The organism is Pseudomonas sp. TH34 (assembly GCF_016650865.1).
Taxonomy (GTDB): Bacteria; Pseudomonadota; Gammaproteobacteria; order Pseudomonadales; family Pseudomonadaceae; genus Aquipseudomonas; species Aquipseudomonas yamanorum.
The window spans coordinates 1-84,808 of record NZ_JAEKFB010000004.1 but is presented as its reverse complement, the minus strand read 5'-3'; the positions used below and the strand labels follow the sequence as shown (position 1 = coordinate 84,808).

Here is an 84,808-nt window from a genome sequence, read left to right as displayed (position 1 = left end):
TGCCCAACCCTACGGGGTGGGTGGACCCGCTGGGGTTAGCATGCGTTCCCGGGAACTGTCCGGGTAAAAAAGAAAGAACAGCCCGACAGCGTCATGAGGAAAAGCCACCAGAAACAGGTGGTGAAGTTAGATCCTCAACGTATGAACAGGCTTTAAACAAGGCTCTGAGGTGGCTGCGAGAAAATAATTTCCATGCGGAAAAGCCTAAACTTGGAAAGTTCGGCACCAGTTCGGGCAAACCCATAGGTATGCAAACAATGGATGAAAAAACTGGATTCCGCGTCGAACACGACAAAAAGAATGGTGCGCACATAAACGTTTGGTCTGAAAAAAAGAAAGGACCTCACTATCTTTTCGAGGGCTCACACAAACTAGTAATGAAAATAAACAAGAGATTCAAATAACATGAACTACTTCGATAACAACCTTGTAGAAACGCTAAATAAAAATGGCATCCTTTACGAGCGACTATCAGACAAGGAGCAGGAAGATTTTATAAATAACATTCAAAATAAAATCATTTTCGCCGGAAGCAAAATAGACTGGGAAGCTTTGGAGAACGCTACAGAACTAAGCTATATGGACAGACCTTTAGCGCTAACTATCGTTGCAGAAAAGCTTGGTAGCCTCGGAATTCAGCAAGTAATTTTCCTGAGTGACTCCGCTATTGAGCACGCTTACTCTATAAATATTAATGATATCAAGAAAGCACTCGAGATCTTTGCAGACTTCCCCCAACACACCTACATTTTTCCTCAGAGCCTACACTGGATTGCCTGTTTAGCATTTGAAGGCCAAATAGACTACGCCGACCTCACGCACGACTAAACTTAAGATCATCGTCCCCCCCTCGCCCATCCATAAAGAACTCCCCCGGCCCAGCGCCAGTAATTGAGCTACAAGGAGATTACCGTCCGTCTGAATACTGCTCCCCAGGCGAATGAAGCAACATTCAAACCAAGTCATGCCCCACAACTCGGCAACGAACTTTCCATCGCGCATAGCCACACAACCGACGAAGTCATTCTGTTAAGCGGCAGTGTTGAAGTGGCCGCCGCCGGGCAACATCAGTTACTGCTGCCGGGCGAACAGTTGCGCATCGTGATGCGAGCATGTGCAAGCCCTCCAAGCTGTCGACGCAGAACACCTGCCGCCCTGGCGCAACTGCCAGCTAAGTGTGCGGGATGCACCATTAAGTGAGGTGCTTGAAGAATTGGTGCGCTATCAAGGCGGCCATGTGATCTGGCTCGACGATAAAGTCGGGCAACGCACCATCAGCGCCAGATTCAATCTGAATCAGGTCGCCAGTGCCTTAGACGCGCTGATCAGCAGTCAGAAACTGCGCACCACTCCCCTCACCCGTCGGGTGTTGATCGTTCGCAGCTGACTGGACAGTGAGCCGAATAGCTCACACAATCGGCTCACCAAATGAGCCGATTAAGCCTTCTATTCGGCTCACACACCGAGTATGCCCCCATGGATCACCCGAACTGGATCTGGCAACAACCCGACTGGCCGCACTTTCACTGGCAACCTGAGCGCCTCGCAGCGTTATTGCGAGAGTGCACGCAGGCGCAAGGAAAGTTGCTGGGCATGCTCGGTTCGGTCAGCCAGGCACAGAATTCAAAGAATGAACTGGATGCGTTGCTGCAAAACATTCTGACCTCCTCGGCAATTGAGGGTGAGCAGCTGAATGTGGGCTCGGTACGTTCCTCTTTGGCCCGGCGCCTGGGCCTGGCGCAATTGCAAGACGGCTCCGTGAGCCGACGTAGCGAGGGTCTGGCCGACTTGATGCTGGACGCCACGCAACAGTTTGCTCAACCATTTACCCTCACCCGTCTATTTAACTGGCATCGGTGGTTGTTTCCCGCCGAGGAGGCCCGCTTTTCCACCCACGGCTTGAACGTAGGCGCGCTAAGGGGGGATGAGCCCATGCAGGTTGTGTCGGGACGACTGGACCGACCCACTGTGCATTTCGAAGCCCCACCCCGCCAAGGGCTAGAGCAGTCGCTGGACGATTTCATCGAATGGTTTGAAGCCAGTCGGAATCATGCAGCCCTTGACCCATTGTTGCGCGCAGGTTTGGCGCATTTCTGGTTCGTCACCTTGCACCCCTTCGACGATGGCAACGGTCGTCTGACGCGGGCTATTACCGACCTCGCGCTTGCCCAGGCAGAGAACCAGGCGATCCGTTTCTACGCCATGTCGGCGAGCATCCTTGAAGACCGGGCGGGCTATTACCGTGCACTGGAAACCAGTCAAAAAGCCACGCTGGATGTCACCGATTGGCTTGAGTGGTTCCTGCAAACGCTGCTTCGTAGCTTGCAGCAGGCCATGGTGCGGATTGACCGGGCGCTGGGCAAAACCCGCTTCTGGCAGCAGCATCGGGACCACGCATTCAGCGCAGAACAGACCAAAGTCTTGAATCACCTGCTCGACGGCGGCGAAAAAGGCTTTGAGCACGGGATCAGCGCGGCCCAATATCAAGCAGTGGCCAAAGTCTCCAAGGCCACGGCGACCCGACATCTGGCCGATCTTCTGGAAAAAAACTGCCTGGTTCGACTACCCGGCGGCGGCCGCAGCACCCGCTATCAAGTCAACACTCAAGGCGATTGATTTTCAAGGCAAATCCCCCCACTCATTTGCCCCAATCCCCCATGTCTGCTAGTGTCGCGCCGGTTTACCGTCTACCGGAATAGCCGCCATGGCCCGCAAAAAAGTTGCACTCGATTTCGAACAATCCCTCGCCGACCTGCAAACCCTGGTCGAGCGTATGGAGAACGGCGAGTTGTCGCTGGAAGACTCGTTGACCGCATTCGAGCAAGGCATCGGACTGACCCGCGACTGCCAGAGCGCCCTGGCGCAGGCGGAGCAGAAGGTCCAGGTGTTGCTGGAGCGCGACGGGGAGTTGGCCGAAGAACCTTTCGATGCGGAACAGCCTGAATGATCGACGCTTATCAGGCCGGCAGCCAGGCCCGGGTCAATGCTGCGCTGGAACCGCTGTTTGTCGCGCCCAGCCCTGAGCTGAACCGCCTGTATGAGGCCATGCGCTACAGCGTGATGAACGGTGGCAAGCGCGTTCGCCCCTTGCTCGCCTACGCGGCTTGCGAAGCACTCGGTGCTCAGGCGGAGGAAGCCAACGGCGCCGCCTGTGCGGTGGAGTTGATCCACGCTTATTCCCTGGTACACGACGATTTGCCGGCGATGGACGACGACGATCTGCGTCGCGGCCAACCCACTACCCATAAAGCCTTTGATGAAGCCTGTGCGATTCTCGCCGGTGACGGCCTGCAAAGCCTGGCGTTCAGCGCTCTGCTGGACCCGCGCTTGAGCAGTGTCAACGCTGAGATCCGCTTGCGTATGGTTACCGCGCTGGCACTGGCCGCAGGCCCTGCCGGCATGGTCGGCGGCCAGGCGATTGACCTGGGCTCGGTCGGTTTGAAGCTCGATCAAAAAGCCTTGGAATACATGCACCGCCACAAGACCGGTGCACTGATCGAAGCCGCCGTGCACCTCGGCGCCCTGGCCAGTGGTCGTGCCGAAGCTGCGCAACTGGCGGCGCTGCAAACCTACGCGCGGGCCATCGGCCTGGCTTTCCAGGTGCAGGACGATATTCTCGACGTTGAAAGTGATACCGCAACCCTCGGCAAACGCCAGGGTGCCGATATCGCACGGGACAAGCCGACTTATCCTTCACTGCTCGGCCTGGAAGCCGCCAAGACTTACGCGCTGGAGCTGCGGGATCAGGCCCTGGATGCCCTGCGACCTTTCGACGCGGCTGCCGAGCCACTGCGTGACCTGGCGCGGTATATCGTCGAACGTCGCCACTGACAGCAGCGGCCTTTTCCACCGCATATCAGCCAAGTTCGGCGCTCTGCGTGGGCAGTTTGCGATGCTTGAGGTAAACTGCCGCCTCTTCTATACCTATAACGATTCGCCTGATGCCCACGACGTTCCAAGAGATTCCCCGCAAGCGCCCGGCCACGCCCCTGCTGGACCGTGCCAACACGCCAGCCGGTCTGCGCCGCCTGGGTGAAGCCGAGCTGGAAACCCTGGCCGATGAGTTGCGCCTGGAATTGCTCTACACGGTCGGCCAGACCGGTGGTCACTTCGGTGCCGGCCTGGGCGTCATCGAGCTGACCATTGCGCTGCATTACGTGTTCGACACCCCGGACGACCGGCTGGTGTGGGACGTGGGTCATCAGGCCTATCCGCACAAGATCCTTACCGGACGCCGCGAGCGCATGGCCACCCTGCGCCAGAAGGACGGCATCGCCGCCTTCCCGCGCCGCTCCGAGAGTGAGTACGACACCTTTGGCGTCGGCCACTCCAGCACCTCCATCAGTGCAGCGCTGGGCATGGCCATTGCCGCCCGCCTGCAGAACAGTGATCGCAAGGCGATTGCGGTGATCGGTGATGGCGCGTTGACCGCCGGCATGGCCTTCGAGGCACTGAACCACGCGCCGGAAGTGAACGCCAACATGTTGGTAATCCTCAACGACAACGACATGTCGATCTCGCGCAATGTCGGCGGCCTCTCGAACTACCTGGCAAAAATCCTCTCCAGCCGCACTTACGCCAGCATGCGTGAAGGCAGCAAGAAGGTGCTCTCGCGTCTGCCCGGCGCGTGGGAAATTGCCCGTCGTACCGAAGAATATGCCAAGGGCATGCTGGTTCCCGGCACCCTGTTCGAAGAGCTGGGCTGGAACTACATCGGCCCGATCGACGGCCACGACCTGCCAACCCTGATCGCGACCCTGCGTAACATGCGTGACCTTAAAGGCCCGCAGTTCCTGCACATCGTCACCAAAAAAGGCAAAGGCTTCGCCCCGGCGGAAGTCGACCCGATTGGTTACCACGCGATCACCAAGCTTGAACCGCTGAACGCCCCGGCTGCTGCGCCCAAGAAAGCCAGCGGGCCGAAGTACTCTGGTGTGTTTGGCGAATGGTTGTGCGATATGGCCGCCGCCGATCCACGCCTGGTGGGCATCACCCCGGCGATGAAGGAAGGTTCCGACCTGGTGGAATTCAGCGAGCTTTTCCCGCTGCGCTATTTCGACGTGGCCATCGCCGAGCAACACGCGGTGACCTTCGCCGCCGGCATGGCCTGTGAAGGCGCCAAGCCGGTAGTCGCGATCTACTCCACGTTCCTGCAACGTGGTTATGACCAGTTGATTCATGACGTCGCGGTGCAGAGCCTCGACGTGTTGTTCGCCATCGACCGTGCCGGTTTGGTGGGCGAAGACGGCCCGACCCACGCCGGCAGCTTCGACCTGTCGTACCTGCGCTGCATCCCCGGCATGCTGGTGATGACCCCGAGCGACGAGAACGAACTGCGCAAGATGCTCAGCACCGGCCACCTGTACAACGGCCCGGCGGCTGTGCGTTATCCGCGGGGCAATGGCCCGAATGCGGTGATCGAGAAGGACCTTGAGCCTATCGAGATCGGCAAGGGCATCGTCCGTCGCCAGGGCAGCAACGTTGCCTTGCTGGTGTTTGGCGTGCAATTGGCTGAAGCCTTGAAAGTGGCCGAGAAGGTCGACGCCACGGTGGTGGACATGCGTTTCGTCAAACCACTGGATGAGGCATTGGTACGCGAGATCGCCGGCAGCCATGAGCTGCTGGTGACCCTCGAAGAAAACGCCATCATGGGCGGTGCCGGGGCGGCGGTCAGTGAGTTTCTGGCGCGGGAGAACATCCTCAAGTCGGTGCTGCATCTGGGCTTGCCGGACGTGTATGTCGAGCATGCCAAACCGGCGCAGATGCTGGCCGAGTGCGGGCTGGATGAAGCGGGGATTGAAGCTTCGGTTCGTCAGCGCATGGCCCTGCTGGACCTGTAGAAACGCGATTAAAAAATGTGGGAGCGGGCTTGCTCGCGAAAGCGGTGGGTCAGTCAACAGATGTATTGACTGACACTGCACCTTCGCGAGCAAGCCCGCTCCCACATTTGTTTTATGCCCACTTCAAATGCTACGGACAGCCCATGATCCGCCTTCGCCTCGCCCTGCCCCTTCTGTTACTGCCAGCCACCGACCTGCTCGCCGACAGCTTCGAACGCGACGACGCCCTCAAGCTGCCCGACGTGGTGATCAGCGCCAACCGCCAGGTCCAGGCGCGCAACGATAGCAGCGCCGCCAACACCATCTTTACCCGCGACGACATCGACCGCCTGCAACCCACCAGCGTGACCGACCTGCTGAGCCGCGTGCCCGGCGTACAGGTTTCACAAGCCGGTGGCCGTGGCAGCCTGGCGAGCGTTTACATTCGTGGCACCAAATCGGCCCAAAGCCTGGTGTTGGTCGATGGCCAGCGCATTGGCAACTCGACTTCCGGCGACAGCAACCTGCAGCACCTGAACATCCAGCAGATCGAGCGCGTGGAAGTCCTGCGCGGTTCGCGTTCGGTGATCTACGGCAGCGACGCGATTGGCGGGGTGATCCAGATTTTCACCCGGCGCGGCAACGAGTCCGGCCTGCAACCCCGCCTGCATGTGGGATTTGGCAGCAACCAGACGTGGGAACGCAGCCTGGGCTTGTCCGGCGGCGACGGGCAAACCCGCTTCAACCTCGGCGCCAGCCTGGATGACACCGCCGGGATCAATCGCACGTACGACTCGTATCCCAGCGACCACGACCATGACGCCTATCGCAACCAGTCCACCAGTTTCAGCCTGAGCCATGCCTTCAACGATGACCTCGAAGCGGGTGTGAACGTGCTGGATAATCGTGGCAAAAGCGAATTCGACAATCCGTTCGGTCGCTTCGATACGACCACCTTCCAAAGCTTCCAGCAAAAGCCCTATTCCACCTTCACCGTGAGCAGTGTCAGCAGCTATGTCGACGCGCGCATCAATGACGTGTGGAAGTCCCGGCTGGAAGCGGGCCACAGCGAAAACCGCGAAGAAACCCGGGACAAGCTCAGCACCGAGCGCAGCGTGTTCAACACCTACCGCAACTCGCTGAACTGGCAAAACGACCTCACTCTCAACGAGCAGAACAGCCTGATCCTGGGCGGCGACTGGTACGAGGACCGGGTCAACAGCAGCACAGCATTCGCCGAAGACAGTCGCTGGAACCGGGCCGCGTTTATCCAGCACCGCTTTCAAGCCCAGTCTTTCTCCACCGAACTGGGCCTGCGCCGCGACCAGAACCAACAGTTCGGCGGCCACAACAGCTGGAGCGGCACCTTCACCCTGCCGCTGAACCCGGACAATGACCTGTTGCTGAGCTACAGCGAAGGCTTCCGCGCGCCGACGTTCAACGACCTCTACTACCCGGACGAATTCGGCTTCAAAAACAGCAACCCGAACCTCAAGCCCGAAACCTCGAAAAGTTACGAAGTGCAGTGGCGCAGCCAACTGAGCGACACCAGCCGGCTCGAAGCCTCGCTGTACCGCACCGATATTCAGGATGCGATCGTGTTCGCCAGCAACGGCCCGCAAAACGTCAGCTCGGCACGCATCAACGGTTTCGAAGCGGCGCTCAAGCAAGAGCTGTTCGGCTGGCAAAGCAGCCTCGGTATTGCGCTGATCGACCCACGGGACCGCGACACCGGGCGCACACTGGCCCGTCGAGCCAGGCGCACCCTGAGCCTGGACCTGGATCGCCAATTCGACCGGTTCGGCGTCGGCGCCAGCTGGCAAGCGGTGAGCAGCAGCTACGACGATGCGGCGAACCAGCAACGCCTGGGCGGGTACGGTTTACTCGGGCTACGGGGCAGTTGGGCGGTGAGTCGTGAGATCACACTGGAAATGAAGCTCGATAACCTGCTGAACAAAGCCTACAGCCGGGCGCTGTATCAGTATCAAGGCCGGCAATATGGCTACCGGGAAGAAGGCCGGGCGCTGATGTTCGGGGTGACCTGGACACCGGAGCTCTAAGTCGTCTGCACCGGCCTCATCGCGGGCAAGCCCGGCTCCCACAGGGGACCGTGCTTATCCAGACGACTCGGTCAAATGTGGGAGCTGGCTTGCCTGCGATAGCGGCCTCACAGCCCCGGTGCAATCACCTGACACAACCGCGCCACCGCTTCCAGCATCTGCCCGCTGGGCCGTTCCAGGCCCTTGTCGGGCACCACCAGCAAATGCCCGGCAGCCACCGCCGCCACCTGTGGCCACACCTTCCAGGCATCCAGCTGCGATTGATCGCCCGCCAGAATCACCTCGGGATTACGCTGCAGCACCGACTCGATGCTGACCTGCGGTGCAGGTAATTTCAGATCATCGAACACATTGCGCGCTCCGCACACACTCAGTGCATCGCTGATGATCTGCCCGCCGCCAACGGTGTACAGCGGCTGGTTCCACACCTGATAAAACACCCGCAACGGCTCGACCCGGTGATAGCGCAAGCGCAACTCGGCCAAGCGCTGACGCAGCTGCACGGCCAATTGCCGGCCGGCATCAGCCCGCCCGAGTTGCTGGGCAATGGTTTCGACTTGCGAGGTGAGTTGTTCGAGGCTGTGGGGTTCGGCGACAAACACCGGGATGTTCAGGCGTTGGAGCTGCTCACGCTGGGCCGGGCCGACGCTGCCGGGCCAGAGCAGGATCAGGTCCGGCTTGAGGCTGAGCAGCCGTTCCATGTCCAACTGCCCGTAGTTTCCCACCGAAGGCACCTTCGCCAAGGCCTGTGGCCGCTCGCCGCCATCCAGCACGCCTACCAGCAAATCAGCAGCGCCCAGCTCAACGACGATTTCAGACAAGGAAGGAGCAAGGCTGACAACCCGCTCGACCGCCGCAACCTGGGCCGCGACGACCAGCAGGAACACCGCCAGCCAAGCGCGCATCAACCCAACTGACGCGGAATGCGATAGAGGTAGAACAGCACCAGGGTCGACAGTGCCAGCAGAAACAGCGGCACCGCTTCCAGCCCGACAAACACCGCCAGTGCGCCGATCCAGGCCGGCAGTGCAGCCACCAGCAACGCCACACGACGACGGGCCGCGAGGGTGATCCAGGCAGCCGGTTCTTCAGGGGTATCGAGGGCTTTGCCGGTGGCGATCAGTGAGTGTTTATAGCCATGGAAGTAACGCAGGCTGACAAACATCGAGGCCACGCCGGCGATGAAAAACGGCATCGCCAGCACCGGCAGCAAGGGCTCGGCCTTGCCAAACACCAGGTTGATCACAAACAACGGCACCAACGCCAACGCCAGGTATTGCCACCAGTTAAACGACAGTCGCCGCTTGACCTGGCCGCGCGTCACGCCCGGTCGACCTCGCCCTGGTGCTCGTTTCCCATCATGTGGTCGAGCTTGCTGGCCTTGGTGGCCAGGTAGAGTTTGTTGTGCGGGTTGTGGCCGGTGTGCAGCGGCACGCGCTCGGCGACGGTGATGCCCATGTCGGTCAAGGCTTTGACCTTGCGTGGGTTGTTAGTCATCAGCCGCAGGGATTTGACCCCCAGGTGCTGGAGCATCGGCAGGCAGATCCCGTAGTCGCGCTGGTCAGCGGCAAAACCCAGGCGCTCGTTGGCTTCCACGGTGTCGGCGCCGCCATCCTGCAGCTCATAGGCGCGGATTTTGTTCAGCAGGCCAATACCACGGCCTTCCTGACGCAAGTACAGCAACACGCCACGGCCTTCGCGGGCGATGGCCTGCATGGCGGCTTCCAATTGCGAGCCGCAGTCACAGCGCTGGCTGAACAGGGCATCGCCGGTCAGGCACTCGGAGTGCACGCGACCGAGCACCGGAGCGCCGTCCGCCACGTCACCGAGGCTCAGAACAACGTGTTCGCGCCCGGTGGTTTCTTCAAGAAAACCATTCATGGTGAACGTGGCAAAAGGGGTTGGCAGCTTGGAAGCGGCAACGAAAACGACGGGCACCGTGTGCTCCTGATTTCTGATTTCACAGGGGATAGATTGTAACAGCAGGTTCCTACAGACGCTTAAGCTGAATTGTCGCTGATAAAGATCAATAGGTTCGATTGGCCTTCAGCTTGGTTCTATGCCTTTCAGAAATGTTGATAGCCACGGATGGCGGGTGTGATGTCCTGGCCCGCCGCGTCCAGCAGGGTCACGCCCTGCCCCGCCTCGACCCGGCCGATCACATGGACCGGCGCACCGGCCGCCAGCAACGGTGCCAGTTCGGCAGGTGGCAAGGTGAACGCCAGTACGTAGTCGTCCCCGCCGCTCAACGCGGCTACCCGCGCATCCGCGTCGCCAACGAACGCCAGCAAGGCTGCCGACAACGGCAGCTTTTGCTGCTCGATCAACAAGCTGACAGCCGACGCCTTGGCGATATGCCCGCAATCAGCCAGAAGACCGTCGGAAATATCCATGGCAGACGTCGCCTTGCCCCGCAATGCCAAGCCCAGCGCCAACTGCGGTTGCGGCGACCAGTAGTGGGCCAGCAGCGGCTCGGCGACAGCGGCCTCTGCCGTGCGCTGCCCCAGTACCAGCAGCAATGCGCCCGCCGCGTTACCCAGCTCACCGCCAACACACAGCAAGTCGCCGGGCCGCGCACCGCTGCGGGTCAAGGCCTGGCCCGCCGGCACCCGGCCAAACACGGTCAGGGTCAGGCTCAACGGCCCACGGGTGGTATCGCCACCCACCAGAATCACACCGCAACCCTGGGCCATGGCGTTCAAACCCTGGGCATAGCGTTGCAGCCAATCGGCATCAACCGTCGGGGTGGTCAGGGCAAGGGTAAATGCGAGGGGATTGGCGCCCATGGCTGCCAGGTCACTGACTGCCACGGCCAGCGAGCGCTGGCCGAGCAGAAACGGATCGCAGGGGTCGGCAAAGTGCACGCCGGCCACCAAAGTATCAGTGGAAATCGCCAGCTGTTCCCCGGGAGGAACCGCCAGCAAGGCGCAGTCGTCGCCAATCCCCAGTGCAATGCCTTCGCCGCCCTGCGCGCAGGGCGCGGCGGCGAAGTAGTTGCGGATCAGCTCAAACTCGCCCATTGCGTCAGCAAGCGCCAGTTAGCGCTTGTACGCCTTCACTTCGGCTTCACGCAGGCGCGGGGCCAGCTTGTCGAGCACGCCGTTGACGAACTTGTGACCGTCGGTGGAACCGTAGACTTTCGCCAGTTCGATCCCTTCGTTGATCACTACGCGGTACGGTACGTCGACGCGCTTGAGCAGTTCCCAGGTGGACAGGCGCAGTACGGCCAGTTCAACCGGGTCCAGCTCTTCGATCGCCAGGTCCAGGCACGGCGACAAGGCAGCGTCGATCTCCGGCAGGTTGGCCGGAACGCCGTGCAGGATGTCGTGGAAGTAGCTGGCATCGGCCGCGCTGAAATCGTTGTCGACGCGAAATTGCGCTTCGATTTCGTTCAGCGAGGTTTTAGCCATGTGGCGCTGGTACAGCGCCTGGGTCGCGAGCTGACGGGCCGCACGACGCTTTTCGCTCTTCGAGGGCTTGCCGGCGTCTGCTGGGCGCGGGTCCTGGGGGTTGAACTGATCGCTGTCGTCGCTAATCACTTGGCCTCCAACTGTGCCAGCAGGCTGACCATTTCCAGGGCGGACAGGGCAGCTTCGGCACCTTTGTTACCGGCCTTGGTGCCGGAACGTTCGATGGCTTGCTCGATGGAATCAACGGTCAGCACGCCAAAGGCGACCGGCACGCCGAACTCCATGGACACCTGGGCCAGGCCCTTGGTGCATTCGCCAGCCACGTATTCGAAGTGCGGAGTACCGCCACGAATGACCGCGCCCAGGGCGATGATCGCCGCGTATTCACCCTGCTGCGCAACTTTCTGCGCAACCAGTGGAATTTCGAAGGCGCCAGGAGCGCGAATAATGGTGATGTCGTTTTCGCTCACACCGTGGCGAACCAGGGCATCCACGGCACCGCTTAGCAGGCTTTCAACCACGAAGCTGTTGAAGCGGCCAACCACCAGGGCATAGCGGCCTTTGGGGGCGATGAAGGTACCTTCGATGGTCTTCAGGGTCATTCGACAAATCTCTTAAAGAGCCGGGACGCGCTTAGTGCGCGCCCCTCAGTGATATTTGAACCGCGAACAAGGGGTAAACAACGCCGGCCTTTATTCGGAGGGCACGTATTCTACTACTTCCAGGTCGAAACCGGATATGGCATTAAATTTCATTGGTGCACTCATCAGGCGCATTTTGCGTACGCCCAAGTCCCGCAGGATCTGCGAACCGGCACCGACGATGCTGTAGGTGGTCGGCTTTTTCACCGGCACGTGGTCGGCGGTTTCGCGGATATGCGCCAGCAACACGTCGCCGTCCAGCGGATGGCCCAGCAGCAATACCACACCGCTGCCAGCCTCGGACACCGCGGACATCGCGGCCCGCAGGCTCCAGCGCCCCGGTTGCTTGACCATCAGCAGGTCCCGCAGCGGGTCCATATTGTGCACCCGCACCAGGGTCGGTTCTTCAGCGCAGATGGTGCCCAGGGTCAGGGCCATGTGCACGTCACCTTCCACGGAATCACGATAGGTCACCAGGTTGAACTGGCCCAGCTCGCTGTCCAGCGGCTGCTCGGCAATCCGCTGAACGGTACGTTCGTGGATCATCCGGTAGTGAATCAGGTCGGCAATGGTGCCGATCTTGATGTTATGCAGAGCGGCAAACTCTTCCAGCTCGGCGCGACGGGACATGGTGCCGTCGTCGTTCATCACTTCGCAGATCACACCGCTCGGCTCGAAACCGGCCATGCGCGCCAGGTCGCAGGCGGCTTCGGTGTGGCCGGCGCGAGCCAGGGTGCCACCCGGTTGGGCCATCAGCGGAAAGATGTGGCCCGGGCTGACGATATCTTCGGCCTTGGCGTCTTTCGCGGCTGCGGCTTGCACGGTGCGGGCGCGGTCAGCAGCGGAGATGCCGGTGGTGACACCGGTGGTGGCTTCGATGGACACGGTGAACTTGGTGCCAAACCCGGAACCATTGCGCGGCGCCATCAACGGCAGCTTGAGCAGTTCGCAGCGCTCGCGGCTCATTGGCATGCAGATCAGGCCACGGGCGTGCTTGGCCATGAAGTTGATGTGTTCCGGCTGGCAGCACTCGGCGGCCATGATCAGGTCGCCTTCATTCTCGCGGTCTTCGTCATCCATCAGGATGACCATCTTGCCTTGGCGGATGTCTTCAACCAGTTCTTCGATGCTGTTGAGCGCCACGCGGCACCCCCTTGGGTCAGGATTTAAGGTAGCCGTTAGCGGCTAAAAAACTTTCAGTGATGTTCCCGGCGGGCCCTTGAAGAGAGTCAGACTCTGCGGCCTTATCGCCCAATAGAAGGCGCTCCAGGTAACGGGCAAGCAAGTCCACTTCCAGGTTCACCCGGCGACCCGGCTGGTAAGACGCCATGATGGTTTCGCTCAGGGTGTGGGGAATGATGGTCAGTTCAAATTCGGCGCCATTCACGGCGTTCACGGTGAGGCTGGTGCCGTCGACGGTGATCGAGCCTTTGTGGGCGATGTACTTGGCCAGCTCTTTCGGGGCGCGAATGCGGAATTCCACGGCGCGGGCATTTTCGCTGCGGGCAACGACTTCGCCGACACCGTCGACGTGGCCGCTGACCAGGTGCCCGCCGAGACGGGTAGTCGGGGTCAGGGCTTTTTCCAGGTTCACCGGGCTGCCGCTCTTGAGGTCGTTCATCGCGGTGCAGTCCAGGGTTTCCCGGCTGACATCGGCGGCAAAGCCGTTGCCAGGCAATTCGATGACGGTCAGGCATACACCGCTGACGGCGATGCTGTCGCCCAGTTTGACGTCGCTCAGGTCGAGCTTGCCGGTTTCAACCAGCAGGCGTACGTCGCCGCCTTTTGGGGTCATTGCGCGGATGCTGCCGATGGATTCGATAATGCCGGTGAACATGCCGTTCTCCTGAAGACGTGGCGCAGGCCGGGAATTATACGCTCGCTGATGGCAGAGGGATGGCAGTGACTCGCCAGTCATCGCCCACAGCGCGCATTTCAGTGATCTTGAGTTGGGGGGCGTCGGCCAGTTTCTCAAGCGGCCAGTCCAGCAAAGGCCGGGCAGCGGAGCCGAGGAACTTGCCGGCGACGAATATCACGTACTCGTCCACCAGGCCTTGCTGGGCGAAGGCACCGGCCAGGCTCGGGCCTGCTTCCACCAACACTTCGTTGACGCCACGGGCAGCCAGGGCCACCAGCGCGGAACGCAGGTCGACCTGGCCGTCGACGCCCGGCACCACCAGGCACTCGGGCCCGGTTGGGTATTGGTTGTCCGGGGTCACGCAGGTGATGACCAGCGCGGGGCCGGCCTTGAAGAACGGCGCATTCAGCGGCACCCGCAGGCGGCCGTCGATCAATACGCGCAGCGGCGGACGGGACATCGCCAGGGCGGTGGTTTCTTCATCCAGCCCCAGTTCGGCGGCGCGCACGGTCAGGCGAGCGCCATCGGCCAGCACCGTGTCGGCGCCGGTGAGCACCACACTGGCCTGGGCCCGCAGGCGTTGCACGGCGGCACGGGCGGCCGGGCCGGTGATCCACTGGCTTTCGCCATTGGCCATGGCGGTGCGACCGTCCAGGCTCATGGCCAACTTGACCCGCACAAACGGCAGGCCATGTTCCATGCGCTTGAGAAAGCCCGGGTTGAGCGCCCGCGCTTCGTTTTCCAGCAAGCCGCTGTAGGTCTCGATCCCGGCCTGGGCCAGGCGACGCATTCCACGCCCGGCGACTTCCGGGTTCGGGTCCTGCATCGCCGCGACCACGCGGGCCAAACCGGCATTCACCAGGGCATCGGCGCACGGTGGCGTATGCCCGTGGTGGCTGCACGGTTCAAGGGTCACGTAGGCCGTGGCGCCCCGGGCTTTATCGCCCGCAGCTCGCAGGGCATGGACTTCCGCATGGGGTTCGCCGGTGCGCACGTGCCAGCCTTCGCCAACAACCTGCCCGTCACGCACGATCACGCAGCCAACCCGGGGGTTGGGGTGCGTGGTGTACAGGCCCTTGCGCGCCAATTCCAGGGCACGGGCCATGTAATGAGCGTCGAGTACCGCTTGTTCTGCCGAAGGTGGGCTCATTCTTTTACCGGCTCACGGGCCAGGCGGTCGATCTCTTCGCGGAACTCGTTGAGGTCCTGGAAGCGTCGATACACCGAGGCGAAACGGATATAGGCGACTTCGTCGAGCTTTTGCAGCTCGCCCATCACCAGTTCTCCAACCACCAGGGATTTGACTTCGCGCTCGCCGGTGGCGCGCAGCTTGTGCTTGATATGCACCAGCGCCGCTTCCAGCCGCTCGACACTCACCGGGCGTTTTTCCAGGGCGCGCTGCATTCCGGCGCGCAGTTTTTCTTCGTCGAAGGGCTGACGACTGCCGTCGGTCTTGATCAGACGTGGCAATACCAGTTCGGCGGTTTCGAAGGTGGTGAAACGTTCACCGCAGCCAGAGGCCAGGCATTCACGCCGGCGACGCACCTGTTCGCCCTCGGCGACCAGACGCGAGTCAATGACCTTGGTGTCGTTGGCACCGCAGAAGGGACAGTGCATGGTGGCAGGCAACAAAAAATGGGAGGGCCATGGTAGCGCATCCCTGTGGCAAGACAAGCCATAGCCTTTACGGTATATAGGCTGACTATTATGTTTCATATTTTTTAAGCCACGGATTTTGTCCTTTCTGGAGCCGTACATGCAGTTACGACCACTTGTTTTGCTCACGTTGCTCGGTTTTCTGGTCGCCTGCAGCAGCCATGCCCCAAAACCGGCGGCCCCCGTTGCCGCCCCTCAACAAGAGAAAAAAATCCCGGGTGTGGAAGAGGACCTCGGCCCGCTGCCCGCCTTCCAGCGTGAAGTCAGCGGCCAGTTGAACGGCGTACCCGCCGGTGCCGAAGTCGAACTGGCACTGCTGGTGATCGACGACCGTTCGCGCCCGCAACAACTGCTGGCCAGCAGCGTGCTGATCGGCAACAACAAGCCCTTGGCCTTCCGCCTGCGTTTCAACCCCGAAGCCTTCCCGGCAGGCGGACGCGTTGAACTGCGCGGTCGTGCCAGCCAGTCAGGCCAGTTGATCCTGCACCTGCCGCCCGTGCGTATCACCCAAGCGATCACCCAGACCACCGGCCCGCTGCAACTCGTTCCCGCACCATGACGCCACCGCTGGACCTGCAACGCGCCCTCAGCGAACTGATCGGCGACGCCCAACTGGTGCCCCACCCGCTGCCGGGCACCGCGTTGTCGCTGTGGCTGCTGGACGCCGACAACATGGACCGCGCCTTCAGCCCCGAAGAAACCCGACGCATCCTGCATGAACCGCCGTACTGGAGCTTTTGCTGGGCCAGCGGCCTGGCGCTGGCCCGGTATCTGGCGGCTAATCCCGACTGGGTCGCGGGCAAGCGGGTGCTGGATTTCGGCGCAGGCTCGGGCGTCGCCGGGATCGCCGCAGTAAAGGCCGGTGCGCTGGAAGTGGTGGCTTGCGACCTTGATCCACTGGCATTGGCAGCCTGCCGGGCGAATGCGGAACTCAATGGCGTGACCCTGGGTTATTCCGCAGACTTCTTCGCCGAGGCCGACCGGTTTGACCTGATCCTGGTTGCCGATGTGCTGTACGACCGGGCGAACCTGCCGCTGCTGGACCAGTTCCTCACCCGGGGCCGCGAAGCGCTGGTCGCCGATTCCCGGGTTCGGGACTTCCAGCACCCGGAGTATCAGCGCCTGGGCATCCTCGACGCCCTGACCCTGCCCGACCTGGCCGAACCGTGGGAGTTTCGCAAGGTGAGCCTGTACCACTCGCAGCGCGCTTGAGAGCATCGCGGGCAAGCCCGCTCCCACATTTGAAATGCATTCCCCTGTGGGAGCTGGCTTGCCTGCGATTGCGATCCTGAGACCGCCCCGCTTTCAGCCAACCCCACCAACCCTTATAGTTGCCCCATCCCCTGCTTTCTTCGAGATACCCCATGAGTGAGCCCACGCCGTACATCTTCGACGCCACCACCGCCACCTTCGACCAGGCAGTGATCCAGAATTCCTTCGAAAAACCCGTGCTGGTGGATTTCTGGGCCGAGTGGTGCGCGCCGTGCAAGGCGTTGATGCCGATGCTCGCGCAGATTGCCGAGAGTTATCAGGGAGAGTTGCTGCTGGCCAAGGTCGACTGCGATGCCGAGCCAGATGTGGTCTCGCGCTTTGGCATTCGCAGCCTGCCCACCGTGGTGCTGTTCAAGGATGGCCAGCCGGTGGATGGGTTTGCCGGTGCGCAACCCGAGTCCGCCGTGCGCGCGATGCTGGAGCCCCATGTGCAGATGCCGCCGCCAGCCGCTGCCGATCCGCTGGAGCAGGCCCAGGCGTTGTTTGCCGAAGGCCGTATCACCGACGCCGAGGCCGTGCTGGTGGCCTTGCTCGGGGAAGACAACACCAACGCCGCCGCGCTGATCCTGTACGCCCGCTGCCTCGCCGAACGCGGTGAGCTGGGTGAAGCGCAAACCGTGCTCGACGCGGTCAAGAGCGATGATCACAAGGCGGCACTGGCCGGCGCCAAGGCGCAGATTACTTTCCTGCGCCAGGCCGCCGACCTGCCGGACGCCGCGGATCTCAAGGCCCGCCTGGCGCAAAACCCGCAGGATGACGAGGCGGTGTACCAACTGGCCGTGCAACAACTGGCGCGCCAGCAATACGACGCCGCGCTGGATGGCTTGCTCAAGCTGTTCATCCGCAACCGCAGCTACAGCGACGGCCTGCCCCACAAGACGCTGTTGCAGGTATTCGAATTGCTCGGCAACGACCACCCGCTTGTCACCGTTTACCGCCGCAAACTGTTCGCCGCGTTGTATTAAGCCTTACTCGATCCAACTGTACAGCGGCGTATCCCCGCCGCTGCCTACCTTGACCTTGGCACTATGGCGCAGGCGCACCAGCAGGCGCTTGCCCGCCGAGGCGCTGCCGGCCAAGCCTTCCAGTTGATCAAGCAATTCAAGGCCGTTGAGTTGCCCGGCCTTGCGCAGCAAATCCTGGGCGGCCTGCCACAGGCTCTCGTCCAGGTTACCCGGGGCCGGCGCCACCACGGGCTCGGCACTCGGGGGCTTGCTGGCCTGCAACTGCGCGCCCAGCCGGGCCCAGTCGCCGTCGTCCAGCTCCAGGGTCAAGTCCACCGGCAGGTCACCGACGGTTCCACGAATTCTCAACATCGCACTTACTCCCGCACTTTTCTGACGAGCATGCTCCCACGCGTCTTGCGCTACGCCAAGCAGGCGGTCAAACTCCTCGCAAAATTGTTATAAGATCACATAACAAAACTTTCATCTTTGTTCGGGAGTTCCACCATGCGCCGTTTGCTGCTCGCTTTGCCGTTTGCCCTGTTGCCACTGGCCATCGCCCAGGCTGCCGACGAGCACGACCATGATCACGAGCATGGCAGCCTGGGCGCCCACGAACACGGTGTCGGCCGCCTCAACGCCGTGCTCGACGGCCAGGCCCTGGAACTGGAACTGGACAGCCCGGCGATGAACCTGGTGGGTTTTGAACACCTCGCCACCACCCCTGCCGACAAAGCCAAGGTCGCCGCCGCCCGCAAGCAACTGGAGCAACCCTTGATGCTGTTCAGCCTGCCCAAGGCCGCCGGTTGCGTGATCAGCACTCAGGAACTGAACAGCCCGCTGTTCGGCGACAAACCTGAAGCCGACCACGATGAGGACGATGACGACCACGCCACCGATGGCAAAGGCGCCGCCGCCCACGAACATCACCACGACCACAGCGAAATCCACGCTCACTACCAGTTCACCTGCGCCACGCCGACTGCCCTGAGCAACCTCGACCTGACCCAGGTGTTCAAGACCTTCCCCGCCACCCAGAAAATTCAGGTACAACTCATTGGCCCGAGCGGCCAGCAGGGTGTGGAAGCGACGGCCACAGCAGCCGCCCTCAAGTTCTGAGTTCATGCCCGGTTAATGTGGGAGCTGGCTTGCCTGCGATGGCATCGCCGCGGTGTTTCAGAAATACCGAGGCGCTTGCATCGCAGGCAAGCCAGCTCCCACATTTGATCAGTGTCATCATCCAAATCGAGCCAGACCACTGACTTCCCTATGACCCAAGCACTTATCGAACTGTCTGACCTGGGCTTCAACTGGCCGGGTCACCCACAGTTGCTGGACATCCCGACGTTTCGCCTGGAGCCGGGGGAAACCCTGTTCCTCAAGGGCCCCAGCGGCAGTGGCAAGACCACCCTGCTGGGCCTGCTGGGCGGTGTGCAAAAGCCCAGTCGCGGCAGTATTCGCCTGCTGGGCCAGGAGCTGACCGAACTCTCGGCCGGCGCCCGCGACCGCTTCCGTGTCGACCACACCGGCTACATCTTCCAGCAGTTCAACCTGCTGCCGTTTCTCTCGGTGCGCGAGAACGTCGAGTTGCCCTGCCACTTTTCCAAGCTGCGGGCGCTACGGGCAATCCAGCGCCACGGCAGCGTCGACCAGGCCGCCGCGACCTTGCTGGCCCACTTGGGCCTCAAGGACAAGAACCTGCTGGAACGCCGCGCCGACTCGCTCTCCATTGGCCAGCAACAGCGGGTGGCCGCCGCTCGCGCATTGATCGGCCAGCCGGAACTGGTGATCGCCGACGAACCGACTTCAGCCCTGGACTACGACGCCCGGGAAGCCTTCATTCAGTTGTTGTTCGCCGAATGCCGCGAAGCAGGCGCCAGCCTGTTGTTCGTCAGCCATGACCAGAGCCTGGCGCCGCTGTTCGACCGCAACCTGTCGCTGGCCGAACTCAATCGCGCCGCCACGCCCGCAGAGGTTTGAGATGTATTTGTTTCGACTAGCCATGGCCAGCCTGGCTAACCGCCGCTTTACCGCGATCCTCACCGCCTTCGCCATCGCCCTATCGGTGTGCCTGTTGCTGGCGGTGGAGCGGGTACGCACCGAAGCCCGCGCCAGCTTCGCCAGCACCATCAGCGGTACCGACCTGATCGTCGGCGCGCGCTCCGGCTCGGTGAATTTGCTGCTGTATTCGGTGTTCCGCATCGGCAACGCCACCAACAATATTCGCTGGGACAGCTACGAACACTTCGCCGCCAACCCGCAGGTGAAATGGGCAATCCCGATTTCCCTCGGCGACTCCCACCGCGGCTACCGCGTGATGGGCACCAACGAATCCTATTTCGAACACTATCAATACGGGCGCCGGCAGAACCTCGAACTTGCCAGTGGTCGCGCCTTCGCCACCGATCCATTCGAAGTGGTGCTCGGCGCCGAAGTGGCCGATGCCCTGCATTACAAGCTGGGCGACAAGCTGGTGCTGGCCCACGGCGTGGCGGTGGTCAGTCTGGTCAAGCACGATGACAAGCCGTTCACCGTGGTCGGTATTCTCAAGCGCACCGGTACCCCGGTGGACCGCACGCTGCACATCAGCCTCGGTGGCATGGAAGCGATTCACATCGACTGGCACAACGGCGTACCCGCCCAGGGCAAAGGCCGGATCAGCGCCGACCAGGCCCGCAACATGGACCTGACGCCCCAAGCCATCACCGCGTTCATGCTCGGTTTGAACAACAAGATCTCCACCTTCGCCCTGCAACGGGAGATCAACGAATTCCGTGGCGAGCCAATGCTGGCGATCCTGCCGGGCGTGGCCCTGCAAGAGTTGTGGAGCATGATGGGCACCGCTGAAAAAGCGCTGTTCGTGATCTCGCTGTTTGTGGTGCTGACCGGCTTGATCGGCATGCTCACCGCGATCCTCACCAGCCTCAACGAGCGCCGCCGGGAAATGGCGATCCTGCGTTCGGTGGGCGCGCGGCCCTGGCATATCGCGACGTTGCTGATCTTCGAAGCCTTCGCCCTGGCGCTGTCCGGCGTGATTGCCGGCGTCGGGCTGCTGTATGTGTGCATCGCCGCGTCGCGCGGGTATTTGCAGGCCAATTACGGCTTGGACCTGCCGCTGTCGTTGCCGAGCGAATATGAATGGACCCTGCTCGGCGGTATTCTCGTCGCAGCCTTGCTGATGGGCAGCGTGCCGGCCTGGCGTGCCTACCGGCAATCGTTGGCCGACGGCCTGTCGATACGTTTATGAGGAAGCTGTTGATGCGTCGCGTCGTGCTTGCGCTGTTACTGCTGGTGACCCTGCCTGCCTGGGCTGAAGACCAGCCCAAGGACCTGTCGTGGCAGGAGATGATCCCGCCGGATGCACCGCCGGAAATCCCCAACATGAAACCGCTGCACGACTTGTCGGGCATGGCTGATGCGTTGTCGGTGGAGTCTGCGCCGGCCGCCAAGCAGGACCTGCCCAACGCGCCAGTCGTACAAAGCCTGGACGGTAAGCACATCCGCCTGCCGGGTTATATCGTGCCGCTGGAAGTCAGCGAGGAAGGTCGCACCACGGAGTTCCTGCTGGTGCCGTATTTCGGCGCCTGCATCCATGTACCGCCACCGCCGTCGAACCAGATCGTGCATGTCAAAAGCGAAGTCGGTGTGAAGCTCGACGAGCTGTATCAGCCGTACTGGATCGAAGGCCAGATGCAGGTCAAACCGTCCAGCAGCGAACTGGCCGACGCCGGCTACCAGATGGAGGCCGACAAGATCTACGTATACGAGTTGCAGGAATAACCCGTGATTGCGCTTTCATTGAGCTGAGTCAAAGGCTCGATCGTTACGATCTTTACCATTGGACACAAGCAATTAATAACGTCCTCTGGAGCTCCCATGAACAAGTCCCTGCTCGGCGCGTCGCTTGTCGCGCTCGCCCTCGTCGCCCCCGTTGCCCATGCTCACGAAGCCGGCGACATCCTGATTCGCGCCGGTGCTATCACCGTCAACCCGAAAGCGGACAGCAGCAGTGTCAAGGTTGACCAGGGCCCGCTGGCCGGGACCAACCTGGGCGGCAAGGCGACCATGAGCAGCGACACTCAACTGGGCTTGAACTTCGCCTACATGCTGACCAGCCACTGGGGTATCGAACTGCTGGCGGCCACGCCGTTCGAACATGATGTGAAAATCAAGAACACCGCCCTGGCGCCTGCCAACGGCAAGCTCGGCTCGCTGAAACACCTGCCGCCGACCCTGAGCGTCGTGTACTACCCGCTGGACAGCAAGTCGGTATTCCAACCGTACATCGGCGCCGGTATCAACTACACCTGGATCTACGACGAACACGTCGGCGGTCGCGCCCAAGAGGCCGGTTTCAGCAACTTCAAGGCGGAAAACTCCTGGGGTTGGGCCGCGCAGATCGGTGCGGACTACATGATCAATGACAAGTGGATGATCAACGCCCAGGCGCGCTACATCGACATCAGCACCAAGGCCACTGTGGATAACAACGCGCTGGGCCAGGGCACTCGGGCCAAGGTCAATGTGGATGTTGACCCGATGGTGTACATGGTCGGTATTGGCTACAAGTTCTAGGTTCTACCCAAGGCCCTGTTGTACAGGGCCTTTTTTGTGAGGCTTTCCATGGAGGCAAGCGCCAATCAGAGGCCAGGCACACGCCCGTGTGCTGCGAATCAGGCTTCAGCCAGGAGTTGGCGAACTTCAGCGATGACCAAGTCAATGTTGAACGGCTTTTTCAACACCGCATTGAACAAGTCCGACCGCTCCATACCAATATGAGCCTGGGCTCCGCTGATCAGGATGATGGGCAAGTGATTGACAGCCGGTAGCGCGCGGACAGCTTCGGCAAACTCCTGGCCATCCATGACCGGCATCATGAAGTCGGTGATGATCAACGCTGGCCGCTCGCGCTCCAGGACCTCGAGTCCTTTCTGGCCATTGCTCGCTTTTACGACCATGTACCCCTCATCCTCCAGCGCATAGCCGAGAATGTCAGCGATCAAATACTCGTCGTCGACGACCAGGATGGTGGTCATGTCAGTTCAACCCGAATCAGAGACTTTGGACGTTGAGCCCGGCAGCGAAGAATCATTAGAGACAGCCAATGCATTTCTTGATGCCTTCTTCAGGTCAACGCCGTTTTCATGGATTACCACTTCAAGAAGCGAAGGATCGTAGAAGCTGTCTCGTACCTTAAGAATCGAAAGCATTCTTCTTAGTTCAGATTGAATCTCGAAGAAGCGCATCAGCAGCAGGTTGTCGACAATACTGGACAGGTCCGGGGTCGGAGAACTGACCTCCGAACCAAAAACGTCACGCATCTCCCACGAGGCAAACACCGTTACGCCACGGGCACGAAGCTCGCTCATCAGGGCGCTGTAGAAATCAGTGATACGTGCCGGGTTCGTCGACACTCGAGTCATGCCGCTCAAGCTGTCGATGAACAGGCGCTTGATACCCTTTTCCTCAACCATTTTCAGCAGCCGTGCGCCGAGACCGTCGATCAGGCCTTCTGTCGTGGGCTGCCAGGCAATACTCAGCGCACCACTTTCTTCCATACCCTTGATATCAATCCCCAGCGATTGGCCTTTGAGACGTAACCGCTGCGGGCTTTCATAAAAACCGAAATGCAGGCCCGGAGCTTCCACTGTCGACTCTGCGAGAAACCGGAGCCCCAACGTGGTTTTCCCGACGCCGGAAGGCCCCATGACGAGCGTAACGGAAGAACTGTGCAGGCCACCGCCGATGATGGCGTCCAGCGAACCGATGCCGCTGGTGATACGCGTCAGGTCGGCACTGTCAGGTAACGATGGATGGCTGTAGAGGCTTTCCAGACGCGGATAAACCACCAGGCCATCGTCGGTAATTTCACACTCGTGCAATCCGGTCAGCGCACCACTGCCCCGAGTCTTGCGCAGTTGAATCCGGCGCACCGAACGGCTGCCGTGAAGCTCCTCGCCCATCTCAATCACACCATCAACCATGGTGTGCTCAGGACTGCCGTCGTCCAATCGGGAACTGGTGAGAAACAACACCGTACAACCGGCGAACGCGGCGTGGCCTTGCAGCTCGGAAATGAATTTCTTGGTGTCGATGGGCGAGTCAGCCTTGGAGCGCGCATTAAGCAAGCCGTCGACCACTAACACGGTGGCCTTCTGACGACTGATCTCACGCCGAAGCAGCTTGACCACTTCATCGAGACCGTCGTTCTCAAGGGTGTCAAACGCACTGACGAACTGAATTTCAGCTCCCACCCGGGAAACATCAAAGAAGTTCAGGGTCGAGAGGAATTGAAATAAACGGTCGTGGGACTCAGCCAGCAACGTGGCCACCAGTACACGGCCCCCGTTGCGGGCATGATTGAATCCCAGTTGATTGGCGAGGATGGTTTTACCGGATCCTGGGCGCCCCTGGATAATGTAGGAGGCACCTGCGACTAGCCCGCCCTTGAGCAGAGCATCCAGCCCTTCTATTCCGCTTTGAAGGCGATTTAGCTTTTCCACAATGCAACCCTGATGTGAACAACAGGCTCTTAAGCCGAAGGTTTACGATGCTAACTCCATTTGCGCAATCGGGCTATCCGCTCATCCAGTTCAAGGGCGGGGCAAATAAAGCGTGAACGTACATCCCTGCCCCAGATGACTCTCGACCCTGATCTCTCCCCCCGACTGTTTGGCAAACCCCAATACCTGACTGAGCCCCAGCCCGGTTCTCTGGCCTTTGCCTTTGGTGGAGAAAAACGGTTCAAAGATTCTATCGAGGCTGAACGGAGCGATACCCGAGCCATTGTCTGTGATGGACACGGCAACGAAACGCCCCTTGATAAGGGGATAGCCATGGGACGCAGGGATAAGGTCCATCGACTCAACACGGATGACCAACTCCCCCTTATCCATCATGGCGTCTCGGGCGTTCATGACCATATTGAGAATGGCGGCTTCGAACTGCCCTGGGTCAACGTGAACGACGCAGGGTACTGCTGTGGACTCGATGCGTACGTTGATGCCTGCCCCTACTTGCACAGCAATCGTATCGGCCATGGCCAACGTGCTTGAATTGATATCCAGCGATGCGGGATGCAGGGCTTGCCTGCCAGCGAAGCACAGCAATTGACTGGTGAAATGAGAACCACGCTCCACCGCCTCGGAAATGGCTTCCACCAGGCGCAGCCGCCGCTCTTCTGATGCTGAAGGACGCTTCAACAGATCCGCTGAAGAACGGATCACCGTCAGCAGATTGTTAAAGTCATGCGCCACTCGGCCTGTTACCCGCCCCAGCGCGTCCATCTTTTGCGACTGAAGTAATTTTTCCTGGCTCACATCCTGAGCGGTCCCCGTCATCGCGACGGGCAGACCATCATCGGCATAACGGGGTCTCGCGCGCACGTGCAGCCAGCGAGTTTCACCGAGTGGCGTGATGACGCGGTAGTGAACGTCGTAGTCGCCACGTTGAGCGATCGAGCGATCCCACGCTTCGGCCACTCGGCGCTTGTCTTCGGCGTGCACCAAGCGCTGCATGTGTTCATAACTGAACGGTATCTGTGGTTCGAGTCCGAAGTTGAGGCGGCAAGTGGCCGAGGTCTTCAGCTCGCCCGTCGTCAAGTCCAGGCGCCATATACCAAGCCCGGCGGTACTCAAAGCGAACTGCAGGTCGTGCGCCTCCTCATACACATCATCGTGAGGCGGCGGCGAACCATTCACCGGAGAATGTGTTGCCATGATGGGTAGGGCTCCTCTTTAAGGCTGCCCATGACGAGATGGGCGAAGTCTTCTTCTGAATGCAGACTTTTGCTTTTGCTGAACGAGCCGTAAGCACAATCAATCCCTATTGGCATGGATGACCGGGCGCACCAAAGGTTTCAAATTTTTCGTATGCAGTGGCGCCCCCCGCCTGGCCAACACGTATCAACCGAATCCGTCCGGACACCGCCGCAAAAAAGGCGCCTGTTGCAGGCGCCTTTTTTATGTTTGACCGTGTCGGTAGAACCGGTCGAGCAACGCCGGCAACCCGGCCCGCCATGCCCGTGGCTTGATGCCGAAGGTGTGGAGGATTTTCTTGCAGGCCAGCACCGCGTGTTGCGGTTCATCGGCGGCATCCGGACGGGCGGCGTGGGCCTGGGCGGTCGGAGCTTCCACGGCCAGCGGGTGGAAGTTGCGCGCTTCGGTCAGGATCGCCTGCCCTAGCGCCAGCGGGGTGGTCGCTTCGTGGCCGGCATAGTGATAAGTGCCCCACAACGGCGCGGCGCAATCCAGTTGCTTGAGCACCGAAATGATCACCCGCGCAGCATCGTCTACCGGCGTCGGGTTGCCCCGGCGGTCGTCGGCCATCAGCAGTTCGTCAGGTTTTTCGGCACGGGCCAGGAAGCGTCCGAGGGTGCCGTCGACGCTGTCATCCAGCAGCCAGCCAAAACGCAGCAGCACGTGCTGCGGACAGGTGGCGCGTACGCTCTGCTCGATGCGCCACAACGCCTGGCCCCGCAGGCCCAAGGGCACGGGTTCGTCTTTTTCGCTGTAGGCGGTGGCGCGGGAGCCATCGAACACCCGGTAGCTGGACGGTTGCAGCAAAGTGATGCTGTGGTGCTGGCACAGTTCCGCCAGGCGCTCGATCGCATATTCCTGGGCAGCCAGACGCGTTTCGCTGACCGTCTCCGCCTGGAACCAGTCGAAGTAATAGGCGAGATTGATCAAGGCATCGGGACGGGTGTCGTCGAGCAGTTGCGTGAGGCTCGCGGCATCCCAGCCGTCTTGGGGCGGACGCGGGGCGAGGAAACCGATGTCTTCCTCCGCACCGAGGCGAATCAGCGCCTGCCCGAGGGCATTCCCGCCGCCCAGTAACATAAGGCGCATTCGCATAGATTGAGCAGGCCCGGTCTGTTTGGAACGATGGTTATTATCGACAGGCTTGTGAGCCATGCCGTTGGCATTTGCCAGAATCGTTGCATTTTGCGGGTTTGTAGCGCAACCGTCACTTATAAAGTGCGGGGTTGCAAGTTGCCGGGGCTGGCCGCATAAATTGGGTATGAACCTTCCAGAATCAACGGACACGGTCTTGAACGGTTTTCACCCCGCCGTCAGCGCCTGGTTCCGCAGTACGTTCCCGTCGGTGACCACCGCCCAGGCCCGGGCGTGGCCGCTGATCCGCGAGCGCCGCCCGACGCTGATTGCCGCGCCCACCGGCTCCGGCAAGACCCTGACCGCCTTTCTCGCGGTGCTGGACGACCTTGTACACCAAGGCCTGGCCAATGGCGGCCAACTGCCAGATCAGACGCTGGTGGTCTACGTCTCGCCGCTCAAGGCATTGTCCAACGATATCCAGATCAACCTGCAAAACCCGCTGGCCGGTATCACCGACCACCTGCAGCGCCTGGGCCTGCCGCCGCTGGCGATCCGCACCGCCGTGCGTACCGGCGACACCCCACAGAAAGACCGCGCCCTGATGCGCAAGCACCCGCCGCATATCCTGGTCACCACGCCAGAATCGCTCTACGTGCTGCTGGGCTCGGATTCCGGCCGGCAGATGCTCGCCAGCATCCGCACGGTGATCGTCGACGAAATCCACGCCATCGCCGCCAGCAAACGCGGCAGCCACCTGGCCCTGACGCTGGAGCGCTTGCAGGGTTTGTGCAGTGAACCGCTGACCCGCATAGGCCTGTCCGCCACGCAAAAGCCCATCGAGGCCGTATCGCGCTTTCTGGTGGGCACCGACCGGCCTTGCGAGATCGTCGACATCGGCCACGCGCGCCCACGGGACCTGGATATCGAAGTACCGCCGGTGCCGCTGTCGGCCGTCATGGCCAACGACGTGTGGGAGCTGGTCTACGACCGCCTCGCCGAACTGGCCAAACAACACCGCACCACGCTGATTTTCGTCAACACCCGGCGCCTGGCTGAACGCCTGGCGCGGCACTTGAGCGAGCGCCTGGGCAAAACCGCCGTCGCCGCCCACCACGGCAGCCTCGCCAAGGAACTGCGCCTGGACGCCGAACAACGGCTCAAGGCCGGCGAGCTGCAAGTGTTGATCGCCACCGCGTCGCTGGAGCTGGGGATTGATATTGGCGATGTTGATCTGGTGTGCCAGATCGGCTCGCCCGGCTCGATCAACGGTTTCCTGCAACGGGTCGGACGCTCCGGGCATCAGGTCGGCGGCACGCCCAAGGGCCGGTTGTTCGCCACCACCCGCGACGACCTGATCGAATGCGCTGCCCTCCTCGACTGCGTGCGCCGGGGCGAGCTGGACACCTTGCTGATCCCGGTCGCGCCGCTGGATGTGCTGGCCCAGCAGATCATCGCCGAAGTCAGTTGCCAGGAATGGCAGGAACAGGCTCTGCTCACGCTGATCCGCCGCGCCTCACCCTACGCCGAACTGGATGAACGTCACTATCAGGCGCTGCTACAGATGCTCGCCGAGGGCTACAACGGCCGCCAGGGCATCCGCAGCGCCTACCTGCACCGCGACGCCATCACCCACACCCTGCGCGGCCGGCGGGGCGCCAAGCTCACCGCGGTGACCAGCGGCGGCACCATCCCCGACAACGCCGACTACAGCGTGCTGCTGGAGCCGCAAAGCCTGAACATCGGCAGCGTCAACGAAGACTTCGCGGTGGAAAGCATCGCCGGGGATATTTTCCAGTTGGGCAACACGTCGTACCGCATCCTGCGGGTGGAAGCCGGCAAAGTGCGGGTAGAAGATGCCCACGGCCAGCCGCCGACCATTCCGTTCTGGCTCGGCGAAGCACCGGGGCGCAGTGCCGAGTTGTCGTTTGCCGTGGCGCGCTTGCACGGGCAACTGGACCAATTGCTGGGCGCCACGCCCGGCAACCTGCAAGCGGCGCTCGACTGGCTCACCGGCACCCTCGGCCTGAACCTGGCCAGCGCCGAACAGCTGGTGGATTACCTGGCGCGGGCGCGGCTGGCGTTGAGCGCGCTGCCGTCCCAGGACACGCTGATCATGGAGCGCTTTTTCGACGAGTCCGGCGGCACCCAATTGATCATCCACACGCCGTTCGGCAGTCGCATCAACCGCGCCTGGGGCCTGGCGTTGCGCAAGCGTTTTTGCCGCACCTTCAACTTCGAACTGCAAGCCGCCGCCAGCGAAGATGCGATCGTGTTGTCACTCTCCACCAGCCACAGCTTTGAGCTGGATGAGGTATGGCGCTACCTGAACAGCAACACCGCCGAGCACATCCTGATTCAGGCGGTTCTGGATGCACCGCTGTTCGGCGTGCGCTGGCGCTGGAATGCCGGGGTGGCCCTGGCGCTGCCGCGTTATACCGGCGGGCGCAAAGTGGCGCCGCAGATCCAGCGCATGAAGAGTGAAGACCTGATCGCCAGTGTGTTCCCGGACCAGATCGCCTGCCTGGAAAACCTCGCCGGCGAGCGGGAAGTGCCCGAGCATCCGCTGGTGGAGCAAACCCTCGATGATTGCCTGCACGAAGCCATGGACAGCGAAGGCTGGCTGGCCCTGCTGCGGCGCATGGAGCGCGGAGAGATTCGCCTGATCAGCCGCGACCTGCCGGCGCCGTCCCCCTTGGCAGCGGAGATTCTCAGCGCCCGCCCCTACACCTTTCTCGATGACGCCCCACTGGAAGAGCGTCGTACCCAGGCCGTGCTCAACCGCCGCTGGAGCGACCCGCAAAGCACCGACGACCTCGGTGCGCTGGACGCCGAGGCCATTGCCGGTGTGTGCGAGGAGGCCTGGCCTGCACCTAATGGCCTGGATGAAATGCATGAAGCGTTGATGAGTCTGGCGTGCATCGCTGAATCGGAAGTTGCGCCGCAATGGGCCGAATGGCTGCAAGCCCTGGCCGACGGTGGGCGCGCCAGCCGATTGCAGATCGGTGCCGACCAAGCCGTTTGGGTCGCCCTGGAGCGCTTGAGTTGCTTAAAGGCGATCTATCCAAATGACCTGCCGCTGCTACCCGGTTTCGATGAGCCCTGGACCTTCGATGAAGCCTTGGTGGAAATTCTGCGGGCGCGCCTGAGCGGTTTTGGCCCATTGACCCTGATCGAGATCGCCGCGCCCCTGGCCTTGCCGGTGGCAGACGTATCACAGGCACTTGCGCGGCTGGAAAGCGAAGGCTACGTACTGCGCGGCCGTTTCAGCCCCGGCGCCAGCGACGAACAATGGTGCGAACGCCACCTGCTGGCGCGCATTCACCGCTACACGGTCAAGCGCCTGCGCCGGGAAATCGAGCCGGTGGCGTTGCAGGATTTCATGCGGTTTCTGTTCGACTGGCAGCACCTGTCGGACGGCACCCGGGGCCAGGGCAGCGCCGTGTTGCCGCAGATCGTCGCGCAGTTCGAAGGGTACGCCGCCGCCACATCGGCCTGGGACAGCGATTTGCTCAGCGCCCGAATCAAGGATTACGCGCCCCACTGGCTGGACGATTTGTGCCGCAGCGGCAAGGTGGTGTGGACACGCCTGAGCAACAAGGCTGGCGCGACGGCCTTGCGTAGCACGCCGGTGGTGCTGTTGCCCCGCAGCCAGGTGCCTTTGTGGAGCGGATTGACCGACGCGCCGGACAGCGCCGAGCTGTCGCCCAAGGCACAGAAAGTCCATCAGGCACTGCGGGAAAACGGCGCGCTGTTTTTCGATGAACTGATTCATGAAGCCCATCTGCTGCGCAGCGAACTGGAAACCGCCTTGCAGGAATTGGTGGGCGCCGGGCTGGCGAACGCCGACAGCTTCGCTGGCCTGCGCGCCCTGACCACACCCGCGAGCAAACGCCAGGCCCGCAGCAGTCGGCGCGGGCGTGGCGCGTTTGTAGGCGGGATGGACGATGCCGGGCGTTGGGCCCTGGTACGGCGGGCGCCGGTGGCGGATGGCACACGTCCGGGGGCTCACTCGGCCGAGACGCTGGAGCATGTGGCGATGACCTTGCTGCGGCGATACGGCGTGGTGTTCTGGCGCCTGCTGGAGCGCGAGGCGGACTGGCTGCCCAGTTGGCGGGAATTGCTGCGTACGTTCCACCGGCTGGAGGCCCGGGGCGAGATTCGTGGCGGGCGGTTTGTGAGTGGTTTGGCGGGGGAACAGTTTGCGTTGCCGGAAGCGATTCCGCTGCTGCGGGAAGTTCGGCGGCGGCCTCACGATGGAAGCTTGATTGCCGTGTGCGGCGCGGACCCGCTGAACCTGGTGGGCACATTGTTGCCGGGTGGCAAGGTGCCTGCGTTGAGCGGTAATCGGCTGGTGTATCGGGATGGATTGCCGGCGGCGGTGGGGATTGCGGGCAAGCAGCAGGTGTTGCTGGAACTGGATCCGCAGGCAGCAGGGTTGGTGCGGGAGAAGCTGATCAGGCGCTGAAGTGTGTTGCGCCTGTGACGCCCCCATCGCGGGCAAGCCCGGCTCCCACATTTGATCGCATTCCAACTGTGGGAGCTGGCTTGCCTGCGATGAGGCCAGTACTGCCACCACAACAACTATTGGGTTCTTGGCTGCTCGGTAAGCACCACCGACGAAGGCACCTCTTCCTCCGGCTCATCCACCTGCTGCCCAACCCGCTGCGGCAACACCACCTGCTGTGGATAAGTTTGCGCGAAGTGAACAAAGGCACAGTTATCCACAAGCTTTTTCAAGCGCTGGTTAAACGCGCGGCTCACCGCATATTGCCCGCCCGATACCGTGCGGAACTGCGCCGTCAGCACCACACCGTTGAGGTCCATCTTGTCGACGCCAAATACCTCCAGCGGCCCTTGCAGGTTGTACTTGAGGAACACGTCGTCGCGGATCGACTGCCCCGCCTCGCGGATCAACTCCACGGCCTTGTCGACGTCGGTGTCGTAGGTGAACTGCACCGAGAAGAACGCGTAGGCAAATTGCCGCGACTGGTTGGTAACCGCCTTGATCTGCCCGAACGGCACCGAATGCACAAACCCCTTGCCGTCCCGCAGGCGCAGGGTGCGGATGGTCAGCCCCTCGACGGTACCGGCGTGGCCGGAGTCGAGCACCACCCAGTCGCCGATCGACAGGGTGTCTTCGATGATGATGAACAGCCCGGTGATCACATCCTGCACCAGTTGCTGGGAGCCAAAACCAATGGCCAAACCCACCACCCCGGCACCCGCCAGCAGCGGTGCGACGTTGATCCCCAGGTTCGCCATGGTGGTGATCGCGCAGATCACCACCAGGATGATTTTCACCGCGTTGCGCAGCAGCGGCAGGATGGTTTTCACCCGTGTGCTGGGCTGGCGGCTGGAGCGTTTGTTGACCGGTGGCTTCAGCGCTTCCTGGATCGCGGTGTCGAGCACCACCCAGAACAGCCAGGTCACCAGCAGGATCAAACCGATGCTGCTCAGGGAATCACTGATGGCCCGGCCCACGGAATTGCGCTGGGCAAATTCAAATAGCGAAACGCCCCAGATACGCCCGAGGATTTCGATAAAGGCGATGGCCATGACGATGCGCAACAGCGCGTGCAGCAGGCTGAGGAAACGCTCTTTGTAGGCGCTGCTGCGCTGGACTGCCACCGTGCTGCGGGACTGGAACAGGTGCTGCAACACCGTGCTGAGGAACACCGTGCCGATCAGCAGGATCGTGGTGAACAGTGCGCAGCGCAGGGCTTTCTGGCTGTCGTCGCCGGCGCCGATCAGGTTGATCGCCGACACCAGCACCATCAATAGAATCGGCCAATACCACAGGCCGGAAAACACCCGCAGGGATTGCTGCACCGCCGGGTGTTTCAAGCGCTGGGCCAGGGGCCGGTTGCGGATTAAATGCGCCACCGGACGACGCAGGCGAATCACCAGCATGCCGAAAATCACCGAGGCAAACAGCCCGGTGAAGATCGCCACGCTGGCGGTGATATTGCCCCCCAATTGGCGGGCGATCTGCGGGCTGGTCAGCGCATCGCTGAGGGCCGCAAGGAAGCCGATCAGGAACAGCGGCTTGGGGCAGTAGTCACGAATAATCTGCACCGCCGGGCGCTTGTGGCCGACGTTGAACATGACGATCACGCACAGCAGCATCGAGGTGGAAAAAATACCGCTGCTGGTGGCGTAGGCAAAACACAGTGCCAGCGCGCGGCCCACTGACGTGGGCAGGAAATGGCTGACGTAAAGCGTCAGTGGCAAACAGATCAAGGCGGGAATCGTGTAGGGAATCAAGTAGCCGAGCAACGCCTGGAGGCGCTGGCGCGGTGCGATATGTCGCTGCAGGCTCAGGCGCTTGACGATAAAGCGCCCGAGCAGGGTCAGCGCCGCGAAGGCGCCGATCCACACCCCGGACAACAACAGGAAATCCCCGGCCACACTCCATGAGGAACGCTCGGACGGCTGGTTGACCAGCTTGTCCACCTCGTCCGCAGCGCGATCGGCCCGCAGGCGCCAGGCGTCCACCAGGCTCTGGTTGAGGTCGAGTTTGTCCTGCACATGATCGATGCTGGAGCTGATGGCGCCGAGCAGGCCGCCTTCTACCAACAGTTCCGGCGTGGCCGGGGCGGCAGGCGCTGGAGCCGCGGGGGCGGTGGCCGCTTGCAGTGCGCCACTGCCGCAAAACAGCAGCGTGCCGAGCAGTAGCACAGTCTTTAAATTCAACAAAACACCGAGCTCCTTCAGAAGGGTCTGTAAGGAACTGACGGGTTTGAGGCCTGATCGTTCCCCCCGCGCGTCGATCCGTGCGTACCAGGCAAATATCAAATGCCAATACCTGTCTTTTTCCGCACAAGCCGAACCCGGAGACTGCGCTCCTGATTGAAACCCACCGGAGTTGCAGCCATGCCCATTGCCTTGCTCGCGCTGACCCTCAGCGCTTTTGCCATCGGGACGACCGAATTCGTCATCGTTGGCCTGTTACCCACCATCGGCGCCGACCTGGGTGTCGACTTGCCGTCCGCCGGCCTGCTGGTCAGCCTCTACGCCCTGGGCGTGGCCATCGGCGCGCCGGTACTCACCGCCCTCACCGGCAAAGTGCCACGCAAACTGCTGCTGTTGTCACTGATGGTGCTGTTCACCCTCGGCAACCTGCTGGCCTGGCAAGCGCCGAGCTATGAATCCCTGGTGCTGGCGCGGATCGTCACCGGCCTGGCCCATGGGGTGTTCTTCTCGATTGGCTCCACGATCGCCACAAGCCTTGTGCCCAAGGAAAAAGCCGCCAGTGCGATTGCCATCATGTTTACCGGCCTGACCGTCGCGTTGGTGACCGGAGTACCGCTGGGGACATTTATCGGCCAGCACTTCGGCTGGCGTGAAACCTTCCTTGCCGTCTCGGCCCTGGGTCTGATCGCGTTTATCGGCAGCCTGCTCTACGTGCCGAACAACATCGCCCACAGCAAACCCGCGTCGCTGTTGCAGCAACTGCAAGTTCTGAAACAGCCACGGCTGCTGCTGGTGTACGCCATGACGGCGGTCGGCTACGGCGGCTCGTTCATCGCGTTCACCTACCTGGCGCCGATTCTTCAGGATATCTCCGGGTTCAGCGCCGGCACCGTCAGCCTGGTGCTGCTGGTGTACGGTATCTCGGTGGCCGTCGGTAACATCTGGGGCGGAAAATTGGCAGACAAACGCGGACCGATCAGTGCCCTGAAAATCATCTTCGCCCTGCTCGCCGCTGTGTTGTTTGTATTGACCATGACCGCAAGCAACCCATGGCTGGCCTTGGCCACGGTGCTGGTGTGGGGCGCGGTCGCCTTCGGCAACGTGCCGGGCTTGCAGGTGTATGTGGTGCGACAGGCGGAACATCACACGCCGAACGCGGTGGACGTGGCCTCGGGCCTGAACATCGCGGCGTTCAACCTGGGGATTGCCGGTGGCGCGTGGGCCGGTGGCTTGATCGTCGCTCACATGGGCTTGATCCACACGGCGTGGATTGGCGGTTCGGTGGTGTTGGTGGCCCTGGCGCTGACGGCCTGGAGCGGGCGTCTTGACCGGCTGGGGCCGGTGTATGCCGAGAGTTCGACCCGGGTGGTTGGCGGGCACTGATCCATCGGGATAAACACAAAGCAACTGTGGGAGCCGGGCTTGCCCGCGATGGCGGTGGATCAGTGAGATATGTCTCTGCTGACACGCCGTCATCGCGGGCAAGCCCGGCTCCCACATTGGAGTGTGGTGTTGCCCAGCGCCACACCGTCTGTAGGACCGTCGAAACTTTCTCCCGATCATCACAGTCACCCTAAAACGGAGGTCACCACACAGTTAACCCACGGGAGTCATCATGGCCGCGATTCATATCGGCATTTCCGGCTGGCGTTACACGCCCTGGCGGGGGGATTTCTACCCCGAGGGCCTGACCCAGAAGCGCGAGCTGCAGTTTGCCTCACGGGCGGTCAACAGCATCGAGATCAATGGCTCGTTCTACGCGCTGCAAACACCCAAGCGCTACGCCGAGTGGTATGGCGATACGCCTGAAGACTTTGTGTTCAGCGTCAAGGCGCCGCGCTATATCACGCATATCCTGCGGTTGCGGGAAGTACACAAGGCGATGGCGAATTTCTTCGCCTCCGGGGTGCTGGAACTCAAGGAAAAACTCGGGCCGATCCTCTGGCAGTTCCCGCCGAGTTTCAAATTCGACCCGCCATTGTTTGAAGCCTTTCTCGCCGAATTACCCACCACTACCCAGCAGGCCGCCGCCCTCGCCCATGAGCATGAGCCGCGCCTGAACGGCAAGGCGAGCATGCAGGCCCACGGTAAAAGGCCGCTGCGCCATGCGGTGGAGATTCGCCATAAGAGTTTCGCCGTGCCGGAGTTTGTCGAGATGCTCGACAAGCACGGTGTGGCCCTGGTGGTGGCGGACACGGCCGGCAAGTGGCCCTACCTGGAAGACGTCACGGCGAACTTTGTCTACCTGCGTCTGCATGGGGACAAAGCGCTGTATGCCAGCGGCTATACGCCTGAAGCGATCAAGCGCTGGGGTGATCGCATCGAACGCTGGAGCCACGGCAAGCAGCCCACCGATGCACAGTTGATCGACCCGAAACACAAACCCCGCGCCCGCAAACAGCGCGAGGTGTTTTGCTACTTCGATAACGACATCAAGGTGCGTGCCCCCTTCGACGCGCGGGAATTGCTCCAGCGTTTTGGCCTGGACCAGACATTGGCCACCGAACCCGGCAAGTTGCCGGACGCGGGGGTGCTGCCATGACCCACCCGGAGCTGATGCCGATCACGCCCACCGAAACCATTACCCGCTTCAGGGTGCTGACGGTCAATACCCACAAAGGCTTCACCGCGCTCAACCGGCGCTTCATTCTGCCCGAGTTGCGTGATGCGATTCGCAGCGTGGCGGCCGATGTGGTGTTCCTCCAGGAAATCCACGGCACCCACGAGCGCCATCCCAAGCGCTACAGCAACTGGCCGAGCATGCCGCAGTACGAGTTCCTCGCCGACAGCATCTGGCCGCAATACGCCTACGGCCGCAATGCGGTATATCCCCATGGCGACCACGGCAATGCGTTGCTGTCGAAATTCCAGATCATCCGCTACGACAACCTCGACATTTCCCAGAGCGGCCACGAAAGCCGCGGGCTGCTGCATTGCGTGCTGCGCTTGCCGGGTAACGTGCAGGAGGTGCATGCCATCTGCGTGCACCTCGGGCTGCGGGAAGTGCATCGCCAGCAGCAACTGCGCCTGATCGCGCAGCGGATCGCCGAGATTCCCGCCGACGCACCGGTGATTGTCGCCGGTGACTTCAACGACTGGCGCCAGCGGGCCGATCTTGCCCACTGCGGGCTGCGGGAAGTGTTCATCGAAACCCACGGCAAGCCTGCCCGTACCTTCCCGGCGCGCCTGCCGCTGCTACCGTTGGATCGCATCTATGTGCGCAACCTCAAGGTGCATCAGCCACAAGTCCTGACCAGCCGCCCGTGGTCACATTTGTCGGACCACGCGCCGTTGTCGGTGGAGATCGAGTTATGAACAGCGCCCCACTGGAAAAGGTCGCGGTGGAACATATCGCGACGGATCAACCGCCAGACGATGCCGTGGCCCGGGACCTGGATTACGGCTGGCAAAGCGGTAACCAGGTGGAGCTGCTGGAGAACGGCGAGGCCTACTTTCCCAAGGTGTTTGAGGCGATGCGCCAGGCTCAGCGGGAGATCCTGCTGGAGACCTTTATTCTGTTTGAAGACAAGGTCGGTCACGAGCTGAAAGGCATTTTGATCGAGGCGGCGCAGCGTGGCGTAAAGGTCGTCGCCAGCCTCGATGGCTTTGGTTGTGGCGAGCTGACACCAGGGTTTCTCAGCGAATTGAGCCAGGCCGGCGTGACCGTGCAGATGTTCGACCCGGCGAGCAAGACACTGGGCTTTCGCACCAATTGGTTTCGCCGCCTGCACCGCAAGATTGTGGTGGTGGATGCCAGCGTGGCGTTTATCGGCGGGATCAATTTTTCTGCGGATCACCTGGGGGATTTCGGCCCCGAAGCCAAGCAGGATTATGCGGTGCAGGTGCAAGGCTCGGCGGTGGCCGACCTGCATCATTTCGCCCTCGCACAAAGCGGCCGGCGCGTGCGTAAACGGCGCGGCTGGCGGCGCGAGCAACGACCGTCGCCATGGGCAGCGGGCGAAGGCGATGGCCTGGTGCGGCTGATTTACCGGGACAATCTGCAACACCGTACCGATATTGAAGAGGCCTACCTGCACGCGCTGCGCAAGGCCGAGCGGCGGGTGGTGATTGCCAACGCCTACTTCTTTCCCGGCTATCGTCTGCTGCGGGAAATCCGTAATGCCGCGCGGCGCGGCGTGCAGGTGCAATTGATCATGCAAGGCCAGCCGGATGTGCTGCTGGCCAAGCTCGCGGCACGCATGCTGTATGACTATTTGCTCAAGGAAGGTGTGGTGATCCACGAGTACTGCCAGCGCCCGCTGCACGGCAAGGTGGCACTGGTGGATGAGGAGTGGAGCACGGTGGGCTCGAGCAATCTCGATCCGCTGAGCCTGTCGCTGAACCTTGAGGCGAATGTGCTGATTCGTGATCGCGGGTTCAATCAGCAGTTGTTCGAGCGCCTGGAGTATTTGAGTCAGAACCACTGCAAGACCATGCCGGAAAACCGCGCGCCTCGCGGCTGGTTCTGGCGGGTGACCGTGGGTTTTGTGGTGTTCCATGTGCTGCGGCATTTTCCGTCGTGGACCGGCTGGTTGCCCGCCCACAAGCCGAGGTTGAAACCCTTCGTTCTTGAGGACCGTGCGGATCATGACCCAAGCTCGCACCGCTGAAGAAAGTGCTCGCCCCGGCTTCTTGAAACGCTGGAAAAAACCGCTGACGGTGGTGTTTTTCCTGGTGTTGATCGTGTTGTTCACCCTGCTCGCCCGGCGTATCGACTGGAGCGAAGTGCTCGACACCTTGGGCGACTTCGAGCTGCGCACGCTGCTCATCGCCGGTGCGCTGACACTGTGCAGTTTCCTGGTGTATTCGTGCTTCGACCTGATCGGCCGCACCTACATCCGCCAGCCGTTGGGCTGGAAGCAGATTTTGCCGGTGGGCATCATTAGCTATGCGTTCAACCTCAACCTGAGCGCGTGGGTAGGTGGCATCGCCATGCGCTATCGGTTGTATTCCCGGCTCGGGGTGAGCAGCGGGAATATCGCGAAGATCCTCGGCTTGAGCCTGGCCACCAATTGGTTCGGCTACATGGCGATTGCCGGCGCGGTGTTCAGCAGCGGGCTGGTGACATTGCCGCCGGGGTGGAAGCTCAGCAGCGGCGCGCTACAAGGCGTCGGCGTGCTGTTGGTGCTGGCGAGCCTGGGTTATCTGCTGGCCTGTCGCTTGTCGAAAAAGCGCGCGTGGTCGGTGCGCGGGATTGAAATCAGCCTGCCATCGCTGCGCATGGCGGTGTTGCAGTTGGCACTCGGCGCGCTGAACTGGTCGCTGATGGCGGCGGTCATCTTCACGCTGCTGCCCAAACAACTGGATTACCCCGTGGTGCTCGGGGTGCTGTTGATCAGCAGCATTGCCGGGGTGGTCACGCATCTACCCGCAGGGCTTGGGGTGCTGGAGGCGGTGTTCATTGCCCTGCTGCAGCACGAAGCGTCCCGCGGCAGTTTGCTCGCGGGACTGATCGCTTATCGCGCGATCTACTTCATTCTGCCGCTGCTGGTGGCCCTGGTGATGTACCTCGCGGTGGAAGCCAAGGCCAAGGCGCTGCGGGTGAAGAAGACGCCTACGACTGGATGATGCTCAAGCGTTCGCCCACCACCATCTCGGTAATCCAGTCCACCAGGATCGAGGTGTAGGCCTGCTGGGACACCGGGTCACTCAGGGAGTGATCCGCACCGTCGATAATCCGGTGGGTCAGCGAGTGCGTCTGCTGGCAGGCGGCGCGGTAGCTCATGATGGTGGCGTGGGGCACATGGTCGTCGGTTTCCGATTCCACGATCAGCACATCACCGGTGAACGCCGCGCAGGCATGCAGCGCGCGATTGGTTTCGGCGTGCACAAAGGTCCCGCGATAATCCATCAAGTCGGCCTTATCGAGGTCGCGCTTGGGCTTGAGCCATTCCTGGTCGCGGTACAACGCGGGCACCCGCAGCGCCAGCCAGCGTACGGGCCTCAACGAGGTGAGGATGGCAGCCAGGTAACCGCCGTAGCTGGTGCCGACCACCGCCACCGCCGAGGTGTCGATGGCCGGATGTGACAGCAGGCGGTCATAGGCTGCGAGCAGGTCCCGCAGGTTGTCTTCGCGGGTGACGCGGGATAACGGAATGCCGTTGCCGGCGTGGCCGCGAAGGTCGAATGTGAGGCATACACAACCGAGTCCGGCGATGCCTTTGGCGCGCTCCAGGTCACGCTCCTGGCTACCGCCCCAGCCGTGGACAAACAGCACCCCTGGTACTTTCGATTTGGGACTGAGGAAGGTCCCGCTCATCTGTTCGTCGTCGATATCAATGGCAATGGTTTCGCTTCTAGCCGTCATAGGATTTGACCGTCACGTACTTGAGAAGAAAGTCGCTGTTTTCTGCCGGGCCCCGGTACACCTCGATCGCATCAGCCGGCAGTGGCTGGTCGACGTAGGTCTCTACCGAGGAGACATAAATCGCCCGCAGCCCGGGGTTGTTGACGAAGCTTTGCAGCGCCGCGACTTCCGCGCTGCTGGCCCCGCCCATGCGCCAGGATTGCTCCAGCACGCCGCTGCGGCGCTGGCCATCGCTATCCAGGCCTTGGGCGATGTCGTAATTGCGCCGCGAGGCGTAGAACCCGGGATAGGCCTGATCCGCCGCGTTATCGAAGGCCTGCGCTTGCTGGATGGCCAGGCGCACGTCAGCGGGCAGGTCGAGCTTGAGTAGGTCTTCGTAGTAGCCCTGGACCACCAACAGGTTGGAACCACCATAGACCTCTTCGCCCTGCCCGTCCTGGGTCAGGTATTGATCGCCGCAGTAGCTGATGACGTGATCGCCGATAAAGCTCTGGCCGACACTGTGGGTGACCACGTCACTCAGGTCCTGCTCCAGCACCACGCCGTCGCTGAACAATTGCGCCGCATCGGGCCGCGCGAGGATGGCGTCGAACTCGTCGAGGCTGCGGATCACTTCCTGGCCGCGACCGGCACAGGCATGCACGGGCTTGAGGCGGATCGGACCGGTGTAGAGCAAGTGGGTCGCCGCTGGCCGCGCATCTTCCAGGGCGTGGACACTCAAGCCATCCAGCACCACATTGCGGATGCGCTCGGAAAACAGCGGCGACCAGCCTTCCGGGGCCACCGCATTTTTATTCAGCAAGCCGTGGCTGACAGCCTTGGTGCAGATGAAATCGTGGTCGACGTAGCCGCCCCACAAATCCTCAGGGCCTTTGACACCCAACTGCCGCGCCTGGGCCGCGCCGACCAGCGTCTGGGTAGGTAACAGATAGAGGTCGCGCCCACTGTGCAGCTCAGGGTTATAGCTGCCGCCATATTTGAGCCCGAGGACGTGCGCCAGCCAACGGGCCAGTGCGCGGTTGGTTTCCACTTCGTGCAATGGCGCGTCCGGACGCACTGAATGCGCCACCACGATTTTTTTGCGATTTGTCGGGGTCATGTGTCCCCCTTGGCTCTGCTGCCATGTGTGTAAGGAAACGGTAGCAGGGATCAAGCCAAGGCGGCGTTTGTTTAAACGCGCAGGGAATCAATCAGTTGCGGGAAAAGCGATAGCACTTGGCCTGTTTTATTCTGCACGAAGTGATCCCGGTGTCGCGGTTTTCTGCACGATTCATGCTTGGGCCTTGGTTGGGGTTACGCCGAAACGGCTGCGGTAGTCGCTTGGCGCCAGCCCGGTGATTTTCTTGAAGGTGGCGCGGAAAGCACCGGGATCCTGGTAACCCACGGTCCAGGCGATGTGATCAATGGTGCCGTTGGTGAACTCCAGCATCTGCCGCGCCTTGCCCACTCGCAGGTGCTGGCAGTATTCGGTGGGTTTCAAACCCGTAGCGGCGCGGAACCGTCGCAGGAAGGTGCGCTCCTCAAGTCCCGCCTCTAGCGCCATGGCAGCCAACGAAACATCCACCGCACCGCTGGCCTGCAGCCAATGCTGCACCCTGAGAATCGCAGCGTCGCCGTGGGCGAGGATCGGCGCAAAGTTACTCCCGCATTCACTGGCGCTGTCGCTGTGTTCGATCACCAGGAAACGCGCAGTGCTGGCAGCGATGCTCGGGCCGAGCAAACGGTCCACCAGGCGCAGGCCCAGTTCGGACCAGGCCATAAGGCCGGCGGTGGTGATCAGGTCGCCGTCGTCGACGATGGGTTTGTCGGCTTCCAGGCGAATCGCCGGATAACGGGCGGCGAAAGACTTGGCCGACGTCCAGTGCGTGGTGGCGCTGCGACCGTCCAACAGGCCGCTTTCCGCCATCAGGATCGAGCCCACGCACACCCCGCCCAGAATGGTCCCGGTGCGGTGTTGCTGGCGCAGCCAATCCAGCAATTCAGCGGACGCCTGGCCTTCGGAAAAGCCGGCGATGGAGGGTGGAATCAGCAAGGCGGTCAGCCCATTCCCGCTACCGGGCTGGCTGTCGAACACACGGGTCGGCGCATGGCCTGTTTCGGCCTGCCAATGACTGATGCGCAGAGACGGCAGTTGCTCGGACTGATGCTCGGCCGCAATCCGGTTGGCGACCGCGAACAGGTCGGTCAAGCCATGCACGGCGGCCATTTGCGCACCGCTGTAGATCAGCACGCCGAGCTCGACGATCGCCATTGTCAGTTTTCCCTCTGTTATTGTCGGTGCGGCCAATCCCCAGGCGCCGCGCCAGCCAGGATACTGGACGCATCAACCCTCACAAGGAAACCAACATGGCCAAGCAAGCACTCATCCTAATCGATATCCAGAACGACTACTTCCCCCAGGGCAAGTGGCCGCTTGAAGGAGTGGACTCAGCGGCAGACAAGGCACAGCAAGTGCTCCAGGCGTTTCGCCAGGCGGGCGATGCGGTGATTCATGTACGTCACGAATTTACCTCCGACGATGCGCCCTTCTTCACCCCAGGTTCGGAGGGTGCGCATCTGCACCCCAAGGTGCTGAACCAGGCCGATGAGCCGGTGGTGCTCAAGCATTTCGTCAATGCGTTCCGCGAAACCAACCTGCGGGCACTGCTGGAACAACGCAGCATCACCGAGTTGGTGGTGGTGGGGAGCATGAGCCATATGTGCATCGACGGCGTGGTGCGCGCGGCGGCGGATATGGGCTACGCCGTGACGGTAATCCACGATGCCTGCGCGACACGGGACCTCGAATTCAATGGCACCACCGTGCCGGCGGCCCAGGTGCATGCGGCGTTTATGTCGTCGTTGGGGTTTGCTTACGCGAGCGTGGTATCGGCGGAACAGTTCTTGTCCGCCGATTGATCGCCCCTGTTCTTACCGGGTAGCGATAATGAAAAGGCGCGGAAACGGCAGCAACACAGTGCCATCGGCCAGCGCTGGATAAGCCTTGGTGATCCGCGCCAGGTATTCGTCCAGGAAGGCGCTCTTTTCTGACTCAGTCAGAGGCGCCAGGAACGGGCGCAATGCCGAGCCTTTGAACCACTCCACCACCGCAGCAGAACCTGCCAGCGGATGGTGGTAGGTGGTGCGCCAAACATCCACCGTGGAGCAGTGTTTGCTCAGCAGTTCAAAGTAGTAGCTCGCGGTATGGCGTTCGTTATGTTTCACCGCGCCGATCTTTGTGGCCCATGGACCGTCCGCGGCAACTTCCCGCGCCAGCTTGTGGGCCGGTTCATCGAGGTTGTCGGGCGTCTGCACCGCCAGGGTGCCACCCGGCGTCAACTGACTTACCAGGTGCGGATACAGCGTGGCGTGGTCGGGCAGCCATTGCAGCGACGCATTGGCGAGGATGACGTCGAATTTCTGCGCCGGGTTCCAGGCACCGATATCAGCCAATTCAAAATTCAACGCAGGCAGGCGCTTACGGGCGTCGACCAGCATGTCATCAGAGCTGTCCATACCGGTGACCAACGCCTGCGGGAAGCGATCAGCCAGGACCTCAGTCGAGTTGCCCGGGCCGCAGCCCAGGTCGACGGCGGTGCGCACGTCGCCATCAGGGATGGCCGCGACCAGATCCCGGACGGGACGGGTGCGCTGTTGTTCGAACATCGAGTATTGCTTGGCTGACCAGGTCATTGCGGCGTTCCTTCTTCTGTGAGGAGTGACGACAGCCTAAATCTTGTGATCCATGAGAACAAATGCCAGGATTGATCACCTCCCATACCTGAAAAGTATTCCATATGCTGGAGCTCAGGCAGCTTAAGGCCTTCGTCGCGATTGCCGAAGAAGGCTATATCACCCGCGCAGCAGAACGACTGGGCATGCAGCAACCGCCATTGACGCGCCTGTTGCAAAGTCTGGAAGCCGAGTTGGGCGTGGTGCTGATGGAGCGCCTGCCACGGGGCGTGCGTCCGACCACTGCGGGGTTAGCCTTGCTGGAAGAGGCACGACATATTTTGGCCAGCGTCGATGGTGTGGCCGACATTGTGCGCCGCGCTGCCCGGGGTGAACGTGGGCGCTTGGCGATTGGCTTCACCAGCTCTGCCGCCTTGCATCCATTTGTGCCCAGCGTGTTGCGCCTGTTTCGGGAAACCTTTGTCGGTGTTTCTGTTGTTTTGGAAGAAGCTGGCACGGGTGAACTGCTGGACGCGTTACTCCATGAAAAACTCGACGCGGCATTTATCCGTTCGCCGCTGAGCGGGACGCAGGCGTTGCAGGATGAACCGATTCTGGTGGAGCCGATGTTGCTGGCGCTGCCCACAGATCACCCGCTGGCTATCGATCCGTCGACACCGCTGCCGTTGGCGGCATTGGCCACCGAGGCGTTTGTGCTGTATCGCCGCCGGGTGGGACTTGGGTTGTATGACGCGATTCTGGTGGCGTGTCGCGAAGCAGGTTTCAGCCCGCAGGTTGTGCAAGAGGCGCCGCGCATGACGGCGACGTTGAGCCTTGTGGCTGCAGGGCTTGGGGTTTCGATTGTGCCGGCATCCATGCAGCGGTTGCGGGGGGATGGGATTGTTTATCGAGAGCTGTCGGAGTGTCGTAGCCTGGTAGCGCCGTTGCATTTGGCAACGCGGGTGGGTGATACGTCTTCAGTGCTGGAGCGGTTTCGGGAACTGGTGGTGAGCGCCGCCTCTACTGATGTTTAGCCGGTTGCCAGCCACGAAATGAAAAACCCTCGAGGCAAAAGCCATCGGGGGTTTTCAGGTGCTACGCGACAGTTCGGGTCTCAAGCGACCTTAGAACGGGATATCGTCATCAAAGCTGTCGAAGTCGGCTGCCGGCTGAGGAGCGGCCTGCTGTGGCGCTGGACGCGACTCACGCTGTGGCTGCTGGGTCGGCTGCGGACGGGACTGCTGCTGTGGACGCGGTGCCGAGTTGGACATGCCGCCCTGGCCCTGCTGGTCGCCCTGTGGACGGCCGCCCAGCAATTGCATGGTGCCTTGCATGTCGACCACGATTTCAGTGGTGTAACGCTTGATGCCGTCTTTTTCCCACTCGCGGGTTTGCAGTTTGCCTTCGATGTAGACCTGCGAACCTTTGCGCAGGTATTCACCGGCGATCTCTGCAACCTTGCCGAACATCGACACACGGTGCCATTCGGTTTTCTCGACCTTCTGGCCGGTTTGCTTGTCGGTCCACTGTTCGCTGGTCGCCAGACTCAGGTTGGTCACGGCGTTACCGTTCGGCAAGTAGCGAACTTCGGGATCCTGGCCGCATGTACCGACCAATATGACTTTGTTAACCCCACGGGCCATAACGTTCTCCTAGGCTGGGCGCGCTGTCGGCACTGGGTTGACCAGTTGCTCGAGCGTCGCGCGATCCAATAATTCGGTGTCCAATTTGATGTAGATGGCGGCTTCTTCAGTAACAACCACAGCATCCGTAACCCCAACAACGGCCTTAAGGCGCTCGACCAGACCGGCTTCGCGGATCGCTTCGGGCGATAACGGCAAGCGCAGGCTCGTCACATAGGGAGGTTCGCGCATGGTAACAGCAAAGGCTAGCCAGAGGGCAGCCAGACCTGCGCATCCCAGGAACACAACCGACAAACCGCCATGCTGGAACATCCAGCCGCCCATGATCCCGCCCAGTGCAGAACCGAGGAACTGGCTGGTGGAATACACGCCCATCGCCGTGCCTTTACCGCCGGCCGGTGAAACCTTACTGATCAGCGAAGGCAACGAAGCCTCCAGCAGGTTGAACGCGGTGAAGAACACCACCGTGCCGATCACCAGCGCCCGCAGGCTGTCGCCGAACTGCCAGAAGAATAGCTCAGTGAGCATCAATGTCGCGACGGCGCCCAGCAGAACTCGTTTCATTTTGCGTTTCTTCTCGCCATAGATGATGAACGGGATCATGGCGAAGAAGGAAATCAGCAGCGCAGTAAGGTATACCCACCAGTGCTGCTCCTTGGGCAACCCGGCTTTTTGCACCAGGGCCAGGGGCAAGGCGACGAAGCTGCACATCAGCATCGCGTGTAATACGAAGATACCCAAATCCAGGCGCAGCAGGTCCGGGTGCTTGAGGGTGGGCAACAGCGCTTGTTTCGCGACGCCCGATTCACGGTGCTGCAGCGGCCCGGTGGAATGCGGCACCATAAAGGCAACGATCACGATGCCGAACAGTGCCATGCCACCCGTGGCCAGGAACAGGCCGTGCAAACCGAACGCGCGGGTCAGCAGCGGGCCAACCACCATTGCCACGGCGAACGAAAGACCAATGGTCATGCCGATCATGGCCATGGCCTTGGTGCGGTGTTGTTCGCGGGTCAGGTCGGAGAGCAGCGCCATGACGGCGGCGGAAATAGCGCCAGCGCCTTGCAGGACGCGTCCGGCGATCACGCCCCAGATCGAGTCGGCATTGGCCGCGAGCACACTGCCCAGGGCGAATACGATCAGGCCCAGGTAGATCACCGGCCGGCGGCCGATGCGGTCGGAAATGATCCCGAACGGAATCTGAAACAGCGCCTGGGTCAGGCCATAGGCGCCAATCGCCAGGCCGATCAGGGCCGGGGTCGCTCCTGCGAGATCCATTCCATAGGTCGCCAGCACCGGCAACACCATAAACATGCCAAGCATACGGAATGCGAACACCAGGGCCAGACCGCTTGCTGCGCGGGTCTCGCTGCCACTCATGCGTTCGCTGTGGGGATCGTGCATGGATAAACCTCGTGTGAACCGGCGGCGATTCTACCAGTCCCATCGATTGAGAGGGTATATGCGGCGCTTTGCCGCGCAGCTTTCATGTAAGGCTGCACCCGGCACTTTGACAGTGTATATTCATCCAGTCTTTAGCCGTATACTCCTGCATTATTTACGCCCGCCGTGCGAGGCCATCTTGGACAAGATCCTGATTCGTGGGGCTCGAACCCACAACCTGAAGAACATCGACCTGACCCTGCCACGGGACAAACTGATCGTCATCACCGGCTTGTCCGGGTCCGGCAAGTCGTCCCTGGCGTTTGACACGCTGTACGCCGAAGGCCAGCGCCGCTACGTGGAATCCCTGTCGGCCTATGCCCGCCAATTCCTGTCGATGATGGAAAAGCCCGACGTCGACACCATTGAAGGCCTGTCGCCCGCGATTTCCATCGAACAGAAATCAACGTCCCATAATCCGCGCTCTACTGTGGGCACCATCACCGAGATCTACGACTACCTGCGCCTGCTGTATGCCCGCGTGGGTATCCCCCGTTGCCCGGACCACGACATCCCCCTGGAAGCCCAGACCGTCAGCCAGATGGTCGACCTGGTGCTGGCCCAGCCGGAAGGCGCCAAGCTGATGCTGCTGGCACCGGTGATTCGAGAGCGCAAGGGTGAACATCTTTCCGTCTTCGAAGAACTGCGTGCGCAAGGTTTTGTTCGTGCCCGGATCAACGGCAAGCTCTATGAGCTGGACGAAGCGCCGAAGCTGGATAAGCAGAAGAAGCATTCGATTGACGTAGTGGTCGACCGCTTCAAGGTGCGTGCCGATTTGCAGCAGCGCCTGGCGGAGTCCTTCGAAACCGCATTGAAGCTGGCGGACGGTATTGCTCTGGTAGCGCCGATGGACGACGAGCCAGGGGAAGAAATCATCTTCTCCGCGCGCTTCGCCTGCCCGATCTGTGGCCATGCCATCAGCGAGCTGGAGCCGAAGCTGTTCTCCTTCAACAACCCGGCGGGCGCCTGCCCGACCTGTGATGGCCTGGGGGTTAAGCAATTCTTCGACATCAAGCGCCTGGTCAATGGTGACCTTACGCTGGCGGAGGGCGCGATACGCGGCTGGGACAGGCGTAACGTCTATTACTTCCAGATGCTGGGTTCGCTGGCCTCGCACTATAAGTTCAGCCTCGAAGTGCCCTTCAACGAACTGACGGCCGAACACCAGAAATTCATCCTGCACGGCAGCGGTTCGCAGAACGTCGACTTCAAATATTTGAACGACCGTGGCGATATCGTCAAACGCTCCCACCCGTTCGAAGGCATCGTGCCGAACCTGGAACGACGCTACCGCGAGACCGAATCCGCCAGCGTGCGCGAAGAACTGGCCAAGTTCCTCAGCACCCAGCCGTGCCCGGACTGCCGTGGCACGCGCCTGCGCCGTGAAGCGCGGCATGTGTGGGTCGGTGAGAAAACCCTGCCGGCAGTGACCAACCTGCCGATTGGGGATGCCTGCGAATACTTCGGCACACTGAAGCTGACAGGACGCCGCGGGGAGATTGCAGACAAGATCCTCAAGGAAATTCGTGAGCGGTTGCAGTTCCTGGTTAACGTGGGGTTGGACTACCTGTCACTGGACCGCAGTGCCGATACGCTTTCCGGTGGTGAGGCCCAGCGGATTCGCTTGGCCAGCCAGATTGGCGCCGGCCTGGTCGGTGTGTTGTACATCCTCGATGAGCCGTCCATTGGCTTGCATCAACGGGACAACGATCGCTTGCTGGGTACGCTGAAGCACCTTCGGGACATCGGTAATACGGTGATCGTGGTTGAGCACGATGAAGATGCCATTCGTCTTGCGGACTACGTGGTCGACATCGGCCCGGGCGCGGGTGTGCACGGTGGGCATATTGTCGCCGAGGGCACTCCGGCAGAAGTGATGGCGCATCCTGACTCGCTGACCGGCAAATACTTGTCGGGCCGTGTGAAGATCGCCGTGCCGGCCAAACGTACGCCGCGCAACAAGAAGATGGCACTGCACCTCAAAGGCGCGCGCGGCAACAACTTGCGCAATGTCGATCTGGAAATCCCGCTGGGACTGCTGACCTGCGTGACCGGTGTATCCGGTTCGGGCAAGTCGACGCTGATCAACAACACGTTGTTTCCGTTGAGCGCCACTGCACTGAACGGCGCGACGACTCTTGAAGCCGCCGCTCACGACAGCATCAAGGGTCTGGAACACCTGGATAAGGTGGTCGATATCGACCAAAGCCCGATTGGCCGCACGCCGCGTTCCAACCCGGCGACCTACACCGGGCTATTTACGCCGATTCGCGAGCTGTTCGCCGGTGTGCCGGAATCCCGCTCACGTGGCTACGGGCCTGGCCGGTTCTCGTTCAACGTCAAGGGCGGGCGCTGCGAGGCGTGCCAGGGCGATGGCTTGATCAAGGTTGAGATGCACTTCCTGCCGGACATCTACGTGCCGTGCGACGTGTGCAAGAGCAAGCGCTACAACCGCGAAACCCTGGAGATCAAGTACAAGGGCAAAAGCATTCACGAAACCCTCGAGATGACGATCGAGGAAGCCCGAGTGTTCTTTGACGCGGTACCGGCCCTGGCGCGCAAGCTGCAGACGCTGATGGATGTCGGCCTGTCGTACATCAAGCTCGGGCAGTCGGCGACCACGCTGTCGGGTGGTGAGGCGCAGCGGGTCAAGCTGTCTCGTGAGCTGTCCAAGCGTGATACCGGCAAGACCTTGTATATCCTCGATGAGCCGACTACGGGTTTGCACTTCGCGGATATCCAGCAGTTGCTGGATGTACTGCATCGCTTGCGTGACCACGGCAACACGGTGGTGGTGATCGAGCACAACCTGGATGTGATCAAGACCGCCGACTGGCTGGTGGACCTGGGGCCGGAAGGCGGCTCCAAAGGTGGGCAGATCATTGCGGTCGGCACACCGGAGCAAGTGTCTGAGATGAAGCAGTCTCACACAGGCTTCTATCTCAAGCCGCTGCTGGCCCGCGACAAGGACTGATTGTTCAGGCCCACGAAAAAGCCCCTGTCACTTACACAGTGACAGGGGCTTTTTCGTAGCCGGAGGAATCAGAACTGCGATTGCAGGTAGTTCTCCAGGCCAATCAACTTGATCAGGCCCAACTGCTTTTCCAGCCAGTAGGTGTGATCTTCTTCAGTGTCGTTCAACTGCACCCGCAGGATTTCCCGCGTGACGTAGTCGTTGTGCTGCTCGCAGAGCTCGATGCCCTTGCAGAGCGCGGCACGGACCTTGTACTCAAGGCGCAGGTCGCTGGCGAGCATCTCTGGCACCGTGGTGCCGGTATCCAGGTCGTCGGGACGCATACGTGGCGTGCCTTCGAGCATCAGGATACGGCGCATCAGCGCGTCGGCGTGCTGTGCCTCTTCTTCCATTTCGTGGTTGATACGCTCGTAGAGCTCGGTAAAGCCCCAGTCTTCGTACATCCGCGAGTGAATGAAATATTGGTCACGAGCTGCCAGTTCGCCCGTCAGCAACGTGTTGAGGTAATCGATTACGTCGGGGTGACCTTGCATCGCCCTACATCTCCCTGCTTGAAAGTCTGTAGTTTGAACCATGATGACCCGGAGGTCACGGGACCAACGGCAGAAAAGTGAAGATTTCCGGTGAAAAGTAGCTGAAATAACGCAAAAACCGCCCAAATGAGGGCGGTTCTGCTTATCGTTTAGAGTTAGTTAAGCGATACACCCAGTGCAGATGCGATCCCTTCTCCATAAGCCGGATCTGCCTTGAAGAAGTACTGCAACTGGCGCTGGACCACGTCGCTGGAAACCCCTGCCATGGCGCCGGCGATGTTGTTGATCAGCAGGGCTTTCTGCCCATCATTCATCAGGCGGAACAGCGCACCGGCATGGCTGTAGTAGTCGGTGTCCTCGCGGTGATCGTAACGATCCGCCGCGCCGCTCAGGGCCAAGGCTGGCTCGGCATACTGAGGAGCCTGTTTCGGTGCATCGGCATAGCTGTTTGGCTCGTAGTTGGGAGCCGCACCACCATTGGCGCCGAATGCCATCGAGCCGTCACGCTGGTAGCTGTTGACCGGGCTGCGTGGCGCGTTCACCGGCAGGTGCTGGTGATTGGTGCCGACACGGTAGCGGTGGGCATCAGCGTAAGCGAACACGCGACCTTGCAGCATGCGGTCTGGCGACAAGCCAACACCCGGAACCATGTTGCTTGGACCGAAAGCCGCCTGCTCAACTTCAGCGAAGTAGTTCAGCGGGTTGCGGTTCAGTTCCAGTTCGCCGACTTCGATCAGCGGGAACTCTTTCTGCGACCAGGTCTTGGTCACGTCGAACGGGTTCTCGTAGTGAGCGTTCGCCTGGGCTTCCGTCATGATCTGGATGCACACGCGCCATTTCGGGAAGTCGCCGCGCTCGATAGCGCCGAACAGATCGCGCTGGGCGTAATCAGGGTCGGTACCTGCCAAGCGTGCAGCGTCAGCCGGCGCCAGGTTCTTGATGCCTTGCTTGGTCTTGTAGTGCCACTTCACCCAGTGACGCTCGCCTTTGGCGTTGATCAGGCTGTAGGTGTGGCTGCCGAAGCCGTGCATGTGGCGGTAGCCGTCCGGGATGCCGCGGTCCGAAAACAGGATGGTGACCTGGTGCAGCGCCTCAGGGGAGTGCGACCAGAAGTCCCACATCATCTGTGCACTTTTCAGGTTGCTTTGCGGCAGGCGCTTTTGGGTGTGGATGAAGTCCGGAAATTTCAGCGGGTCACGGATGAAGAACACCGGGGTGTTGTTGCCAACGATGTCCCAGTTGCCTTCTTCGGTATAGAACTTCAAGGCGAAACCACGTGGGTCGCGCTCAGTGTCAGCCGAACCGCGCTCGCCACCTACCGTGGAGAAGCGCAGGAAGGTCGGAGTTTGCTTACCCACGGACTCGAACAGCTTGGCGCTGGTGTACTGAGTGATGTTTTGGGTGACGGTGAAGGTACCGTAGGCACCCGAGCCTTTGGCGTGTACGCGACGCTCAGGGATGTTTTCACGGTTGAAGTGGGCGAGCTTCTCGATCAGGTGAAAATCGTCGAGCAGCAATGGGCCGCGTGGGCCGGCCGAACGGGAATTCTGGTTATCGGCAACGGGGGCGCCGCTGGCGGTAGTAAGGGTTTTATTCTGGCTCATGCTCAATCTTCCTCAGGTCAGTCTTGGAACTGCCGGCTAATCGGCTTGGGGGGCAGTATTGACCAGGAAGATGACACCATCAAATTCATTAAATCATGATCTTCGATAGAAATTAACTAACGAACAACCCGAACGGATAGCTAAACACGGATTAAAGAGCCGAATGACTATCCGCTCGAGGTTATTCGAGTTTTCTAACGCGCACAAAAAACCGGGCACTAGGCCCGGTTCTTCGTTACAGACTGACGTCTTACTCAGCGGATACAGCTTCACCGCCAACTGGACGATCGATCAGCTCAACGTACGCCATAGGCGCGTTGTCACCAGCGCGGAAACCGCACTTGAGGATGCGCAGGTAGCCACCCTCACGGGTAGCGTAACGCTTGCCCAGGTCGTTGAAGAGCTTACCAACGATAGCTTTCGAACGAGTACGGTCGAAAGCCAGACGGCGGTTAGCCAGGCTGTCTGTCTTGGCCAAAGTAATCAGCGGCTCAGCAACGCGACGCAGTTCTTTAGCTTTCGGCAGTGTAGTTTTGATCAGCTCGTGCTCGAACAGCGACACCGCCATGTTCTGGAACATAGCCTTACGGTGCGAGCTGGTACGGCTCAGGTGACGACCACTTTTACGATGACGCATGGTTCATTCCTTACCAAACTCACGTTCGGTGATTACGACGATCAGGCAGTCGCCTTGTCGTCCTTCTTAAGACTTGCAGGCGGCCAGTTGTCGAGGCGCATGCCGAGGGACAGACCGCGGGAGGCCAGAACGTCCTTGATTTCAGTCAAGGATTTCTTGCCCAGGTTCGGAGTCTTCAACAGTTCTACTTCGGTGCGCTGAATCAGATCGCCGATGTAGTAAATGTTTTCCGCCTTAAGGCAGTTAGCCGAACGTACAGTCAGTTCCAGATCGTCAACCGGGCGAAGCAGGATCGGATCGATCTCGTCTTCCTGCTCGATTACCACTGGTTCGCTGTCACCTTTGAGGTCGACGAACGCAGCCAACTGCTGTTGCAGAATGGTTGCAGCGCGGCGGATAGCCTCTTCAGGATCCAGAGTACCGTTGGTTTCCAGATCAATAACCAGCTTGTCCAGGTTAGTACGCTGTTCGACACGGGCGTTTTCCACCACGTATGCGATACGGCGAACCGGGCTGAACGAAGAGTCAAGCTGCAAGCGACCAATGCTGCGGCTTTCGTCTTCATCGCTCTGACGCGAGTCGGCCGGTTCATAACCACGACCACGAGCTACGGTGAGCTTCATGTTCAGGGCGCCGTTAGACGCCAGGTTAGCGATTACGTGATCGGGATTAACGATCTCGACATCATGATCCAGCTGAATATCGGCAGCGGTAACCACCCCCGAACCCTTCTTCGACAAGGTCAGCGTAACTTCGTCACGGCCGTGCAGCTTGATAGCCAGACCTTTAAGGTTCAACAGGATTTCAATTACGTCTTCCTGTACACCTTCGATGGCGCTGTACTCGTGGAGCACACCGTCAATCTCGGCCTCGACTACTGCACAGCCGGGCATTGAGGACAACAGGATGCGGCGCAGCGCGTTGCCCAGGGTGTGGCCAAAACCACGCTCGAGAGGCTCGAGAGTGATCTTGGCGCGGGTTGGACTGACAACCTGCACATCAATGTGACGGGGTGTCAGGAACTCATTTACCGAAATCTGCATGGATGCACCTATTTTCTAGCCCTTACTTGGAGTAGAGCTCGACAATCAGGCTTTCGTTGATGTCGGCGGACAGATCACTGCGAGCAGGAACGTTCTTGAAAACGCCCGACTTCTTCTCAGTGTCTACTTCTACCCATTCTACGCGGCCACGTTGGGCACACAGATCGAGAGCTTGGACAATGCGAAGTTGATTTTTTGCTTTCTCGCGAATCGCGACCACGTCACCAGCACGAACCTGGTACGACGGGACGTTAACGGTTTGGCCGTTTACGCTGACGGATTTGTGCGATACCAGCTGACGGGATTCGGCACGAGTCGAACCAAAGCCCATACGGTATACAACGTTGTCCAGACGGCATTCGAGCAGTTGCAGCAGGTTTTCACCGGTTGCACCTTTCTTGCCAGCAGCTTCTTTGTAGTAGCCGCTGAACTGACGCTCGAGAACGCCGTAGATACGACGGACCTTCTGCTTTTCACGCAGTTGGGTGCCGTAATCGGACTGGCGACCGCGGCGTTGGCCGTGGATACCAGGTGCTGCTTCAATGTTGCACTTCGATTCGATCGCGCGCACGCCGCTCTTCAGAAAGAGATCGGTGCCTTCACGACGAGCGAGTTTGCATTTTGGACCAATGTAACGAGCCATTCTTTACAATCTCCTGGATTACACGCGGCGCTTCTTCGGCGGACGGCACCCGTTGTGCGGGATTGGCGTCACGTCGGTGATGCTGGCGATCTTATAGCCACAGCCGTTCAATGCACGGACAGCAGACTCACGACCTGGACCTGGACCTTTGACGTTAACGTCGAGGTTTTTCAGGCCATATTCCAGCGCAGCTTGACCAGCACGTTCAGCAGCTACTTGAGCAGCAAACGGGGTGGACTTGCGGGAACCGCGGAAACCCGAACCACCGGAGGTAGCCCAAGAAAGCGCGTTACCTTGACGGTCGGTGATGGTCACGATTGTGTTGTTAAAAGATGCATGGATGTGGGCGATGCCATCAACCACTGTCTTTTTAACTTTTTTACGAGGACGAGCAGCAGGTTTTGCCATGATTAATTTCCTGTCGATTCGCGTGGGCGATTACTTGCGGATCGGCTTACGCGGACCTTTACGGGTACGCGCGTTAGTCTTGGTACGCTGACCGCGTACTGGAAGACCACGACGATGACGCAGACCACGGTAGCAACCGAGGTCCATCAAACGCTTGATTTTCATGTTGATTTCGCGACGCAGGTCACCTTCAGTGGTGAACTTCGCCACTTCGCCACGCAACAGCTCAATCTGCTCGTCGCTCAGATCTTTGATCTTTGCGGCTGGGTTTACCCCAGTGTCTGCGCAAATTTTCTGCGCAGTAGTGCGACCAACACCATAGATGTAGGTCAGCGAGATAACAGTGTGCTTGTTATCTGGAATGTTAACGCCTGCAATACGGGCCATTCAGTGGGACTCCAATTGACAGCTACCTACGCCCCGGAAGCCAAGAAATAGGGCGCGAGATAATATCGCTGTAATAACAAATAATCAACCCGGCAGCGCACTAGCTGCCGGGCTTCAAGCGGATCACACTCAGCCTTGGCGCTGTTTGTGACGCGGTTCCGCGCTGCAAATTACTCGAACAACACCTTCGCGGCGAATAATCTTGCAGTTACGGCACAGCTTTTTCACCGATGCACGAACTTTCATCACCAACTCCTCGAACCTTATGGGTACTCAGCGCAACATGCCGCTGCCGTAACCCTTCAGGTTGGCTTTCTTCATCAGGGATTCGTACTGGTGCGAAACGAGGTGCGATTGTACTTGGGACATGAAGTCCATCACAACCACGACGACGATCAGCAACGAGGTCCCGCCAAGGTAGAACGGAACGTTTGCTGCAACCACCAGGAACTGGGGCAACAAGCACACGGCCGTCATATATAGAGCACCGAACATGGTCAAGCGAGTCAGAACGCCATCAATGTAGCGCGCAGACTGCTCACCTGGACGAATACCCGGAATAAAGGCACCGGACTTCTTCAGGTTTTCCGCTACGTCTTTCGGATTGAACATCAACGCCGTATAGAAGAAGCAGAAGAAAATAATCCCTGCACTAAACAGCAGAATATTCAACGGCTGACCAGGAGCGATCGACTGCGAGATGTCCTGCAACCAGCCCATACCTTCAGACTGACCGAACCAGGCACCCAACGAAGCCGGAAACAGCAAAATGCTGCTCGCGAAAATGGCAGGAATAACCCCGGCCATGTTCACTTTCAGCGGCAAGTGGCTGGTCTGCGCGGCAAAGACCTTACGGCCCTGCTGACGCTTGGCGTAGTGAACAGCAATACGACGCTGGCCACGCTCAATGAACACCACAAAACCGATAATCGCTACTGCCAACAAACCGATGGCAACCAAGGCGAAGATATTGATATCACCCTGACGTGCAGACTCGAAAGACTGCCCAATCGCTCTCGGAAGACCGGCAACGATACCTGCGAAAATCAACATCGAGATACCGTTACCAACACCACGCTCAGTAATCTGCTCACCCAGCCACATCATGAACATCGCACCAGCCACAAAAGTGGATACCGCGACGAAATGGAAGCCAAAGTCACCAGTGAACGCAACACCCTGCCCGGCCAGACCAACGGACATGCCGATAGCCTGAACCAGGGCGAGGATGACAGTGCCGTAGCGGGTGTACTGGCTTATCTTGCGACGGCCAGCTTCACCTTCCTTCTTCAACTGCTCCAGCTGCGGGCTAACGGCGGTCATCAGCTGCATGATGATCGATGCCGAGATGTACGGCATGATCCCCAGCGCAAAGATGCTCATCCGTTCCAGCGCACCGCCGGAAAACATGTTGAACAAGCTAAGAATGGTCCCCTCATTCTGTCGAAACAGGTCTGCGAGTCGGTCCGGGTTGATACCTGGAACCGGGATGTGTGCGCCTATTCGGTAGACGATAATCGCCAGGAACAGAAAACGCAGACGAGCCCAAAGTTCAGACATACCGCCTTTGCCGAGCGCTGAGAGAGCACCTTGCTTAGCCATTTATTCCTCGAACTTGCCGCCAGCTGCTTCGATAGCCGAACGCGCACCTTTGGTGGCGCCGATTCCCTTGCCGATAGTGACAGCGCGAGTCACTTCACCGGACAGCATGATTTTCACACGCTGTACGTTGACGTTGATCACGTTGGCATCTTTCAGGGTCTGCACGGTAACGATGTCGCCTTCCACTTTGGCCAGCTCGGACAGACGCACTTCTGCGCGGTCCATGGCTTTCAGGGAAACGAAACCGAACTTCGGCAGGCGACGATGCAGCGGCTGTTGACCGCCTTCAAAGCCTGGAGCGATGGTGCCACCGGAGCGGGAGGACTGACCTTTGTGGCCACGGCCACCGGTCTTACCCAAACCACTACCGATACCACGGCCCGGACGATGCTTTTCGCGACGGGAGCCCGGCGCTGGACTCAGATCATTGAGTTTCATCGAATTAACCCTCGACACGCAGCATGTAGTAAGCCTTGTTGATCATCCCGCGATTCTCGGGAGTATCAAGTACTTCTACAGTGTGACCGATGCGACGCAGACCCAAACCCTTAACGCACAATTTGTGGTTAGGGATGCGGCCGGTCATGCTTTTGATCAGCGTTACTTTAACGGTAGCCATGATCAGAAGATCTCCTTAACGCTTTTGCCACGCTTGGCGGCAATGGATTCAGGAGACTGCATAGCCTTCAAACCTTTAAAAGTGGCGTGAACCACGTTTACCGGGTTAGTCGAGCCGTAGCACTTGGCCAGAACGTTCTGAACGCCAGCAACTTCGAGGACAGCACGCATAGCGCCGCCAGCGATGATACCGGTACCTTCAGAAGCAGGCTGCATGTACACCTTCGAAGCGCCGTGAGCGGACTTCATTGCGTACTGCAGAGTGGTGCCGTTCAGATCAACTTGGATCATGTTGCGACGAGCAGCTTCCATTGCCTTCTGGATCGCAGCAGGCACTTCACGTGACTTGCCACGGCCGAAGCCAACACGCCCTTTACCATCACCAACCACGGTCAACGCGGTGAAAGTGAAGATACGGCCGCCTTTAACGGTTTTGGCTACGCGGTTAACTTGAACCAGCTTCTCAATGTAGCCTTCGTCGCGCTTTTGGTCGTTATTTGACATAACTTAGAACTCCAGCCCAGCTTCACGAGCAGCATCAGCCAGCGCTTTCACGCGGCCGTGGTACTTGAAGCCAGAGCGGTCGAAAGCCACTTGCGAGACGCCAGCGGCCTTAGCACGCGTAGCGACCAGCTGGCCAACCTTAGTGGCCGCGTCGATGTTGCCAGTGGCACCATCACGCAGTTCTTTATCCAAAGTCGAGGCGCTTGCCAGGACTTTGTTGCCGTCGGCCGAGATGACCTGGGCGTAGATGTGCTGCGACGAGCGGAACACGCAGAGACGCACGACTTCGAGTTCGTGCATTTTCAGGCGTGCTTTGCGAGCGCGACGCAGTCGAGTAACTTTTTTGTCGGTCATTTGCTATGCCCTACTTCTTCTTGGCTTCTTTACGACGGACGACTTCGTCCGCGTAGCGCACACCTTTGCCTTTGTACGGCTCTGGTGGACGGAAGTCGCGGATCTCAGCGGCCACCTGACCTACCAGCTGCTTATCAATACCCTTGATCAGGATATCGGTTTGGCTTGGGGTCTCAGCGGTGATGCCTTCCGGCAGTTCGTAATCCACTGGGTGCGAGAAGCCAAGGGCCAGGTTCAGAACCGTGCCTTTTGCTTGCGCTTTGTAACCAACACCGACCAGCTGGAGCTTACGCTCGAAGCCTTGGCTTACGCCTTGGACCATGTTGTTTACCAACGCACGAGTGGTACCGGCCATTGCGCGAGTTTGTTGATCGCCATTGCGAGCAGCGAAACGCAGCTCACCAGCTTCTTCAACGATCTCAACGGACGAATGGATGTTCAGTTCCAGAGTGCCCTTGGCACCCTTCACCGAAAGCTGTTGGCCTGCGAATTTTACTTCGACACCGGCTGGCAGCTTAACGGGGTTCTTAGCGACGCGTGACATGCTTATCCCCCCTTAGAACACAGTGCAAAGAACTTCGCCGCCGACACCGGCAGCGCGCGCAGCACGATCCGTCATCACACCTTTGTTGGTGGAGACGATAGACACACCGAGACCGCCACGAACTTTTGGCAGATCATCAACGGACTTGTACTGACGCAGGCCTGGACGGCTAACGCGCTTCACTTCCTCGATGACCGGACGGCCTTCGAAGTACTTCAGCTCGATGGACAGCAGTGGTTTGATTTCGCTGCTGATCTGATAACCCGCAATGTAGCCTTCGTCTTTCAGGACTTTGGCAACAGCAACCTTCAACGTGGAAGATGGCATGCTTACGACGGACTTTTCAGCCATCTGGGCATTACGGATACGAGTTAGCATGTCCGCTAACGGGTCCTGCATACTCATGGCTAGACGCTCCTAATACAAAAAAATTAGCCTTGCGGCCATTACGTGTCGCCGAGAATCTCCGAGCACAAAACACACGGGCTCAGGCGAGCCGCGTATTTTAGACACACTCCGGAAATGAAACAAGCCCCAAAAGGGGCTTGTTCCAGATTCTAGGTCACCGGCGGTCAGTATCTTGCGATCCTGACCACCTGGACTTCGAAAGTACTTACCAGCTGGCTTTAACCAGACCTGGTACGTCACCACGCATTGCCGCTTCACGCAGTTTGTTACGGCCGAGGCCGAACTTGCGGTAAACGCCGTGTGGACGACCGGTCAGGCGGCAGCGGTTACGCATGCGCGAAGCGCTTGCGTCACGTGGCTGCTTCTGCAGAGCAACTGTAGCTTCCCAACGCGCTTCTGGACTTGCGTTCAGATCAACGATGATTGCTTTCAGTGCTGCACGCTTCTTGGCGTACTTGGCAACCGTGAGCTGACGTTTCAGCTCGCGGTTTTTCATGCTCATCTTGGCCATGGTCCTACTCCAATCAGTTGCGGAACGGGAATTTGAACGCACGCAGCAGAGCGCGGCCTTCATCATCGTTCTTGGCAGTGGTGGTCAGGGTGATGTCCAGACCGCGGAGAGCATCGATCTTGTCGTAGTCGATTTCCGGGAAGATGATCTGCTCTTTAACGCCCATGCTGTAGTTACCACGACCATCGAAGGACTTGGCATTCAGGCCGCGGAAGTCGCGGACCCGAGGCAGGGAGATCGACAGCAGACGATCCAGGAATTCGTACATACGCTCACGGCGCAGAGTCACTTTGACGCCGATCGGCCAACCTTCACGGACTTTAAAGCCAGCGATGGATTTCCGAGCGTAGGTCACAACGACTTTTTGGCCGGTGATCTTTTCCAGGTCAGCAACAGCGTGCTCGATGACTTTTTTGTCGCCGATCGCTTCGCCCAGACCCATGTTCAGGGTGATTTTGGTAACGCGCGGAACTTCCATCACGTTCGAAAGCTTAAGTTCTTCCTTAAGTTTCGGTGCGATTTCCTTCCGGTAAATCTCTTTTAGTCGTGCCATGGTCTTCTACCTAGCAGTGTTCAAGCATCAACCGCTTTTTGGGTCGACTTGAAGACACGAATTTTCTTACCTTCTTCTACTTTGAAACCAACGCGGTCAGCCTTGTTGGTTTCGCCGTTGAAGATGGCGACGTTAGAAGCGTGCAGTGGCGCTTCTTTCTCGACGATACCGCCTTGTACGCCCGACATCGGGTTAGGCTTGGTATGACGCTTGACCAGGTTCAGACCACTAACGACCAGACGGTCATCAGCAAGAACCTTCAGCACCTTACCGCGCTTACCTTTGTCTTTGCCGGCGATCACGATGATCTCGTCGTCACGACGAATCTTTTGCATGTCGGATCTCCTTACAGCACTTCTGGGGCGAGCGAGACGATCTTCATGAACTTCTCAGTACGAAGTTCACGGGTCACTGGCCCAAAGATACGGGTGCCGATCGGCTCTTGCTTGTTGTTCAGAAGAACAGCAGCGTTGCCATCAAAGCGGATAATGGAGCCATCTGCACGGCGTACGCCGTGACGAGTGCGGACTACAACAGCAGTCATCACTTGGCCTTTTTTCACTTTACCGCGAGGAATTGCTTCCTTCACGGTAACTTTGATGATGTCACCGATACCAGCGTAACGACGATGGGAGCCACCCAGCACCTTGATGCACATAACGCGGCGTGCGCCGCTGTTATCGGCCACATCGAGCATGGATTGAGTCTGAATCATATAATTTCTCCGACCCCTAGTCCTTAGACTTCCACAGCGCGTTCGAGAACATCAACCAGCGCCCAAGACTTGGTCTTGGCCAGCGGACGAGTTTCACGAATAGTGACTTTGTCGCCGATGTGGCACTGATTGGTTTCGTCGTGCGCGTGCAGCTTAGTCGAACGCTTAACGTATTTACCGTAGATCGGGTGCTTAACGCGACGCTCGATCAAAACGGTGATGGTTTTGTCCATCTTGTCGCTGACAACACGGCCAGTCAGCGTACGGACAGTCTTTTCGGCTTCAGCCATGATCACTTACCTGCCTGCTGGTTGAGCACAGTTTTCACGCGAGCAATGTCACGCTTAACTTGCGAGAGCAGATGAGACTGCCCCAACTGGCCAGTTGCTTTCTGCATACGCAGATTGAACTGGTCGCGCAGCAGGCCGAGCAGTTGCTCGTTCAGCTGCTGTGCGGATTTTTCACGAAGTTCATTCGCTTTCATCACATCACCGTCCGTTTAACAAAGGCGGTGGCGAGCGGCAGCTTTGCAGCAGCCAGGGCAAAAGCCTCACGCGCCAGCTCTTCAGTTACACCCTCGATTTCATACAGGACTTTACCTGGCTGAATCTGGGCTACCCAGTATTCCACGTTACCCTTACCTTTACCCATCCGAACCTCGAGAGGTTTTTTGGAGATCGGCTTGTCCGGGAATACACGGATCCAGATCTTGCCGCCACGTTTTACGTGACGGGTCAGTGCACGACGCGCTGACTCGATCTGACGAGCGGTGAGACGACCACGAGCTACAGACTTCAGCGCGAACTCGCCGAAGCTGACTTTGCTACCGCGCTGAGCCAGACCACGGTTGTGGCCTGTCATCTGCTTGCGGAACTTCGTACGCTTAGGTTGCAACATTTGGCGTACCCCTTACTTAGCAGCTTTTTTACGAGGCGCTGGTGCTTGTGGTTTCAGTTCTTCTTGGCGACCACCAATTACTTCGCCCTTGAAGATCCAAACCTTTACACCGATCACACCGTAAGTGGTGTGAGCTTCGTAGTTGGCATAGTCGATGTCGGCACGCAGGGTGTGCAATGGCACACGACCTTCGCGATACCATTCAGTACGTGCGATTTCAGCACCGCCGAGACGACCGCTCACTTGGATTTTGATGCCCTTGGCACCAATGCGCATGGCGTTCTGTACTGCGCGCTTCATAGCGCGACGGAACATTACGCGACGCTCCAGCTGCTGAGCTACGCTCTGCGCAACCAGCATACCGTCGAGCTCCGGCTTACGGATCTCTTCGATATTGATGTGCACAGGCACACCCATTTGCTTGGTCAGGTCCTGACGCAGTTTCTCAACATCTTCACCTTTCTTCCCGATAACGATACCTGGACGAGCGGTGTGGATGGTGATACGTGCAGTTTGAGCAGGACGATGGATATCGATACGGCTCACGGACGCGCTTTTTAGTTTGTCTTGGAGATACTCACGCACCTTCAGATCAGCGAACAAGTAGTCCGCATAAGTCCGACCGTCTGCGTACCAGACGGAGGTGTGCTCCTTGACGATTCCCAGGCGAATGCCAATGGGATGTACTTTCTGACCCATCTCTTCGACTCCGTTACTTGTCAGCAACCTTGACAGTGATATGGCAAGACCGCTTGACGATGCGATCAGCTCGGCCTTTGGCACGAGGCATGATGCGCTTCAGCGAACGCCCTTCGTTGACGAAAACGGTGCTGACCTTAAGGTCATCAACGTCTGCGCCTTCGTTGTGCTCGGCGTTGGCTACGGCCGACTCCAGCACTTTCTTGATGATCTCGGCGGCTTTCTTACTGCTGAAAGCCAACAGGTTGAGCGCTTCGCCCACCTTCTTCCCGCGGATCTGGTCGGCGACCAAGCGGGCTTTCTGGGCGGAGATTCGAGCGCCCGACAACTTAGCGGCTACTTCCATCGTTCCTTACCCCTTAACGCTTGGCTTTCTTGTCTGCCACGTGCCCACGATATGTGCGGGTACCGGCAAACTCGCCTAGTTTGTGGCCGACCATGTCTTCGTTCACGAGAACTGGAACATGTTGACGACCGTTATGCACTGCAATGGTCAGACCGACCATTTGTGGCAGGATCATCGAACGACGCGACCAGGTTTTCACCGGTTTGCGATCGTTCTTTTCCGCCGCCACTTCGATCTTCTTCAGTAGGTGAAGATCAATAAAAGGACCTTTTTTCAGAGAACGTGGCACTGTCGTATCCCTCTATTTACTTGCGACGACGGACGATCATTTTGTCGGTACGCTTATTACCACGAGTCTTCGCGCCCTTAGTCGGGAAGCCCCATGGCGATACCGGATGACGACCACCAGAGGTACGACCTTCACCACCACCGTGTGGGTGGTCAACCGGGTTCATGGCAACACCACGAACGGTTGGGCGAACGCCACGCCAGCGTTTGGCACCAGCTTTACCCAGCGAACGCAGGCTGTGCTCGGAGTTCGAGACTTCGCCCAGGGTCGCACGGCATTCAGCCAGTACTTTACGCATTTCACCAGAGCGCAGACGCAGGGTCACGTAGACACCTTCACGAGCGATCAGCTGAGCCGAAGCACCAGCGGAACGAGCGATTTGCGCGCCTTTACCCGGCTTCAATTCGATGCCGTGTACGGTGCTACCAACTGGAATGTTGCGCAGTTGCAGAGCGTTGCCCGGCTTGATCGGTGCCAAAGCACCTGCGATCAGCTGGTCACCAGCACTCACGCCTTTAGGGGCGATGATGTAGCGACGCTCGCCATCTGCGTACAGCAGCAGAGCGATGTGAGCAGTACGGTTTGGATCGTATTCGATACGCTCGACAGTGGCAGCGATGCCATCTTTGTCGTTGCGACGGAAGTCGACCAGACGATAATGCTGCTTATGGCCACCACCGATGTGACGAGTGGTAATACGACCATTGTTGTTACGACCACCAGTCTTCGATTTCTTCTCGAGCAGCGGTGCGTGAGGAGCGCCTTTATGCAGCTCCTGGTTGACCACCTTGACCACAAAACGGCGGCCAGGGGAAGTCGGTTTGCATTTAACGATTGCCATGATGCACCCCTTCCTTACTCAGCACTGCTGCTGAAATCGAGATCTTGGCCTGGCTGAAGGGAGATAACTGCCTTCTTCCAGTCATTACGCTTGCCCAGACCGCGAGCAGTGCGCTTGCTCTTACCCAGAACATTCAGGGTAGTAACACGCTCTACTTTCACGCTGAACAGGCTTTCGACGGCCTTCTTGATTTCCAGCTTGGTTGCGTCAGTTGCAACCTTGAAAACGAACTGGCCTTTCTTGTCAGCCAGAACCGTAGCCTTTTCGGAAACGTGCGGGCCAAGCAGAACTTTAAATACGCGTTCCTGGTTCATCCCAGCAGCTCCTCGAATTTCTTCACGGCCGACACGGTGATCAACACCTTGTCGTATGCGATCAGACTAACTGGATCGGAACCTTGCACGTCACGTACATCAACGTGTGGCAGGTTGCGAGCAGCCAGGTACAGGTTCTGATCAACAGCTTCAGACACGATCAGGACGTCAGTCAGGCCCATGCCGTTCAGCTTGTTCAGCAGATCTTTGGTTTTCGGCGCTTCAACAGCGAAGTCCTGAACCACGACCAGACGATCAGTACGCACGAGTTCAGCAAGGATGGAGCGCAGTGCTGCGCGATACATCTTCTTGTTGAGCTTCTGGGTGTGATCCTGTGGACGTGCTGCGAAAGTGGTACCGCCGCCACGCCAGATTGGGCTACGGATAGTACCGGCACGAGCACGGCCAGTACCTTTCTGACGCCAAGGGCGCTTACCGCCACCACGAACGTCGGAACGGGTCTTTTGCTGCTTGCTACCTTGACGGCCGCCAGCCATGTAGGCCACGACTGCTTGGTGAACCAGCGTCTCGTTGAATTCGCCGCCAAATGTCAGTTCGGAAACTTCGATCGCTTGAGCGTCATTTACATTTAATTGCATGTCAGCTTCCCCTTAACCGCGAGCCTTGGCCGCTGGACGTACAACCAGGTTGCCGCCAGTAGCGCCAGGAACAGCACCCTTGACCAACAACAGATTGCGTTCAGCGTCGACGCGCACTACTTCGAGGGACTGCACGGTCACGCGCTCAGCGCCCATATGACCGGACATTTTTTTGCCCTTGAATACACGACCAGGAGTCTGGCACTGGCCAATAGAGCCCGGGACGCGGTGGGAAACGGAGTTACCGTGAGTGTTGTCTTGGCCACGGAAATTCCAACGCTTGATCGTACCCTGGAAGCCTTTACCTTTGGACTGACCGGTTACATCAACCAGTTGACCAGCGGCGAAGATTTCAGCGTTGATCAGATCGCCAGCCTGGTAGTCGCCGTCTTCAAGACGGAACTCCATGACAGTACGACCAGCTGCAACGTTTGCTTTAGCGAAGTGACCTGCTTGAGCAGCAGTCACACGCGAAGCACGACGCTCGCCGACAGTGACTTGCACTGCACGATAGCCATCGGTTTCTTCAGTTTTAAACTGGGTGACGCGATTCGGTTCGATCTCAATGACCGTGACCGGAATGGAGACACCTTCTTCGGTGAAAATACGGGTCATACCGCATTTACGACCGACTACACCAATAGTCATGTTGTAAACCTCATGAGTGTACGGGGCTTTCACCCGCTATGGCCGCCCATTTCAGAGCGTTACACGACTAAGACCCAAGTCTTAGCCGAGGCTGATCTGTACTTCCACACCGGCCGCCAGATCAAGCTTCATAAGTGCATCAACGGTTTTATCCGTTGGCAGGACGATGTCCAGCACGCGCTTATGAGTACGGATCTCGTACTGGTCACGCGCGTCTTTGTTGACGTGCGGGGAGACCAGAACGGTGAACCGCTCTTTACGGGTAGGCAGTGGAATTGGACCACGCACTTGAGCACCAGTACGTTTCGCGGTTTCCACGATTTCCTGGGTGGATTGGTCGATCAGTTTGTGGTCAAAAGCCTTCAACCTGATACGAATTTGCTGATTTGCCATTGGATTTCAGACTCCGGCTGCTATTCCCAGCGAGCGCAACACGCCCGTTAAAAGGAGGCGCAATTCTATAGACGCCCCATATGGGTGTCAACTCAATAAAAAAGCCCCCGCTGAGCGGGGGCTTTTTCAAGTCATCACTTATTAAGCGATGATTTTGGCTACGACGCCAGCGCCGACGGTACGACCGCCTTCACGAATAGCGAAACGCAGACCATCTTCCATTGCGATGGTTTTGATCAGGGTGACAACCATTTTGATGTTGTCGCCTGGCATTACCATTTCAACGCCTTCCGGCAGTTCGCAGTTACCGGTCACGTCAGTGGTCCGGAAGTAGAACTGTGGACGGTAGCCTTTGAAGAACGGAGTGTGACGGCCGCCTTCTTCTTTGCTCAACACGTACACTTCAGCTTCGAAGGTAGTGTGCGGCTTAACCGAACCTGGCTTGACCAGAACCTGGCCACGCTCAACGTCGTCACGCTTGGTACCACGCAGCAGAACGCCGCAGTTCTCGCCTGCACGACCTTCGTCGAGCAGTTTACGGAACATTTCAACACCGGTGCAGGTGGTGACGGTAGTGTCACGCAGACCAACGATTTCCAGTGGATCTTGAACCTTAACGATACCGCGCTCGATACGGCCAGTTACAACAGTACCACGACCGGAGATCGAGAATACGTCTTCGATTGGCATCAGGAACGGCTTGTCGATAACACGAACTGGATCTGGGATGTAGCTGTCCAGAGTCTCAACCAGTTTACGAACGGCAGTGGTGCCCATTTCGTTGTCGTCAAGACCGTCCAGAGCCATACGAGCAGAACCGATGATGATCGGAGTGTCGTCGCCCGGGAAGTCGTAAGTGCTCAGCAGATCGCGCACTTCCATCTCAACCAGTTCCAGCAGCTCAGCGTCGTCTACCAAGTCAGCCTTGTTCAGGAAGACCACGATGTACGGAACGCCTACCTGACGGGACAGCAGGATGTGTTCACGGGTTTGTGGCATCGGACCATCAGCGGCCGAGCAAACCAGGATCGCGCCGTCCATCTGGGCAGCACCGGTGATCATGTTCTTCACATAGTCAGCGTGACCTGGGCAGTCAACGTGAGCGTAGTGACGGATCAGCGAGTTGTATTCAACGTGCGCGGTGTTGATGGTGATACCACGAGCTTTTTCTTCTGGTGCGCTGTCGATCTTGTCGAAGTCAACACGAGCCGAACCGAAAACTTCGGAGCAGACGCGAGTCAGAGCAGCGGTCAGAGTGGTTTTACCGTGGTCAACGTGGCCGATAGTGCCAACGTTTACGTGCGGTAGGGAACGATCAAATTTTTCTTTAGCCACGACAATTAACTCCTTGCCTAAAGGACTGAATCAGCCTTGTTTTTTGGATACAGTTTCAGCGATGTGCGCCGGAGCTGTGTTGTATTTTTTGAATTCCATAGAGTAGCTTGCGCGACCCTGAGACATGGAACGAACGTCGGTCGCATAACCGAACATCTCGCCCAACGGAACCTCGGCACGAATCACTTTGCCGGAAACCGTATCTTCCATACCCAAGATCATGCCGCGACGACGGTTAAGGTCGCCCATCACGTCACCCATGTAGTCTTCAGGCGTAACGACTTCTACTGCCATGATTGGCTCAAGCAACTCACCACCGCCCTTCTGGGCCAGTTGCTTGGTAGCCATGGAAGCAGCCACCTTAAACGCCATCTCGTTGGAGTCGACGTCGTGGTAAGAACCGTCAAAAACGGTCGCCTTCAGGCCGATGAGCGGATAGCCGGCAACAACACCGTTCTTCATCTGCTCTTCGATACCCTTCTGGATAGCCGGGATGTATTCCTTAGGAACAACACCGCCCACTACTTCGTTCACGAATTGCAGACCTTCCTGACCTTCATCAGCAGGAGCAAAACGGATCCAGCAATGGCCGAACTGGCCACGACCGCCGGATTGACGAACGAATTTGCCTTCGATTTCGCAGTTCTTCGTGATGCGCTCACGATAGGAAACCTGAGGCTTACCGATGTTGGCTTCGACGTTGAACTCACGGCGCATCCGGTCAACCAGGATGTCCAGGTGAAGCTCGCCCATGCCGGAGATGATCGTTTGACCAGTCTCTTCATCAGTCTTGACGCGGAAAGATGGATCTTCCTGAGCAAGTTTGCCCAGAGCGATACCCATTTTTTCCTGGTCATCCTTGGTCTTAGGCTCAACGGCAACCGAAATAACCGGCTCCGGGAAGTCCATGCGAACCAGGATGATTGGCTTGTCAGCGTTGCACAAGGTCTCACCAGTGGTGACGTCCTTCATGCCGATCAAGGCCGCGATGTCACCAGCGCGTACTTCCTTGATCTCTTCACGGGCGTTTGCGTGCATTTGCACCATACGACCCACGCGCTCTTTCTTGCCTTTAACCGAGTTGATCACGCCGTCGCCGGAGTTCAACACGCCCGAGTAAACACGGACGAAGGTCAAGGTACCCACGAATGGGTCAGTGGCAATTTTAAATGCCAGAGCGGAGAACGGTTCTGCGTCGTCTGCATGACGCTCCAGCTCGATAGTCTCGTCATCAGGGTCAGTACCCTTGATGGCAGGAATATCCACTGGTGCCGGCAGGTAGTCGATCACAGCATCGAGAACCAGGGGAACGCCCTTGTTCTTGAACGAGGAACCGCAAACAGCCAAGACGATCTCACCAGCGATAGTACGCTGACGCAGAGCGGCCTTGATTTCCGCGTTGGTGAGCTCTTCACCTTCGAGGTACTTGTTCATCAGCTCTTCGCTGGCTTCGGCCGCAGCCTCAACCATGTTGTTGCGCCACTCGTCAGCCAATTCCTGCAGTTCAGCAGGGATAGCTTCGCGACGAGGAACCATACCCTTGTCAGCATCGTTCCAATAAACAGCTTCCATGGTCAGCAGATCGATCTGCCCCTGGAAGTTGTCTTCGGAACCGATAGCCAACTGGATTGGCACCGGGGTGTGACCCAGACGCTGCTTGATCTGACCGATCACGCGCAGGAAGTTTGCACCAGCACGGTCCATCTTGTTTACGTAAACAAGACGTGGAACGCCGTACTTGTTGGCCTGACGCCATACGGTTTCCGACTGAGGCTCAACACCCGAGGTACCGCAGAACACAACGACAGCGCCGTCGAGTACGCGCAGGGAACGTTCAACTTCAATGGTGAAGTCTACGTGGCCCGGGGTATCGATTACGTTGAAGCGGTGTTCGTCTTTGTACTGCTTCTCGGAACCTTTCCAGAAGGCGGTAATAGCAGCAGAAGTAATGGTAATACCACGCTCCTGCTCCTGAACCATCCAGTCTGTGGTCGCGGCGCCATCATGCACCTCGCCCATCTTGTGACTTTTGCCGGTGTAAAAAAGGACGCGCTCGGTGGTGGTGGTTTTACCAGCATCCACGTGAGCGACGATACCGATGTTACGGTAGCGACTAATCGGAGTAGTACGAGCCATAAAGCCCTCGCAAAATTAGTGAAGCTAGAATTAGAAGCGGTAGTGCGAGAAAGCTTTGTTGGCTTCAGCCATACGGTGCACGTCTTCACGCTTCTTAACAGCAGCACCTTTACCTTCAGCAGCGTCCAACAGTTCGCCAGCCAAACGCAGGGCCATAGACTTCTCGCCGCGCTTACGGGCGAAGTCTACCAACCAGCGCATTGCCAAAGCGTTACGACGGGACGGGCGAACTTCAACCGGAACCTGGTAAGTAGCACCGCCTACACGGCGCGACTTCACTTCGACCAGCGGAGCGATGGCGTCGAGAGCTTTCTCGAAGATTTCCAGGGGGTCGCTGTTCTTGCGCTCTTTAACCTTTTCCAGCGCGCCATAAACGATACGCTCGGCAACGGCTTTCTTGCCGCTTTCCATCACGTGGTTCATGAACTTGGCCAGAATTTGGCTTCCGTATTTTGGATCGTCAAGCACTTCGCGCTTGGCTGCTACGCGTCTTCTTGGCATGGATAAGCCCTCAAACGGTCTTCAGGTTCGCTCGGAATCGGTGCCCTTTCGGGACGCCTCCGACCTTACTCTTATCGACTCAGAAAATAAGATGATTCAGTTTTACAAAAAGCCGCTACTACTTAGGCTTCTTGGTACCGTACTTCGAACGACCCTGGTTACGACCTTTAACGCCGGAAGTATCCAAGGAGCCGCGTACGGTGTGGTAACGAACACCTGGCAAGTCTTTTACACGACCGCCGCGGATCAGTACCACGCTGTGCTCTTGCAGGTTGTGGCCTTCACCGCCGATGTACGAGGAAACCTCGAAACCGTTGGTCAGGCGCACACGGCATACTTTACGCAGTGCCGAGTTAGGTTTTTTCGGCGTAGTGGTATACACGCGAGTGCATACGCCACGACGTTGCGGGCAGTTCTGCAGCGCAGGCACGTCGGATTTCTCGACGATACGCTTACGCGGCTGACGTACCAGCTGGTTGATAGTTGCCATCTACTAGCTCCACTGTTGTCTTGCGACGCTATTGTCTTGCAAGAAAAGCAAAATGGCAGGAACGAATTCCCGCCAAATTTAGGGGTACAAGAGTCTAAAGAGGATCTTGTCCCCAGTCAAGGCAAGGCCCCGACCTCCCCCTCCATCGAACCGGGACAAATCTGCCTCGATCCGACGAACGGGGCTGCCAGGGCCCGGTCTTATTTACCGCAGAACTCAGTTACCGCTTGAGTTCAGTGCTTCGGTCAGTGCAGCTTCCACTTCACTGGCGCTCACGCGCAGCGGCTTGTCGAGTTCACGGCGGCGCTTACGCTCGCTGTGGTAGGCCAAGCCGGTACCGGCTGGGATCAGTCGACCCACAACCACGTTTTCTTTCAGGCCGCGCAAGTAGTCGCGCTTGCCGGTTACCGCTGCTTCGGTCAGTACGCGAGTGGTCTCCTGGAAGGAGGCCGCCGAGATGAACGACTCAGTGGACAACGACGCCTTGGTGATACCCAGCAACACACGAGTGAACTTGGAAACGAATTTCTCGTCGTTCGCCAGGCGCTCGTTCTCTACCAGTACGTGAGTCAGTTCCATCTGGTCGCCCTTGATGAAACTCGAATCGCCGGATTCAGCGATTTCAACTTTACGCAGCATCTGACGCAGGATGGTCTCGATGTGCTTATCGTTGATCTTCACGCCTTGCAGACGGTAAACGTCCTGGATCTCGTTAACGATGTACTTGGCCAGCGCACTCACACCCAGCAGACGCAGGATGTCGTGTGGATCGCTCGGGCCGTCGGAGATAACTTCGCCGCGGTTTACCTGTTCGCCTTCGAAAACGTTCAGGTGACGCCACTTCGGAATCAGCTCTTCGTACGGATCGCTACCGTCGTTCGGGGTAATGACCAGACGGCGCTTGCCTTTGGTCTCTTTACCGAACGCGATGGTGCCGCTGACTTCAGCCAGAATCGACGCTTCTTTCGGACGACGAGCTTCGAACAAGTCGGCAACACGCGGCAGACCACCGGTGATGTCACGGGTCTTCGAAGTTTCTTGCGGGATACGAGCGATAACATCACCGATCGCGATCTTCGCACCATCCGCAACACCGACCAGGGCGTTGGCTGGCAGGAAGTACTGAGCGATAACGTCAGTGCCTGGCAGCAACAGATCCTTGCCGTTGTCATCAACCATCTTCACAGCAGGACGGATATCTTTGCCTGCAGCTGGACGGTCTTTGGCGTCGAGTACTTCAATGTTGGTCATACCGGTCAATTCGTCAGTCTGACGCTTGATCGTGATGCCTTCTTCCATGCCCACGTAGGTCACGGTACCTTTCATTTCGGTAACGATTGGGTGAGTGTGCGGATCCCACTTGGCCACGATTGCGCCAGCGTCGACCTTGTCACCTTCTTTAACCGAAATCACAGCACCGTACGGCAGCTTGTAACGCTCACGCTCACGACCGTAGTCATCAGCGATTGCCAGCTCACCGGAACGAGACACAGCTACCAGGTGGCCATCCACTCGCTCAACGTGCTTCAGGTTGTGCAGACGGACGGTACCGCCATTCTTCACCTGAACGCTGTCGGCTGCGGAGGTCCGGCTTGCCGCACCACCGATGTGGAACGTACGCATGGTCAGCTGGGTACCCGGCTCACCGATGGACTGGGCAGCGATAACGCCGACCGCTTCACCGATGTTCACCTGGTGACCACGAGCCAAGTCACGGCCGTAGCACTTGGCGCAAATGCCGTAGCGGGTTTCGCAGCTGATCGGCGAGCGAACAATCACTTCGTCGATGCTGTTGAGTTCGATGAACTCGACCCACTTCTCGTCTACCAGGGTGCCGGCAGGAACGATGATTTCCTCGGTACCCGGCTTGAATACGTCACGGGCGATTACTCGACCCAGTACGCGCTCACCCAAAGGCTCTACAACGTCGCCGCCTTCGATGTGCGGAGTCATCAGCAGACCGTGCTCGGTACCGCAGTCAACTTCAGTCACAACCAAGTCTTGTGCAACGTCTACCAGACGACGAGTCAGGTAACCGGAGTTAGCGGTTTTCAACGCGGTATCCGCCAGACCTTTACGAGCACCGTGAGTCGAGATGAAGTACTGAAGTACGCTCAAACCTTCACGGAAGTTCGCAGTAATCGGCGTTTCGATGATGGAACCGTCCGGCTTGGCCATCAGGCCACGCATACCGGCGAGCTGACGGATCTGCGCAGCAGAACCCCGTGCGCCCGAGTCGGCCATCATGTACATCGAGTTGAACGACTCTTGATCGACTTCTACGCCATGACGGTCGATAACGCGCTCTTTCGAGAGGTTCGACATCATCGCCTTCGACACTTCGTCGTTGGCCTTGGACCAAAGGTCGATCACTTTGTTGTACTTCTCGCCCTGGGTTACCAGGCCGGAGGCGTACTGGCTTTCGATCTCTTTCACTTCATCGGTAGCAGCACCAATGATGGCGGCTTTCTCGTCCGGGATAACGAAGTCGTTAACACCGATGGAAACGCCGGAAATGGTCGAATAAGCAAAACCGGTGTACATCAACTGGTCAGCGAAGATAACGGTCTCTTTCAAACCAACCACGCGGTAGCACTGGTTGATCAGCTTGGAGATCGCCTTTTTCTTCATTGGCTGGTTGACCACGTCGTACGACAGGCCTGGTGGAACAACCTGGAACAACAGCGCACGGCCGACAGTGGTGTCGACGATACGGGTGTTCTTGACGCTGCCACCGTCACGATCGTTGATGGTTTCGTGGATGCGGACTTTAACCTTGGCGTGCAGTGCGGCTTCGCCGGCACGGAACACACGGTCAACTTCCTGCAGATCCGCGAACACACGACCTTCGCCCTTGGCGTTGATCGCTTCACGAGTCATGTAGTACAGACCCAATACAACGTCCTGCGACGGAACGATGATTGGCTCACCGTTGGCTGGCGACAGAATGTTGTTGGTCGACATCATCAACGCACGCGCTTCCAGCTGGGCTTCCAGCGTCAGCGGTACGTGCACGGCCATTTGGTCGCCGTCGAAGTCGGCGTTGTACGCAGCACAGACCAGAGGGTGCAGCTGGATAGCCTTACCTTCGATCAGTACCGGTTCAAACGCCTGGATACCCAGACGGTGAAGGGTCGGTGCACGGTTGAGGAGAACCGGGTGTTCACGGATCACTTCAGCGAGAACGTCCCAAACCTCTGGCAGTTCGCGCTCGACCATTTTCTTGGCGGCCTTGATGGTGGTCGCGAGACCACGCATTTCCAGCTTGCCGAAAATGAACGGTTTGAACAGCTCGAGAGCCATCTTCTTCGGCAGACCGCACTGGTGCAGACGCAGGGTCGGGCCTACGGTAATTACCGAACGACCGGAGTAGTCAACACGCTTACCGAGCAAGTTCTGACGGAAACGACCTTGCTTACCCTTGATCATGTCAGCCAGGGATTTCAGAGGACGCTTGTTCGAACCGGTGATAGCGCGGCCACGACGACCGTTGTCGAGCAGGGCATCGACAGCTTCTTGCAACATACGCTTTTCGTTGCGCACGATGATGTCCGGAGCGGACAGGTCGAGCAGACGCTTCAAGCGGTTGTTACGGTTGATCACGCGACGGTACAGGTCGTTGAGGTCGGAAGTCGCGAAGCGGCCGCCATCCAACGGTACCAGCGGACGCAGGTCTGGCGGCAGAACCGGCAGAACGGTCAGCACCATCCACTCTGGCAAGTTGCCGGAACCCTGGAAGGCCTCCATCAACTTCAGACGCTTGGACAGTTTCTTGATCTTGGTTTCGGAGTTGGTTTGCGGAATTTCTTCACGCAGACGGCCAATCTCGTGTTCCAGGTCGATAGCGTGCAGCAGTTCGCGGACAGCTTCGGCACCCATGCGGGCATCGAAATCGTCGCCGAACTCTTCCAGCGCTTCGAAATACTGCTCGTCGTTCAGCAGCTGACCTTTTTCAAGGGTGGTCATGCCTGGATCGATAACGACATAGCTCTCGAAGTAGAGAACGCGCTCGATATCACGCAGGGTCATGTCCATCAGCAAGCCGATACGGGACGGCAGCGACTTCAGGAACCAGATGTGGGCAACCGGCGAAGCCAGCTCGATGTGCGCCATGCGCTCACGACGAACCTTGGCCAGTGCAACTTCAACGCCGCACTTCTCGCAGATCACACCACGGTGCTTCAAGCGCTTGTACTTACCGCACAGGCACTCGTAATCCTTTACCGGGCCAAAGATCTTGGCGCAGAACAGGCCGTCACGCTCTGGTTTGAACGTACGGTAGTTGATGGTTTCCGGCTTTTTAACTTCACCGAACGACCACGAACGGATCATCTCAGGCGATGCCAACCCAATACGGATGGCGTCGAACTCTTCGACTTGACCCTGGTTTTTCAGCAAATTCAGTAGGTCTTTCAAGGCCTTTCCTCCTGGCGGAGCAGAGAGCGGGCTAAACAGCCCCGCTCTCGATTCGCGTCACGTGTTATTCGGTTTCCAGATCGATATCGATGCCGAGGGAACGAATTTCTTTGATCAACACGTTGAAGGACTCGGGCATGCCCGGCTCCATACGGTGATCGCCGTCCACGATGTTTTTGTACATCTTGGTCCGACCGTTCACATCGTCCGACTTCACTGTGAGCATTTCTTGCAGAGTGTAAGCAGCACCGTATGCTTCCAGTGCCCAGACCTCCATCTCCCCGAAACGCTGACCACCGAACTGAGCCTTACCACCCAGCGGCTGCTGGGTAACCAGGCTGTACGAACCGGTAGAACGAGCGTGCATCTTGTCGTCTACCAAGTGGTTCAGCTTCAGCATGTACATGTAGCCAACAGTAACCGGGCGCTCAAACTTGTTGCCGGTACGGCCGTCGAACAGCTGCATCTGGCCGCTTTCTGGCAGGTCTGCCAGTTTCAGCATGGCCTTGATTTCGCTTTCCTTGGCACCGTCGAACACCGGGGTAGCCATTGGAACGCCGCCGCGCAGGTTCTTCGCCAGATCCAGGATTTCCTGGTCGGAGAAGGTGTCCAGCTCTTCGTTGCGACCGCCGATCTCGTTGTAGATCTCGTGCAGGAACTTGCGTAGGTCAGCAACCTTGCGCTGCTCTTCGATCATACGGTTGATCTTCTCGCCCAGACCTTTAGCCGCGAGGCCCAGGTGGGTTTCAAGGATCTGACCAACGTTCATACGCGAAGGTACGCCCAACGGGTTGAGGACGACGTCGACCGGGGTGCCATTGGCATCGTGCGGCATGTCTTCAACCGGCATGATCACGGAGACCACACCTTTGTTACCGTGACGACCGGCCATCTTGTCGCCCGGCTGGATGCGGCGACGGATTGCCAGGTAAACCTTGACGATTTTCAGCACGCCTGGAGCCAGGTCATCGCCCTGCTGCAGTTTGCGCTTCTTGTCTTCGAACTTGTCGTCCAGCAGACGGCGGCGATCAACGATATAGGCTTGGGCCTTTTCGAGCTGCTCGTTCAGAGCGTCTTCAGCCATGCGCAGTTTGAACCACTGGCCGTGCTCAAGACCGTCGAGTACTTCGTCGGTGATGTCCTGACCTTTCTTCAGACCTGCGCCGCCTTCAGCCTTGTGGCCTACCAGGGCGGAACGCAGACGTTCGAAGGTTGCGCCTTCAACGATACGGAACTCTTCGTTCAGGTCCTTGCGGATCTCGTCGAGTTGAGTCTTCTCGATGGACAGTGCACGAGCATCACGCTCAACGCCGTCACGGGTGAAGACCTGTACGTCGATGACAGTGCCCTTGGTACCGGTAGGTACACGCAGGGAAGTGTCTTTAACGTCGCTGGCTTTTTCACCGAAGATGGCACGCAACAGCTTCTCTTCCGGAGTCAGTTGGGTCTCGCCTTTCGGAGTGACCTTACCCACCAGGATGTCGCCTGCGCCAACTTCAGCACCTACGTAAACGATACCGGCTTCGTCCAGCTTGTTCAGTGCAGCTTCGCCCACGTTCGGGATGTCTGCAGTGATTTCCTCTGGCCCAAGCTTGGTGTCACGCGCCACACAGGTCAGTTCCTGAATGTGGATCGTGGTGAAACGATCTTCCTGAACCACACGCTCGGACAGGCAGATGGAGTCTTCGAAGTTGTAACCGTTCCAGGCCATGAACGCGATGCGCATGTTCTGACCCAGTGCCAGCTCACCCATATCGGTGGACGGACCGTCTGCCATGATGTCGCTGCGCTGAACCCGATCACCCTTGCTTACCAGCGGACGCTGGTTGATGCAGGTGTTCTGGTTGGAGCGGGTGTACTTGGTCAGGTTGTAGATGTCGACACCGGCTTCGCCAGTTTCAACTTCGTCATCGGCAACACGAACCACGATACGGCTGGCATCAACGGAGTCGATCACGCCACCACGACGAGCCACGACGCAAACGCCGGAGTCACGAGCTACGTTACGCTCCATGCCGGTACCTACCAGCGGCTTGTCAGCGCGCAGGGTCGGTACAGCTTGACGCTGCATGTTGGAACCCATCAACGCACGGTTGGCGTCATCGTGTTCCAGGAACGGGATCAGCGACGCTGCAACCGAAACTACCTGCTTCGGCGATACGTCCATCAAGGTGACGTCCTCCGGCGCCTTGACGGTGAACTCGTTCAAGTGACGAACAGCTACCAGCTCGTCGATCAGCATTTTCTTGTCGTTCATCGTGGCCGAAGCCTGAGCGATCACGTGATCAGCTTCTTCGATGGCGGACAGGAACACGATCTCGTCGGTGACCAGTGCGTCTTTCACCACACGGTACGGGCTCTCGAGGAAGCCGTACTGGTTGGTGCGCGCATAAGCAGCCAGGGAGTTGATCAGGCCGATGTTCGGACCTTCCGGCGTTTCAATCGGGCATACGCGACCGTAGTGAGTCGGGTGTACGTCACGAACTTCAAAGCCTGCACGCTCTCGGGTCAGACCGCCCGGGCCCAGTGCGGAAACACGGCGCTTGTGGGTGATCTCGGAGAGCGGGTTGTTCTGGTCCATGAACTGCGAGAGCTGGCTGGAACCGAAGAACTCTTTCACCGCCGCAGCCACTGGCTTGGCGTTGATCAGGTCCTGCGGCATCAGGCCTTCGCTTTCTGCCATCGACAGACGCTCTTTGACCGCACGCTCAACACGTACCAGGCCAACGCGGAACTGGTTCTCGGCCATTTCGCCTACGCAGCGAACACGACGGTTACCCAGGTGGTCGATGTCATCGACGATGCCTTTACCGTTACGGATGTCGACCAGGGTCTTCAGTACCGCGACGATGTCTTCCTTGCACAGCACGCCCGAACCTTCGATCTCGGTACGACCGATACGACGGTTGAACTTCATCCGGCCGACCGCAGACAGGTCATAGCGCTCAGGGCTGAAGAACAGGTTGTTGAACAGGGTCTCGGCAGCGTCTTTGGTTGGTGGCTCGCCAGGACGCATCATGCGATAGATCTCGACCAGCGCTTCCAATTGGTTGCTGGTGGAGTCGATCTTCAGGGTGTCGGAGACGAACGGACCGCAGTCGATGTCGTTGGTGTACAGGGTCTCGATGCGAACAACCTGGGACTTGGCGATTTTCGCCAGGATCTCGGTGTTCAGCTCGGTGTTGCATTCAGCCAGGATTTCGCCGGTGGCCGGGTGCACGATGACCTTGGCGGTGGTGCGACCCAGGACGTAGTCCAGAGGCACTTCCAGCGTCTTGATACCGGCTTTTTCGATCTGGTTGATGTGGCGCGCGGTAATACGGCGGCCGGCTTCAACGATGACCTTGCCTTTTTCGTCCTGGATGTCCAGAACGGCAATCTCACCACGCAGGCGCTGAGGCACCAGTTCCAGGCTGAGGGTTTCGCCGCTCAGGTGGAATACGTTAGTGGTATAGAAGGCATCCAGCACTTGCTCAGTGGTATAGCCGAGCGCGCGCAGCAGTACCGAGGCCGGCAGCTTGCGACGACGGTCGATACGCACGAACACGCAGTCTTTCGGGTCGAACTCGAAGTCCAACCACGAACCGCGGTACGGAATGATCCGCGCGGAGTACAGGAGCTTGCCGGAGCTGTGCGTCTTGCCGCGGTCGTGGTCGAAGAACACGCCCGGGGAACGGTGCAGCTGGGAAACGATAACGCGCTCGGTACCGTTGATAACGAAGGTACCGTTCTCAGTCATCAGGGGGATTTCACCCATGTAGACTTCTTGCTCTTTGATGTCCTTGATCGCTTTGTTCGACGACTCTTTGTCGAAGATGATCAGACGGACTTTTACCCGCAAAGGTACGGCGTACGTAACACCGCGCAACACGCATTCTTTGACATCAAATGCCGGTTCGCCCAGGCGATAACCGACGTACTCCAGCGCAGCATTGCCGGAGTAGCTGATGATCGGGAAAACGGATTTGAAGGCCGCATGCAGGCCCACGTCGCGGAACTGATCTTTGGTCGCTCCCGCCTGCAAGAATTCACGATACGAATCCAGCTGGATAGCCAGAAGGTACGGGACATCCATGACGTCCGGCAACTTGCTAAAGTCCTTGCGGATACGTTTTTTCTCAGTATATGAGTAAGCCATCAGCGTTCCCCAGCTTGGTCACCTGCTTGTTTGGCCCCTCCCGACGGGAGCAGCCAGAAAATCTTGCAAACCCCATGGTTTGCACCACCGCATCGGGTGGTTACAGCGCGTTAGAGGCGACGACCGAGTCGATTGCCAATAACGGAAAAAGGCCGGTGGCAAGAGCCACCAGCCATCAGCCTTCAGCTTAACGCTTGGGCTGGAGACGCAAGGTCGATGCTTACTTCAGCTCGACTTTAGCGCCTGCTTCTTCCAGCACTGCTTTAGCTTTGTCAGCTGCGTCTTTCGACACTGCTTCCAGAACCTGGGCAGGGGCACCGTCAACTACTGCCTTGGCTTCTTTCAGGCCCAGACCGGTCAGTTCACGTACTGCCTTGATCACGTTTACTTTCTTCTCGCCAGCTTCCAGCAGCATGACGTTGAATTCGGTTTGCTCTTCAGCAGCAACAGCAGCAACAGCTGGGCCAGCCGAAGCAGCAGCAGCGGAAACACCGAATTTTTCTTCGAAAGCTTTGATCAGCTCAACAACCTGCAGAACCGACATTTCAGCTACGGCGTTGAGGATATCGTCTTGGGAGATAGACATTGCTGTAATTCCTGAATTGGGGGACGGCCTACGCGGCCATCGAAATAAACAAAAATACGCGAGAGGAGATGCTCAGCCTTAGGCTGCGGCAGCTTCTTTTTGCTCGCGAACTGCGGCCAGAGTACGAGCCAACTTGCTGGTAGCGCCTTGAATCACGCTCATCAGCTGAGAAATAGCTTCGTTACGGGTCGGCAGTGTTGCCAGTACGTCGATTTGGTTAGCTGCGAGGAACTTGCCCTCGAACGCAGCTGCCTTGATCTCGAACTTATCCTGACTCTTGGCGAATTCTTTGAACAAACGGGCAGCAGCGCCTGGATGCTCTTTGGAGAACGCGATCAGAGTCGGGCCGGTGAACACGTCGTTGAGGACACTGTATTCAGTGTCAGCAACAGCGCGCTTGAGCAGGGTGTTACGTACAACACGTACGTATACGCCAGCTTCACGAGCCTCTTTACGGAGTCCGGTCATAGCGCCTACTGTCACACCACGGGCATCAGCCACGACAGCGGACAGAGCAGCTTTGGCAGCCTCGTTGACTTCAGCGACGATGGCCTTCTTGTCTTCGAGATTAATTGCCACGGGTTTAACTCCTGCTTGTTACCGTTTCATCTGGCCTAGGCCGGATGTCGTTTTGGTGTCTGATTCGGTAAGGAACCGGGAGCACCATCTGCGTAGGCTTGTGGTTTAAGACTTGCGTCGCCTACGGTCTTGGATAGCCCCCGCCAGGCAGGGACCCCAATCTTTCAATTGGCGCAATTACTTGCGCCAATTTGTGTCTTATACGTCCAGCGAGCCTTGGTCGATGACCAGACCTGGGCCCATAGTGGTGCTCAGGGTAACGCGCTTGACGTAGATACCTTTCGAGGAAGCTGGCTTGATACGCTTCAGATCAGCGATCAAGGCTTCAACGTTTTCCTTCAGCTTGACGGCATCAAAGCCGACTTTGCCAACGGAGGTGTGAATGATGCCGTTTTTGTCGGTGCGATAACGAACCTGACCAGCCTTGGCGTTTTTAACCGCGGTAGCTACGTCTGGAGTTACGGTGCCGACTTTAGGGTTAGGCATCAGACCACGTGGACCGAGGATCTGACCCAACTGACCTACAACGCGCATTGCATCCGGGGAAGCAATTACGACGTCATAGTTCAGGTCGCCGCCTTTCATTTCGGCAGCCAGGTCGTCCATGCCAACGCGATCGGCGCCGGCGGCCAGAGCAGCTTCAGCTGCTGGGCCTTGGGTGAAGACAGCAACACGTACAGTCTTGCCAGTACCGTGTGGCAGCACAGTAGCGCTACGAACGACCTGGTCGGATTTACGTGGGTCAACGCCCAGGTTTACAGCAACGTCAACAGACTCGCTGAACTTGACAGTCGACAGCTCGGTCAGCAGAGCAGCAGCGTCTACAAAGTTGTAGGACTTACCCGCTTCGATTTTGCCGGCGATAGCCTTTTGGCGCTTGGTCAGCTTAGCCATTACACACCCTCCACGTTAAGGCCCATGCTACGAGCAGAACCGGCGATGGTACGCACGGCTGCATCCATATCAGCTGCAGTCAGATCCGCGTTTTTGGTTTTCGCGATTTCTTCCAGCTGAGCACGGGTCACGGTGCCAACCTTAACGGTGTTAGGACGAGCGGAACCGCTAGTCAGACCAGCAGCTTTCTTCAACAGAACCGAAGCCGGGGTCGACTTGGTTTCGAAGGTGAAGCTACGGTCGCTGTATACAGTGATGATCACTGGAGTCGGCAGACCTGGTTCAATACCCTGAGTACGGGCGTTGAAAGCCTTGCAGAATTCCATGATGTTCACGCCGTGCTGACCCAGAGCTGGACCAACAGGTGGGCTTGGGTTGGCCTGAGCGGCCTTCACTTGCAGCTTGATGTAAGCGGTAATCTTCTTGGCCATGAGGCACTCCAATTACGGGTTCGAACGCCTCGAAAGGCTCCCCGGTTACTTGCGCGTTTATCCCAGTGACGACAAAACCCCACAGCCTAAGGCTGCGGGGTTGGGATGCTTGCTCAGCTAGACTTTTTCGACCTGGCTGAACTCTAGCTCTACCGGAGTAGAGCGACCGAAAATGAGCACTGCCACTTGGATCCGGCTCTTTTCGTAGTTAACTTCTTCGACAGTGCCGTTAAAATCTGCAAACGGACCATCTGTAACACGAACAACCTCACCCGGCTCGAACAACGTCTTCGGCTTGGGCTTGTCGCTACCGTCAGCAACGCGGCGCAGAATTGCTTCTGCCTCTTTGTCAGTGATCGGAGCAGGCTTATCAGCGGTACCGCCGATGAAACCCATGACGCGAGGAGTGTCCTTGACCAAGTGCCAAGTACCCTCATTCATGTCCATTTGAACCAGCACGTAGCCAGGGAAGAACTTGCGCTCGCTTTTGCGTTTCTGGCCATTACGCATTTCAACCACTTCTTCAGTGGGAACCAGAATTTCGCCGAAGCCATCTTCCATGCCTGCCAGCTTTACGCGCTCTAGCAAAGAGCGCATGACATGCTTCTCGTAACCCGAGTAAGCATGCACAACGTACCAACGCTTAGCCACGGGACACCCTTAGCCAACAATCAAGGAAACAAGCCAGCCGAGCAGGGAATCAAGCCCCCACAACAGCAACGCCATAACCAGAACAACAGCTACCACGATCAACGTGGTCTGCGTGGTTTCTTGGCGAGTCGGCCAAACGACTTTACGGATCTCGGTACGAGCTTCCTTCACCAGGACCGCAAACGACTTGCCTTTTGCAGTCTGCAGGCCAACAAAGGCAGCGACAGCAGCGAGGGCGAGCAATGCGAGGACACGGTACAGGATTGGCGACCCAGAGTAGTACTGGTTGCCAACAACGCCTACAACCACTACAGCGACTACTACAAGCCACTTGAGCAGATCGAAGCGAGAGCCTTGAGCTTCAGCCTTAGGAGTCATCTATGAAGATCCTGTGAAAAGAAAGCCAGACACACCAAGTGAATCTGGCAGGTCAGGAGGGAATCGAACCCCCAACCTACGGTTTTGGAGACCGTCGCTCTGCCAATTGAGCTACTGACCTAAAACAAAATCAGGCCGACAATTATGCCGATCTGAAAAAGACTTTACAACAACAAACCCCTTCGAACCTTGAACCACCTCAAACAAAGACATCGAGAGAGGACAGAATCAATCAGAGGTAGCTGTTAAAACAAAGGCAGATATTTTCATATCTGCCTTGTTATATGGAGCTCTTGAGCGGATTTGAACCGCTGACCTCACCCTTACCAAGGGTGTGCTCTACCAACTGAGCTACAAGAGCGAAACAACCTGCACAACCTGCAAACTTGGAGCGGGTAGCGGGAATCGAACCCGCATCATCAGCTTGGAAGGCTGAGGTTCTACCACTAAACTATACCCGCGGAGCTTGCAGCTCACGCTAAAATGGTGGAGGGGGAAGGATTCGAACCTTCGAAGTCGTAGACGTCAGATTTACAGTCTGATCCCTTTGGCCGCTCGGGAACCCCTCCTAAGCGAGCCGGCATTCTACATCATGCCAGCCTTCTGTCAACCACTTTCTCATTAAAAAATATGAGGTTAGCTGCGTTGACCTTCGCTGTACCTTGTCGACCCAAGAGGTCTTCACTGCGAAGCGGGCGCCATTCTATGCAAACTATTCGAAGGTTGCAATGCCTTCACACGGCATTATTTTATGTTTTAACTCATTGAATTCATTAGCAAGGTTTTCAAAGGGCAGATCATCGGCCAAGCGCCTGCTTTCAGGCGCTACTCGCAGCCAATATCCCTGAGCATCAGGCAGGCTCAGGGATTGCAGTTTGACCTTGATATCCAGGCTTGTAAGGCGCTGCTCGACGGACTGGACCTCTTTCTGATCGGACAGGCCGCCGATGTACAGGCATGTAGGCTGCACTTCAGGCGCCTTTACCTTGTCTCGCCGCACCATCGCATCAGCCGATTCACTTAACAGCCTGATATCTTGCTGAGAGCCACGATAGAGCGCCAAAGGCGTGACATCTTTAGCGCGCAGAGGGGCCTCCTGCTGATGCCAGATGTAATAGAAGACATTGAGGACCAGCAAAAGCAGAAACAGCCAACGCATAAAAACCTCAGGACAAAGGGCACGCCATCGCCAAGCCAACAAAAACCAGATCAGGGACGAGCCTCCCATGAGGCACCGAGTCAGCCACCAACTCGGCGTCGCCGCCGGTGAGGAAGACAGTGAAGTCGCCCCCCCAGTAGCTTCGAGCCAATTCCAGCTGAGTCAGTACAAACCCTCTCAGCATGAGCGTACAGCCACGCTCTACCGCCTCCACGGTTGTACGCCCCGGAGACAGGGCCTCGAGGGCGCGCTCAGCGGCAATATCGTCATAGCGTATTTTTCGCGTATGCGTTCGCAACTGATTACGCATCAGCGGCATGCCAGGGCAAATAAAGCCTCCGAGATGCTCACCGTCCGCAGCAATGAAGTCCGCTGTTGCTGCAGTGCCAAAATCGAGCACCAGGCACGCGCCCCGCGCCAATTGAAAACCACCCAACATTGCGAGCCAGCGGTCCAACCCAAGGCGCTCGAAGTCTTCGTACCCGTTCCGAACCCCACCCATCTGCCTTGCCGAAGCAGCACAGAGGACCTTCACGCCAAACGCCTCCACCAGGGTAGTCACCAGCTGATTCGTCTCATCCGAGGCCCGAACACTCACCAGCCGACAGTCCCTCAACGCAAGCCCCGTGAGAGCGAACAGACTGTCGATCAACGAGGCATCCGACCCAACGACGCCCTCGGCAAAGATGCGCGCACTATCTGACTCAAGCACCCGCCATTTGATAAAGCTATTCCCACAGTCGAGCTCAAGAATCATCACGCAACCTCAGGCTTAGCTCACCACCGCTATATACTTTTTCGACACCGTCCACACTCAACCTTAACGCACCCTGCCCATCGATCCCCAACACCACTCCATCAATCTGATTCACACCAGCGATGAGCGATACCGGTCGGCCCTGCCATAAATGACTCTGTTCCCACTCACCCTGGATCGCGGAAAAGCCGGACAACCGGTGTCGATCAAGATAAGCCTGCAGCTGTACACCAAGACGCGCTACCAGGTAGTTACGATCGACAGCATTGCCAGTCTCCAACTGCATGGAGGTCCATTGCTGATCGACCTCATCCGCTTTCTGCATATTCACATTAATGCCGATACCGAGGACGACGTGACAAACATCAGCGGGATCTCCTATCAGCTCCAGGAGAATTCCGGCGATCTTTTTCTGACCCACCAAAACGTCATTTGGCCACTTTAATCCAGCATTGCGCACACCCACATCCCGCAGCGCCTGCATAACTGCAAGCCCGACTACTAGGCTTAAACCCTCCAACTGACGCATGCCGCCGTCGATCCGCAGCACGAGACTGTAATACACGTTCTGAGCGAAAGGACTGACCCACTTCCGCCCGCGCCTCCCCCTGCCGGCAGTTTGCTGCTCTGAAAGCACAAGAAATGGCGCAGTGCGGCCAGCCTCGATAAGACGCAACGCTTCGGCATTGGTAGAGTCAATGGAGTCTGAGATGTGAACAGTCCATGCAGGAACCGGTACATGCCGAGCAATTTCATCAGCACTCAACAAAACCAGGGGCGTAGCCAACTGATATCCCCTACCGCGAACTTTATGGATAGGTAGATTCAATTCCGCCTCGAGATGCTGAAGCTGCTTCCATACAGCACTGCGACTGACGCCCAGGGCAGCACCAAGCGCCTCCCCGGAGTGGAATCGACCATCTTTTAGAAGTTTCAACAACGTCAGCATGCAAGTCTCGCCTCACAATGAGGCACGCATGATAGCCATGCATAAGGCCATTGCATAGAAAGGCAGGACTTTAGCATTCAAGACACTGACAGTCTTCGCTCGCCATACTTTCC

At 58.8% G+C, this 84,808-nt stretch carries 92 protein-coding genes and 4 tRNA genes; 25 read left to right on the top strand and 71 right to left on the bottom strand.

Features of this window, described 5'->3' with window-relative positions; translation table 11 throughout:
* The 8 genes from JFU58_RS03060 to JFU58_RS03025 form a co-directional block, all read left to right on the top strand.
* The coding region (locus JFU58_RS03060; RefSeq protein WP_201139827.1) for a hypothetical protein at window positions 1–404 on the top strand (404 nt) is incomplete at its 5' end.
* Window position 405: 1 nt separating this feature from the next.
* Window positions 406–828, top strand: coding sequence for a hypothetical protein (locus JFU58_RS03055; RefSeq protein WP_017476278.1), 423 nt, complete (start codon window positions 406–408; stop codon window positions 826–828).
* Window positions 829–1,114: 286 nt separating this feature from the next.
* A complete protein-coding gene (locus JFU58_RS03050) occupies window positions 1,115–1,387 on the top strand; it encodes a hypothetical protein (RefSeq protein WP_201139826.1) in 273 nt (90 codons plus the stop codon).
* A gap of 89 nt (window positions 1,388–1,476) precedes the next feature.
* Window positions 1,477–2,616: a Fic family protein gene (locus JFU58_RS03045; RefSeq protein ID WP_201139825.1), complete on the top strand. Its 1,140-nt coding sequence runs from the start codon at window positions 1,477–1,479 to the stop codon at window positions 2,614–2,616.
* A gap of 88 nt (window positions 2,617–2,704) precedes the next feature.
* Window positions 2,705–2,947 (top strand): exodeoxyribonuclease VII small subunit, encoded by a 243-nt coding sequence (locus JFU58_RS03040; RefSeq protein ID WP_003209964.1) that lies wholly within the window; start codon window positions 2,705–2,707, stop codon window positions 2,945–2,947.
* Window positions 2,944–3,831, top strand: coding sequence for a (2E,6E)-farnesyl diphosphate synthase (gene ispA, locus JFU58_RS03035; RefSeq protein ID WP_201139824.1), 888 nt, complete (start codon window positions 2,944–2,946; stop codon window positions 3,829–3,831). Before JFU58_RS03040 ends, ispA begins: the two co-directional genes overlap by 4 nt.
* Before the next feature lie 110 nt (window positions 3,832–3,941).
* Window positions 3,942–5,840: a 1-deoxy-D-xylulose-5-phosphate synthase gene (gene dxs, locus JFU58_RS03030; protein WP_201139823.1), complete on the top strand. Its 1,899-nt coding sequence runs from the start codon at window positions 3,942–3,944 to the stop codon at window positions 5,838–5,840.
* A gap of 143 nt (window positions 5,841–5,983) precedes the next feature.
* The gene (locus tag JFU58_RS03025) at window positions 5,984–7,879 is read left to right on the top strand and encodes a TonB-dependent receptor domain-containing protein (protein WP_201139822.1); all 1,896 of its coding nucleotides are present in this window, start codon (window positions 5,984–5,986) and stop codon (window positions 7,877–7,879) included.
* A gap of 107 nt (window positions 7,880–7,986) precedes the next feature.
* On the opposite strand, the gene JFU58_RS03020 is transcribed toward JFU58_RS03025, so the two are convergent.
* The 10 genes from JFU58_RS03020 to nrdR form a co-directional block, all read right to left on the bottom strand.
* The gene (locus tag JFU58_RS03020; protein ID WP_201139821.1) at window positions 7,987–8,784 is read right to left on the bottom strand and encodes a cobalamin-binding protein; all 798 of its coding nucleotides are present in this window, start codon (window positions 8,782–8,784) and stop codon (window positions 7,987–7,989) included.
* The gene (locus JFU58_RS03015; protein ID WP_201139820.1) at window positions 8,784–9,203 is read right to left on the bottom strand and encodes an MFS transporter; all 420 of its coding nucleotides are present in this window, start codon (window positions 9,201–9,203) and stop codon (window positions 8,784–8,786) included. Before JFU58_RS03015 ends, JFU58_RS03020 begins: the two co-directional genes overlap by 1 nt.
* Complete coding sequence (gene ribA / locus JFU58_RS03010; RefSeq protein ID WP_063026867.1) at window positions 9,200–9,817, bottom strand: GTP cyclohydrolase II; 618 nt, start codon at window positions 9,815–9,817, stop codon at window positions 9,200–9,202. Before ribA ends, JFU58_RS03015 begins: the two co-directional genes overlap by 4 nt.
* Window positions 9,818–9,945: 128 nt before the next feature.
* Window positions 9,946–10,899, bottom strand: coding sequence for a thiamine-phosphate kinase (gene thiL / locus JFU58_RS03005; RefSeq protein WP_093204668.1), 954 nt, complete (start codon window positions 10,897–10,899; stop codon window positions 9,946–9,948).
* 18 nt (window positions 10,900–10,917) lie between these two features.
* Window positions 10,918–11,418 carry a transcription antitermination factor NusB gene (gene nusB / locus JFU58_RS03000; RefSeq protein ID WP_017476288.1) on the bottom strand — a complete coding sequence of 167 codons (501 nt, stop codon included), beginning with the start codon at window positions 11,416–11,418 and terminating at the stop codon, window positions 10,918–10,920.
* Window positions 11,415–11,891 carry a 6,7-dimethyl-8-ribityllumazine synthase gene (gene ribH, locus JFU58_RS02995; protein ID WP_201139819.1) on the bottom strand — a complete coding sequence of 159 codons (477 nt, stop codon included), beginning with the start codon at window positions 11,889–11,891 and terminating at the stop codon, window positions 11,415–11,417. Before ribH ends, nusB begins: the two co-directional genes overlap by 4 nt.
* 90 nt (window positions 11,892–11,981) lie before the next feature.
* Window positions 11,982–13,073, bottom strand: a complete 1,092-nt coding sequence (ribBA, locus tag JFU58_RS02990) for a bifunctional 3,4-dihydroxy-2-butanone-4-phosphate synthase/GTP cyclohydrolase II (protein WP_017476289.1) — start codon at window positions 13,071–13,073, stop codon at window positions 11,982–11,984.
* Window positions 13,074–13,089: 16 nt separating this feature from the next.
* Window positions 13,090–13,767 (bottom strand): riboflavin synthase, encoded by a 678-nt coding sequence (locus JFU58_RS02985; protein ID WP_003209988.1) that lies wholly within the window; start codon window positions 13,765–13,767, stop codon window positions 13,090–13,092.
* A 34-nt stretch (window positions 13,768–13,801) separates the two neighbouring features.
* Window positions 13,802–14,938, bottom strand: coding sequence for a bifunctional diaminohydroxyphosphoribosylaminopyrimidine deaminase/5-amino-6-(5-phosphoribosylamino)uracil reductase RibD (gene ribD, locus JFU58_RS02980; protein WP_093204663.1), 1,137 nt, complete (start codon window positions 14,936–14,938; stop codon window positions 13,802–13,804).
* Window positions 14,935–15,405 (bottom strand): transcriptional regulator NrdR, encoded by a 471-nt coding sequence (gene nrdR, locus JFU58_RS02975; protein WP_003209990.1) that lies wholly within the window; start codon window positions 15,403–15,405, stop codon window positions 14,935–14,937. The genes ribD and nrdR overlap by 4 nt, the downstream gene beginning before the upstream one ends.
* 139 nt (window positions 15,406–15,544) lie before the next feature.
* On the opposite strand from nrdR, the gene JFU58_RS02970 reads away from it, so the two are divergent.
* The 3 genes from JFU58_RS02970 to trxA all read left to right on the top strand — a co-directional run bounded on the left by JFU58_RS02970 (window position 15,545) and on the right by trxA (window position 17,681).
* Window positions 15,545–16,003: a YbaY family lipoprotein gene (locus JFU58_RS02970; RefSeq protein ID WP_017476292.1), complete on the top strand. Its 459-nt coding sequence runs from the start codon at window positions 15,545–15,547 to the stop codon at window positions 16,001–16,003.
* Entirely contained in the window at window positions 16,000–16,656 is a 657-nt protein-coding gene (locus JFU58_RS02965) for a class I SAM-dependent methyltransferase (protein WP_093204660.1), read from the top strand. Before JFU58_RS02970 ends, JFU58_RS02965 begins: the two co-directional genes overlap by 4 nt.
* A 152-nt stretch (window positions 16,657–16,808) precedes the next feature.
* Window positions 16,809–17,681 (top strand): thioredoxin, encoded by an 873-nt coding sequence (gene trxA / locus JFU58_RS02960; RefSeq protein ID WP_093204655.1) that lies wholly within the window; start codon window positions 16,809–16,811, stop codon window positions 17,679–17,681.
* 3 nt (window positions 17,682–17,684) lie between these two features.
* Here trxA and JFU58_RS02955 read toward each other — a convergent pair whose 3' ends face one another.
* Window positions 17,685–18,032 carry a hypothetical protein gene (locus JFU58_RS02955; protein ID WP_063026857.1) on the bottom strand — a complete coding sequence of 116 codons (348 nt, stop codon included), beginning with the start codon at window positions 18,030–18,032 and terminating at the stop codon, window positions 17,685–17,687.
* A gap of 135 nt (window positions 18,033–18,167) precedes the next feature.
* On the opposite strand from JFU58_RS02955, the gene JFU58_RS02950 reads away from it, so the two are divergent.
* The 5 genes from JFU58_RS02950 (at window position 18,168) to JFU58_RS02930 (ending at window position 22,235) form a co-directional block, all read left to right on the top strand.
* Entirely contained in the window at window positions 18,168–18,779 is a 612-nt protein-coding gene (locus tag JFU58_RS02950; protein WP_201139818.1) for a DUF2796 domain-containing protein, read from the top strand.
* A 150-nt stretch (window positions 18,780–18,929) separates the two neighbouring features.
* Complete coding sequence (locus JFU58_RS02945; protein ID WP_063026852.1) at window positions 18,930–19,640, top strand: ABC transporter ATP-binding protein; 711 nt, start codon at window positions 18,930–18,932, stop codon at window positions 19,638–19,640.
* Window position 19,641: 1 nt separating this feature from the next.
* Entirely contained in the window at window positions 19,642–20,907 is a 1,266-nt protein-coding gene (locus tag JFU58_RS02940) for an ABC transporter permease (protein WP_003210004.1), read from the top strand.
* A gap of 11 nt (window positions 20,908–20,918) precedes the next feature.
* Window positions 20,919–21,440 carry a DUF3299 domain-containing protein gene (locus JFU58_RS02935; protein WP_063026848.1) on the top strand — a complete coding sequence of 174 codons (522 nt, stop codon included), beginning with the start codon at window positions 20,919–20,921 and terminating at the stop codon, window positions 21,438–21,440.
* Window positions 21,441–21,536: 96 nt separating this feature from the next.
* Complete coding sequence (locus JFU58_RS02930; RefSeq protein WP_063026846.1) at window positions 21,537–22,235, top strand: OmpW/AlkL family protein; 699 nt, start codon at window positions 21,537–21,539, stop codon at window positions 22,233–22,235.
* Between the two features lie 98 nt (window positions 22,236–22,333).
* Here the strand turns inward: JFU58_RS02930 and JFU58_RS02925 are convergent, their stop codons facing one another.
* The 4 genes from JFU58_RS02925 to JFU58_RS02910 form a co-directional block, all read right to left on the bottom strand.
* Entirely contained in the window at window positions 22,334–22,696 is a 363-nt protein-coding gene (locus tag JFU58_RS02925) for a response regulator (protein ID WP_063026844.1), read from the bottom strand.
* A 6-nt stretch (window positions 22,697–22,702) separates the two neighbouring features.
* Window positions 22,703–24,163, bottom strand: a complete 1,461-nt coding sequence (locus tag JFU58_RS02920; protein ID WP_201139817.1) for an ATPase domain-containing protein — start codon at window positions 24,161–24,163, stop codon at window positions 22,703–22,705.
* A gap of 90 nt (window positions 24,164–24,253) precedes the next feature.
* Entirely contained in the window at window positions 24,254–25,378 is a 1,125-nt protein-coding gene (locus tag JFU58_RS02915) for an ATP-binding protein (RefSeq protein ID WP_201139816.1), read from the bottom strand.
* A gap of 243 nt (window positions 25,379–25,621) precedes the next feature.
* The gene (locus tag JFU58_RS02910; RefSeq protein ID WP_008436463.1) at window positions 25,622–26,512 is read right to left on the bottom strand and encodes a sugar nucleotide-binding protein; all 891 of its coding nucleotides are present in this window, start codon (window positions 26,510–26,512) and stop codon (window positions 25,622–25,624) included.
* A 166-nt stretch (window positions 26,513–26,678) separates the two neighbouring features.
* On the opposite strand from JFU58_RS02910, the gene JFU58_RS02905 reads away from it, so the two are divergent.
* The gene (locus JFU58_RS02905; protein WP_201139815.1) at window positions 26,679–30,959 is read left to right on the top strand and encodes a DEAD/DEAH box helicase; all 4,281 of its coding nucleotides are present in this window, start codon (window positions 26,679–26,681) and stop codon (window positions 30,957–30,959) included.
* 116 nt (window positions 30,960–31,075) lie between these two features.
* Here the strand turns inward: JFU58_RS02905 and JFU58_RS02900 are convergent, their stop codons facing one another.
* Window positions 31,076–33,190 (bottom strand): mechanosensitive ion channel family protein, encoded by a 2,115-nt coding sequence (locus JFU58_RS02900; protein WP_201139814.1) that lies wholly within the window; start codon window positions 33,188–33,190, stop codon window positions 31,076–31,078.
* Window positions 33,191–33,367: 177 nt separating this feature from the next.
* Here JFU58_RS02900 and JFU58_RS02895 point away from each other — a divergent pair, with 177 nt between their 5' ends.
* The 5 genes from JFU58_RS02895 (at window position 33,368) to JFU58_RS02875 (ending at window position 38,755) form a co-directional block, all read left to right on the top strand.
* A complete protein-coding gene (locus JFU58_RS02895; RefSeq protein WP_063026834.1) occupies window positions 33,368–34,570 on the top strand; it encodes an MFS transporter in 1,203 nt (400 codons plus the stop codon).
* A 232-nt stretch (window positions 34,571–34,802) separates the two neighbouring features.
* A complete protein-coding gene (locus JFU58_RS02890) occupies window positions 34,803–35,729 on the top strand; it encodes a DUF72 domain-containing protein (protein WP_063026832.1) in 927 nt (308 codons plus the stop codon).
* Window positions 35,726–36,502 carry an endonuclease/exonuclease/phosphatase family protein gene (locus JFU58_RS02885; RefSeq protein WP_063026830.1) on the top strand — a complete coding sequence of 259 codons (777 nt, stop codon included), beginning with the start codon at window positions 35,726–35,728 and terminating at the stop codon, window positions 36,500–36,502. The genes JFU58_RS02890 and JFU58_RS02885 overlap by 4 nt, the downstream gene beginning before the upstream one ends.
* Window positions 36,499–37,797: a cardiolipin synthase ClsB gene (gene clsB / locus JFU58_RS02880; RefSeq protein ID WP_201139813.1), complete on the top strand. Its 1,299-nt coding sequence runs from the start codon at window positions 36,499–36,501 to the stop codon at window positions 37,795–37,797. The genes JFU58_RS02885 and clsB overlap by 4 nt, the downstream gene beginning before the upstream one ends.
* Window positions 37,775–38,755, top strand: coding sequence for a lysylphosphatidylglycerol synthase transmembrane domain-containing protein (locus tag JFU58_RS02875; protein WP_201139812.1), 981 nt, complete (start codon window positions 37,775–37,777; stop codon window positions 38,753–38,755). Before clsB ends, JFU58_RS02875 begins: the two co-directional genes overlap by 23 nt.
* On the opposite strand, the gene JFU58_RS02870 is transcribed toward JFU58_RS02875, so the two are convergent.
* The 3 genes from JFU58_RS02870 to JFU58_RS02860 all read right to left on the bottom strand — a co-directional run bounded on the left by JFU58_RS02870 (window position 38,742) and on the right by JFU58_RS02860 (window position 41,745).
* Entirely contained in the window at window positions 38,742–39,494 is a 753-nt protein-coding gene (locus tag JFU58_RS02870) for an alpha/beta hydrolase family protein (protein WP_003210032.1), read from the bottom strand. The genes JFU58_RS02875 and JFU58_RS02870 overlap by 14 nt on opposite strands.
* Entirely contained in the window at window positions 39,484–40,593 is a 1,110-nt protein-coding gene (locus tag JFU58_RS02865; protein WP_201139811.1) for a DUF3182 family protein, read from the bottom strand. Before JFU58_RS02865 ends, JFU58_RS02870 begins: the two co-directional genes overlap by 11 nt.
* A gap of 171 nt (window positions 40,594–40,764) precedes the next feature.
* Window positions 40,765–41,745, bottom strand: a complete 981-nt coding sequence (locus JFU58_RS02860) for a GlxA family transcriptional regulator (protein WP_063026822.1) — start codon at window positions 41,743–41,745, stop codon at window positions 40,765–40,767.
* Between the two features lie 95 nt (window positions 41,746–41,840).
* On the opposite strand from JFU58_RS02860, the gene JFU58_RS02855 reads away from it, so the two are divergent.
* Complete coding sequence (locus tag JFU58_RS02855; protein WP_177071999.1) at window positions 41,841–42,392, top strand: cysteine hydrolase family protein; 552 nt, start codon at window positions 41,841–41,843, stop codon at window positions 42,390–42,392.
* Window positions 42,393–42,404: 12 nt separating this feature from the next.
* Here JFU58_RS02855 and tam read toward each other — a convergent pair whose 3' ends face one another.
* A complete protein-coding gene (gene tam / locus JFU58_RS02850) occupies window positions 42,405–43,166 on the bottom strand; it encodes a trans-aconitate 2-methyltransferase (protein WP_201139810.1) in 762 nt (253 codons plus the stop codon).
* Between the two features lie 104 nt (window positions 43,167–43,270).
* Between tam and JFU58_RS02845 the strand changes: the two genes are divergently transcribed.
* Entirely contained in the window at window positions 43,271–44,179 is a 909-nt protein-coding gene (locus JFU58_RS02845) for a LysR family transcriptional regulator (RefSeq protein ID WP_063026819.1), read from the top strand.
* A 90-nt stretch (window positions 44,180–44,269) separates the two neighbouring features.
* On the opposite strand, the gene JFU58_RS02840 is transcribed toward JFU58_RS02845, so the two are convergent.
* Entirely contained in the window at window positions 44,270–44,788 is a 519-nt protein-coding gene (locus tag JFU58_RS02840) for a single-stranded DNA-binding protein (protein WP_003210042.1), read from the bottom strand.
* Window positions 44,789–44,797: 9 nt separating this feature from the next.
* Window positions 44,798–46,192 carry an MFS transporter gene (locus JFU58_RS02835; protein WP_017476314.1) on the bottom strand — a complete coding sequence of 465 codons (1,395 nt, stop codon included), beginning with the start codon at window positions 46,190–46,192 and terminating at the stop codon, window positions 44,798–44,800.
* 178 nt (window positions 46,193–46,370) lie between these two features.
* Between JFU58_RS02835 and uvrA the strand changes: the two genes are divergently transcribed.
* Window positions 46,371–49,205: an excinuclease ABC subunit UvrA gene (gene uvrA, locus JFU58_RS02830; RefSeq protein WP_010174605.1), complete on the top strand. Its 2,835-nt coding sequence runs from the start codon at window positions 46,371–46,373 to the stop codon at window positions 49,203–49,205.
* A 68-nt stretch (window positions 49,206–49,273) separates the two neighbouring features.
* Here uvrA and bfr read toward each other — a convergent pair whose 3' ends face one another.
* The 49 genes from bfr to birA form a co-directional block, all read right to left on the bottom strand.
* Window positions 49,274–49,738, bottom strand: a complete 465-nt coding sequence (gene bfr, locus JFU58_RS02825; RefSeq protein WP_003210048.1) for a bacterioferritin — start codon at window positions 49,736–49,738, stop codon at window positions 49,274–49,276.
* 155 nt (window positions 49,739–49,893) lie between these two features.
* Window positions 49,894–51,342 (bottom strand): catalase, encoded by a 1,449-nt coding sequence (locus JFU58_RS02820; protein WP_201139809.1) that lies wholly within the window; start codon window positions 51,340–51,342, stop codon window positions 49,894–49,896.
* A 250-nt stretch (window positions 51,343–51,592) separates the two neighbouring features.
* Entirely contained in the window at window positions 51,593–51,979 is a 387-nt protein-coding gene (rplQ, locus tag JFU58_RS02815) for a 50S ribosomal protein L17 (RefSeq protein ID WP_003210053.1), read from the bottom strand.
* Between the two features lie 41 nt (window positions 51,980–52,020).
* Entirely contained in the window at window positions 52,021–53,022 is a 1,002-nt protein-coding gene (locus JFU58_RS02810) for a DNA-directed RNA polymerase subunit alpha (protein WP_003176403.1), read from the bottom strand.
* 22 nt (window positions 53,023–53,044) lie between these two features.
* Window positions 53,045–53,665 (bottom strand): 30S ribosomal protein S4, encoded by a 621-nt coding sequence (gene rpsD, locus JFU58_RS02805; RefSeq protein WP_003210056.1) that lies wholly within the window; start codon window positions 53,663–53,665, stop codon window positions 53,045–53,047.
* 18 nt (window positions 53,666–53,683) lie between these two features.
* The gene (rpsK, locus tag JFU58_RS02800) at window positions 53,684–54,073 is read right to left on the bottom strand and encodes a 30S ribosomal protein S11 (RefSeq protein WP_002555466.1); all 390 of its coding nucleotides are present in this window, start codon (window positions 54,071–54,073) and stop codon (window positions 53,684–53,686) included.
* A gap of 30 nt (window positions 54,074–54,103) precedes the next feature.
* On the bottom strand, window positions 54,104–54,460 hold the full coding sequence (rpsM, locus tag JFU58_RS02795) for a 30S ribosomal protein S13 (RefSeq protein ID WP_003210063.1): 357 nt from the start codon (window positions 54,458–54,460) through the stop codon (window positions 54,104–54,106).
* A gap of 129 nt (window positions 54,461–54,589) precedes the next feature.
* Window positions 54,590–54,706, bottom strand: a complete 117-nt coding sequence (gene rpmJ, locus JFU58_RS02790) for a 50S ribosomal protein L36 (RefSeq protein WP_002555468.1) — start codon at window positions 54,704–54,706, stop codon at window positions 54,590–54,592.
* A 27-nt stretch (window positions 54,707–54,733) separates the two neighbouring features.
* Window positions 54,734–56,062, bottom strand: a complete 1,329-nt coding sequence (gene secY, locus JFU58_RS02785; protein WP_003210064.1) for a preprotein translocase subunit SecY — start codon at window positions 56,060–56,062, stop codon at window positions 54,734–54,736.
* Complete coding sequence (rplO, locus tag JFU58_RS02780) at window positions 56,063–56,500, bottom strand: 50S ribosomal protein L15 (protein WP_003210066.1); 438 nt, start codon at window positions 56,498–56,500, stop codon at window positions 56,063–56,065.
* A 4-nt stretch (window positions 56,501–56,504) separates the two neighbouring features.
* Window positions 56,505–56,681, bottom strand: a complete 177-nt coding sequence (gene rpmD / locus JFU58_RS02775; protein WP_003186033.1) for a 50S ribosomal protein L30 — start codon at window positions 56,679–56,681, stop codon at window positions 56,505–56,507.
* Between the two features lie 2 nt (window positions 56,682–56,683).
* Entirely contained in the window at window positions 56,684–57,184 is a 501-nt protein-coding gene (gene rpsE / locus JFU58_RS02770; RefSeq protein WP_003186035.1) for a 30S ribosomal protein S5, read from the bottom strand.
* Window positions 57,185–57,187: 3 nt separating this feature from the next.
* On the bottom strand, window positions 57,188–57,538 hold the full coding sequence (gene rplR / locus JFU58_RS02765; RefSeq protein WP_003186037.1) for a 50S ribosomal protein L18: 351 nt from the start codon (window positions 57,536–57,538) through the stop codon (window positions 57,188–57,190).
* Window positions 57,539–57,548: 10 nt separating this feature from the next.
* Window positions 57,549–58,082, bottom strand: a complete 534-nt coding sequence (gene rplF, locus JFU58_RS02760) for a 50S ribosomal protein L6 (protein ID WP_003176412.1) — start codon at window positions 58,080–58,082, stop codon at window positions 57,549–57,551.
* A 12-nt stretch (window positions 58,083–58,094) separates the two neighbouring features.
* Window positions 58,095–58,487 carry a 30S ribosomal protein S8 gene (gene rpsH, locus JFU58_RS02755; protein ID WP_003186040.1) on the bottom strand — a complete coding sequence of 131 codons (393 nt, stop codon included), beginning with the start codon at window positions 58,485–58,487 and terminating at the stop codon, window positions 58,095–58,097.
* Between the two features lie 208 nt (window positions 58,488–58,695).
* Window positions 58,696–59,001, bottom strand: a complete 306-nt coding sequence (gene rpsN, locus JFU58_RS02750) for a 30S ribosomal protein S14 (RefSeq protein WP_003176414.1) — start codon at window positions 58,999–59,001, stop codon at window positions 58,696–58,698.
* Window positions 59,002–59,014: 13 nt separating this feature from the next.
* A complete protein-coding gene (rplE, locus tag JFU58_RS02745) occupies window positions 59,015–59,554 on the bottom strand; it encodes a 50S ribosomal protein L5 (protein ID WP_003210069.1) in 540 nt (179 codons plus the stop codon).
* 20 nt (window positions 59,555–59,574) lie between these two features.
* Window positions 59,575–59,889, bottom strand: coding sequence for a 50S ribosomal protein L24 (gene rplX, locus JFU58_RS02740; protein ID WP_003210072.1), 315 nt, complete (start codon window positions 59,887–59,889; stop codon window positions 59,575–59,577).
* Between the two features lie 11 nt (window positions 59,890–59,900).
* A complete protein-coding gene (rplN, locus tag JFU58_RS02735; RefSeq protein WP_002555479.1) occupies window positions 59,901–60,269 on the bottom strand; it encodes a 50S ribosomal protein L14 in 369 nt (122 codons plus the stop codon).
* Window positions 60,270–60,292: 23 nt separating this feature from the next.
* Window positions 60,293–60,559 carry a 30S ribosomal protein S17 gene (gene rpsQ / locus JFU58_RS02730; RefSeq protein ID WP_003176419.1) on the bottom strand — a complete coding sequence of 89 codons (267 nt, stop codon included), beginning with the start codon at window positions 60,557–60,559 and terminating at the stop codon, window positions 60,293–60,295.
* A 2-nt stretch (window positions 60,560–60,561) separates the two neighbouring features.
* Complete coding sequence (gene rpmC / locus JFU58_RS02725; RefSeq protein ID WP_002555481.1) at window positions 60,562–60,753, bottom strand: 50S ribosomal protein L29; 192 nt, start codon at window positions 60,751–60,753, stop codon at window positions 60,562–60,564.
* Window positions 60,753–61,166 (bottom strand): 50S ribosomal protein L16, encoded by a 414-nt coding sequence (gene rplP, locus JFU58_RS02720; protein WP_003232424.1) that lies wholly within the window; start codon window positions 61,164–61,166, stop codon window positions 60,753–60,755. Before rplP ends, rpmC begins: the two co-directional genes overlap by 1 nt.
* A 12-nt stretch (window positions 61,167–61,178) precedes the next feature.
* Window positions 61,179–61,865, bottom strand: coding sequence for a 30S ribosomal protein S3 (rpsC, locus tag JFU58_RS02715; protein WP_003176422.1), 687 nt, complete (start codon window positions 61,863–61,865; stop codon window positions 61,179–61,181).
* 13 nt (window positions 61,866–61,878) lie between these two features.
* Window positions 61,879–62,211: a 50S ribosomal protein L22 gene (gene rplV, locus JFU58_RS02710; RefSeq protein ID WP_003210077.1), complete on the bottom strand. Its 333-nt coding sequence runs from the start codon at window positions 62,209–62,211 to the stop codon at window positions 61,879–61,881.
* A gap of 13 nt (window positions 62,212–62,224) precedes the next feature.
* The gene (gene rpsS / locus JFU58_RS02705; RefSeq protein ID WP_002555486.1) at window positions 62,225–62,500 is read right to left on the bottom strand and encodes a 30S ribosomal protein S19; all 276 of its coding nucleotides are present in this window, start codon (window positions 62,498–62,500) and stop codon (window positions 62,225–62,227) included.
* A 16-nt stretch (window positions 62,501–62,516) separates the two neighbouring features.
* A complete protein-coding gene (gene rplB / locus JFU58_RS02700) occupies window positions 62,517–63,341 on the bottom strand; it encodes a 50S ribosomal protein L2 (protein WP_003210080.1) in 825 nt (274 codons plus the stop codon).
* 14 nt (window positions 63,342–63,355) lie between these two features.
* Window positions 63,356–63,655 (bottom strand): 50S ribosomal protein L23, encoded by a 300-nt coding sequence (rplW, locus tag JFU58_RS02695; protein ID WP_002555488.1) that lies wholly within the window; start codon window positions 63,653–63,655, stop codon window positions 63,356–63,358.
* A complete protein-coding gene (gene rplD, locus JFU58_RS02690) occupies window positions 63,652–64,254 on the bottom strand; it encodes a 50S ribosomal protein L4 (RefSeq protein ID WP_003210082.1) in 603 nt (200 codons plus the stop codon). Before rplD ends, rplW begins: the two co-directional genes overlap by 4 nt.
* 12 nt (window positions 64,255–64,266) lie before the next feature.
* Window positions 64,267–64,902 carry a 50S ribosomal protein L3 gene (gene rplC, locus JFU58_RS02685; protein WP_003194649.1) on the bottom strand — a complete coding sequence of 212 codons (636 nt, stop codon included), beginning with the start codon at window positions 64,900–64,902 and terminating at the stop codon, window positions 64,267–64,269.
* A gap of 81 nt (window positions 64,903–64,983) precedes the next feature.
* Window positions 64,984–65,295 carry a 30S ribosomal protein S10 gene (gene rpsJ / locus JFU58_RS02680; RefSeq protein ID WP_003210084.1) on the bottom strand — a complete coding sequence of 104 codons (312 nt, stop codon included), beginning with the start codon at window positions 65,293–65,295 and terminating at the stop codon, window positions 64,984–64,986.
* Between the two features lie 141 nt (window positions 65,296–65,436).
* Window positions 65,437–66,630 (bottom strand): elongation factor Tu, encoded by a 1,194-nt coding sequence (gene tuf / locus JFU58_RS02675; protein ID WP_003210085.1) that lies wholly within the window; start codon window positions 66,628–66,630, stop codon window positions 65,437–65,439.
* 30 nt (window positions 66,631–66,660) lie between these two features.
* Window positions 66,661–68,766, bottom strand: a complete 2,106-nt coding sequence (gene fusA / locus JFU58_RS02670) for an elongation factor G (protein WP_010174505.1) — start codon at window positions 68,764–68,766, stop codon at window positions 66,661–66,663.
* Window positions 68,767–68,796: 30 nt separating this feature from the next.
* The gene (rpsG, locus tag JFU58_RS02665) at window positions 68,797–69,267 is read right to left on the bottom strand and encodes a 30S ribosomal protein S7 (protein WP_002555493.1); all 471 of its coding nucleotides are present in this window, start codon (window positions 69,265–69,267) and stop codon (window positions 68,797–68,799) included.
* Between the two features lie 118 nt (window positions 69,268–69,385).
* Entirely contained in the window at window positions 69,386–69,757 is a 372-nt protein-coding gene (rpsL, locus tag JFU58_RS02660; RefSeq protein ID WP_002555494.1) for a 30S ribosomal protein S12, read from the bottom strand.
* Window positions 69,758–69,973: 216 nt separating this feature from the next.
* Window positions 69,974–74,173, bottom strand: a complete 4,200-nt coding sequence (gene rpoC / locus JFU58_RS02655) for a DNA-directed RNA polymerase subunit beta' (protein ID WP_017476318.1) — start codon at window positions 74,171–74,173, stop codon at window positions 69,974–69,976.
* A gap of 64 nt (window positions 74,174–74,237) precedes the next feature.
* A complete protein-coding gene (gene rpoB / locus JFU58_RS02650) occupies window positions 74,238–78,311 on the bottom strand; it encodes a DNA-directed RNA polymerase subunit beta (protein ID WP_017476319.1) in 4,074 nt (1,357 codons plus the stop codon).
* 220 nt (window positions 78,312–78,531) lie between these two features.
* Entirely contained in the window at window positions 78,532–78,897 is a 366-nt protein-coding gene (gene rplL / locus JFU58_RS02645) for a 50S ribosomal protein L7/L12 (RefSeq protein ID WP_003210093.1), read from the bottom strand.
* Between the two features lie 78 nt (window positions 78,898–78,975).
* Window positions 78,976–79,476, bottom strand: a complete 501-nt coding sequence (rplJ, locus tag JFU58_RS02640; RefSeq protein WP_010174464.1) for a 50S ribosomal protein L10 — start codon at window positions 79,474–79,476, stop codon at window positions 78,976–78,978.
* A 198-nt stretch (window positions 79,477–79,674) separates the two neighbouring features.
* Entirely contained in the window at window positions 79,675–80,370 is a 696-nt protein-coding gene (rplA, locus tag JFU58_RS02635; protein WP_003176434.1) for a 50S ribosomal protein L1, read from the bottom strand.
* The gene (rplK, locus tag JFU58_RS02630; protein ID WP_003210097.1) at window positions 80,370–80,801 is read right to left on the bottom strand and encodes a 50S ribosomal protein L11; all 432 of its coding nucleotides are present in this window, start codon (window positions 80,799–80,801) and stop codon (window positions 80,370–80,372) included. The genes rplA and rplK overlap by 1 nt, the downstream gene beginning before the upstream one ends.
* Before the next feature lie 117 nt (window positions 80,802–80,918).
* Window positions 80,919–81,452 (bottom strand): transcription termination/antitermination protein NusG, encoded by a 534-nt coding sequence (gene nusG, locus JFU58_RS02625; RefSeq protein WP_003176436.1) that lies wholly within the window; start codon window positions 81,450–81,452, stop codon window positions 80,919–80,921.
* A gap of 9 nt (window positions 81,453–81,461) precedes the next feature.
* A complete protein-coding gene (secE, locus tag JFU58_RS02620; protein WP_003210099.1) occupies window positions 81,462–81,830 on the bottom strand; it encodes a preprotein translocase subunit SecE in 369 nt (122 codons plus the stop codon).
* A 45-nt stretch (window positions 81,831–81,875) separates the two neighbouring features.
* A tRNA-Trp gene (locus tag JFU58_RS02615) sits at window positions 81,876–81,951 on the bottom strand.
* Window positions 81,952–82,115: 164 nt separating this feature from the next.
* Window positions 82,116–82,191, bottom strand: a tRNA-Thr gene (locus JFU58_RS02610).
* A 26-nt stretch (window positions 82,192–82,217) separates the two neighbouring features.
* Window positions 82,218–82,291 (bottom strand) — tRNA-Gly (locus tag JFU58_RS02605).
* Window positions 82,292–82,314: 23 nt separating this feature from the next.
* Window positions 82,315–82,399, bottom strand: a tRNA-Tyr gene (locus JFU58_RS02600).
* 143 nt (window positions 82,400–82,542) lie between these two features.
* Window positions 82,543–82,989, bottom strand: coding sequence for a hypothetical protein (locus JFU58_RS02595; protein WP_063026815.1), 447 nt, complete (start codon window positions 82,987–82,989; stop codon window positions 82,543–82,545).
* Window positions 82,990–82,996: 7 nt separating this feature from the next.
* Window positions 82,997–83,746: a pantothenate kinase gene (locus JFU58_RS02590; RefSeq protein ID WP_201139808.1), complete on the bottom strand. Its 750-nt coding sequence runs from the start codon at window positions 83,744–83,746 to the stop codon at window positions 82,997–82,999.
* Window positions 83,736–84,695: a bifunctional biotin--[acetyl-CoA-carboxylase] ligase/biotin operon repressor BirA gene (gene birA / locus JFU58_RS02585; protein WP_201139807.1), complete on the bottom strand. Its 960-nt coding sequence runs from the start codon at window positions 84,693–84,695 to the stop codon at window positions 83,736–83,738. The genes JFU58_RS02590 and birA overlap by 11 nt, the downstream gene beginning before the upstream one ends.
* Between the last annotated feature and the right edge of the window lie 113 nt (window positions 84,696–84,808).

Excerpts from the sequence above, each read along its gene's own strand:
- JFU58_RS02865 (WP_201139811.1), bottom strand. The coding sequence starts at position 40,593 with ATGACCCCGACAAATCGCAAAAAAATCGTGGTGGCGCATTCAGTGCGT.
- fusA (WP_010174505.1), bottom strand. The coding sequence starts at position 68,766 with ATGGCTCGTACTACTCCGATTAGTCGCTACCGTAACATCGGTATCGTC.
- JFU58_RS02905 (WP_201139815.1), top strand. The coding sequence starts at position 26,679 with ATGAACCTTCCAGAATCAACGGACACGGTCTTGAACGGTTTTCACCCC.
- JFU58_RS02860 (WP_063026822.1), bottom strand. The coding sequence starts at position 41,745 with ATGGCGATCGTCGAGCTCGGCGTGCTGATCTACAGCGGTGCGCAAATG.
- ribH (WP_201139819.1), bottom strand. The coding sequence starts at position 11,891 with ATGACCCTGAAGACCATCGAAGGTACCTTCATCGCCCCCAAAGGCCGC.
- rplK (WP_003210097.1), bottom strand. The coding sequence starts at position 80,801 with ATGGCCAAGAAGATTACCGCTTACATCAAGCTGCAAGTGAAGGCCGCT.
- tam (WP_201139810.1), bottom strand. The coding sequence starts at position 43,166 with ATGACCTGGTCAGCCAAGCAATACTCGATGTTCGAACAACAGCGCACC.
- JFU58_RS02965 (WP_093204660.1), top strand. The coding sequence starts at position 16,000 with ATGACGCCACCGCTGGACCTGCAACGCGCCCTCAGCGAACTGATCGGC.
- rplO (WP_003210066.1), bottom strand. The coding sequence starts at position 56,500 with ATGAAACTCAATGATCTGAGTCCAGCGCCGGGCTCCCGTCGCGAAAAG.
- JFU58_RS02925 (WP_063026844.1), bottom strand. The coding sequence starts at position 22,696 with ATGACCACCATCCTGGTCGTCGACGACGAGTATTTGATCGCTGACATT.
- JFU58_RS02870 (WP_003210032.1), bottom strand. The coding sequence starts at position 39,494 with ATGACGGCTAGAAGCGAAACCATTGCCATTGATATCGACGACGAACAG.
- JFU58_RS02970 (WP_017476292.1), top strand. The coding sequence starts at position 15,545 with ATGCAGTTACGACCACTTGTTTTGCTCACGTTGCTCGGTTTTCTGGTC.
- JFU58_RS02910 (WP_008436463.1), bottom strand. The coding sequence starts at position 26,512 with ATGCGAATGCGCCTTATGTTACTGGGCGGCGGGAATGCCCTCGGGCAG.
- JFU58_RS02875 (WP_201139812.1), top strand. The coding sequence starts at position 37,775 with ATGACCCAAGCTCGCACCGCTGAAGAAAGTGCTCGCCCCGGCTTCTTG.
- JFU58_RS02895 (WP_063026834.1), top strand. The coding sequence starts at position 33,368 with ATGCCCATTGCCTTGCTCGCGCTGACCCTCAGCGCTTTTGCCATCGGG.
- rpsC (WP_003176422.1), bottom strand. The coding sequence starts at position 61,865 with ATGGGTCAGAAAGTACATCCCATTGGCATTCGCCTGGGAATCGTCAAG.
- JFU58_RS02855 (WP_177071999.1), top strand. The coding sequence starts at position 41,841 with ATGGCCAAGCAAGCACTCATCCTAATCGATATCCAGAACGACTACTTC.
- rpsG (WP_002555493.1), bottom strand. The coding sequence starts at position 69,267 with ATGCCAAGAAGACGCGTAGCAGCCAAGCGCGAAGTGCTTGACGATCCA.
- JFU58_RS03020 (WP_201139821.1), bottom strand. The coding sequence starts at position 8,784 with ATGCGCGCTTGGCTGGCGGTGTTCCTGCTGGTCGTCGCGGCCCAGGTT.
- JFU58_RS02890 (WP_063026832.1), top strand. The coding sequence starts at position 34,803 with ATGGCCGCGATTCATATCGGCATTTCCGGCTGGCGTTACACGCCCTGG.
- rplN (WP_002555479.1), bottom strand. The coding sequence starts at position 60,269 with ATGATTCAGACTCAATCCATGCTCGATGTGGCCGATAACAGCGGCGCA.
- rpsD (WP_003210056.1), bottom strand. The coding sequence starts at position 53,665 with ATGGCTCGTTACATTGGTCCAAAATGCAAACTCGCTCGTCGTGAAGGC.
- dxs (WP_201139823.1), top strand. The coding sequence starts at position 3,942 with ATGCCCACGACGTTCCAAGAGATTCCCCGCAAGCGCCCGGCCACGCCC.
- JFU58_RS02810 (WP_003176403.1), bottom strand. The coding sequence starts at position 53,022 with ATGCAGATTTCGGTAAATGAGTTCCTGACACCCCGTCACATTGATGTG.
- JFU58_RS03045 (WP_201139825.1), top strand. The coding sequence starts at position 1,477 with ATGGATCACCCGAACTGGATCTGGCAACAACCCGACTGGCCGCACTTT.
- rplV (WP_003210077.1), bottom strand. The coding sequence starts at position 62,211 with ATGGAAGTAGCCGCTAAGTTGTCGGGCGCTCGAATCTCCGCCCAGAAA.
- rpsH (WP_003186040.1), bottom strand. The coding sequence starts at position 58,487 with ATGAGTATGCAGGACCCGTTAGCGGACATGCTAACTCGTATCCGTAAT.
- secE (WP_003210099.1), bottom strand. The coding sequence starts at position 81,830 with ATGACTCCTAAGGCTGAAGCTCAAGGCTCTCGCTTCGATCTGCTCAAG.
- rpsJ (WP_003210084.1), bottom strand. The coding sequence starts at position 65,295 with ATGGCAAATCAGCAAATTCGTATCAGGTTGAAGGCTTTTGACCACAAA.
- rplL (WP_003210093.1), bottom strand. The coding sequence starts at position 78,897 with ATGTCTATCTCCCAAGACGATATCCTCAACGCCGTAGCTGAAATGTCG.
- rpmD (WP_003186033.1), bottom strand. The coding sequence starts at position 56,681 with ATGGCTACCGTTAAAGTAACGCTGATCAAAAGCATGACCGGCCGCATC.
- JFU58_RS02840 (WP_003210042.1), bottom strand. The coding sequence starts at position 44,788 with ATGGCCCGTGGGGTTAACAAAGTCATATTGGTCGGTACATGCGGCCAG.
- rplE (WP_003210069.1), bottom strand. The coding sequence starts at position 59,554 with ATGGCACGACTAAAAGAGATTTACCGGAAGGAAATCGCACCGAAACTT.
- rplP (WP_003232424.1), bottom strand. The coding sequence starts at position 61,166 with ATGTTGCAACCTAAGCGTACGAAGTTCCGCAAGCAGATGACAGGCCAC.
- JFU58_RS02950 (WP_201139818.1), top strand. The coding sequence starts at position 18,168 with ATGCGCCGTTTGCTGCTCGCTTTGCCGTTTGCCCTGTTGCCACTGGCC.
- trxA (WP_093204655.1), top strand. The coding sequence starts at position 16,809 with ATGAGTGAGCCCACGCCGTACATCTTCGACGCCACCACCGCCACCTTC.
- rplW (WP_002555488.1), bottom strand. The coding sequence starts at position 63,655 with ATGAACCAGGAACGCGTATTTAAAGTTCTGCTTGGCCCGCACGTTTCC.
- nrdR (WP_003209990.1), bottom strand. The coding sequence starts at position 15,405 with ATGCACTGTCCCTTCTGCGGTGCCAACGACACCAAGGTCATTGACTCG.
- rplQ (WP_003210053.1), bottom strand. The coding sequence starts at position 51,979 with ATGCGTCATCGTAAAAGTGGTCGTCACCTGAGCCGTACCAGCTCGCAC.
- JFU58_RS02955 (WP_063026857.1), bottom strand. The coding sequence starts at position 18,032 with ATGTTGAGAATTCGTGGAACCGTCGGTGACCTGCCGGTGGACTTGACC.
- JFU58_RS02835 (WP_017476314.1), bottom strand. The coding sequence starts at position 46,192 with ATGCACGATCCCCACAGCGAACGCATGAGTGGCAGCGAGACCCGCGCA.
- JFU58_RS02940 (WP_003210004.1), top strand. The coding sequence starts at position 19,642 with ATGTATTTGTTTCGACTAGCCATGGCCAGCCTGGCTAACCGCCGCTTT.
- ribD (WP_093204663.1), bottom strand. The coding sequence starts at position 14,938 with ATGAGCCCACCTTCGGCAGAACAAGCGGTACTCGACGCTCATTACATG.
- JFU58_RS02985 (WP_003209988.1), bottom strand. The coding sequence starts at position 13,767 with ATGTTCACCGGCATTATCGAATCCATCGGCAGCATCCGCGCAATGACC.
- rplD (WP_003210082.1), bottom strand. The coding sequence starts at position 64,254 with ATGCAATTAAATGTAAATGACGCTCAAGCGATCGAAGTTTCCGAACTG.
- rpsN (WP_003176414.1), bottom strand. The coding sequence starts at position 59,001 with ATGGCCAAGATGAGCATGAAAAACCGCGAGCTGAAACGTCAGCTCACG.
- JFU58_RS03025 (WP_201139822.1), top strand. The coding sequence starts at position 5,984 with ATGATCCGCCTTCGCCTCGCCCTGCCCCTTCTGTTACTGCCAGCCACC.
- rpsK (WP_002555466.1), bottom strand. The coding sequence starts at position 54,073 with ATGGCAAAACCTGCTGCTCGTCCTCGTAAAAAAGTTAAAAAGACAGTG.
- rplF (WP_003176412.1), bottom strand. The coding sequence starts at position 58,082 with ATGTCACGCGTCGCTAAGAACCCCGTTAAGCTGCCAGCCGGTGTCGAA.
- JFU58_RS03040 (WP_003209964.1), top strand. The coding sequence starts at position 2,705 with ATGGCCCGCAAAAAAGTTGCACTCGATTTCGAACAATCCCTCGCCGAC.
- rpsM (WP_003210063.1), bottom strand. The coding sequence starts at position 54,460 with ATGGCCCGTATTGCAGGCGTTAACATTCCAGATAACAAGCACACTGTT.
- rplB (WP_003210080.1), bottom strand. The coding sequence starts at position 63,341 with ATGGCAATCGTTAAATGCAAACCGACTTCCCCTGGCCGCCGTTTTGTG.
- rpsE (WP_003186035.1), bottom strand. The coding sequence starts at position 57,184 with ATGTCAAATAACGACCAAAAGCGCGACGAAGGCTACATTGAGAAGCTG.
- rplX (WP_003210072.1), bottom strand. The coding sequence starts at position 59,889 with ATGCAAAAGATTCGTCGTGACGACGAGATCATCGTGATCGCCGGCAAA.
- thiL (WP_093204668.1), bottom strand. The coding sequence starts at position 10,899 with ATGGGCGAGTTTGAGCTGATCCGCAACTACTTCGCCGCCGCGCCCTGC.
- JFU58_RS02595 (WP_063026815.1), bottom strand. The coding sequence starts at position 82,989 with ATGCGTTGGCTGTTTCTGCTTTTGCTGGTCCTCAATGTCTTCTATTAC.
- JFU58_RS02845 (WP_063026819.1), top strand. The coding sequence starts at position 43,271 with ATGCTGGAGCTCAGGCAGCTTAAGGCCTTCGTCGCGATTGCCGAAGAA.
- clsB (WP_201139813.1), top strand. The coding sequence starts at position 36,499 with ATGAACAGCGCCCCACTGGAAAAGGTCGCGGTGGAACATATCGCGACG.
- rpmJ (WP_002555468.1), bottom strand. The coding sequence starts at position 54,706 with ATGAAAGTTCGTGCATCGGTGAAAAAGCTGTGCCGTAACTGCAAGATT.
- JFU58_RS02590 (WP_201139808.1), bottom strand. The coding sequence starts at position 83,746 with ATGATTCTTGAGCTCGACTGTGGGAATAGCTTTATCAAATGGCGGGTG.
- JFU58_RS02930 (WP_063026846.1), top strand. The coding sequence starts at position 21,537 with ATGAACAAGTCCCTGCTCGGCGCGTCGCTTGTCGCGCTCGCCCTCGTC.
- rplC (WP_003194649.1), bottom strand. The coding sequence starts at position 64,902 with ATGACTATTGGTGTAGTCGGTCGTAAATGCGGTATGACCCGTATTTTC.
- JFU58_RS02945 (WP_063026852.1), top strand. The coding sequence starts at position 18,930 with ATGACCCAAGCACTTATCGAACTGTCTGACCTGGGCTTCAACTGGCCG.
- bfr (WP_003210048.1), bottom strand. The coding sequence starts at position 49,738 with ATGCAAGGTCACCCCGACGTAATCGATTACCTCAACACGTTGCTGACG.
- JFU58_RS02915 (WP_201139816.1), bottom strand. The coding sequence starts at position 25,378 with ATGGCAACACATTCTCCGGTGAATGGTTCGCCGCCGCCTCACGATGAT.
- JFU58_RS02885 (WP_063026830.1), top strand. The coding sequence starts at position 35,726 with ATGACCCACCCGGAGCTGATGCCGATCACGCCCACCGAAACCATTACC.
- rpoB (WP_017476319.1), bottom strand. The coding sequence starts at position 78,311 with ATGGCTTACTCATATACTGAGAAAAAACGTATCCGCAAGGACTTTAGC.
- JFU58_RS03055 (WP_017476278.1), top strand. The coding sequence starts at position 406 with ATGAACTACTTCGATAACAACCTTGTAGAAACGCTAAATAAAAATGGC.
- rpmC (WP_002555481.1), bottom strand. The coding sequence starts at position 60,753 with ATGAAAGCGAATGAACTTCGTGAAAAATCCGCACAGCAGCTGAACGAG.
- rplA (WP_003176434.1), bottom strand. The coding sequence starts at position 80,370 with ATGGCTAAGCTGACCAAGCGCCAAAAGGCTATCGCCGGCAAAATCGAA.
- secY (WP_003210064.1), bottom strand. The coding sequence starts at position 56,062 with ATGGCTAAGCAAGGTGCTCTCTCAGCGCTCGGCAAAGGCGGTATGTCT.
- JFU58_RS02820 (WP_201139809.1), bottom strand. The coding sequence starts at position 51,342 with ATGAGCCAGAATAAAACCCTTACTACCGCCAGCGGCGCCCCCGTTGCC.
- ispA (WP_201139824.1), top strand. The coding sequence starts at position 2,944 with ATGATCGACGCTTATCAGGCCGGCAGCCAGGCCCGGGTCAATGCTGCG.
- rpsL (WP_002555494.1), bottom strand. The coding sequence starts at position 69,757 with ATGGCAACTATCAACCAGCTGGTACGTCAGCCGCGTAAGCGTATCGTC.
- rpsQ (WP_003176419.1), bottom strand. The coding sequence starts at position 60,559 with ATGGCTGAAGCCGAAAAGACTGTCCGTACGCTGACTGGCCGTGTTGTC.
- rplR (WP_003186037.1), bottom strand. The coding sequence starts at position 57,538 with ATGACCGACAAAAAAGTTACTCGACTGCGTCGCGCTCGCAAAGCACGC.
- birA (WP_201139807.1), bottom strand. The coding sequence starts at position 84,695 with ATGCTGACGTTGTTGAAACTTCTAAAAGATGGTCGATTCCACTCCGGG.
- JFU58_RS02935 (WP_063026848.1), top strand. The coding sequence starts at position 20,919 with ATGCGTCGCGTCGTGCTTGCGCTGTTACTGCTGGTGACCCTGCCTGCC.